Raw genomic sequence first — 115,343 nt, 5'->3', positions numbered from 1 at the left:
CGACTCCATTGCAGACAACAGCTTAAGCACTGTGCAGCTGTTTTTCCCTGATCCATGGCATAAAAAACGTCACCATAAAAGACGTATTGTGCAGGCTGAGTTCGCCCAGTTATTGCGCCGTAAGTTAAAAGTCGGTGGTGTATTTCATATGGCCACTGACTGGGAAAACTACGCTGAACATATGCTGGAAGTGATGAAAGTTGCCGAAGGTTACAGCAATCTGTCAGAAACCAATGACTACGTGCCGCGCCCTGACCATAGACCTCTGACTAAATTTGAAAACCGTGGTGTTAATTTAGGCCATGGTGTTTGGGATTTGATGTTCAGGAAGGAAAGTTAATATGTTGGACAATACCAGTCAGCTGTTGCTGCGTAATATTGATTTTTTATCAGGCAAAGTGCTGCTGGTAGAACCTATGGCCGACCGTCTGGCTTCTGAATTAAAACAAAAAGCGCCAGAGCTGGAGCTGTTTTGTTTAACCTCCAATATAGCTGTTGCTAATAACTGGCAACAGCAAAGCAAAAGCCCTTGTTATTTGGGTGATGCTTTGCCAGCAGATTTAACAGTAGACCGAGTGGTGCTGTTTTACCCTAAAAGCAAAGATCAGCTGCAAAGTTCTTTAGCTCAAATTAAAACAGCACTGAACGACAAAACTGAAGTTTATCTGGTTGGTGATAACAAAGGCGGTATTAAAAGCTTAGGTAATCAGGCTGAAAAGCTGGGGTTAAAAGCCTTTAAACACGACAATGCCAAACACTGTTTATGGTTTGAATTGGATGGTCTGTTACAAAGCGAGCTCAAAACCGCAGAGTTTCATCAGTTTAGTATCGAAAAAGCTGGTATCAGCTTAAATCTCTGTTCTCTGCCAGGCGTGTTTAATCATGGTAAATTAGATTTAGGCACTAATTTATTGCTGGAGCATTTAGGCCATATTCAGCAAGGTAAAGTGCTGGATTTTGCTTGTGGTGCAGGTTTTATCGGTGCATTTTTAGTAAAAAGACACTCGGAAATCAAATTAACGGCTTCTGATATCAGCACTTTAGCTGTCAGCTCTACAGCTGCCACTTTAAAAGCGAATAAGCTGCCGGGCGAAGCTATTGCAGCTGATGGCATTCCGTCACGCAGTGCGGCTTATGACCATATTGTCAGTAACCCACCTTTCCACACAGGTTTAAAAACGGACTACCATATTAGTGAGCAGTTTTTCCGGGATGCTTTTAATGAGTTAAAGCCTGGCGGCACTTTAACTTTAGTGGCGAACGTGCATTTACCTTATGTGGCTCAGTTGACTGAAATCTTTGGTCAGGTAAAAGAGCTTGGTCGTCGCGATGGTTTTGTGGTTTATTATTGTAAAAAAGACCGCAAATAAAAGGATCTGCTGATGAGACTGGTTTTTGTTGTTCTGGCTGGATTAACCTTCAGCACTGGCGCTTTGGCGAACTGTATTCAGTCGCCAGAAAGAACACAAGCTTGTCCTCATCAGGTCTATCGGCTTGGTCAACTGGAAAACATGGCAAAACCCGGCATGTTATGTATCTGCGCTGCAGATTTTAAAGAGTTCCTGACTGTGCCAGCCGACGAAGACGAAGCTCATAAACAAAAGCTGAAACGCCTGAAGCTGGAATACGCTTTAGGTCAGAAAATTGAGCCTATCCTGCAAGTATTAAGAGACTGACTCTGCCTACTGGCCCACTACAATTTGTCGTGGATTAAACTCGCCCAAATACTCTTCGGCTTGTTGTAACAGCGCCGGTACCAAAAATAACTTACCCTGCTCAACCCAATAAATAGCATGTTGTTCAAACATAATAGCCAGCTTAATAGCTTTGGATTTATCACAAAGCACAGCCCAGCTTTTTTCCTGAAAACTCAAGTCCGGTGAACAACCGACTATTTCACGGTAAGGCACATTCATGCTGTCGAGGGTGTTGGCAAAGTGATTATCAAGCAATAAATTTCTGGAAGGATTTTGTACATGACCACAAGGGTTTTGGGCACTGATAATAGCAAAGTTAATTTGATCGCCAAGGGGTTGATGGCACAAAAAAACACTCGTTTTGTAGTTATCCCATAAGTCCATGGTTTTATCTCATCGCCACAAGTGCAATCACTATAAACCTGTTTTTATTTTTTGTCAGGGGATTAGCTGCAGTTACTGGTGAAAGTTTGCAAATGCGTGTAACTTCAATATTATAGCTTTGATAACAGATTGACGGATGGCGGAAGGATTAATGGGTCCAGCGTTAAAAGCGAGTTCAATCAAAAGCGCACTGATTTGGGTTGTGATGCTGATTTGCAGCATAACTCTGTGTGTGTCCCTGACCATTGCTACCATACAAGATGTTAAAGCTGAAAAGAAAAACCTGTCTGAACAACTTCACTCTTACGCCGCCATTATTGCCTTTAACGCCGTAGGTTCTATCGAAACAGATGACTCAGAAATTGAAGACAAACGTATCGCGTCTTTTGCTGCCGAATCCCGTCTGCATAATATCCATATTTATAAAGTTCAAGAAAACGGCGAGCTTAGTTTTTTTGCCAGTTACAACAGAAGAGATGTTGGCCCTTACCCTACTCAGTTTAATAAAGTAGAACAGTACCAAAATGCCACCATAGGTGATGGCGTAATGGAGTTGACTAAAAAAATTGAATCTGGTGGTAAATTAATAGGTTATGTCTACATACGCGCCAGCCTGGCTGAACTGAGCCGTTATGTGCAAAACCGGGTGATATTCGACATATTAATTGCGCTCTGCTCCTTGATAGGTGCTTTTATTATCGCCAACAGATTACAACGTCGTTTTACCAAACCGCTTTACAGCTTGCTGGCTTTAGTACAAAAAATCTCTAAAGAAAAAGATTATCAAATCCGTGTGCCCACTATGGAAATAGTAGAGTTTCATAACCTGGGCCGGGCAATCAACACTATGCTGGACAGAACTGAACAGCAAATGACTAAACTGCGCAGCGCCGAAAGTGAAATACGCCAGCTCAACCAGGATTTGGAACAAAAAATCAGTGACAGAACCCTGGCTTTAAAAACCTCTAATCAGGATTTATTGAACACCTTATCGACCTTGCACCAATATCAGAATCAAATTGTTGAAACTGAAAAAATGGCCAGTTTAGGTCAGATGGTGGCAGGGGTGGCGCATGAAGTAAATACGCCTATAGGGCTTGGGGTGACAGCTTCAACTTTAATGCAGGATAAGCTGGCAGAAATACAAAAAGCTTTTGATGATAAGAAGCTAACCTCCAATCAGTTAGCCAAATTCCTTAGCGACAGCGCTGAAAATCTTGGCATTATTTACCGTAACCTTGAACGTGCAGCTAACCTGATCCGCAGTTTTAAACAAGTGGCAGTAGACCAATCCAACGATAACAGAAGATACTTCAACATGCACCAGTTGCTGAATGAAGTACTGCTGTCACTGCGGCCTAACCTGAAAAAAACTCAGCATCAGGTGATACTGAATTGTGATGAAAGTTTAGAACTGGAAAGTAAGCCAGGCCCTATCAGCCAGATCCTGATTAATCTTATTATGAACAGCCTGATCCACGCCTTTGAAAATAAAGAACAAGGCACTATGACCATCAGCGTGACTCTGGCCAATAGTCGTTGTTACCTGCATTATCAGGATAACGGCGCCGGTGTGCCGGAGAATATTAAAAAACGCATTTTTGACCCTTTTGTCACCACCAAAAGAGGTGAAGGTGGCAGCGGTCTGGGTATGCATTTAGTCTATAATCTGGTGACTCAGGCTCTAAACGGCAAAATTCAGCTGGAAAGTTCTTTGGATCATGGCATCGACATTCAAATCGACTTTCCGGTGATCCCCAAATAAGATAACAGCCTGAACAACAACATATTTTTCAACTACTTAAATTAGCTTAGGCTAATTGTTAACAAATAAACTTGTTAACAAAATCTGTGGTCTATATAATTGCTCAGACAATGACCATAGGTCACTCTCTTTCTAAAAAGATACAAATCAAATACTTAATTACGTTCACATAAGGTTTAAGCATAATGCAGACCCCTGTTATTCTGATTGTTGAAGATGAAGAAGTAACACGACTGAATCTGGTCAGCCTGTTTGAAGGCGAAGGCTATGATGTGGTTGAAGCAGTGAATGGTGAAGAAATGAACCAGAAACTGTCTGAACACAAAGTCAATTTGATTGTTATGGATATCAATCTGCCTGGCAAAAACGGCCTGATTTTGGCTCGTGAATTACGCCAGAAAGAAAACGTAGGTCTGATTTTCCTGACCGGACGTGACAGTGAAGTCGATCGCATTTTAGGTCTGGAAATTGGTGCAGACGATTACCTGACCAAACCTTTTAACCCACGTGAACTGACTATCCGTGCCCGCAACCTGTTAAACCGCACCGTATCTCAACCTGTAGTGGAAGAGCATAAAAGTGTGGTGAAATTTAATGGTTGGGTATTGGATGAAAACAGCCGTAACCTGACGTCTCCTGAAGGTGTGTCACGCCGTTTACCTAAAGGTGAATATCGTGCTTTACGTTTAATGCTGGACAGTCCGGGTAAAATCTTCACTCGTGAACAACTGATCCGCCATATGACAGGCCGCGAACTCAGAGCTAACGACAGAACTGTGGATGTCACTATTCGCCGTATCCGTAAGCATTTTGAGTCCGACGTAGAAAGCCCTGAGTTAATCAGCACCATTCACGGTGAAGGTTACCGCTTCGTAGGTAAGTTAGAAAAATAATCCGGCACAACCGGCCTTCTATAATTCCAATAGGATGCTGACGGGTTAAACAGATTGTTCGATATACTCCTCTAGAGCGGCCAAGTGCCGCTCTATTGTTATATGAAAATTGATCAGCTGCTTTTCTATGCCTTGCAATTCTGTACTTTGTTCCAGTAATTTTGCCTGATGTTGCACCCACAATAATCCGACCGAAGCCGCAGCACCTTTTAGCTTATGAGCCGCCTCCTGAAACTCAGTGACATCCTGCTGCATTGCGGTTTCCATCATTTTATTAATATAACCTGGCAACAATTGGGTAAATAACTGCACACTGCGTAACATGGTCTTTTTACCTAAAGACTGCAGGTAATCATCCAGAGTTTGCTGATCCAAAATTTGCTGATCATGAGCTTTTTCAGCTGTCATCTCTTTAGGCGCAGGAGCGCCAAACAGTTGATGTAAAATCTGGTCCAGTTTATTGGTATTAATAGGTTTGGCCAAAGCACCATCTACCCGAACATCCTTTAACTGCTGCTCGGCTTTACGCACATTAGCACTTAATACCACCACTGGCAGTTTGACTAAAGCAGGTTCAGAGCGGATAAAACGTGCAACCTGATCACCCGACATATCCGGCAACTGCATATCCAATAACACCAAATCTATATCGTCTTCTGTTTCCAGTAAGGCCATCGCATCCTCGCCAGTCTCAGCGAGGATCACCTGATGACCCCGTTGTTCCAGCAAGTTAGTGGCTATTTCAGCATTTAAAGGCACGTCTTCCACCAGCAATATGGTTAAAGCCGGATACACAACTTGTGGCGCAGCAGCAGGAGCACAAGTAAGTTCTGCCGGCAACAGCATAGTAAAAGTACTGCCCTGACCTGGTTCGCTGTTCAGTTTGATCTGACCGGACATAGCTTCGATTAAAGCCCGGGATACAGATAAACCTATACCAGAGCCCACTATACTTAAACGCCTGCCATCGCTGGATTTATAGTACATATCAAAAATACGTTGCTGCTCAGCCTCAACAATACCTATGCCGGTATCTGTGACACTAAAACACAACTCTGCCGGATTATCAGTAGTGATGGATACATCCAGCTGCACAGAACCGCGGGCTGTAAATTTCACTGCATTATTAATTAAGTTCCATAACACCTGCCGAACCCGGGTTGGATCCAGACGGACATAAAGCTGGCCTGGCACAACTTCAGGTTCAATAAACAACAGGCCTTTTTGCTGGCAGATTAGATGGGCAAAATTGCAAATATCATGGACAAATTCATTGAGTTGCACCGACTGATAAACAATATCTAAATCCTGCCGGTCAATTTTATCCAAGTCGATAATATCGTTAAAAATATTACCTAAAGTCTCAGCACTGCTGAAGATGGTATTACTCCAGCTGCGCTGCTCTGTGGACAACGGACTTTCCAGTAAACGTCTGGTTAATCCTACTATGCCATTTAGCGGCGTGCGCAGTTCATGGCTTAAGGTAGCAATAAATTTACCTTTATCCTGATAAGCTTTTTCCAGCGCCTGCTCAGCCAGTTTACGAGAGGTAATATCCCGGCCAAAACCAAGCAAACCTATATAACGGCCTTGTTTATCAAAAAACGGCACTTTGCGCATTTCAAACCATAACATGCGGCCGTCAGGGGTCTGATAGTCCACATCTAAAGTCAGCTCTACCCGGCTGGCCGAGATTTCCTGATCGGTCAGAATAGCTATAGGGGTAGATTCAGCATCGTAGAGTTCTGCCGGATAATGGCCTATCAGCTCTTTCGCCGATTTGCCCATAATGACTTCAAACATCTTATTGCAACTGACAAAGCGCCCGGTTTCGTCGCGGTAATAAAATAAGTCAGGAGAGCTGTCGACTATAGAGCGGATTAATAAACTTTGCTCTTCCAGCTCCTGCTGAGTTTTGCGGCGTTCAGTAATTTCACGGCGCAGTTCGTCTACAGCTCGGCGTTTGGCCTGGAAAGCTTTTTTCCGCTCTTCAATTTCAAAGTTCAGTTGGCGAATGGTTTCCTGCATATTCTGGTTCAGCAGTTTTTCCTGTCGTATCGAATCCTGCAAATAAAACAGCGCTTCATCCAGATGGCGAACTAAATAAAAGCTACTTAGTAAAAAGGCAGGTGTTATGGAGGCGGAAAACAGCAAAGCGCCCAACACCATGGACCAAAGCACCATATCGTGGATCAACAGACTATATAAGCCTGTAATGACTCCGGTTAAGGCCTGCAATAAAATAAAACACAGGCAAAAACACTGTAACCAGCCCCATTGCTTTAAGAAGCCAGCCAAACGCCGGACTAGCGGGTGAACACTTTGCTGCATTATCTGCCTTTGAAAATAAATTCTTCACAACAAGGGGTAAGCTACCCGAAAAGTATTGTTGCTTTTAGTTCAGCAAGTCTGCCAGATCCTGCAGCTTTTTGTCCTGCTAAATTTTGTTGTCGGCTGAGCCAAAACAGGTAAAAACCTGGGGTATTGAGTGTTTTTCAACCAGATATCGTTTTTACTAACGAAGAATGATTGACAGAAGATGACAGAGCGGTTAAATCTTAAAGCCATCTGAATTTAATCATCTGCAAAGTAATATGCTTAAAAAAGCGGTTTCGCTCTCAACATATTACTACTCGTCCTACTACCTGTCGGAGTGGTTTAACGAGTAGCCAAACCACCAGCTCATTGCTGGGTGTTTTGCTATTTAAAACTAAACCATAACAATTAACAGCCTGCTGAATATCACTCTGCAACCCGGTTGCCAGAGCAGACAGTGCTGTAATGAAGCAACAGGTAATAAAAAATGTTTAAACCATCTATGCTTTCGCTGGCCGTTGCGGCTTGCTGCTTTTCCGTATCTGCTCAAACTGAAACTACAACTGAAAACGATTCAATAGAAAAAATCGAAGTCACAGGCTCCCGCCTCAAGGGGGTTGATTTAGAGGGTGCTCAGCCGCTGGTCGTGATCAGCAGTGACGATATTAAAAAATCCGGCGCCAATAGTATTTTTGATTTATTGAAAGACGTAGGTCAATTGAGAGGCGGTGACGGCACCTTTTCCACCAGTGAAAGTGGTGCAACCTCAACGTCAACACCAGCAGGTCAGGCAGCAGCCTCATTGCGTGGTTTAGGCCCGGCTTCCACTTTGACGCTGATTAACGGCCGCCGTGTTGCTGCCAGTTCATTTGCTGCAGGCACTCAGAACTTTGTTGATGTAAACAGCATTCCTTTAGCTGCTATTGAACGTATTGAAGTATTAGCCACAGGCGCTTCGGCCATCTACGGGGCAGATGCTGTAGCTGGTGTGATTAACTACATACTGAAAAAAGATTATGAAGGCATGGAGCTTAATGCCTCTTATGGTGACAGTGCGGCGTCCAGTGATGAGAGCCGCCGTAACCTGAATCTGGTGTTTGGCCAGCAAGTCGCTGGTGGTCAACTAACTGTATTCGCTGATTATCTTGACCGTAACGCTTTTAGCGCTCAGGACAGAGAGTTTACCCGCTCTCCCCTGCTACAAAGTTCGTACTCTTACCTGCCAAAAAACACACCCAATATTTATTACAACTCTGTACGCTCTGGCAATGAACTGGCTACGCCAGGCTGCGCTACCGAGCTTGTGACTACAGAGTTTGGTGAAGAAATTTGCGCTTATTATCCGAATGAAGACGACCAACTGAACTCAGATTTAACCAGTTACTCCACTGGAGCTATTTTCCAGAAAGATTTTGGCGACATCAGCTGGAATACCGATGTGTTTTTCAGCAATACCAAATCTGTCGCCCTCTCAAGCCCAGCTCCTATTAATCAACTGGATGACAGTGAAGGCCCTTATGCAGACGAAAGCACTCTGGATATTTTTGGCCCAGCCCTTCGTGATGAGTTACTCGATCAATTGTATATAGACCCTTTTGATACAGTCGCTGGCCGCGAGCTTTATGGTTTTGCTTTTGATGCCCGTTTTGGCACACCACGCACTATAGAAGTGGAAACAGACGCGCTGCGTTTAGTCAGTGCTTTATCAGGTTCAGTGGGTGATTGGGGTTGGGAGTCGGCTGTTATTTACTCTGAATCAAAATCTGATCAGGTTGCCACTAAAGGCGTTTACAACAGATATAAATACCACGCCGCTTTAGCAGGCGAGCTTTGCTCTAACGGCACTATTGCCAGCTATGACGCTGACAACGATAGCTTAAGTTGCAGCAGCGGCTCTTTAGGCGCTATCTATAACCCTTTCCTGCAAAACGATAGCAGCAACGAAGCTTTGCTGGCGCTTGCGCAGGAAATGCCAAACCGCAAAGGTAAAAGTACTGTACTAGGTTGGGATGCGCGTTTTAATGGCGATTTAATGGAATTTAACGATGGCGTTATTAGCTCTGCTTTTGGCCTTGAAATTCGTAAAGAAAAAATCACGGATACTCCTTCAGACAATGCAATAGCACGCGCTGAAAACGGTTATCTGGTCGATGTTTTTGGTTTTGGTTCAAGTTTGTCTGCTGCAGAACGTACCCAGTGGGCGGCATTCTCTGAATTTAATGTGCCACTGGCCAGTACTTTAGATATGCAGCTTGCTGCACGTTATGATCACTTTGATGATTTTGGCGGCACCTTTAACCCAAAAATTGGCTTTAGTTACCGTCCCGTAGAAGAGCTGATCGTCAGAGCTTCTTACGCCACGTCCTTCCGTGCACCTTCGTTAACTCAGGCCGGAGTAAAACTCAGAACCACCACAGCAAGTTTTGATTGTGGCGCTAACCAGGCAGTTGCAGATTTATTCTGCGAAGGTTTTGGTGATGAACGTAGCAACAATGTGCTGGAGTTGGGTAACCCACAACTGCAGGCTGAAGAGTCTGACTCCATCAGTTTGGGTTTTGCTTTGAGCTTGTCGGAAAACAGCACATTAACAGTGGATTACTGGCGCTTTGAACATGAAAATCTGGTCGATACCAATATGACTGGTGTTCTGGCACGCGCTATTGGGGATGCTTCTTTACGCCATTGTGGTTTAGTACCTGAAGGTAGTCAGGGTATTTCTTTTGATGAAGCCCTTTGTGATGTAACAGACAACGCAGGTCTGACTATTGAACAAGACGGCGCCAATATGACAGAAATACTGGATGCCTGGGTAGAGTACGACGACCCACGTTTTGCTGAGTTACCACTGTTCCGTGACCACGTATTGCTGCTGGAAAATACCGGTCAGCAAACTGTCAGCGGTATAGATCTGGCATACGACCACAGATTTGATACTGAAGTTGGAACCTTCGGCCTGAGCCTGGATGCCACCCATTATTTGTCTTTTGAGCGCAATAAAGCAGGCTCTGATGAAATCGAAGAGCTGATTGGTACCTGGCGTTACCCTGAAACTGTAGCTGGCGTGCGTTTTAGCTGGTCAAGAGGTGATTTTTTCAGCAGCATTTCGGCGAATTACACGGATTCCTATGAAGATGATATTGAAGGACTGCGTGGCCGTGAACTGGACGAGCTGGATGAATTAGGTCAATTAAACGCAGATGGAACCCGTCAGGTCTCGTCCTGGACTACATGGCGAATGAATTTGGGATATGATTTTGCCCAAACCACGATCAGCTTTAATATCGACAATCTGTTTGATCGGGATCCACCAACAGCTTATGGTTCAAGCCGTGGTTTTGATTCTATTAACCATGATGCTTTAGGTCGTAGCTTCCGTATTGCACTAAGCCACAAGTTTTAACAGCACGCGAAGCGAATAATAGAAGCCGGGCTTTTAGCCCGGCTGCATTTAACAGGTAAATCTCATGCAAGTTACAAGCAAAAAACCGGTCAGCATGCCGGACGCTTTTGTCATACTTTTTTTTGTGATGATAGCCGCAGCTATTGCGTCCCACCTTATTCCGGCTGGTTATTTTCAGATGTTACCGGAAACCCTAAACGCCGCAGGTGAAACTGTTAAAGCCCGCATTGACCCAAACAGCTTCCAGTTTGCTGAGGAACAAAACAAAGCAGTGCCTTTGTTTGGTGAAGGCGGTCAGATTGGCTTTTTAAACTATGCCTTTGAAGGCATGGTCTCTGGCGACAAAATGGGCGCAGCTATAGGCGTGATAGCCTTTATTCTGCTGACAGGTGGTGCCTTTGGCATCATTATGAAAACAGGAGCTGTTAACAACGGTATTCTGGCATTAATAGCCAAAACCAAAGATATAGATTATTTATTTATACCTTTAATGTTTTTGCTGTTTTCTTTAGGTGGTGCAGTTTTTGGCATGGGTGAAGAAGCCATCGCCTTTTGTATTGTGCTGCTGCCTTTGATGCTGGCTTTAGGCTACGACGCTATTACCACTGTGCTGGTTACTTACATCGCCACTCAGATTGGTTTTGCAACCTCCTGGATGAATCCATTCAGTGTGGCTATAGCTCAGGGTATAGCGGGATTACCCCCTATGTCAGGCACCGAATATCGCGTTGCACTTTGGGCAGTTTTCACCTTGTTTGGCATTATTTTCACCATGCGTTATGCCAGAAAAATCAAGAAGAACCCAGAGCTTTCTGTCAGTTTTGCATCAGATCAAAAACTGCGCGCCCAACAGCAAGAACAACAAAGCACTAGCTTCGGTACCTTAGATGCTGCCATTTTATTGCTCTTTGTCGCCGGTATCACTTGGGTGATTTGGGGCGTAGTGGCCCGTGGTTATTATATTCCTGAAATTGCCACTCAGTTTTTTGCTTTAGGTATAGCCACAGCCATTTTAGGTATTGTTGGCAAACGGATGACTGTGAATGGAGCTGCTGACGCCTTTAAACAAGGTGCAGCAGAATTATTACCTGCCGCAATGATAGTGGGTATGGCGAAAGGCATAGTGCTGCTGCTGGGGGGCGACAATGCCACAGAGCCTTCAGTATTGAATACTGTGCTGCACTATGCTGGTAGCAGCTTTGATGGTTTCTCAGTTTATGCTTCAGCCTGGTTTATGTTGATTTTCCAATCGGTGTTTAACTTCTTTGTTACCTCAGGTTCAGGCCAGGCTGCTTTAACTATGCCATTAGTTGCGCCTTTGGCTGATTTGGTTGGCGTGTCGCGCCAAATAGCAGTTTTAGCTTTTCAATTAGGTGATGGTTTAACCAACTGCATAGTGCCCACTTCCGCTTCTTTAATTGGTTGCCTGGGTGTAGTGCGGGTTGACTGGATGTTATGGGCAAAGTTTGCCTGGCGTTTGCAGCTCTGGCTTTTCGCTCTTGCAAGTACAGCAGTGCTGGTCGCAGTCGCCATTGGTTATCAATAAGGACATAAAATGAGTGCAGTAAAGCTATTTAAAAATGCCCATGTCATAAGCCCTGCGGATTTGGGCACAATAGATGTTTTAGTCGCAGGTTCAGAGATAGCAGCATTGCAGCATGATTTTGCTGCAGGCAACAGTAATTTGCCTGTTGAAGTGATTGATGCCAGCGATTGTTATTTAGTGCCAGGTTTTGTCGATTCGTTAGTTCACTTTATTGGTGGTGGCGGTGAAGGTGGTTTTGCCAGCCGCACTCCTGAAATGCAATTAACAGATGCCACTTTAGGTGGAGTCACCACTGCTATTGGCGTGTTGGGCACAGACGCAACCACCAGAACTTTAACTAATCTGTTGGCCAAAGCTCATGCTTTGGAAACCGAAGGTATCAGCACCTATTGCCATACAGGCTCTTACGAAATTCCGTGCCGGACTTTAATGGGTAATATCACCGATGATCTGATCCTAATCGACAAGTTTATCGGAGTAGGCGAAATAGCCATCAGCGATTTCCGATCTTCTCAACCCACTATAGATGAAATTCGCAAAGTGGCAGCTGCGGCTAAAGTAGGTGGTATTTTGTCAGGCAAAGCCGGTGTAGTCAGTGTGCATGTAGGTAGCGGTGAGTCGTTATTACAACCATTGTGGCAAGCTGTAGAAGGTACAGAGCTTAAATTGTCGCAATTCTACCCAACTCATATCAACCGCAATGAGGCTGTGTTTCAGGCCGGTATTGAGTTTGCAAAAGCAGGAGCTGTGATTGATTTTACTACCAGCACCACAAGTTACGACTTACAACATGGGGAAGTAGCAGCTGCAGCAGCTTTAGCCAGAGCTTTAGCAGCAGGTGTTCCGGCAATGAATCTGACATTAAGCTCAGATGGCAATGCCAGCTTGCCTGTCTATAACGATCATGGAGAATTAGTTGGGCTTGAGGTAGGCCAGGTGCAAACTTTATATCAGGTGGCTCGCCAGGCCGTGCTTGAATATAAGGTGCCTTTATCAGATGCAATCACTGCTATTACTGCAGCACCAGCCGCAGTGCTTGGACTAAAACACAAAGGCCGTATTGCAGCAGGAATGGACGCCGACTTAGTGCTTTTGAATAAAAGTGATTTAACAATTCGTGATGTCTTTGCCAAAGGTCGCCAATTGGTAAAAGACGGCAAGGCGCTGGTAAAAGGTACTTTTGAAAAGTAAAAGCCGCTGTTAAGAGTTGATTTTCCGTGACTGCATCCCAATTTAGCGAATATCCGACAAATTTAGTCGGGTATTCGCTTTTTTCGTTTAAGCTGTTCGAAAAAAATCAGCTTATATTGCACAGATTTTATACCGGCCCGCGCGGCAAAATATGGTATAAAGTGCGCCAAATTTTCAGCAAGGTTTTTCTCTACCCCCCACGAATTGATGCTGCGGCTTCAGGAACGACGGAGATAGAAAATCTTTGCATTTGACGGACATTGGAGTATTCATGCCGACCACTATGCCAGATGTAGCTAACCATTCTTCCGCCACCACTGAAGGTGTTTTGGATTGGGTTGGCATGAGCCATATTGAACTGCCACTGATGTTTAGTGTGGCAGGCGAAGCACCACGCCAGGTCAGCGCCAAAGTAGAAGCTTTTGTGAACTTAAAAGATCCAAAGGCTAAAGGTATTCATATGTCACGGCTTTATCTGTTATTGGATCAGCTGTCGACAGAATCCAGTTTGAGCTTTGTTACCTTAAGTGAATTGCTGCACGAGTTTATCAGCAGTCATGAAGACTTAAGTACTCATGCTTTTGTGAAGTTTGATTTCGAACTGCATTTACGCCGTAAAGCTTTGATCACTGAAAAACAAGGTTGGAAAGCTTATCCTGTGACTATCACAGGCCAGCTGAAAGAGGGCAAATTAGGCGTAGAGATGAAGGTCGACGTGCCTTACTCTTCAACTTGTCCTTGTTCGGCTGCTTTAGCTCGTCAGCTTATTCAGGAAGCTTTTGTGGCTAAATTTGCAGGTCACGCAGAAGTGAATGCAGAACAAGTCAAAGACTGGTTAGGCACCACTCAGGGTATAGTGGCTACACCACACAGCCAGCGCTCTGTTGCTGAAATAAAAGTACAGCTGAATAATAAAGTGGCTGACTTCCCTGTTATTGCTTTAATAGATGCTATTGAAGATGCACTACAAACTCCGGTCCAGGCCGCAGTTAAACGCGCTGATGAGCAAGAGTTTGCCCGCTTAAATGGTCAAAACCTGATGTTCTGCGAAGATGCAGCCCGTCGTTTAAAACACGCCCTGAACCAGTTGTCTGAATTTGACGATTTTTGGCTGCGGGTGAACCACTATGAGTCTCTGCATGCACATGATGCGGTTGCAGTGACAGTCAAAGGTGTTTCAAACGGTTATCACGCATAAGTTCCGCATAAAAATATCGTTTAAATTACAAAAAAAGGCCGCATTAGCGGCCTTTTTTTTCTGCCACACTAGCCAAAAGCCACAAAAAAGCCTTATTTCTGTAATTTAATTACAAACCTGCTTATTCACAGCCTCAGACAAAATAGTCGGTTAAATGCGCCAGACTGGTCTTGCAATTTCTGCCTGAACTGGGTATATCTAACTGGTTATTTATGGATAGACGTCTAAACGCCATAAAAACAACTATGCGGACCACCTAACTGACTGAAAGCAGAGCTGTTGTTTTCTTTCAGGGATAAAAACGCCAAATACAAGAATAATAATTCATAAATTTAACATTTTTACCCAGCATCTATTGAAGTTAACGCTAACTGACCAGTAATAGAGCTCTTACCAACATAGCCTTGCTATGTCATTCGGGCGATAGAGCACAGTTAATCAAGCGGCAGCTTCATAAACTAAGGGTATATTTATTTTATACAGGACAGGTTGGAGGAAGAGTCATGGCGTTGTATCACCACAGTCAGGCAAGAGAGAACTGTGGCTTTGGTCTGATCGCTCATTTAGAAGGCGTCGCCAGCCACCGTATTGTGCGCACTGCTATTAGCGGTTTAGACCGCATGCAGCACAGGGGTGGAATTTCAGCGGATGGGAAAACAGGCGATGGTTGTGGCCTGTTAATGCAAAAACCCGATAGTTTTTTCCGTGCAGTTGCAGAGGAGAAAGGCTGGGTTTTGGGCAAAAAGTATGGGGTGGGTATATTCTTCTTTAGTCAGGATCCGGTGAAGGCCGAACTGGCTCGCGCTATTATTGAACAGGAAATTACCCGTGAGACACTGACATTAGTCGGCTGGCGTGATATGCCAACGGACACATCAGTGCTGGGTGATTTAGCACTCACTTCTATGCCTCAGATTAAGCAGGCTTTTGTCAGTGCCCAGCCAGGCTGGAACGAACACGATTTAGAGCGTCGCCTTTATATGGTCAGACGCCGTATCGAAAAGCAGCTGACAGATGATGCGGATTTTTATATCCCAAGCTTTTCTTGTCTGGTGACCGTATTTAAAGGCCTGATGATGCCGGCAGATCTGCCGCGTTTTTATCTGGACTTAGCAGACGTTCGGATGGAAACCGCCATTTGCGTATTCCACCAACGCTTCTCTACTAACACTATGCCACGTTGGGCTTTGGCTCAGCCATTCCGCTTTTTAGCGCATAACGGCGAAATTAATACCATTACAGGCAACAGACAATGGGCCCGCGCCCGTCAGTATAAGTTTTCGTCGCCTTTGTTACCTGACTTACCAACTGCTGCACCTTTTGTCAGCCAGTCGGGTTCAGACTCCAGCTCTTTAGACAATATGCTGGAATTGCTGTTGGCCGGTGGTATGGATTTATTCCGTGCTATGCGTTTGCTGGTGCCGCCAGCATGGCAAGGCAACAAAGTGATGGACGATAACTTAAAAGCCTTCTACGAGTTTAACTCCATGCATATGGAGCCCTGGGATGGTCCTGCCGGTATTGTTATGACCAATGGTCAGCATGTGGCCTGTAACTTAGATCGCAACGGCTTACGCCCTGCCCGCTTTGTTATTACCAAAGATAAATTAATCACGCTGGCTTCTGAAGTTGGCATCTGGGATTACACACCTGATGAAGTGCAGGAAAAAGGCCGCGTTGGCCCGGGCGAAATGCTGGCTGTGGATACGCAGACAGGAAAAATCTGGCGCTCAGAAGAAATTGACCAGGATTTAATGGTTCGCCACCCGTACCGCAAATGGTTGTCCACTAACGTGCAACGTTTAGTGCCTTACGAGCAGTTTGAAACTGACTTAATAGGCAAACGAGTTTTTACTGACGATCAGATGATGGTGTTCCATAAGCTGTTTAACTACAGCTATGAAGAAATTGAACAGGTAGTAACAGTACTGGCGAAAGACGGTCAGGAAGCTGTAGGTTCTATGGGCGACGATACGCCAATGGCTGTGTTGTCGCAAAAAACCCGTACTTTCTACGACTATTTCCGTCAGTTGTTTGCACAGGTCACTAACCCACCTATAGATCCATTACGTGAAGCTCATGTCATGTCGCTGGCGACCAGCATAGGCCGTGAACATAACGTGTTCAGCGAAACCGCAGGCTATGCCCGCCGTATTCAGTTTGAATCGCCTGTGATGATGTACAGCGATTTAAAACAGTTAAAAGCGGCTGACGAGAAATACTACAAACACCATATTATTTCGCTGAACTTCGATCCTAACGACGAAGATATGGAAGCTGCAGTGCGCCGTGTTTGTGCTGAAGCAGTGCGTGTGGTGCGTGAAGACAAAGTAGTGCTGGTGATCTTAACAGACCGCCGTATCGAACAAGGCTTGATCCCTATTCCGGCTGCAATGGCTGTGGGCGCAGTGCATCACGCTTTAGTGGATAACCAGTTACGCTGCGACTCGAACATTATTATCGAAACCGCAACCACTCGTGATCCGCATCACTTTGCTGTGCTGGTCGGTTTAGGAGCCACAGGTATTTATCCATTCCTTGCTTATGAAACTATCGAGCAGTTAGTGGAAAAAGGCAGCCTGAATATGACGGCCCGTCAGGCCGTGCTGAATTACCGCAAAGGTATCAATAAAGGCCTGTACAAAATCATGTCAAAAATGGGTATTTCGACTGTAGCGAGTTATCGCTGTTCGAACCTGTTTGAGGCTGTAGGTATTAACCAGAACGTGATGAAGCTGTGTTTCCCTGATTTACCTTCACGTATTCAGGGTGCCGACTTTGCTGACTTCCAGCAAGACGTGCAAATACGCGCCAACAGTGCCTGGTTAAAACGCAAACCACTGAATCACGGTGGCCAGCTGAAATATGTGCATGATGGCGAATACCACGCTTATAACCCTGATGTAGTGCAAAGCCTGCAAAAAGCTGTACGCAGTGGCAAATATGCCGATTACAAAGTTTATTCCGACTTTGTGAATCAGCGCCCTGTAGCGCATTTACGCGACTTATTCAGCTTAAACAAAGCCAATGCCACTCCGGTCGATTTGGAGCAAGTGCAAGCTGCTGAGCAGCTCTATCCGCGTTTTGACAGCGCGGCTATGTCTATTGGCGCCTTAAGCCCTGAAGCTCATGAAGCTTTAGCTATAGCGATGAACCGTTTAGGTGGCCGTTCTAACTCAGGTGAAGGTGGTGAAGATCCACGCCGTTTTGGTACTGAGAAAAACAGCAAAATTAAGCAGGTGGCTTCAGGTCGTTTTGGTGTCACACCACATTATCTGGTGAACGCTGAAGTGATTCAGATCAAAGTAGCCCAAGGTGCTAAGCCGGGTGAAGGTGGTCAGTTGCCTGGTGAAAAAGTCACAGCTGAAATTGCTCGTTTACGTTATTCGGTGCCTGGTGTCACACTAATTTCACCACCGCCGCATCACGATATTTATTCAATTGAAGATTTGGCTCAGCTGATTTTTGACTTAAAACAAGTCAACCCTGAAGCACTGATTTCAGTGAAATTAGTATCTGAACCAGGCGTCGGTACTATTGCGACCGGTGTGGCTAAAGCCTATGCCGATTTAATTACCGTATCAGGGTATGACGGTGGCACAGGTGCAAGCCCGCTAACCTCAGTTAAATACGCAGGTTCGCCGTGGGAGCTGGGCTTAGCGGAAGTGCATCAGGCCTTAGTTGAAAACGGTTTACGTGACCGGGTTCGGCTGCAGGTCGATGGCGGCTTGAAAACCGGTTTAGACGTCGTCAAAGCCGCTATTTTAGGTGCTGAAAGCTTTGGTTTTGGTACTGGCCCTATGGTGGCTTTAGGCTGCAAATTCTTACGGATTTGCCACCTGAATAACTGCGCGACAGGTGTAGCGACTCAGGATGCGACCTTACGCCGCGACCACTTTAACGGCTTACCAGAAATGGTAATGAACTACTTTAAGTTCTTATCGCATGAAGTGCGTGAGCTGATGGCTGAACTGGGTGTTACTTCGTTAGAGCAACTGATTGGCCGTACTGACTTGTTATCGGTGCGCGAAGGCCAAACGCAGAAACAACTGAAATTAGATCTGACCCCAATTTTATTGGCCTCTGGCGTCAAATCAGATAAATCCTTGTTCTGCGTACAAAACAACGACCCGTTCGACGATGGCGCCTTAAACCAGGAACTGGTGAAACGCTGCAAAGAGATGGTTGTGCATAAAACCGGTGGCCGCTTAACTGTGCCTATCCGCAATACAGACCGCTCAGTCGGTGCTGCATTGTCTGGTTTTATTGCCCGTCATCATGGCAATCAGGGCATGGCAACAGACCCTATTGTGATTAACTGCATAGGTACTGCAGGCCAGAGCTTTGGTGTCTGGAACGCTGGTGGTTTGCATTTATCCTTACAAGGTGATGCCAACGACTATGTAGGTAAAGGCATGACAGGTGGCCAAATTGCCATATTCCCGCCTAAGGGAGTCAGCTACGCCAAAGACGACGCCACTATTGCAGGCAACACCTGTTTATATGGTGCAACTGGCGGCCGTTTCTACGCTGCTGGCCGAGCTGGTGAGCGCTTTGCCGTACGTAACTCAGGCGCCATAGTGGTTGTAGAAGGCACAGGCGATAACTGCTGTGAATATATGACTGGTGGTGTAGTGATGGTATTAGGTCAGACCGGCGTGAACTTTGGTGCTGGTATGACAGGCGGTTTTGCCTATTTATTAGATGAACAGGATGACTTATGCCTACGGGTGAACCCTGAACTGGTGGAAGCGCTGGATGTCAGCACACCAATTCTGCAGGAACACTTACGTAGCTTGTTGCATCAACACGTTGAGGCCACCGGCAGCGAAAAAGCGCACCGGATCCTGACGGATTTCAACAACTACTTAAGCAAGTTCAAACTGGTTAAACCCAAAACAAGTGACGTCAATACCTTGCTTGGTCACCGCGCACGCTCTTCCGATGAGCTGCGGGTTCAGGCGATGTAAGGGAGGCAACTATGGCACAGAATGTTTATCAATTTATCGACGTAAAGCGGGTTGACCCACCAAAGAAGTCACACCGTGAGCGGACCATTGAGTTCGTAGAAATTTATCAGCCTATGACAGACACGCAAGCTTCAGGTCAGGCTGACCGTTGTCTGGACTGTGGTAACCCTTACTGCGAATGGAAATGCCCTGTGCATAACTATATTCCGCAGTGGCTGAAGCTGGCCAACGAAGGCAAGATTATTGAAGCGGCAGAATTGTCGCATAAAACCAATAGCTTACCTGAAGTTTGTGGCCGGGTTTGCCCGCAGGATCGTTTGTGCGAAGGCGCCTGTACCATCAACGAAGGTTTTGGTGCAGTCACCATAGGTTCTATTGAAAAGTACATTAACGACAAAGCCTTTGAAATGGGCTGGCGGCCGGACTTATCAGCCGTAGTCAAAACCAGCCTGAAAGTTGCCGTGATAGGCGCAGGCCCTGCGGGTTTAGCTTGTGCTGACGTACTGATCCGTAATGGCGTTACCCCAGTGGTATTTGACCGTTATCCGGAAATTGGTGGCTTACTGACCTTTGGTATTCCGCCTTTTAAACTAGAAAAAGATGTACTGAAATTACGCCGTGAAATCTTCACTGCTATGGGTATTGAGTTCCGTTTAAATACCACAGTCGGTGTGGATGTCAGCTTTGACAGCCTGCTGCAGGAATACGATTCTGTGTTTCTGGCGTTAGGGACTTACACCCCAATGCAAGGTGGTTTGGTTAACGAAAAAGCCCCTGGTGTCTATGAAGCTTTGCCTTATCTGATTGGTAATATCAACCATCTGATGGGCTGGCAGACAGAACACCAGTATGTAAATCTGGCCGGTAAAAAAGTAGTGGTATTAGGCGGTGGTGACACCTCTATGGACTGCGTGCGTACCGCTATTCGTCAGGGTGCCAGCAAAGTCACATTAGCCTACCGCCGCGACGAAGCCAGCATGCCGGGTTCACGCAAAGAAGTACAAAATGCCCGTGAAGAAGGTGTGGAATTTATGTTTAACCTGCAGCCACTTGGCATTAAGTTAAACGACGAAGGCCATGCCTGTGGTATCGAAGTAGTCACTACAGCTATGGGTGCAGCCGATGCCAAAGGCCGCCGTAACGCCGAAGCTGTGCCAGGTTCAGAGCAGGTATTAGAAGCGGATGCTGTGATTGTCGCTTTTGGTTTCCAGCCAAGCCCACCACAGTGGTTAAAAGATATGGGTGTAGAGCTCGATGACAAAGGCCGCGTAGTAGCCAGCGAAAAAAGCACTTACCCACTTCAGACCAACCAGCAAAAAATCTTCGCAGGTGGCGATATGGTATTAGGCTCAGACCTGGTAGTCACAGCTATAGCCCAGGGCCGTAAGGCCGCTGAGGGTATATTAGATTACCTTCAAGTCTGATTTTAGCCTTCGTACTTGCTGTAGGGTGCGGGGCTTGCCCCCGCCCGTATCGCGTTCGAATACAAGCCAAAGAGTGTCGCCTGGCTGCAACATCAATTACTTTGGCTAAGAGTTTTGAGAGCATTTGTGAATAAAGGGCATCAGCTAACATTGGTGCCCTTTTGTTTTTACGCCGTTATATTTTTACATATGTCTTTTAATTAATTATAGTTTTAGTTACAGTCCAGTCAGTACTTTCAGGTACTAATACTTGGATAACTCAAGTGTAGTTATAACTTCTGCGATTTAATGGATTAAATCATTCTTTGTCCTGCCTTTTGCGTTGTTATCTATCCTTGCATATTGAATTTCTTGAACCTTTTAAGAATTTATTACAATTCATGAGGAAATGATGAAAAAAATTGCACTCCCTATCGTGCTGCTTAGTTTGGCTGTTTTAACAGCCTGTACTTCGGCGACGCGTGGTTCTGTTAATTCTTTGTCTACGGCAACACCTGCTATCAGCCCAGTGCTTAGCCAAGCTCCTGAACTCTCGTTAAAACGAGTGGTGGCAATAGCCCGTTTTTCTGATGAAACAAAAAGGGGTAATGCCTTTTTGTTGGAGCAGAATGGCGATAGGTTGGGGAAACAAGCCTCGGATATTCTCGCTGCACGTCTTACTGAAACTAACAAGTTCATCATGCTTGAGCGTGCCGATTTGGATAAAGTAATCAGTGAAAACGCCTTCAAAGGTGAGCAAGTCCAAACTGCAGGCTCTGATTTTTTAATTGTCGGTTCAGTCTCCGAATTTGGTCGTTCCACAAATAGTGAGGTTGGCGTATTTAGCCGGAATAAAATTCAGACAGCTACAGCCACGGTGAATGTCCGGTTAGTTAACACAAAAACCGGACAAATCATGTATTCAGAGGAAGCTACAGGTGAAGCACGGGTTGAAGCTAACTCAGTGATGGGTGTTGGTGAGCGCGCAGCTTATGATACTTCAATCAACGACAAGGCTTTATCTGCTGCTATTTCAAAGTTGGTTAGCAATATCTCCGAGAATTTATTAGATTCTCCATGGCAAGCCTATTTGATCAGTAAGCAAGGCAGTCAATTTTTGATGACTGGTGGCTCTGCTCAAGGTATCAAAGTGAATGATACGTTTGACGTCGTCAGTCCTGGTCAGCAAGTCAAAAACCCACAAACAGGAATGCTCATTAATTTACCCGGACAGAAAGTGGCAACTTTACGAGTCACAGGCTTTGTTGGTCAGGGTAGTGATGAATTGTCGGTGTGTGAACTGGTTTCGGGCTCGATCAACGAGCAAAGCATCAGCAAAGTGGTAGTGCGTGAAGAAGGGAAGGTGTAATTAAATGAAATATATGATTTGTTTGGTTTTTTCTCTTTTTTTGTCTGCTTGTAGCACGAGCTTTTCCGAGATTAAACAAGTAGACGATAAAGCCTACTTGCAACTGAGTGGCAACATTCAGGGCACCACTCTGGTTCTTGATGATTCCACCACAGTGCAACTGGATGATGCTGATACATTTAAACTAGATGGCGAAGCAGTAGCAAAGTTTGATTTAAGTGTTGGTAGTCATCAGGTCGAAATCAGAAGGGGCTCGCAGGTTCTGGTGAAAAGAAAAATTTATGTCACAAATGGCAACGTATTTGAGGTAAGAGTTCCATGAAAAATGGTTTACAGAAAGCACTAATTTTGGTTTGTGTTGTTGGTGTGTCTGCATGCGCCAGCACTAATAAATCTATTTATCATTGGGGTGACTATTCAGAGACGGCTTATAACCATAAGAACGAACCCTCTGACGAAACTCGCGAAAAACATAAGCAAGAACTGTTAGATATCATCGCGAACGCAGCTAAAGAGAACAAAAAAATACCTCCTGGCATCTACGCTGAGCTGGCGACATTAGAACTTCAAATGAATAACGTTGGTGAGGCACAAGCTTACTTACAGCAAGAAAAAGCTCTGTTTCCTGAATCGGCGCAACTGATTGATGCAATGTTGAATAAAATGAATAAGGCTGGCTGAACAAATGAAAACTCCATTTAAAAGTATTCTGGTGCTAGCTGCACTCATGCTATCAGGTTGTGCGACGCACAAAATTGTCAGCAAGCAAGAAGCTTTCCCTAAGATGTATGATGCTGCGCCATTGTCTGTATTGGTAGTGCCTGCAGTGAATAAATCAACTGCAGCAGACGCACCGGATCTGTACTCCACTACTATTGCCCAGCCTTTGGCTGAAGCAGGTTATTACGTTCTACCTATCCCCTTGTCAGCTATGCTGCTGCAACAGGAAGGGATCGTAGATGGTGCTCAGCTCCGAGATGTAAGTCCTGATAAGTTTAAGCATATGTTCGGCGCTGATGCTGTACTTTTTGTCACTATTAATCAATGGGATACCAATTACTTCGTCACTGGTGGCAATGTGACTGTAGGTGCCGAATTCGATTTGGTGTCTACATCTTCTGGCGAGTCGTTGTGGAATTATCAGAACGTCGTGGTGATTAACACTTCTGGTAATAGCGGTAATCTGATTGCAGATATTATAAGCACTGCCATCACTACCGCGACTACTGATTATGTGCCTGTAGCAAGAATGGTGAATGCTTCAGTAATCAATACACTACCTGTAGGAAAATATCATTCTCGTCACAAGCAGGATGGTGCAGACCAGTCAGTAAATACCGCTTTATCAGCGAAAGCCACACAATAATTACGATTAAATTGATTTGAGCTGGCCTCTTTACATGAGGTCAGCTTTTATCCATTTGTTATTGAATACTGCTAACATCCTCGCTCAGTGCTTTCATTTAGATAGTCGGGTAAACAGTTGGAAACACAGAGTTAGCTTCAAGACAATAATCCCCAAAGTAGACTTCAACTTACTGACTGACAGCTGCGACCTTTCATGGTAAAGATCAATAAACTACTTGCGGTATTCGCTGTTACTTTGCCGCCACAACTTTAACTCTTCACCACTTAAAGCCTGAGCTTCCTGCACACAAAAAAGCAGCCAAAAAGCGGCTAACTTATGTTTCATTTGTTTTCACTTATTCTGATGGGAAAACGAAGGCGAAACGCCAAAATGAGCAGCAAAAGCCCTTAGGAAACTGTCGTAACTGGCAAAACCTGCGATAGCAGCAATTTTATCCATAGGCAGATTGTCAGAGTGAAGCTGCGGTCCTGATAAAGCTTGGCCAGAATAAAGGCGCCAGTACAAATGCTCAGAACTTTATCTGCTTTATCTGCCAATGTTCTTAGCTTTTGTTGCTGCTCACTTTTCAGTGCCAACTGACGCATACCAGAGCCGCCACAAATAATCAGGTAATCAATAGCCAAAGTGTCAGCTAAACCAACTTCAGCCATCACCACTGCACCCGAAGCACTTTTTACAGGTCCTGCCTGCAGTCCCATTAATACAGCCTGATAGGCATTTGGGACTATAGAATTGGTTTCCAGATAGGTGTCCAGCGGACCAAACAGATCCAGAGGCTGAAAACCGTCCGCGATAAAAAAGACCAAGTGTTTTGTCATAGATTTCTCCCTTACAGCTAATCTACTGCTTTTCACTCTGTCGTATCAGACCTTAATACGACAAAAAGAGACATCACTTCACGGATGGCTCCGGGCGAGATGCATTTATTCAAGTAGTTCGATCGCATTTTCGGCTACACCTAAAGTCTATGCACCTTAAGTCTAAGTTCGCTTTACATCATAATTCGCTAAAGTAAGGCGATAATAAAAGCACAGCTATAACTAAAAACAGACAGGGTAGCTCTATGACACCAAGCACATCGCTTTATCAGCAGCATAGCGAGCTCGCAAAAACAGCTCCGCAGCAGTTCTGGGAAGAGCAGGCCAACAAACTGGCCTGGTATCAAAAGCCAGCCACTATCTTAAAAAAGCTCGATCAACATCATTACCAATGGTTTAGCGACGGCGTGATGAACACCTGTTATATGGCGCTGGATCATCAGATTGAACAAGGTCGTGGTAATCAAACGGCACTGATTTACGATTCTCCTGTTACCAGCACCAGCAAAAAATACAGCTACCAACAACTGTGGGACCAAGTGGCGCTTTTTGCCGGAGTACTCAAAGCCAATGGCCTGGAAAAAGGCGATCGGGTAGTAATTTATATGCCGATGATCCCAGAAGCGGCCATAGCTATGTTGGCAGTCGCCCGTTTAGGCGCAGTGCATTCTGTGGTGTTTGGTGGTTTTTCCTCGCATGAGCTGGCGATGCGTATTGATGATGCAGAGCCCAAACTCATTATCAGCGCTTCCTGTGGCATCGAAATTAACCGCATTATTGCCTACAAGCCTATGCTGGATGAAGCTTTACAAAAAGCCAGTCACAAGGTGCATTGCAGTATTCTCTATCAGCGAGCACAGCAACCTTGTGATTTAGTTGCAGGCCGGGATCTGGACTGGCAACAGCAAATGCAACTGGCAGAACCTGCTGCTTGTGTGCCTGTGCTTGGCACAGATCCGCTTTATATTCTTTATACCTCAGGCACTACCGGCAAACCTAAAGGCGTTGTACGGGATAATGGCGGCCATGCTGTAGCTTTAAGTTACAGCATGCAGGCTGTGTATGATACGAAGCCTGGCGATGTATTCTGGGCTGCTTCAGATGTGGGCTGGGTGGTTGGTCATTCTTATATTGTGTATGCGCCCCTGCTCGCTGGTTGCACTACTGTTTTATACGAAGGCAAACCTGTATTTACGCCTGATGCCAGTGCTTTTTGGCGAGTCTGCGCCGAACATAAAGTCAATGTGCTCTTTGCTGCCCCAACGGCTTTTCGCGCTATACGCAAAGAAGATCCGGAAGCTGCGCTTCAAACTTATGATTTATCCGCACTGAAGTATATTTTTATGGCGGGAGAGCGACTTGACCCTGCTACTTACCATTGGGTGGTCGAAAAGATTGGCAAACCAGTGATCGATCATTGGTGGCAAACTGAAACAGGCTGGCCTATCAGCGCCAATCCGGCTGGGCTTGAATTCATGAATGCCAAAGCGGGTTCGTCCACAGTGCCTGTACCGGGTTTTAACGTAGAAATTCTGGATGAAAGCGGCTTACCTGTGCCTGCCAATCAGCAAGGCTTTATAGCACTAAAACTGCCTTTACCTCCTGGCTGCTTAAGCAGTATCTGGGGCAATGACGAACGTTTTGTTGATGGTTATTTATCCACTTTCCCTGGTTATTACGCCAGTGGCGATGGTGGTTATATAGATGACGACGGCTACTTATTTGTCATGGGTCGTACTGACGATGTGATTAACGTCGCAGGCCACCGTTTATCCACAGGTGAAATGGAGCAAATAGTTGCCAGTCACCCTGCTGTGGCCGAATGTTGTGTCATAGGTATTTACGAAGCTATTAAAGGCCAGCAACCTTTGGCTATGGTGCTGGTAAAAAATGGCGTGGATATCAGTGAAAGCCAGCTTGAGGCTGAACTTGTTGCTATGGTGCGACAAGAAATAGGCGCTTTGGCCTGCTTTAAAAAAGCTATTATCGTCAAACGTTTACCTAAAACCCGTTCAGGCAAAATTTTACGTAAACTGCTACGACAAATAGCCACAGGCAGCAACTACAGCGTGCCATCCACTATAGACGACCCGGCCTGTTTACCTGAGTTGGCAGAGCTGATGCAGCAAAAGGATTTAATTGGCAGTCAGTGATGGCTTTGCAGTAAAGTACAACAAAGTTTTTACTAAGAAGCATTATGAGCAGTTATCAGCCACTCCTGACAAAAGCACCACAACAACTGATCCAAGTCAATGGCCAACCGGCCTTTGGCTTGTTTGACGGCTCAATTGTGGATTTTAATTTGCAGGATTTTGTTTATCAGAATTTGATGGACAAAAAGGCCAGTGCCCTCGCCCGTTATTTTAACTACAAGCAGTTTCAGTTTATTTGTGTCACAGGTGCTGACTGGTTACTGGCTGTAGCTATTGCTGATATTCGGTATGCCAATTCAGGTTTTGCTTATTTGTATAGCTTTGACAGCAACAAGGCTATCAGCAAAGGGTTGTTATTGCCTGGTGCTTTGGGTAATCAGATGAGTGATTCGCCCTGCTCCGGAGAGGCCAAACAGCAGTTTGGTGCTTATAAAGTTGCAATAAAAACCAACTCAACGAATTGGCAATTAAGCATTGATACTAAAGAGTTAAAAGCTAATTTAACTATAGAAAAAGCTCAACAAATGCCTTTGGCCTTAAACGCTCCAACAGGCTACAACGGCTTTACTTACACAGAAAAATCCAATGCCTTAAAGGTGTCAGGCTCACTCGAACTTCAGGGCAAAACTCTGGATTTAACCCAGGCGTTAGCAGGTTATGATTTCTCGGCAGGTTTTATGCGTCGCCAAACCAGTTGGCGCTGGGCCAGTATCAACGCCATGGTCGAAGGCAAAGCTTTTGGTTTGAATATGGCAGCAGGTGTTAACGAAACCGGGCTTTGTGAAAATGCACTCTGGTTTGATGGCCAAATCCAGCATTTAAGCCCTGCATCTTTTGTCTTTGATCGCAAAGACGATAAAAAACCTTGGCAAGTCAGCTGTCTCTGCGGCGAAGTTCAGCTTGAATTTATGCCTTTGTATTGCCGTAAGGAAAAGGTCAATATTGGCTTACTGGCCAGTAACTTCCGCCAGTATGTTGGGTTTTATACGGGCTTTGTGTTGCTTCAAAACGGCACAAAATTACAACTGAATGCAGTAAAAGGCCTGGCAGAAGATCATTATGCTAAGTGGTAGTACTATTGGTCCGGTTAACCTGAAGCAACGTATTTAAAATATCTGACTGATAGCAGAAGTAACAATAGCGTGAGTACTTTTAATACTGAATATAGCCCTGAAGACTTATCCCGCATTATTGAAATGGCATGGGAAGACAGAACACCTTTTGAAGCCATCGAAAATTTATATGGCTTAAACCAGCACCAGCTGATTGAGCTGATGCGTAAAGAGCTAAAACGCAGCGGCTTTGAATTATGGCGTAAACGCACCACAGGCCGCACAACTAAACATTTAAAGCTAAGATCGCCTGAAATTAATCGTGGCTACTGTCCGACTCAATACAAGAGATAAATCAACACCATGACCTTATTACCCTGGACTCAAATGAGCGCCGAAATCAATACGGATTTAAGTCAGCGCATAGTGCAAACCCCAGAGCAGGCACTCTGGTATGAGTCTCCTGCCAAAGATATTCACAGAAGGCCTTTGGACAGAATAGGCGCAGAAGTAGCCAAAGCTACCAGCATAGTGCGCTATTTAGCCGGTAGTCAGTTTGCTTCACACCAACACGGTGGCGGCGAAGAAATTCTGGTATTGGAAGGTACTTTTTCTGATGAATACGGCGACTACCCAGTTGGTACTTACTTACGTAACCCACCCGGCACTTCACACGCCCCTTTTTCCAAAGAAGGCTGTTTGTTACTGGTGAAGCTCTGGCAATTTAGCCAAGGCGACACAGAACAGCTTTGCCTCCGACCAGAGCAGCAATACTGGCAGCCAGGTTTAGTACCGGGTTTGCAAGTATTACCTTTGCATCAGTTTGATGGCATCAACACAGCCTTAGTGCGCTGGGCACCCAACACCAGATTCCAGCCTCATGTGCATGCTGGGGGTGAAGAAATTTATGTACTCGAAGGTGTGTTTCAGGACGAGTTTGGCAGTTACCCAAAAGGCAGCTGGTTACGCAGCCCACGCTGGAGCAAGCACCAGCCTTTTACTGGTGCTGAAGGTGCGCTGATTTATGTCAAAGTGGGACATTTAGGCGCTGAATTGTTGGGAGACCAACTCAGCGCCTAAGGCTAACCACTTAATTCACCACAGCTACTAAATCTGAGCGAATAAAATCAGATAACACAGCTTGATGTTGTTGCGCCCACAAGCTCATGGCACGGCCATCGCCCGTGGTGACTTGTTCGATAAAGGCACTGGATAAAGCCTGAGTAGCAGCTTTGATCACTTGCTGTTGTGGTGCTATGTCTTCACTTCTGCGCCAGCCTGAAAAAATATTGTGACTGCCTGAGCTGAACACTGCCAGTACTTTGTAGCTGCTGGCCATAGCGTAATACAGCTCAAATCTGTCTGCCGGAGATGAATAATAACCCGGTACCTTAATTTCATCTTCAGTGGTGGTGATATGCAAAGTCGGGATGGTCACTTCTGCCAGCACCTGGTCCAGCGGTTGATCGTTATAAAAAGGCGGAGCTGAAATTAAAATAGCAGCTTTAATTCTGTCATCTTTCAGACTGACTAATTCACCGTTTTGCTCCACCTGAGCGCCACTTAACAACATTGAGGTATTAGCGCCATAGGAATGGCCTGCCATCAGAATGTTTTGATGATCAAAATCTGCTGCATAGTCAGAGGCCAGAATTTTATCCAAAGCAAACTTCACATCCTGCACTCTGGCCAAAGCTTCGCTGGCATCCGCAGCATCCATTAAACGCAAAGGCAATAACAACCTGTTACCACGCCATACTTTGCGATCACTGCCGTCGTGTTGCACATGCAAACTGGCATATCCCTGACTGGCCCAATACTGGCCTAAATAGGCGTAACGTTCTTTCGAGCCGCCTAAACCATGGGAAAATACGATTAAGGCTTTGGCTTTTTTCTGATGGGCAGGTTTAAACAACAAAGCAGGTACTACCCGCTCTCTGCTTTGATCCATCCAGTCAAAACTGATTTCGTCGATATTCAGCGATAAGCTTTGTGCCACTTCAGCTGAATGCACTACTGAAGGCAAATTCAATTGCTGTTGCCAGACCACTGAGCTTAAGGCTTGCTTTTGCGAACAGCCGCCTAAAGACAGCAGCAAAATACCTGTTAATGCAGCTAAGCCTGCAGCTTTGATCCCGGTGATGGTTCGCATAAAAATCCTCTTTACTAACAATCTGACAGCAATTGGCTGCCTGAAATAATACGGACAGAAGTGGAGAAGGATCTGTGCCTTGCAATCAATCTGTGGCGCAAGTATCAGCCTTAGTTGCTCAATTAAAAAGCAATAAAAATTGATAAGGCTGTTCAATAAACTCGAACAAAGTTTTTACCTGTGGAAAATTTACTAGATTTGTCAATTTGCGCGTTGCATCTGCCATTCTGCCAGCTAAGGTTAGATCAGGTATATTCTGTCTGAGCTGTTATGACCTTCCGCCAAAACCCTTTGTTCCATACTTTGTTTTTTCTGGCCTTATGTGGACTGCTGCTAATCGCATTGCTGCTGGTTCATCTGGTTCCACAACACATATTAAAGCCACTGAATACACTGCATTATTTTCCCGTTACTGAACAAACCACAGAATTACAGCAGTTAATGTTCCAGCCCGCCGATCAATGGCAACTGCTGCCAAGCTCCATCGCCAGTCTGGGTTATCAGCAAAGTTCGTACTGGTATAAAACCAGGCTTGCCGCCAACAACACAGAAACAGCTCTGTCTGTGCTGGCGCCCTTTTTAGACAAACTTGAGCTTTATATCGTGGATCAACAATTAAACCTGTTGCAGAGTTATCAGCTCGGAGATCAGCAACTCTATAGCCTGCGGCCTTTACCCACGCTGAACTTTGTTATTCCATTGCCTGCCAGTAGCGAAGACTTATGGCTTTTTGCCAAAGTGACCAATCAGGGCGCCAATATGCTCCCGCTGCAGCGCAGTAGCATGGTGGAAATGGAGCAACAGGAACACTTGTCCGTGTTTATACAAAGCCTGTTCAGCGGCATTTTTTTGTGTCTGATTGCGCTTTCAGCCGGACTTTATCTGATTTATCGTCATGGCTATTTTTTGGCTTTTTCCGGCATGTTTTTAACTGTTGTATTGATCCAGTTAGAGCTTAACGGCCTGTTGTTCGCCTACGTCTGGCCAAACTCACCGGACTACAACCTGGTCATTGAATATGGCGCTGTGCTGGGATCTTTGCTTGCATCAGCCTTTATGTTGTCGTTTTTCCGCAACACCCTGACCCCCAACTGGTTAATGTGGCCTTTTCAGTTGATCAGAGTTTTTGCTGTTTTGTTGCTTCTGGCCAGCCCTTGGCTGGGTGCATATTGGTTAAAAAAAATAGGGGTAGAGCTGACTGCTCTGACAGGCGGTTTGATGCTGCTTGCCAGTTTCTGGTTACTGCATAAACGCCATACCAATGCTCTGTTTCTTTCCATGGCATTACTGACCATGCTGACAGGTGTTGCTGTGATGATACTACGCAGCAAAGGTTACCTTCCTGCGGTAGTTCTTACCAATTCAGCCATGGAAATAGGCAATGCCTTAGCGGCGCTGTTTTTTGTCTTTGCGATGCTGCAAAATTTGTATCTGGAAAAGAATAAAAAAATTGCCTTCCAGCAGCAAATTCTTGATCAGCAACAGCATATTCAAAGTATTCAGCAAAAAGCGCTGGCACAGGCACTGAAAGATCATATCTCTGATTTACCGAATAAACAGGCGCTGCTGAACAGGCTGGAAGAGCTGGATCAACAACGAAACAGTGATTTTTATCTGGTGATGATTGAGCACCAACGTTTTCGGCAGATTGAACGGGCTTTAGGAGTGGAGGAAGCCAATCACACCATCATTGGCTTTAGCAAAATACTCAAGCGCTGGGGCGAGCAACAACGCCAGACAGAATCGCACTACCCCAGCTTGTTTGCGCTGGAGCGTGACAGTTATGCAGTGCTGATTGCCCCAACAGATTTCCGCTCGCAGTTTGAACAACTACGTCACCAACTGGATGCCTTGCTAAAAGTAGACAATCTTCAACTGGATTTAGGCACTGTGTACAGCTCTGTGCACTATCCGGCTGATTGCGCCAAAGCTGCAGATACGCTGGATTTAGCTTTAGCGGCCATAGAACATGCCGACAGAGCTGGCGACTACCTGCCTTATGAGCCTTTGTATCTGGAACAAAACCTGGAGCATATCCACTTATTGTCAGAGCTTAATATTGCACTGCAGGATGATTTACTGGAACTGTATGTGCAGCCGATACTGGATATGAAACAACAGAAAATTCATGCTGCTGAACTGTTGATCCGCTGGTATCACCCAAAAATGGGCCAAATATCTCCAACTGATTTTATACCTTTGGCCGAACAAACCGGCATGATCAGTCAGGTGACCGAGTGGGTGCTGGATAAAACCCTGATCCTGCAAAAACAACTGGCAGATGCTGGCGCAAACTTGCGTTTATCGATGAATATCTCTCCGCTGGATTTACGTAATGCTGCTTTGATTTCACGGGTGATAGAGGCCGTCAAAAGTACCAGTTATTCCACTGTGCCACTGCAACTGGAGCTGACCGAAACGGCTTTTGTTGATTTAGTCCAGGATTCAGAACAGGCTCTTAAATTATTGGAGCGTTCTAATATTCGGATCTCGTTAGATGACTTTGGTGTCGGCCAATCGTCCTTAGCCCGCTTACAGGGCTTGCCTTTGGGTGAACTTAAAATTGATCGGGACTTGCTGTGTCAGGCGGTACGATTAAATGACGATACGGTATTAAGATACGCTGTGATGCTGGGTAAATCCTTGCAGCTTTATACTGTGGTTGAAGGGGTTGAAACCATAAAAGAGCTGGAGTTTGCAAGACGTTTAGGCGCTGATGCGGTACAGGGCTATTTGCTGGCTAAACCTATGCCATTTGCCACTTTTAGCCAGTGGCTGATGGATTTTGAACAGCAAGGTTTCAGGTTAAGCTAAGCTCCTAAGCCAAGTCCCCGTGGCAGCAGCTGATGCAGGGGCTGGTATAAGTTAGCCTCTGCAACAGCTTTACGTCAGACTATACAACAGCATCAGCTGGTTTTGCTTTTTACCAGCAACAGTCCAACCATAGCGGAACTGATCACCACTGTCTGGCCGGGATCAACCGCCAACGCCGTTTCTTCCGGATCCAATCTGACCCGCCATTCCAGACCACAAAACTGAATATGACTATCACTGTCTTTATGGGCTTGTTCTGTCAGCACCAGTTCTGTACCAACAAAATCAGAAATAGCGCTGTCTTCCTGCAACCTAATGCCGGTTTTTTGCAGTTTCCGCAAAGGTTTCCACAACAACACAGCCGACAAAGCCGTTAACATAGCCAGGCTTAACAGCACCAGACTGGTTTCATCCGGCAACCAGCCAAACCACATCAGCGCGGCGCTGACAAAGGCTGCAATAGCCAAAGACAGCAGAACTTCGAGCACACCCGGAATAGCAAAAGGCAATAACGCCAGACACAACAAAGCCAGAAGTAATAAGCCAGATAACAGATTCAGTTCCATAGATAGTCCTTAGATAGCGCTTTAAGATAAAACCCCGGATTTTTGAATCGCAGCCACTACACCTAAAGCTTCAGCTACTGTGTTTCCGGCTGAAGATTTATCGTTATCCATCAGTACCACTGTAGATTCACGAGCTATGGCTTTTTTCGCAGCAATGGCCTCTGTGGCTAAATCCAGCAACACGGCGGCCTGACCTTCAGTAGTAGCAGCGGCCTGGCCTATCATGGTTAACGCCCTGGCTTTTGCTTCGGCCACTAAGGTAATAGAAAGAGCTTCACCTTCAGCTTTTAATACCTGCTGTTCCCTTTCGGCTTCAGCGGACAGCACTGTCGCTTGCTTGGCACCTTCGGCTATATTGATAGCGGCCTGGCGTTTACCTTCGGAGTCGAGAATCGAAGCGCGTTTTTCCCGCTCAGCACGCATTTGTTTTTCCATCGCATCCAATACAGAAGCCGGAGGATTAATATCTTTAATTTCATAACGCATCACCTGCACGCCCCAGGCCGCAGAGGCCTGATTAATAGCATGGATGATTTTGACGTTCAGGCTGTCACGCTCTTCAAAGGTTTTATCTAAATCCAGCTTACCAATTTCAGAACGCATCGATGTTTGTGCCAGCTGGATCACAGCATACACATAGTTATCAATACCATAGGAGGCTTTGTAAGGTTCCATCACCTTGATATACAACACACCGTCAATCGTCAGACTGATATTGTCTTTGGTGATAGCAGATTGGCTTGGAATATCAATAGCGCTTTCTTTTAATGACACCTTGTAGGCAATACGATCAATAAAAGGAATAACAAACTGTAAACCTGCAGTTTGAGTTTCATAATATTTGCCTAAACGCTCAATAATGTAGGCCATATTTTGTGGCAAAATTACGACAGTTTTGCCAATCAGTATTAACACAGCCAGCACCAGCGCTGCAGTGACAATTAAGTTTGTTTCGAGCATAACTTGTCCTTAAGAATGAACTAATTAAATCTGCCTTATAGCTTAACGGATTTTTGCGACCATCAAAGAATAATATTCAATTTATTAACAATTAAATGAGGTATCCAGTAAAACCAGAGCTCAGGGCTAAAAAGCCAGCCAATAAATCTAGTCCTTTATGTTGCAGGCATTTACACTTAGTAGTGTTGATGCTTTGAGGTTTCGTTATGAAGTTGTTTTTACTGACGCTTGTCTGCGCATTTATATGTTGTTTTGAAACGCAAGCCAGCAATGCAGAAACACCACATCAGATATTGGTCCCCAAACCACGTTCTGAATTTGATATCAATCATCAGTACTACACCAGCTTATTAAAAAAAGCTCTGACTAAAGCTGCAGCCGGGCGCACAGTAGCAGAACTCAAAACAACTTTTGTGATGGAACAAGGCCGTGCTTTACGCGAGCTGGACAAAGAACAATCTCTGGATGTGTTTTGGGTAGGCACAGATCTGAAAAAAGAGCAGGAATTCCGCGCTATCCGTATTCCGCTGGAACGTGGCTTAATGGGCTTTCGTAAATTTATTCTGCATAAAGACTCAGTTGCAAAATTTAATACCATCCGTAGCCTGCAACAACTGCAGCAATTCACCGCTTGTCAGGGTGCTTTTTGGCCCGACGTCGACATTATGCGAAACTCAGGCTTAAAAGTAGAAGAAGCTCCTGTCTACGAAAACATCTTTAAACAAATGGTGGCGAAACGTTGTGATTATTTTCCACGCGGTGTGCACGAGGGAGTGATTGAGCTGGAACAACGCCACACTTTATACCCAGAACTGATACGTTATGACTCATTGATGCTGCACTACCCTTTTGCGATCTACTTTTTCACCCATAAAAATAACGAAGCTTTGGCTTTATGGATTGAACAAGGGCTGGAACAAATGATCGATGACGGCGAACTGCTGGAACATATGCAACAGCAGGAGCTGACACGCCATGTATTTCCGCTGCAACATCAAACCACAGAGCAGTGGATCAGTATTACAAACCCACTGTTAAGCCCAGATACTCCGGTAAATAACAGCAGATACTGGTTCCAGCCGCAGGATTTTAAAGCTGTTGATCGATAAACCTACTGTGGCTTGTGCAACGATAAGTCGACCCAAAGAACCTGTGAGGTTAGCAACTGCGTCTGCTGTTCTGTCAGAAACACATTTGTTATTTTTCGGGATAACGGCCTGTTGCTGCGCTGTGGTAGCGTCTTAAAGCTACTACTTCGCAGGTAGTCTTCTGAGTTAATGTTTTTTTCTGAAAGATGTCTGTTTCTTATTACATGGATCAAATCATGGATGCATTGCTTGGGTTGCATAAGGTGCAAGGTTGGAGTAACCTTAGCTTCAAGTCGGGTCTGCGCTGACCATTATGCGGTGCAATGAAGAACTTCTTCGCCTGGCTTACCTAATCCATAAAAGGCTGCGATATCGCGGCCTTTTTTACATCCGGAACTTGCTATGCATCTACTCTACATCGACGAATCAGGCTCTGTCGCCGATCCTAACCAGCAATACTTTGTGTTAGCCGGAGTGTCTATCTTTGAAACTAAAACACACTGGGTTGAGCAAACACTGAATACTGTCGCTGAGTCTTTTAATGTGCAAGATCCCTGGTCTGTTGAACTACACGGTTCCCCCATGCGTTCAGGCCGTGAAGGTTGGAAAGCTCACGCACTGCTAGACCGGCTCAGTGCTCTTGATAAAGTGCTACAGGACGCTGTAGTGGCCCACCATGGGCGTTCTTTGCGGTTATTTGGTGCAGTAGTTAAAAAATCAGCCTTGGTTGGTGTCGATCCTGTTGAGCATGCTTTTGAACAGTTAGTCAGTCGTTTTGATTTATTTCTCAAGCGGGTTTATCAAAAATATGATGATCCACAACGTGGCCTGATGATTCTGGATAAATCCTCAACTGAAATGCGGATCCAGAACTTAGCACGCGAGTTTAAATACTCTGGCCATACATGGGGCCAAACCAAAAACTACGCCGAAGTACCTGTATTTCTGGATTCAAAGGCATCACGCCTGATCCAACTGGCAGACATTGTGGCTTACGCCATTTTCCGCAATTTCGAGCATAATGACCCGCGCTGGTTCGATATTATTAAGCATTGCTTTGATGCTGAGGGTGGAGTCACCCACGGCTTATACGTCAAAGAATAACCACTCTGTGCGTCACTTCGGCGCTTGTTGCTGATTTGACCTGGATGCCCCCGCTCATCAGGGACGTGCAGTCCACAGTTCCCATCATTTATCCTTTACACCATAAAATCGACACACCAAGCCAAACGATTTCAGGGATTTATGTTGTATTTTTTGCTGTTGTTGCAACTTCCGTTGCGGGCTTTGCTCTTGCTTTTGTTTCGACTGTTTTTGACAGTAACACCACTCAAACCTAACTTTTACGCCAGCCCCATCAAAGCAGCTTTACCTGCTCCGTCTTCTTGCAGAAACCGTAAAAAGCCGCTGTGGGTGATTGATAAAGTGCTGTATCTGGCAGCCATATCTGGCTATGGCGCTGGCAAAGTGGCTGAATTGTTTAACCAGCGCTACAACCACAACGGCGATAGCGTCAGCAAAACCTTTGTGTACTACCAGATGAAAAATCAGCAGTATCAAATCAAGGTGTTGCGAAGAAATATGAAAAATACTCCCCCCAGAACAGTAGCTGTTAATCAAACCTGGGGCATGGATTTAACGACTGTCACTCTAAATAAACAGCAGAAGCTGGTTCTTGGCATAGTAGATCACGGCTCAAGGCTAAGTATTGCGTTGCGGGAGCTAAAATCCAAACATTCCGATGTGCTGCTACTCGAAATTTGTCGTTCGATCCGGCAATTCGGATTGCCAAAATTAATCCGATCAGACAACGAATCCTGTTTTAATTCCTGGTGGCTGAAGAGCTGCCTGAAATTATTAGGGATAAAAAAGCAAACAACTGCCGTCGCCAGCCCCTGGCAAAACGGTCGTATAGAGCGATTTTTTGGTACTTTTAAAGAGAAATTCAGGCAACTGGATTTTGGTCATTGTGACTTGCAAACCGAGTTGGATATTTATCGGGCTTGGTATAACCACATCCGCACGCACCAGAATTTAGCTGGGTTAACACCAGCCGAAGTATGGAAAGGCAAGCGGAATAAAAATGCAGAAAAAGCGCAGTGGGTGAGCGCGTGGCATGGGGTTTTGTGTGGGTATTATGTTCCGGAATAGCTGAGAGGTAGTTTTTTCGGCAAGGCCAAAACAGCGTTCACATAGAATGCAGCTTTGCTCTGCCTAAAAAACAGAAAAGCGGCAAACCAGAAGCAACAGGCATAAAAAAATCCGGCAAAGTTGACAGATTTTTTAGCAGTTACAACCGGTTGATGGCTAAGTTTCGAACAAAAACCTGTTGAATTTAAGAGCCCAGATCGTGTGAACGGTATGAACGGGACAGATGATTTACATGCTTAAATTCGTGGGGATCCCTCAGGACCTGACCCCTTTTTCACGTTTTTCATTTTGTGGCATTGTTATGCGGATTTTTAACAGTCACCAGAGAGCCGTGGATAAAACCTTGCAAGCCGCGATCGTCCGTGATTTCTAACCAAGTGCCTTCATTATGTTTGGCTCTGACTTGTAATCGGGAGCCGGACGTCACTTGCCCAATTATTTGACTTGTTTTGGCAGTGCTTGGATATTTACGCAAATTAGCCCTGGGGGGCTTTAGATCGGCACGAACCCATACTGTGGGTTGCATCGTGATGCCTTCATTCAGCTCTCCTCCAGGTCTGGTTGTCAGGGATTGACTAAGGTTAGCTCTGGTTGTTACTGCTACGCGGTTTTCCTTGATTTGAGCAATAACAGAATCAATTAATGGCAGTTCACCTAAAAATTTGCCTATACGCTCACCGGTCGACGCATACGCATTCCCCACCAATACCAACCCGCCTATTGAGACAACGATACTACAACTGAAACGTCCTCTGCTCATGTATTTTCCTCGTCTAATAAGCCAAACAAACCATCCAATGCGCTGGCTGATGCGTTCAATATACTCTCGCTAAAAAACTCTAGCTGCTCACTAACAAATGCTTCTGCCGCATTGATTGCATCACCAAAGAGTTCTTCCTTAAGTTCATCTTTTACGAATGCTTTCGCCGCCTCATCAATTTCTTGGAGTATCACCTTAAGGGCTTCCGGACCTTGTTTCAACGCACCAGTTACCCGCGCGTTAACGCGTCTTATCGGCGGCTTCAGCGCGCTGGTGACACTCATAGTTGTATCTCGAAGTGGAGCTTGGTCGGAACTTGATTTTGTCTGCTCACTTAATAACTGCCCGGACATTGTCCATTCAGCACCAGAGTCCAGTTGCAGCTCAAATTGATTCGTAAAACGAGGGGTGCCATCGTTGTACATGCTGCCAGCAAATACCAACTGCACTTTCAAACTACCAAGCTTGGATATAGTTGCACCAGCCGGAGAAATAAAGAAGTTGGGGTTGCCGTTTATATGACTGAATTCATCGGGTAAAAAGCGTGACAATGCCTCACTAAACAGCCGGGCGATAATCCGTTTATGTTGCCTACGATAGTATTGTTCTCTGGTGTCTACTGGCAGGGCCGATAAAACAGCTAGCCGGAGATAGTGACCAGCTATATCCAGCGCATTGTCTATATTTTCACAAGACTGCAGCGATGGATCCGCCTTCAAGCGCGCCCTAAAATCAGCCACACAAGTTGTCAGCTCACTCCAATCTTTTGCCATTAGGGCTTTTGCGTATTGCTGGGTGGATATGTCGTGTCGCTTTACAAGGGAATCTAAGCTACCGATACCGCTGGTCGCGGCATATTGTTCGAGCCAGCTACGCTCCTGTCGAGACAGGCTCGCTTTTAAGTAATCCGAAATACTCGGGTAATCAATAACGCCATTCCCTATCGTACAGCGTATCTCGCTGATAATCTGAAGTTGTAGCGGCAAGCCGAGTTGTTGTTGTGACTGATTCCAAGCCACCATTTCCCAGATGCTGTTTAATAAGGCGCCATAACGATGTATTTCCCGCCTCTCATTCGGATCGCTGTGTTCCGCTCGCCGACTATTGAGATGCTGTAAAAAGGTCAACCGGTCAGCGTACTTTTGATACACAGCATGCTGCCGCGTTTGCGCAGCTTTGAGTAAACGCCATGGCCGCAATAAGCCCCTATTGTGCTGCTGAATAAAGTGTTGGTAAGCATTTATTGTGTCTTGCATACAAGCTGTACTATAGGCTTGTCGATAACCCCGAAGCGAGCGGTATAATCTTCGCAAACCCATTAGCGACAAATTAAAAGCCAACCAAAACGGCACCAGTAGCCACCATAAGTAAGTTGACAGTGGGCCTCGTGGTACCCCAAAAGGCATAGCCGCTTGCCGAACTTCATTTGGATTTAGTTGAGAATAACTCTTACTGTTGTGCCGAAACTTAATAGCAGTTGCATACTTCTCGTTCGGAAATAATGGATTAATCTGCCAGCCATAGGTAACCCAATCGTTAGCACCTTGATACTGCACTGGGCGAGTGGTGTCTGAAAAAAGCACGTAGCGCGGCGGACCATACATCATGCCCAGTAGTACCGCTAGAAGTGCTGAAAAAATCCACATTTTATATCGTCGGGCAGCATACAACGCTATAAGAAATCCAAACAAAGCAACGATAACAGCAATTTTTAACATCAGGTTGTCCCTATACCTTTGATAAAACGACTATAAACAACGTTATTGCGTGAGTCCAGTTGTTGTTAACTCAACAACTGCTCCTGATAATGTAGCCTGCATTTGCTTCTAAGAACCCATAAAGGGTAAAACGCTAAAACATCAGCACACTCTAGCCTTCGCACCATTTTTGTGGGCTATAAGCTTCACTGACAGTTAAAAAGTTAGGAGGAGCAACGCAACCAACAATTGATATCTGGTCGGATTTCAGTTATTTCTGAACTAAGGTACTTCAGGAAATGTGGTTATGCTGCAAGCTACAGAAATAGCTGATCTTATTTTAAAGGGCTTTCGCCGCCATTTTAGCTTGTTTCAAAAAATCACCGCTTTGGCCCAGCAAAGTTATGCCCAAAAGAACTGGTTGGAATTACAACGTATCAGCTCAGAACGTATTTCTTATTACGATTTAAGGGTGAGCGAAACCCTGGCTTTACTGCAGCAAAAGCTGACAGGCACTGAATTAAATGACTGTTTGTGGCAACAGGTGAAGCAACAGTACCAGCAGTATTTGTTATTTCATCCTCAGGCTGAGCTGGCTGAAACCTTTTATAACTCGGTATTTTGCCGTTTGTACGAGCGTAAGTATTTTCATAATCAGAATATTTTTGTCGAATCAACCTTAAGCAAACAACGCCTGCCCGCTCCAATAGCTTCGGTGTATGAAAGTTATTTTCCGGCTCAATATGGCTTAAAACAAAGCATCAGAGCTATTGTTGCCAGCTTTCATTTGCAGGCACCTTTTGTTGATTTAGAGCGGGATATCCGCCTGCTGGTCCGCACTTTTATCGGTCAGTCCAGCCATGGTCACTTCCCTGTGCACTTGGTGCGCTTTGATATTTTAAAATCGTTATTTTTCCGCAACAAAGCGGCTTATATTGTGGGGCGGGTGGTAACTCCAGACGGGCAGCAGCCTTTTATTATTCCGCTGCTGCATGATGAAGATCAGGGTGTTTATGTCGATACGCTGATCACAGATCCACAACAAATGACCATTATTTTTGGTTTTTCCCGCGCTTATTTTATGGTGGAAATGACGGTGCCCTCGGCTTTGGTGCATTTTCTGAAAGAGCTGCTGCCGCATAAAACTCTGGCCGAACTCTACTCATCCATTGGCCTGCATAAACAAGGCAAAACCGAGTTTTACCGTGAACTGCTGACACATCTGGATAAATCCAGCGATCAGTTTGTCGCAGCGCCAGGTATCAGGGGCATGGTGATGATGGTGTTTACCCTGCCCTCTTTCCCTTATGTGTTTAAAGTGATCCGCGACAAATTTGCCCCAACCAAAGAATTTGGCCGTGACACCGTCAAAGCCCGTTATCTGCTGGTGAAAAAACACGACAGAGTGGGCCGTATGGCCGATACCATGGAATACTCAGACGTTGCCCTGCCGCTCAACAGATTCAGCCCGGAGCTACTGGAAGAATTGCAGCAGAGCATAGCTGGTTCAATGCAGATTGAAGACGATAGAGTCATTATCAAACACTTATATATTGAGAGACGCATGCTGCCCTTGAACTTGTATTTAGAGCAGGCAAGCTATGAGCAAAAAGCGAAGATGATGGCGGATTATGGTCAGGCGCTGAAAGACATGATTGCCGCCAATATTTTCCCTGGTGATATGCTGCTGAAAAACTTTGGTGTCACCCGCCACAGCCGGGTGATTTTTTATGATTACGACGAAGTGCAGTACCTGCTGGATGTCAATTTCCGCACTATTCCAAAAACCGATAACTACGATGATATGTTAAGCAATGAGCCCTGGTATTCGGTGGGCCCTGGTGATGTATTCCCTGAACAAATTACCACTTATGTCACAGCACAAAATGATATCCGCCAGATGTTAATTCAAAGCCATCCTGAACTGATGGATGCAAGCTACTGGCAGGAGAAACAACAGCGAATTCGTGATGGCGTGGTCGAGGATGTATTTCCTTATCCACAAAGCCAACGTTTTAAAGCTTTGTATGAAGCAGAGTATGCAAAAGACTAAGGCTTAAGTACAATGCCGCCGCCCGTTCAGGCATGGTGTCTGGCGGTAAGAAAGGATCCGGTTTGTGTCTCATATCAATTCAGTGATGGCGCTGCGAGAGCGCGAATTACAAAAAACGGTCCGGGTATTTAATGCCCGTGGTAGCCGTGTTATTCGCTGCCCTTTGTGTTTATTGCCGGTGCCGGATTGTATTTGCGCAGCCAAACCCAAACCATCCAGCCGCAGTGCCTTTTGTTTTGTTATGTACAAAGGCGAAGCTTATAAGCCCACCAATACAGGGCGTTTAATTGCCGATGTAGCGCCGGAAAACTTTGCCTTTGTCTGGGACAGAACCCAACCTGATCCAGAGCTTTTAGCTTTGCTGGAAAATCCCCGTTACGCCCCGATAGTGGTATTCCCTCAGCAATACGCGGCGGCTGAGCGTTGTATCAACCAGGTCAAGACTGGCGATAAAATTCCACTTTTTGTGATGCTGGATGGAACCTGGCGTGAAGCTAAGAAGATGTTCAGCAAAAGCCCTTATTTAGATGGTTTTCCTGTGCTTGGCATTCAACCAGAAAAAAGCTCGTTGTATCAGTTGCGCGAAGCCGCCCATGAACATCAGCTTTGTACTGCTGAAGTAGGCATTGCCGTATTGGAGTTGGCCGGAGATCAGCAGGCAAGTGAGGATTTAGCAGCCTATTTCACCACCTTCAGGCGCAATTATATTGCCGGTAAACCTCATTTAAATTTTGATCTATAACGCTGACCAGCCACTGGGTCGCATCCAGAGGCAAGTCATGGCCTGCAGTAGGATGTGTCAGTAAAGGTGCATTGAGTTGATTGGCTAAAGCTACGCTGCACAGGGGCGACACCAGTTGATCCGCCAGACCAGACACAATAAACACCGGACATAGTGGCCTGAGCTCAGAGCGAAAACGACTGGCAGCCCAAAGCTGACGTAATGCATTGATGCGACTGACGGGGTGTTCTATAGCCCATTGCTGCCATTGTTTTAAAACCTCAGGCTGCAGTGCTGAACTGACCGTCATTTGCCATATCAGCTCTTCGCGTTGTATCGGGCCTGCCAACACAGATAACAATACTTTTAAGTAATTACGCATCTGCAGTCTGTGCCAAAACGGGCTTAAACCGGCACTACTGCTGTTAATCATCGACAGAGACTTCACCTGCTGTGGCGCATCAAGCGCCCAGTCCAGCGCCAGCATACCACCCATGGATATAGCCACCAGATGAAGCGGCCTCCCCTGATACTGTGGGTAGCGCTCTGCCCATTGGTGTTGCAGTTGTTGCCGTAACGCAGGCACTGAAGTGGCAGATCTCTGTTGGTTTAACACCCCACAACCAGGTAAATCCAGCGTCAATACCGGCCGCTGAAGTTTTTCGCTTAACAAGGCTGGAAAGTCCAGCCAGTGCCTGCTTTCACGTAATAAGCCACGCAGCAGCAGCACCGGGGTTTGATCCGCAGTTAATTCCATCTGGTCAGTACCATAAGTCAGTACCATAGCTCCATTGCCTCTTGCCTGAGCATGCGTGGATGCATCGCCCGCCGCCACTGCTGGTGTGACGCTGTGGCTGCTATTAAAAAATGAAACAAGGTTAAATGAGTACGCAGTACCCGTTTTACCCTATGTGGTTTAACCGGATGGAACAAACCTAAACTGGATAACAACTGAAAGGGGTTTTTGCGCACCCAGTTCCATGAGCCCATTTCCAGAGTTAAAGGTAAAAACACTGTGCTGTGCTGCAACGACTCGTCGTACAAATAATCCCATAAATCGCCATGACATAAATAATGCAGCGACTGAGGTTCAAACTGGTATGCCTGATGCGGATAGCTGTCAAACAATAGCTGGCGTAAGCGGTAGAGTTCGGCTAAATGTGGCAGAGGTTTACGGCTTTTGGCATAAGGAAACCAGATCCTGTCGACCTGACCAAAACCAGAGTGACAATCCAGCACCATGCTAAAAGAGCTTTGAAATAACTTTTGCCGCACCAGCTCAAACAACACCTGATTTTCAGCTTCGGGTTGTTCCGGGTTGCCTCTGAACCAGGGCAAACGAGCTGAATACTGCTGTCCTCCTACTAAAAACGCCGCTTTATCTTCACAGTGCACTGGTGCGTTACGCATTAAATCCACACCATTGCCATTACTGCGCCTGTGAGTCGCCATACCTACAGGATTCACCATAGGTAAAAATAAAACATTCAACTGGCTTAACTGATGCTGCAAACCATGATCCCATTCCAGCCTTTGCAGCAAACTTTCCAGAAAGGCAATCAGCACTGCAGAACCAATACGCTCCAGCCCATGCACACCACCTGTTAGCAACAGCGTAGGTTTAGTCGCATCAAAAGTGGCCAATTCAATTAGATAACTGGGGTATGAATGCAGGCCAGCTTGAAAGCGTGCCAATTCTGTGGCTTTTACAGTGGCAGGTAAAGTATCGATCAGCGCCTCCAGCCGGATCAGTTCAGGTAACAGAGAACGTTGTCTTTTGTTTTGCACAGTCAAAGCCAATGAATTGAATTATCACCAGAATAAAAGGTTGTAAGGCTGGCGTTTTACTTTTTTTGATGAACTTTTAATGACAGCAATGGCCTTAGAGCGCTGGGATAAAACTCTGGTAATCAGCCTTTAAGCCATGCATACTTTTATTCACTCATTTCATCGGAGACTCTTTATGCGTTTTGCCATATTGCTGCTGGTTCTGTTGCAAAGTGCCTGTTCATACAGCCCTAGGAACTCAGATGAATGGTGGTATGAAAGAATGCAACGCGATCATCGTTCTCAGTGCAATCAGCTTCCGGCTCAGGTTAAAGCTCAATGTCTTGAACGTCAGGGCGGAACTTATGAAGAGTATTTAAAACAACAAAATCAGCAACAGCCCCCTACAACACCAGCTTCTGAGTCAAAAAATCAATAAAAAACGCACTCTGGGGTTCACCTCTCCTTCGCTGTACTGCAGTATCCCATCACTGAAGCAAAAAGCTTGCACCTTCATCTGTCAAAGTAGCAGGTTATTTATTTAACTGAATACGGTAAAAATCGACCATTTCATTTTTATCCGGCACCAGCACCTGACCAGCCTGATCAAAACCCAGTTTCTTTAACAAGGCCTTAGACGCCAGATTGGCGGGTGACACTATAGCAACTACTGTGTTTAAAGCAGTCTGTTCTGCGGCATAAGCCAATACAGCCACTGCAGCTTCATAGGCATAACCCAAACCAAAAAACTCTGGCAGATAGGCATAACCTAAATCGGTTTCGGCTAAAAAGTCGCGTTTAATCAGGCCACATAAACCTATGGCTTGGCCCTGCTGATTTTCAACCAGCCACATACCATAGCCATGCTGTGCATAACTGGCGATCGCACCTTGTCGCAAATTCTGTTCTGCATCTTCAACAGTACGAACACCTTTATCGCCTATATGCTGTAAGAAGCTGGGATCGTTATAGAGGCCTAAGGCAAATTCAGCATCACTTAGCTGAAGTTCACGCAACGTTAAACGCTCGGTTTTACAAATCAACATAAATTCCCTTTCAGTTAAAAAATAAGGAGCCCAAAATGGCTCCTTATTTCGCAGAGTTCTGTTGTTACTTCAGCTCTTTCTGCTGTTGTTCCAAGCGTTTTTCCCAGAAAGTAGCATTTTTAATACCTAACTTCACCGGGTCAAAGGTCACAGGACCGCCGTTCTTTTTCTGCTCTTCATAATCGCGTAAGCAGCGCATGGTCGGCTTGTACATAAAGAAAATAACCAAGATGCCAACGACATTCACCCAGGCCATAATACCCACACCCAGATCGCCTATATTCCAGATATAACCAGCGCTGTTTACAGTGCCATAGGCCACCATAAACATCAGCACTAACTTAAAGACCAGGTTAGGCAATTTGTTGTTTAATATACGGTTTAAGTAAGCCACATTGGTTTCTGTGATGTAGTAGTACGCCAGAATAGTGGTAAAAGCGAAGAAGAAAATTGCAAGTCCTGCAAACACCTGACCAAACTGACCAAAGACACTATGCAAAGCCATTTGAGTAAAGGCTGGTGAAGCAACTTGTGTGGCTGCGTCCACATTCTGCACTATCATAGTGCCTGCACCTGTGACCGCATTAAAATCTTCAGTTTGTACGTTGTATTGCCCAGTGATCAAAATCATTAAGGCCGTTGCGGTACAGACAAATAAAGTATCCACATAAACAGAAAAGGCCTGCACTAAACCTTGCTGAGCCGGATGATCAACTTCTGCCGCTGCTGCGGCATGAGGGCCTGTGCCCTGACCTGCTTCATTGGAATAAATACCCCGTTTCACACCCCAACCTATAGCTGCACCAAAACCAGCCTGAGCAGTAAATGCATCGCTAAAGATTAAACCAAAAACTGCAGGCACTCTGTCCAGATTCAGGAACACCACAATCAGCGCCAGCACTATGTAACCCAGAGCCATAAAAGGCACCACAATTTGGGTAAAGTTAGCGATGCGTTTGATACCACCGAAGATGATAAAAGCCAGAATGATTAGGATAAAAGCAAGGCCAATAAGTTTGTTACTTCCGACTTCACCAAAGCTGGTGACCACCGCTGTACCTTCACCAAAAACTTGCGTAATAGCGTTACCTACCGCATTGGCCTGAACACCTGGTAAAAAGATACCGCAGCCGATAATGGCGGAAATTGCAAACAAGATGCCCAGCCAGCGCCAGCCCAGGCAACGTTCAAAATAATAAGCCGGACCACCACGGTACTGACCATTTTCCTCGACTTTGTAAATCTGACCTAAGGTGGATTCGACATAAGCAGTACTGGCACCTAAAAAGGCCACTACCCACATCCAGAACACAGCACCTGGTCCGCCAAAACCTATAGCAGCAGCTACACCTGCAATATTACCTACACCAACCCGGCCAGATAAAGACACAGCCAAAGCCTGGAATGACGAAATACCTTTGTCGGATTCATTGTTATTCAACATCAGTTTGCACATTTCTTTGAAATGACGCACCTGAGCAAAACGAGTAAGAATTGAGTAAAACAAGCCTGCACCAAGGCAGAGGTAAATCAGCGCGGGGCTCCAGACGATGCTGTTCAGCGTACTAATAAAGCCTTCCATTTCCCTTCCTTATAATTATTCTGAGTTTAACTGTTAAAACGCCACATAATTTGCCATATCAAAAACGGAATAGCTAGGTAGCAAGCTGGTTGACCTGAGTTCTGCGTTAATTCGCAGTTCCGGTCGTTTTGATCAACACTTTACTTAACTGCAACAAGATACCGCAGCAAAAAGCGCAGGACCATTGTTATTTTACCGAAGCGAACACAATGGCTATCAAGGCGATACGGGCACAAGCAGATAAAACCCTTTGGTCACAACTTTAGGTCCGGTGAGCCAAAGCCCTTGTCGATTTCATGCTGACTTTGGTTATACTGGCTACAACAACCGCCGCAGGAGCAAGCCAGTGTTTAGTTTTCAAATCAAGCCTTTACTGCGCTACCACTGCCTGTTTTGGCTTATTATTTTTGCATTCAGTGTTTTGAGCTGGACGCTGGACTTTTTAATCTGGCAAAAATCTGAAGCGCTGCATTATCTGGGCATGAGTTTTAGCAGTGATGCAGCGGCTATGGTGGTCACCGGAGCTTTGCTGCTCTGGTCTCAATACAAAATAAACCAACACAATTTTGCGATGTGGCAATTCGTAGTGACAGCCTTGTTACTCACTTGCATTTATGTGCCTCTGGAAAATGCGTTCTGGCTAGTGTTAATGAAAAACGAACCTTTTGATCCCCGCATTTTGTTAAACAATCTGGACAGCAACACACTGGCATTTTTTGTCTGGACAGCACTGTATCTGGCCTACATTCTGAACCAGCAACGGCATTTCCGTCTGGCCGAATCATCCCGTTTAAGCCAGAAAATACAACAACTTGAATTGCAGGCGCTAAGACATCAATTAAATCCGCATTTTACCTTTAATGCCCTGAACTCTGTCTGCGCTTTAATAGAAGCAGAACGTTTCGAGGACGCCGAACAGATGTCTGAGCAACTGGCTTCTTTTTTACGATACTCCTTAAGCAGTTCACCAGACAGCCTGGTGCAACTGGCCGATGAGCTGGCCGCCATAGAAGTCTATCTCGCCCTGCAAAAAACCCGCTTTGGCAATAAACTCAAAGTCGACTGGAAAATTGATCAGAATGTTCGCCAGCACTTGATCCCGGCGTTGTTGCTGCAACCGCTGGTAGAAAACGCCATTAAATATGCAGTGGCCACCCAGCAACAAGGTGCCACTATTACTATTGCCGGACAGCAGCACAATGGTCAGCTTTGCCTGCAAGTTGAAGACGACGGCCCGGGAGAGCATGCCATCAAGCAAATGGGGCAAAGCTCAGGTGTAGGTTTAACCAATATTAAAAACCGGCTGAATCAACATTTTGGTGCAGCAGCGAGCTTAGTGGTTCAAGCAAAACAACAGGGGTTTCTGGTCTGTATTCAGCTGCCGTTACAAGGGGCAACTGCATGAGTTCAATGGCTGTATTTGAGGTCAACAAGGAAAGATTCTGGTACTGGCATTTAATGTTCTGGCTGTGCTACCTGCTGATCAAATTTGTGCATTTGGCTGTGCTGGTCCCGCTGGATAACAGGGATGTCTTTCCTTATCTGATGATTTACACTCTGATTAGCCTGGTGAACTTTGTAGTCACAGGTTATCTGGGGCAAAAAGAGCTGGCGCTGAATATCACCATCAAACAGCAGGCGGTGCGGCTGGCATGCTGGCTTATTCCACTTTGGTTAGTGCTGACACCAGTGCGCCAATACTTGATGATGAACTACGCTTTGCTGGCAACAGAAACTGATTCGCCACTGCGTTATGCTCTGGCTTTTAACCTGGTGTTGTTGCCCATAGCGGGTTGGTTTGCGTTGTTTTTAGTCTATAAAGCCAACTTACTCAACAGAGCAGAGTTCAGACAACAGCAGGAATTGGCTCGTCAGGCACGTATTGCCAGGTTAAAGGTATTACGCTATCAGTTAAATCCGCATTTTATGTTTAACACTTTAAACGCGCTGAATTCACTGATAGTGCAACATAAAGGACAGGATGCTGAAAATCTGATCCTACAGCTATCAACCTTCTTACGGCATTCACTGAAAAACCATACCGAACATTTGATCCCACTAAAAGAAGAACTGGATGCTCTGGCTTCTTATCTGGCTATTCAGCAGGTTCGGTTTGGTGAGCGACTGGAAGTAAACTGGCAACTGGATGAACAGGCCATGCAACAAAAAGTTCCACCACTCTTACTGCAACCTTTGGCTGAAAATGCCATCAAGTATGCGGTGTCTGAACTTAAAGGTCATGCCTGTATCGATGTCGAAGTAAGCCAACAATCTTCAGTCTTAGTATTAAAGCTGTCTGACAATGGCCCCGGTACTCAGTTGGCTGCGGGTTGGCCACAACAAGCCAGTTTTGGCAGCCTGCATAATCTGGCAGAACGTCTGACCTTGCTGTTTCATGGCAAAGCCAGTTTAAGCTTCAGTCAGCAGCAGGATAAATTTACCGGACAAATCTCTTTACCTCTGGAGTTACTGCATGCAGCAGATTAAAACTGTGATAGCCGACGATGAGCCGTTAGCCATCAGTAATTTAAAAGCCAAACTGGCCACCTACCCCACTATTCAGATCGATGCCTGCTTTGATAATGGCGATGAAGTATTGGCTTATTTACAAAGCAATGCTGTGGATCTGGTGTTTTTAGATATACAAATGCCCGGAATTAAAGGCATTGAAGTATTAAAGCAACTGAATAAATCCTCAGCCATGGCAGCCCCTTTAATTATTCTGGTGACGGCCTACGACAACTATGCCTTTTCAGCTTATGAGCATTTTGCTTTTGATTACCTGCTCAAGCCTGTTTCCCGTCAGCGACTGGCTCAAACTCTGCTGGATGCCAAAACAGCTTTGGATAAACAGAAGGATATGCCAGCAGCCATACCTCAAAGCAAACTGACATTCAAAACTGGTGCATCCACCTTGCTGCTCGATGATGTAGATATTCTGATGATTGAGGCTGCCGGAAACTATATGTGTGTATACACCTTAAGTGAAAATCTGATTATCCGCGAAACCATTAAGGAGCTGATGCAACGTTTACCTCATCAGTTTGCTCAGGTGCATCGATCCACCATAGTCAATTTGCACCATGTGCATAAGGTGCAACCCCACAATAACGACTATCAGCTGTTGCTTTCCAATGGCCAGACTGTTGCTGCATCCAGACGTTTTAAAGCAGATTGGTCTGCGCAATTATTGCCCGCCCGCTAGTATTTTCATCTCGGAAAATAGCCTGCCAAAGTTTAGAAACTGGCGGGCTTTTTTGTATCTTTTTTATGCAGAAAGTAACAAAAAGTAAGCTGTTACCTCCGGTCACTTTTACTATTCCTTTGGTCACAGAAGGCAGGAAAATAAAGGCTTTGGGCAGCAAAATACAGTTATGGCAAAAGCCATAATTAACCCAGAGGATAGCACTATGAAAGTATCATTAGTCTTTGCAGCCGCCGCACTGACCCTGTCTGCCACTGCCAGCGCTGAGCACTCTTTTACTCCGCATATTTACAATATTTTGCTCGCAACCTGTAGCCATGCTCAGAACGACGATCGTTTAGGGCTGCACAAAACCCTGAAAGCCAACAGACTCTCCAAACAAGCTGCAGTCGACAAGGTCCTTTGTAATGGACAACCATTAGTTACTTTTGCCCGCAATGCAAATGCAGACAAAGTAGTAGATATGCTGGCTCCCTATGAACGTCGCTCTAAAGTATCCATCTCTGATGTGGTGGCGCCTTAAAATCAGGGGTATCTAAGCCTTGGTTTTACACTGCAAGTTCTGGTACTTAATTGGTCTGTCAGTTCAGTTTTTGTCTGAGCTGACAGGCTTTAATCCTGCTTAAAAGAACATAGCGTCCCGTCACAAAATTGTCATTAGTGCCTATTTATCATCCACTCAGCACCAAAACCCCAAATTAGATACATAATTTATTCAGTTTTGTTTAATACATGTCGCTTTATCTTTGAACTGTATTGCTTTTTTAAAAAGTAGCCGTTTGAAAAACAGTACAGTTTTTAACAACAAAACACAGGTCACAGCAGTACATTGGCGTTATAAACCACCCACACAATCAATCTCACAGGAGATGAAGATGAATCCGCTCATCCTATACAGAACAAAACCCAGCTTGGGGTCGGGGCTGTCAGGCATGCGTAAAGCTCTGAGTTCAGCCTTGCTGTTAGCGCTTAGCACCACCGCCTATGCCGAGCCAGTTAACTTGGCTTTAAATAAAAAAGTCACAGCCAGCACCGAATTACGTCGGGCAAAAATGGCAGTAGATGGAGATGCAGGCAGTCGCTGGGAGTCAGCACACAAAGTGGCTCCAAGCTGGCTGGCTATAGATTTAGGTAGCGTCAGCCATATCGACCAGGTGCAGATTGACTGGGAAGATGCCAATGCTGAAATTTATGAAATTCAGGGCTCTGACGACAACAGCAACTGGACAACTTTATCAGTGCAGACTGGCGGTAAAAAAGGCAACAGAACAGATACTGTTGAGCTCAATGCTAAGTACCGATACCTGCGTATCTTTGCGACCAAACACAGTGCCAATAACGGCTATGGTTTTTCCATTTGGGAGCTGAAAGTAATAGGTACTGCTGGTGAAGACGCACCAACATCACCTGATGCTCCGCCAGCAGGCAGCAGCAATATAGCCAAAGGCAAAACTACTTATGCCAGCAGCCATTTGCAATCTTCTGCAAAAGCAGTGGATGGCAATACAGACAGCCGCTGGGAATCAAATCACCAGGAATCTCCTTCATGGATGTCGGTCGATTTAGGTTCAGTCAGTAAAGTAGAGCAAGTGGCTATTCATTGGGAAGCAGCTAACGCTGCCAGCTATGAAGTGCAGGGCTCGCTGGATAACAGCAACTGGACTACCTTAGTTACTCCTTATGTGGATGAGTTTGGCAATAGAACAGACAGATGGGATCTATCTGGTGACTACCGCTATATCCGCATCAATGCTTTAACACCAAGCTCCGGCAATGCATGGGGGTACTCAATTCGGGAGCTGGAAGTATTTGGCCAGACTGGCGAAGTTCCGCCCATTGAGCCTACGGATCCGGCTGATCCTGCGGACCCTGCCGATCCAACTATTCCGACTGAACCTACAGACCCAACGGATCCAACAGAACCAGGCCATGAACCTGTGCCTTTACCTGAAGGTGCTTTGCCACTCTTCCCTGAAAACACCGAAGTGGTGGAGCAAATTCAGTACAAAGAAGCAGATGGTACGCTAGTGACCTTTATGGGCGCTCGTCCGACAGAACGTCATGCCCGCGAACGGGGTGAAGCCTGGGATGCACCTGATCAGGGGCCAGGACGTTATTTGACCTTCCCACCCTTTTACTTCCAAAACCGTACTTTTGGTTTAGAAATACGTGACACTATTCCTGCCGGTGGTAACCGCATCGAAGTCTGGTTGCATGTTAACGAAGGCAGCTTCCGTGGCACCACCTTCAGCTTGTTCCGTAATATCGAAAATCCAAATGTGCGGGATTTTGGCTGGTCGCTGAACTATGGCTTTAATAATCCAAATGAAGGTGGTCAACCTTTATGTCATTCAGGTAAACGTGAATGCATGATGAGCTTTAATTCAAACTGGCGTACCAGCCCTCATAGCCCGCTGAAAGTGGGTGACAAAATTGAACTGGCACCAGCGCCACGTTTATTAGCACCTGTGCTGGACGGTGGTGGTGAGCGGTATTACTCCTTTGAACAGTTGTATATTGTAGGTGTAGGTATGAGACCCTGGTACGGTATAGCGCCAAACCTGGATTCAGAACCTCTGCCAACCCATACTCTGCTCGGCGGCGAAACCAGCGTGTCGTACAACTATTCGGAAGAACCTTTCCGTATGTTCCAGCAAATGGCTAACAATATTGGTATAGGCAATAGCTTAAGATTTGCCAAAGGCCGTCGTTTGTTTCATACCTCTTTTGCATCAGGTATTCACTCAGAATCCCCCACCCAAAACCCGGTATTTTCCGAGCACCAGAATCAGTTAGGACCACGTTATAACAACGAACGCTGTATTGGTTGTCACCTGAACAACGGCCGTAGCCTGGCATTACAAGCTGGCGCTAAACTCGATACCTACTCTGTTTTTACCGGCATGTTAGCAGATAACAAAGTAGTGGCAGACCCACTGTACGGTTTAACTATTCAGGCCAAAGCCAGAGCTGCTAATGCTGATGATTATTCAGTATCCGTAGCTGGTTATCAGACCGAAGTGAAAACGCTGCCGGATGGTACTGCAGTCGAATTGCAAAAACCTTTGTATGAGTTTAAAGGTCCGGTGCCAGAACTGTATTCAGTACGTCAGGCGCCACAAGTGATAGGTTTGGGCTTGTTAGAAGCTATTCCTGAGCAGGCCATTCTGGCCAATGTGGACATCAATGACGCCAATGGTGATGGCGTTAAAGGTGTGGCGCATTGGGTAGAAAACCCGGAAACAGGTGCAACTCAGCTCGGTCGTTTTGGCTGGAAAGCCACTAAAGTCAGTGCACGCCATCAGGCAGCAGAAGCTTTAGTTCAGGATATAGGTGTGACGTCGCCTGTGTATCCACAACGTTCATGCCAGAAAGGCGCTGCAGATTGTCAGCAACCTTCAGGCACTACTCATATCTCTGAAGGCGAGTTACAACATTTAACTCAGTATCTGGGTTTATTAGGTGTACCGGCACAGCGAAGTTTACGCAGTGGTTTCCCTGACGGTAGCCGCATATCGCCTGAACATGACGTAAACCCAGAGCTGATAGCTCAAGGTAAACAGCTGTTTGTGCAAAGCCAATGTGTAGCTTGTCACACCGCCAGCTTTACTACAGGCAACACTCACCCATTGGCTGAGCTGCGTAACCAGAAAATCCAACCGTACAGCAATTTATTACTGCACGATATGGGCCCTGGTTTAGCGGACAACCTGCCACAAGGTAAAGCCTCTGGTTCTATGTGGCGTACTGCGCCTTTATGGGGTTTAGGCAGCCTGAAGTATGTGCAGGGTGGCGAGGATAAAGTACGTTATCTGCACGATGGTCGTGCCCGTACTCTGGACGAAGCTATTTTATGGCACGGTGGCGAAGCCACTCAAAGCCGAAGCCTGTATGAAAACCTGACTGCTGAACAACGTACTGCAGTAAAAACATTCTTACAGTCCTTGTAATAGTTTGAAATCAATACAAAAAGCCGCTGTTCTTTATTAAGATCAAGCGGCTTTTTTATTGGCGCAGAACTTAGCTACGGCAGCTTTACAGCTGGTCGAGTTTTCTTGCGTAATGCCAACCTATGGCCATCAATCCCAGGCCACTTAGAATCAAAGGAATAAAAAGCGGTGACTTGGATATGCCTGTGTGGAATGTCATACCTAAACCAACACCTAAAGCTGCCCCACACATCACGCCTAAAGCAGGCAACGCAATAAAAACCAATTTTAATGTGCTTTTTAAGTCGTTACGTTTTGCGTTTTGTACTGCACTAATCATCAGAAATGTCCTTACTTAGTTAAATCGGCTGCAGGCTACAGCAACTCTCTTTTATAAAAAATTGCCAGAAAAATGCAGGAAGGTCAAATAGTTGAGACTGTGCTGTCGATAGCATCAGATCCGGTTAAATCCGGCAAAATAAAAAAGGCAGCCTTGCGGCTGCCAATGTCAGTGTAACCCGACCACGTAAATCAGCAATTACGTTGGAGACGTACACCCTTTGTCCTTTCAGTACATTGGATATAGTCGGCCATGTACCAGTTGGTTAGGAGAACTGGTTCATGGTGTTGTCTTTCCCTGAGGCCTTCAACGCAGCTTCCCCTGAGAAGTACTCTTTGTGATCATCACCAATGTCCGAACCCGACATATTCTGGTGTTTGACACAGGCGATGCCCTGACGAATTTCTTTACGTTGCACGCCGGCCACATAACCCAACATACCAGCAGCACCGAAGTACTCTTTGGCTAAGTTGTCAGTCGACAAGGCAGCCGTATGGTAAGTTGGTAAAGTGATCAGGTGGTGGAAAATACCTGCTTCACGGGCACCGTCAGCCTGGAAAGTACGGATACGGTTATCCGCTTCCAACGCCAGTTCGGTCGTGTCGTAATCTGCGCTCATCAGTTTGGCTCTGTCATAAGCAGATACATCTTTACCTGCTGTTTTCCACGCATCAAATACTTGCTGACGGAAATTCAGCGTCCAGTTAAATGACGGGCTGTTGTTGTAGACCAGCTTGGCATTAGGCACTACTTCACGAATACGGTTGACCATTTCTGCAATCTGGCCAACATGAGGTTTTTCAGTCTCAATCCACAGTAAATCGGCACCGTGCTGCAAAGAGGTAATGCAGTCCAGCACCACACGATCCACACCACTGCCCTGCTTAAACTGGAATAAACCACTGGCTAAACGTTTTGGTTTTAACAACTTGCCGTTGGCTTTAACCACCACATCGCCGTTTTGAATATCAGAGGCGCTTTGGATGTAATCGCCATCCAGGAAGCTGTTGTATAAATCGCCTAAATCACCGGCTTCGTTGGTGACAGCAATTTGTTTAGTTAAACCGGCACCTAAGGAATCAGTGCGGGCCACGATAATGCCGTTTTCAATGCCTAATTCTAAAAAGGCGTAACGTACTGCGTTAATTTTTGCTAAGAAATCAGCATGTGGCACTGTCACTTTACCATCCTGGTGACCACATTGTTTTTCGTCCGACACCTGGTTTTCAATCTGAATAGCGCAGGCACCGGCTTCAATCATCTTTTTCGCCAGTAAGTAGGTGGCTTCGGCATTACCAAAACCAGCATCTATGTCGGCGATAATAGGCACTACATGAGTTTCAAAGTTGTCGATTTTAGCCAGCACTTCAGCGGCTTTAGCTTGATCGTCTTTGGCACGGGCATCGTCCAGTTCACGGAATAAACCACCTAACTCACGGGCATCGGCTTGTTTTAAGAAGGTGTATAACTCTTCAATTAACGCAGGCACTGCAGTTTTTTCGTGCATGGATTGATCAGGCTGAGGACCAAATTCAGAGCGCAGCGCTGCAATCATCCAACCGGATAAATACAGGTATTTACGTTTGGTGCTGCCAAAATGTTTTTTGATAGCGATCAGTTTTTGCTGGCCGATAAAGCCATGCCAGCAGCCTAAAGACTGAGTGTACTGACTGCTGTCCGCATCGTAAGCTGCCATATCTTCACGCATAATATCAGCAGTGTACTGCGCTATATCCAAACCTGTTTTAAAGCGGTTTTGTAACTGCATACGGGCAGCAGACTCAGCATTAATAGCGGCCCAGCCTGTTCCTTGCGCTTTGCAGCTTTGTTCCAGTTGTTTAATGATCTGTTGATAAGCTGACATGATGCATCCTCGTTATGTTGTCTTTTGTTTACCCGGCATTTGGTAAGTGCCCTTGTTGACATTCACTATAGGTTTCAAAATGAAAATTCATATAGCTGATTTTTTTGATTCTCATCATTCATTGTGTGAATATATAAAACATCCAATCAGCGCTTAATCAGCAGCGAATTAGCCATAAGAAGTGGAAGCAGATGAATATCAGTAAAATTGACCTGAATTTGTTGGTGTATCTGGACGTATTACTGCGGGAGAAGAACGTCACCCGTGCTGCCAATCAACTTAATATCACCCAGCCTGCTATGAGTAATGGCCTAAAAAGGCTGAGGGATTTGCTAAACGACCCAATTCTGGTGCGCACCTCTGACGGTATGGTGCCAACAGAACGAGCCAAGGAATTAGCGCCTGTAGTACGGGGTATTTTGCTCACCCTGGAGGAAACCTTACAACCGAACAAAGATTTTGAGCCAGAGCATAGCCACAGGGTATTTCGTATTATGGCCAGTGATTATGCGGCCTCTACTCTTATTCCGGCCTTGTTAAAAAAGCTACGGGCTCAGGCGCCTGGCACCTCGCTGGATATTATGACGCCATCGGATGTGACTTTTCATGATGTGGAAAACGGCAAGGTGGATATGGCCATCAACCGCTTTGATCAACTGCCACAGTCATTTCATCAAAAGACCATTTGGCGCGATAGCTTTGCCTGCCTGGTCAATAGCTTAAACCCTATTCTTGGCAACTTTAACTTAGACACTTACCTAAAAGCCCAGCATATCTGGGTCAGTAAAACTGGTTTTGGTGTAGGTGTGGGTATGGATCCGGCCGATGTGCAAAAACTCGGTTGGGTGGATGAGGCCTTAGCAAAGTTTGGTAAACAGCGCACCATCAGCGTATTTACCCGTAACTATCATGTGGCTATGCATTTAGCGGTCGAAACAGATTTGATTGCGACCTTGCCGCTGCGGGCTGCGCTTTTATATCAAAATGACGCCAGTATGAAAGTGCTGGATCCGCCCTTTCCAATTCCGTCTATCGAGCTGAAAATGATCTGGAGTCCGTTATTGCATCAGGATGCCAGTCATATCTGGCTGCGGCGCTTAATAACAGAAGTGGCAGACGAGTTGCATTTATAAGGGGGTCAGAGCCATCGGCTCTGACCCCACTATCCCAAAACTGGACCCTGAGTTGTATTCAATATGTAGGTCAGAGCCTAAGCTCTGACCTAGTTTTTAAGCCGTTAACAGCTCATAAGCTGGTAAGGTCAGGAAATCCACCAGTTGATCGGCTGTGGTAATTTGCAACAGCAGTGCCTGAGCGCGTTCAAACTGCTGTTGTTGCCACAACTCTTCTCCTACTTCTTCGCGTACCACAGCAGCTTCCTGCTGCAGCATTAGAGCAAACAAATCTTTGGTCACCAGTTGGCCGTTATTCAAGCTTTTGCCGTGTTTAATCCACTGCCAAATCGAGGTGCGACAAATTTCCGCCGTTGCTGCATCTTCCATCAGACCATAAATAGGCACACAACCTTTGCCGCTGATCCAGGCTGCTATGTACTGCAAAGCCACACGGATATTGATACGCATACCTGCTTCTGTGCGCTCACCACTGCTTGGTGCCAATAAATCGGCGGCAGTGACAGGCGCATCCTCAGCACGGCTGATATGCAGCTGATTGGTTTTGCCATCCGTCAGGTATTGATTAAACACACCATTGGCCGTCGCCGCTAAACCAGGATGCGCCACCCAGGTGCCGTCGTGACCATTACTGGCTTCACGCTCTTTATCCGCGGTCACTTTAGTTAAAATCGCCTGGTTGGCAACAGGGTCTTTCGCCGGAATAAAGGCTGCCATACCGCCCATCGCCAAAGCGCCACGTTTATGACAGGTTTTGATCAGCAGTTTTGAATAGGCCGATAAAAACGGCTGATCCATGGTCACGACCTGACGATCCGGTAAGACGCGGTCAGCATGGTTCTTTAAGGTTTTGATATAACTGAAAATATAGTCCCAACGACCACAGTTCAGCGCCACTATATGCTCACGCAGCGCGTGCAGAATTTCATCCATTTCAAACACAGCTGGCAAGGTTTCAATTAATACTGTGGCGCGGATAGTGCCAACAGGCTGATCAAATTTAGTTTGCGTAAAGCGGAATACCGCATCCCACCAGGCCGCTTCTTTATAGCTTTGCAGCTTCGGCAGGTAATAATAAACCCCAGAGCCATTGGCTAAACGGGTTTGGTAGTTATGGAAAAAGTACAAAGCAAAATCAACCAACGAACCTGGTACAGCTTCGCCATCCACTTCTAAATGCTTTTCCCACAGATGCAAACCACGAACACGGGCTATCAATAACGCCTGTTTGTCCCGCAGCGCATATTGTTTGCCTGACAGTGGGTCGCTGTAGCTAATAGTGCCTAAGTTGGCATCTCGTAGGTTAATCTGGCCTTCAATCACGCCATCCCAGCTGGGTGCTTGCGAGTCTTCAAAGTCGGCCATAAATACTTTTACATCAGCATTTAAAGCGTTGATGATCATTTTGCGATCGACAGGGCCGGTAATTTCTACCCTTCTGTCCTGCAAGTCAGCTGGAATAGCAGCTACTGTCCAGTCACCAGCACGGATGTCGGCAGTTTCAGCACGAAAATCTGGTAAAGCGCCTGCGTCATAACGCACTTGCTCTGCTGTACGCTGCTGCAGTAACTGTTTTAAAGCAGGACGAAACTCGCGTGTCAGTTCAACCACCAAGCGGCAAGCTTCCGGCGTTAAAATAGTCTGGAATTCGGCTGGTAAACGGCCTTTGATGTCTAATCCTGCAGTGTTGCTGCTTGTCATTGTGTTGCTCCTTGTCTGTAGCAATAGGAAGTCACTTCACTATAAGCCGAACAGAGGTCGAACCCCACCATTTCAGCCATCAATAGGCCATATGCCAGACATTCAGCAAACTTATACAATTTAGAGCATATACACTAACTTATTGGCACGCCTTATGCTTTACCCTAAGTGCAGCCAACAATTCAGAGCTGCAGAGTCAAAAGTTTGTCGGAGGTCATTAATGGAAGTTTTAATTTTAGTATTAGCCGTGTTGGTTGTGGTTGCAGCTTTTTTAGCCAGCCGTTTTATAAGCCATGGCAATCCTTTTCCATTTAGTAAAAAAAGCAGCCTTTTTACTCAGGTCGAACGCTCTTACCTCAACATGCTGGAACAAGCCGTTAAAGGTAAGTACAAAGTCATGAACAGAGTCAAAATGGCCGATATTCTTGAATTAAAAAGCAATGTTGATGCCAAATCCCGTATAGCGGCTTCAGTAAAACTGAATGCGAAGTATCTGGATTTTGTACTCTGTGATCCGGCCGATATGAGCATTGTGGCTGCAGTGGATCTGGTCAACAACAACAGTAAAGACGGCCATAAAGCTGTGCCAGACTGGTTTGTCAGCGGCGCCTTTGAAGCTGCGGGTATTCCTTACGTACGGATGAAAATTAAAGCCGGTTATACCATAGCTGATATCCAGCAAGGTTTAGCTGCCAAAATTGGCCAGAGTGGTTTAAAACCAGAGCCTTTATTAAAAGGTACAGTTAAGAAAAGCCCGACACGGCCGATACGCCCTTTAGAACCAGTGGTTCAGGCAGCAACTTTACCTTCGATTATTCCGGAGCGTGGCATTCGTTCGCAATCAACGGCCATGATCCACTAGCAGCAACACTGCTAAACCATGAACTGGTAGAAAAGAGTTCAACAACTTCAGGCATTTGGAACATAAGTCACTCCGCTCGCCTAAAGACCGAAGCCGCTCGCTGCAACGAGCGGCTTTATTTTTTTCCAGATCCTGAAAATAATTCTAAAGTTCACGATCCTTTTGCCGATATGATGTATGGAAATATGGCATGGGAGTGACTATGACACAATCCGTAGGCTCAGCTGCAGTTAGCCAGAGCTATGAACTACTGGGTGCCAGTCTGGCAAAATCCCAGCAAAAACAGGAAGGGAGACAAACCATGCAGTTGCTGGAAAGCGCTGTAAATTCGTCTCCGGCATTGCAGTCGCCAAGTCCGGTTTCTGTCGGCAACCTGGGTCAGAATATTGACATCTCGGTATGAATAAAAAAGGGCTAACGCAAGTTAGCCCTTTTTTTAGTGATGCCCGCTCTTCCCCCCCTCAATCCCACTCTTGTGCTGTAGGTAAAGCAGCAAAAGCTCCATATTTCTGACAGGTTAACGAGCCTGCCTTAATAGCTTTTTCAATCATGTGCTGGCGCAGTTCTTTGTGGTTGAGCACACCAGCGAAATTCAGCCCCAGAGTCAGTTGCATAGCCACCTGATTTAACCAGGCGCCAACAAAAGCATCGCCTGCTGCTGTGGTATCCAACACTGGAACTGAGGAAACTGGCACAGAAAACGAATCTGTTTTGCTGTAACTTTGTACTTCATTGGCTCCTGCTGTAACCACCAGCCAGGTCGGGCGAAAAGCCAGGATATGCTGCAACCAGCTCTCTGTGCTTTGGCCATCAGCAAGATACTCCAACTCGTCTTCACTTAGTTTCACTAAGTCAGCCATTTCCAGCAATTGGATCACCAACTCTCTGCTGGCTTTACCTTCACTCCACAAATTGTGACGTAAATTGGCATCCACCGACACCAGCCAGCCATGTTGCTGCGCCAGTCGCACTAAAGCAAAACTGGTTTGAGCTATGTCAGGTTCAGTCAGACTGTTGGAACATAAATGCAAAATACCCTTGTCCTGCCAAAGATCGGCCGGACAATGCTCCACTTTATAAAGTAAATCTGCCGCAGGCGGCCGGTAAAACGAAAAGCTGCGGTCGCCCTGCTCATTTAAGGCCACAAAAGCTAAAGCTGTTTTAGCATCCATAGTCTGGCGCACTGCACTGCAATCCACGCCATAACTTTGCAGTTCCTGTTGCAAAAAATCACCAAACATATCTTTGCCCAACATGCCGATAAATTTGCTATGTCCACCTAATCTGGCCACTGCCACTGCCACATTAGCAGGAGCACCGCCAGCAAAACGATGAAACAGACCCGGCTGAGCCTTATCCTGCAAAAAGTCGATCAGTACTTCACCAAAACAACAAACCGGAGTCGGTTTCATCAGCCTTATCCCCTTAAGTACCTCAACACAATGAGGCCACAAACTAAAACGTTTCAGATCAACTTTAGCCATTTAAAGTTGAAGTGTAAATATTCAACACTGAATTTAAACATTTCACCGTTAAAAGTCTTGCAAAAACAGAGAAAATGAAGTTCTATTAGGCATATCACACCGTAGATCCGGACCAGTTTATATGCAAAAAACCACAGCACAGCTGCTGAAAAACCCAGAGCTGCTGCAATTTGAAAGCGAAAATACACTTAAACGATTAAGTCAATCTTTAAAAACTGCAGCAAAAGACAGCTGGCCTGAGCTGAAAACCAGGCTGGAGCAACAGCTGCCCACTTTGCTTGAATTGTATTTAAGCTTATACGGTGAGCATTACGATTGCTATTACCATCTGGAGCAATTGCTAAAGCTGCTGGCGAAAAGTTCGGCGCAGCGTCCGGCCTATTTACGCAAAGAAGATGCAGAGCCACAAGACTGGCATAAAGACCCAGCCGCTTTAGGCGCTGCCTGCTATGTCGACTTATTTGCTAAAGACTTTCAAGGCCTTGCAAAACGCATCCCCTACTTAAAGCAAAGCGGCATTAACTATTTACATCTGATGCCACTGTTTAAAGCACCGGAGCCTAACAGTGATGGCGGTTATGCTGTATCTGATTATCGCAGCACCATGCCTCAGCTCGGTTCAATGCAGCAGTTAGCAGATCTGATGCAGCAGCTGCATTTGCAAGGTATTAAACCTGTACTGGATTTTGTTTTTAACCACACCTCCGACGAACATCGCTGGGCAGAAAAAGCCAAAGCCGGTGATGCTGAGTATCGTGAGTTTTATTTTTTTCTTACGGAACAAGAACGCGATCAATTTGCGCCCAGCTTGCGTGAAATTTTCCCGGAAATTCGCCGGGGTTGTTTTACTCAGGACAAGACGTCTGGCTTATGGGTCTGGACCACGTTCAACAGCTTTCAGTGGGATTTAAATTACGCCAATCCAGCTGTGTTTAATGCCATGGCTGAAGAAATGTTGTTTCTGGCCAATCAGGGCGCTTCAGTATTGCGTTTAGATGCTTTGGCTTTTGTCTGGAAACAAGCGGGCACCAACTGCGAAAACCTGCCTAAAGCCCATAGTTTAATTAAGGCATTTAATGCGGTCGCCCGTATTGCAGCTCCGGCTTTGCAGTTTAAATCTGAAGCAATAGTGCACCCGGACGAAGTGGTAAAATACATAGCGCCGGAAGAATGCCAGTTGTCGTATAACCCACTGTTAATGGCGCTGTTATGGGATAGTTTAGCCACTCGCAACACCAGATTATTAACAGAATCCTTGCGCAAACGTTTTGCCATTGACCCCAATTGCAGTTGGGTCAATTACATTCGTTGCCATGACGATATCGGCTGGACTTTTGATGACAGTATTGCCTGGCAATTGGGTATAAATCCTGATCATCACCGTCAGTTTTTAAATCAGTTTTACACAGGTCAGTTTGAAGGCAGTTTTGCTGCTGGCGTGCCTTTTCAGCAAAACCCTGTAACGGGCGATTGCCGGGTGGCTGGTATGTTGTCGTCTTTGGTTGGGGTGGAAAAAGCTGAAATCGAAAACAATACCTTACATCTGGAGCATGCTCTGCAGCGCATCTTCCTGCTGAATTCTGTCATTTTAAGTATTGGTGGTTTGCCGCTGTTGTATATGGGTGATGAACTGGGCTTAAAAAATGATTACAGCTATGTGCTGGACGCGGCGAAAAAAGACGACAGCCGCTGGGTGAACAGAGTGGCAGTCACTGATCAGCAACTCGCCTCTGCAACGTCAGCCGATAGCTTATCGGGCCGGATCTATCAGCAGTTACAGCAGTTGATTCAGACTAGAGCTAGGTTGCCATTATTAGGAGCTGGCAGTACCACACTACTGCACGATGACAATCCGCAGCTGTTTTTATACCAGCGTCAACTGGATGGAAAACGTTTAGTGGCTATAGTGAACTTTACTGAACGCACTCAGCTTTGCAGCTCATTAACAGGCCAGTTATGGCACGACGAGCTAAGCAATAAAACCTTACCCGCCGGCATTTTACAGTTAAATCCGTATCAGGTGCTGTGGTTAACTCCGGCAAATTCCTGAGCTATTCCCTGATAACACTCCCCCAAAGTGTTTGACTTTTGATGCCCCTGCAAAGGGGCTTTTTTTATGGCTTTTACCAAAGCAAGTCCCCCTGAGAGAAGTCTATTTATTTAGTCCTTTTAGAACCCGCCAATCAACGCATTTAGCCTTGATCTGAGTACAAAAATAACGCACTCTGAAACCGCTTCCAACGATAACAACAAGGACAGGGGTATGCTTTTTTTAAAGAAGAAACTGACAAACACTGCGCAGGTACTGAGTCTGGTTTTAGCCAGTACTGCAGCAGGCTATAGCTATGCAGATACAGCTGCGGTTACAGCGACTGAACCTCAATTGAGTGTGCAATTATGGTCTGTCAAAGATGCCATGATGGCAGATTTTGAAGGTACTCTGACCAAACTTGCTGCCATGGGGTTTCAGGGTGTTGAGTTTGCAGGATTTTTTGGCAAATACGCCAATGATGCTGCGGGTTTAAAAGCATTTTTAAACCAGTTGGGATTAAAAGCCTCTGGCGCTCATGTGCCTTTTGAAAAGTTCAGCCCGGAGCAGTTTGACGCCACAGTCGCTTTTTATAAGGCCATAGATTGTCACTATTTAATTATTCCTATGGATCAGCGCGCTTTTACTGTCGAAGGAGCCAAAGCTGTAGCTGCAGATTTAGCTGCTGTGCAAGAAAAACTGACGCCATTAGGTATGCAGGTCGGCTATCACAACCACAAACCAGAAATGCTCGGCGAAATGGGCAAAACGCCTTGGGATGTGATTGGTAAAAATACCAACAGCAGAGTGATTTTGCAGCAAGATGTCGGCTGGACTGAAGTTGCTGGCAAAGATCCGGTGGATTTTATAAAAGCTTATCCGGGCCGCACTGTAACCACACACTACAAAGCATCAGCACCTGAGCCTGGTAATACTGAAGATCCTATTATTGGTAAAGACACGACCGACTGGAAAGCTTTGATCACCGCCAATAAAACTATAGGTGGTACTCAGTGGCTGGTGGTAGAACAGGAATCTTACCCAGCAGGAATGACACCAATGCAAAGTGTTGAAGCGTCACTCAAAGGTTTGCAAGCCATCATCGCAGATATGAAATAACAGCAGGTTTTGATAAGAAAAAGGCTGGTGTCAACACCAGCCTTTTTGCCATAAAGACAGTATTAATCCAGCTTACGAACCCAGATATTGCGGAAACTGACGCTGTCGCCGTGATCCTGTAATTTCAGTGGTAAGCAGCCATGTGCTTTGACTTGAGGCGGCCCTATCCATTCAGTGGTACCAGCAATTTCAGTGTGATTTTGCACTAAAACACCATTATGCAGCACTGTGATATAACCAGGCGATAAGCGCTTTTCACCTTCAAAACGCGGCGCTTTATAGATGATGCCGTAGTGTTGCCACTCCCCTGTCGGACGGGTTGCGTTCGCCAGCGGAATAGTTTGTTTATAGACTGAACCAGCCTGGCCATTAGGGTAAGTGTCATTCTGATACGAATCTAAGATCTGGATTTCGTACATTTCCTGTAAAAAGATGCCGCTGTTGTTACGCAGCTGACCTTCTTTGTCCATCCTATCTTTACCAACACGCCATTCCAGATGCAATTGGATATCGCAAAACGACTCTTTACTGCGGATATCGCCAGTGCCGGGTTTAACCGTTAACACACCGTCAGTCATAGTCCACTGAGCTGCAGCACCAGTTTTTACCGATTGCCACTGCGACAAGTTTTTATCCAAAAGCTGTAGAGCATCTGAAGGAGCCTGACCTTGTGCTGCAGTGACGACAGGCGGCACCGGAGTCCAGACTTCAGTTTTAGCAGCTAACGCATGGCGCTCTGCGTCTGATAATTGGCTGATATCAGTGGCAGCCATAGCAGCAGTGCTTAACGACAAAGCAACGCCAATCCATACATAATTCATCATACATACCTCAAAAAAGCGGAGACCCGCCTTATCTGTTGCTTAGTTGGTCGCCCAGGCGCGATCGCCCTTTTTATAAGGCAGATTGCCATCGTAACGGCCAGGAACTGCGACATAACGCAGCACTTCAGTAGCCCCCAGTTTTGAGGTAAAAAACACCATCAGAGTCAGCTGTTTTAGCAAGGTAAAATAATGAGGTAACGGGCCGCCAGCAGCTTGTTTAGCATCCTGATCCAGCTTCGACAGCAATTCATGTTTCTGCGCTGCTGTCAGTTGCATAAAGTCTTTGCCAAATTGTTTTTTGGCCAGAGCTTTAATGGTTTTTAAGCCTTCAAAAAACACCGTCTGGTGCTTCAGCTCATAACAATCCGCCACCATTACGGCCATCACAGCGCCACAGCCGGCATCTTTGGCTCCCGGAGTGCTGGTTTTTGGCAAAATGGTTTCGGCAATTTCGTCTAAAAAGGCAATATCAGACTGAGTAAAAAGTGCCTTACCCGCATCGGCTGATTTCAGGTCGGCGGCCCATAAATCACCACCTACCATAGCCACACCGGTCGCGGCTGCAATCATTTTTAATAAATCACGTCTGTCCATGTTACAGGTCTCCCTTTTTCAGTGCGTCTACTGCATAAGCAGCTGCACGAGCAGTCAACGCCATATAGGTTAAAGACGGATTCACACAAGAAGCTGACGTCATAGCAGCGCCATCTGTAATAAAGACGTTGGGTGCATCCCACACCTGATTAAAGCCATTCAGTACTGAGCTTTTAGGATCGCGGCCCATACGGGCAGTGCCCATCTCGTGAATACCTTTACCCGGATGACATTCTTCGTTAAAACCACGGACATTTTTAGCGCCGCCTGCTTCAAGAATGTCGATACCATCCTGCATCATATCTTTGCGCATTTTGATTTCGTTGGCTTTGAGCTCTGCGTCCATCGCAAGTACTGGTAAACCCCATTTGTCTTTGACAGTGCGGTCTAACGAAATTTTATTGCTGTGATCCGGTAAAATCTCACCAAAACCACTCATACCTATAGTCCAGCTGCCAGGTTCGGCTAAAGCGTCTTTCAGATCAGCACCTATGCCCACCTCAGCGACGTTTCGCTGCCAACCCTGACGGCTGGCCGCGCCCTGATAACCAAAACCACGTAAGTAATCACGTTTATCGCCTCCCCAGTTACGGAAGCGCGGAATATAAAAACCTGTTGGACGACGGCCAAAATAGTATTTATCGTCAAAGCCTTCTACTTCACCATAAGCACCGGCATTTAAGTGGTGGTCCATCACGTTATGGCCCAGCTCACCACTGCTGCTGCCCAAACCACCTTGCCAGATATCTGTGGCTGAATTCATCAGCACCCAGGTCGAGTTAAAAGCTGAAGCGTTCAGGAATACTATTTTGCTGGTGAATTCGTAGGTCTGCATGGTTTCGCTATCCAGCACTTCCACACCACGGGCGCGCTTTTTGTCTTTGTCGTACAACACCTGGGTGACAATAGAAAAAGGCCGTACTGTTAAATTGCCGGTTTTCATCGCCACAGGCAAAGTGGAAGACTGAGTACTGAAATAAGCGCCAAAAGGACAACCTAACCAGCATTTATTGCGGTATTGGCAGTTCACGCGGTTTTGTTCAGGTTTAGGCTGAGAAATATTCGCAGTACGGCCACAGATCAGATGGCGGCTGCCACCAAAAGATTTTTTCAGGCGAGCAGCAACTGATTGCTCCACCACGTTTAAATCAAAAGCAGGCAAGTACTGGCCGTCAGGTAATACGTCCAGACCATCCCTGTTACCTGAGATGCCAGCAAAACGTTCTACATAGTCATACCATGGCGCTAAATCGGCGTAACGTATAGGCCAATCGACCGCTATGCCTTCTTTTAAGTTGGCTTCAAAATCAGCTTCGTTTAAGCGATAACTCTGACGGCCCCACAACAAAGAGCGGCCCCCCATATGATAACCACGAAACCAGTCAAAGCGTTTTTTCTCGACATAAGGCGAGTCCTGATCATTGGCCCACATGCCATAAGTGCTTTCATTCAGCGGGTAATCCCGCTTTAACACCGGATGCATTTCCTTCATTTTTTCCGTCGGTCTGTCGCGGTGTGGAAAGTCCCAGGCTTCTTTAAAGGCATTGGTATAGCCTTTGATATGTTCAATGTCACGACCACGTTCTAATAAGAGAACTTTCAGGCCTTTTTCGGTCAGCTCTTTGGCAGCCCAGCCACCGCTGATGCCGGAACCGACCACTATGGCGTCGTAATGATTCTGCGCAACTGTCATCTGTTGTTGTCCCCTGTTGGGCGGCGCCTTATACCCTTTCCGTTCAACGTGTTGGGTATAGGTCCTGTTTTCATTTTTTTATAGCTAAGCAGTCAGGCTGCTTAGTCCCGGTTTATACGTCACAAATACGAATAGCCTGAGCCAATGACTGCACCCGGCCTTCTTTAGTTTTTGGTGTTGGTACAAATTCCTGCGCCAGATAGCCGGTAAAGCCTGTATCACGAATAGCTTTGGCTATAGCGACATAGTTCAGCTCCTGCGAGTCATCAATTTCATGGCGGCCCGGCACACCAGCGGTGTGATAGTGGCCAAAATACTGATGGTTATCTTTGATAGTGCGGATAATGTCACCTTCCATAATTTGCATATGGTAGATGTCGTACAACAGCTTAAAGTTCTGCGAGTTCAGTCGCTTACAAAGCTCAATAGCCCAGGCTGAACTATCAGCCAGATAATCCGGGTGATCCACTTTGCTGTTAAACAGCTCCATTTGCAGCACCACACCACGCTTTTCTGCTTGAGGTAAAATCTGTTTTAAGCCTTTCACTGCGTTTTGTAAGGCTGTTTCTCTGTCCATACCACGGGCATTACCGCTAAAACAAATCAGGTTTTTATAGCCAGCCTCTGCCACTAAATCTATGTGTTTTAAGTAGCGTTTTATCAGCTCTGGATGAAACTTCGGATCAGACCAGCCATCTTCCAGATTCAGCTCAGCGCCATTACACATAGAGCTGTCGACACCGTGCTTTTTTAATACAGGCCAGTCGTCTGGCCCTACTAAGTCTATGGCGGTAAAACCTAGAGATTTCACCAGCAGGCAAAGTTCTTCAATGGATAAATCGCCATAAGTCCAGCGGCTGACTGAATGACGGATATTGCCTTTCAGGGCACCGCCAGTCACAGGAGCCGCTAATACAGAGCTACTGAACACTAAACCAGAACCCAGCACCGAAACACCCAGTGCCCCGGCTGCCAGTTGTTTTAACAGTTCACGACGGGGCAAAGTACGGCTCATGGCTGTTTGTCCTCTGCTTGTTGTTGCAGTGGCTCATTTTTAAAGATCAACGCAAACAGCACCAGCACTACAGCGGCAAAACCTGCAGGGAATAACCAGATAGAAGTCCAGTCTGTCGCTTCAGCGCTGCTGTAGGCCTCTGTGATTTGGCCCGCAACACTAAAGCCTATCAACATACCTATACCGTAAGTTGCCAGCGTGATCAGGCCCTGAGCCGCACTACGGATTTTTACGCCCGCTTTGCTGTTGGTATAAATCTGGCCAGAGACAAAAAAGAAGTCATAACAAATACCGTGCAAAGCTATACCAATCACCAGTAACCATAAGCCCTGCCCGGCATCACCATAAGCAAACAATACATAACGTAATACCCAGGCGGCCATGCCGATTAATAAGGTCCAGCGAATGCCAAAACGATTAAGAAACAGCGGTAATGCCAGCATAAATAACACTTCAGACACCTGGCCTAAGGTCATTTTTCCTGTGGCATTTTCCACGCCTATACCGGTCAGGAAAGGATTGGCATTCTGGTAATAAAAGGCCAGTGGAATACAAATCAGCACTGAAGCTAAAAAGAACAAAGCGAAGTTACGATCTTTTAATAAGGCCAAAGCATCCACCCCTAGCAGCTCACCCAATTTCAGTTGCTGACCACGGCCAGCTGGTGGCGTTGCAGGTAAGGTAAAACTATATAAACCTAAAGCTAACGAAGCCACAGCACACATCAGGAAGGTGTTTTTCAGAGCGCCATCCGCTATCGCTTGCTGAGCATCCCAGCCAAAAGCGTAACTAATAACTAAACCTGCAGCTATCCAGCCGATAGTGCCCCAAACGCGGATTTGACCAAATTCCAGTTCAGGTTGTTTTAACTGACCAAAAGACACCGAGTTCACCAGCGCCAGCGTTGGCATATAAGCCAGCATGTAGCCTAAAACCAGCGGATAAAAGGTTGTGAAATCATTAGCCTGATACATAAAGTACAGTAAAACAGCACCAGCTAAATGCAGCACACCCAATAAACGCTCAGCGTTAAAAAAACGGTCTGCTATTAAGCCGACTATAAAAGGCGCAATAATGGCGCCCCAGGACTGAGTTGAAAAAGCCATGCCTGTTTGTGGGCCAGTGGCCTGCAGGTTCTGGCTTAAAAAAGTACCTAAAGTGACAAACCAGCCACCCCAGATAAAAAACTGTAAAAACATCATGCTGCATAAGCGTATTTTTATGCTGTTCATTATCTTTGTCTTCCCCGTTATGTAAGAGCTGCGCTTGTTATTTTTTTATGCGATTACGGCTTTAAACCCAAAATCCGGCGATTACGCGCCTCGTCTGTTTTTGCTCCGGCAAAGTCATCAAAGGCTCTGCCCGCTTTTTCAATCAGGTGAGACGCGATAAATGGAGCCCCTTCGCGTGCGCCCTGGGTTGAATCTTTTAAACAACATTCCCATTCCAGCACGGCCCAACCGTCGAAACCATATTGGGTTAACTTGCTGAAAATACTCTTAAAATCTACCTGACCGTCGCCTAAAGAACGGAAGCGCCCTGGTCTGTTGACCCAATCCTGATAGCCACCATACACACCGCTACGACCATTAGGACGGAACTCAGCATCTTTGACATGGTACATTTTGATTCTGCTGTGATAGCGGTCGATAAAATCTAAATAATCCAGTTGTTGCAGTACAAAGTGGCTTGGATCAAACAGAATATTGGCGCGCGGATGGTTGTTAGTGGCGTCTAAAAATAGCTCAAAGGTAGCGCCGTCATGTAAATCTTCGCCCGGGTGAATTTCATAACAAACATCCACACCTGCTTCGTCAAACGCATCAAGAATGGGCAACCAGCGTTTAGCAAGTTCAGCAAAACCCTGCTCAACCAAACCCGCAGGACGTTGTGGCCATGGGTAAACTAAATGCCAGAGTAAAGCGCCGGAAAAAGTAGCATGAGCTTTTAAGCCTAAATTCTGACTGGCTTTGGCAGCCAGTTTTAGCTGCTTGACAGCCCATTCGGTGCGCTCTGCTGGTTTACCACGCAACGCTTCTGGTGCGAAGTTATCAAATAACTCATCATAAGCCGGATGCACAGCAACAAGCTGACCCTGCAAATGAGTCGACAGCTCTGTGATTTCAACACCTGCGGCGCGGCACTGAGCCTGAATATCATCACAATAGGCCTGACTGCTGGCCGCTAACTCCAAATCAAAAAAGGCCGGATTATTAGTCGGCACCTGAATGCCCTTGTAGCCGAGATCTGCCGCCCATTTTGCCATGCTAACCACATGATTAAACGGCGCTTCGTCGCCCATAAACTGAGCCAAAAATATGGCCGGACCTTTCATCTTATTCATTCGTATTCCTTGGGCCAGCGCTCTGGCAAATCAAAAACTGAACTCTGCTTTGTGAGTGAAAATCTGCCTAGTCGATGACAGGCAAAGACAGCCATTTTTCATTGCTGTGCTGACTGCTGCTAACAGTTTCAATAAAAGCCATACCACGCATACCGGCTTTAATGCCTGGTACACCAGTTGGAGTACCACGTTCGCCGGCACGAATAGCAGCAGCAAAATCACGGTATAAATTACCCATAGCTTCCAGATAACCCTCCGGATGACCTGCAGGTAAACGACAACGGCGTGAAGCTTCTGCACCTAAACCCGCCTGACCAGCTCCGGCACGCAATACCTGAACAGGAGCACCGTGAGGTTTAATGATCAGCGTGTTAGGTTCCATCTGATGCCATTCCAGCCCGCCTTTGTCACCATAAATACGGATTTTCAGTGCATTTTCTTCACCGGCACAAATTTGGCTGGCCAGCAATACGCCACTGGCACCACCGTCAGTGCGGAATAAAGCGGCACCATCATCATCAAGACGACGGCCTGGTACATGGCTTGTGAGTTCGGCGCAAAGTTCGGTGATATGCTGGCCGCTGATAAATTCAGCCATACCAAAAGCATGAGTACCAATATCAGCCATACAACCACTGGCACCGGCCTGAGCCGGATCAGTACGCCAGCTCGCTTGTTTGTTCTGGCTGCTTTCTAAATCCTCGGTCAGCCAGCCTTGTGGGTATTCCACGAAAATCTTACGGATAGTGCCTAAAGTGCCGTTTTGCACCAGCTCTTTGGCTTGCCACACCATAGGATAACCAAGGTAAGTGTGAGCCAAACCATAGAGGCTGTTGCCGGAAATTAAATCCACTGCCAGTTGCTGAGTTTCAGCTAGCGTGACACCAGCTGGTTTTTCACAAAACACATGAAAACCAGCTGCTACAGCAGCACGGCTGATGGGCACATGCAATTGATTCGGCGTGACTATCACCAATAACTGCATACGCTCAGTTTCCGGCAATGCAGCTTCCTGCTTCAGTAATTGTTGCCAGTCGCTGTAAAGGCGGTCTGGATTGATACACAGCTCTTCACCTGTACGTTGGTTATTACCGGCATCCCGGCTAAAAGCGCCACATACCAATTCAATCTGGCCATCTAAAGCCGCTGCATGGCGATGCACAGCACCAATAAAGGCGCCTTCTCCGCCTCCTACCATACCCATACGGATTTTTTGCTTGCCTGGGGCTTTCATGGTTTTTCCTTGTGGTTTACAGCCTGATACGCTGTTCAGACTGTAGATCAAAAATCGAAGCTGTAAAAAATGTAACGGATTACATTTTGTGTCGTCAATAGAAAATCCGTTGTTTGTCGCAAATCATGCACTTTAATTAGACAAAAGTAGAAAAACGCCGCACCAAATAAGAGCATTCGCACTAAATCAGGTAGAGGCATTTGTCGAAATCGTCTTCACTTTTGCCATAAAGTGTTTTATAAATGATATCGGTTACATCAGCAATTATAGAAAAGTCAGCCGTTGAAGTTTCGCTGGCTAAACAGATGCAGAGTACTGAATATCCAGATAAAATCCGGAGCAAACCCATAAGATGAAAAGTATTCATGTCCACTATTCGTGATGTAGCACAACAAGCCGGTGTATCTGTGGCCACAGTGTCCAGAGCCTTGCAACAGCCTGATTTGGTGTCATTAAAAACCCGCACCAAAGTGCTGACTGCAGTCAAACAGCTGGATTACAAACCTAACCTGATGGCAGTGAAGTTTCGCTCAGGCAAAACCCGTAATCTAGTGGTATTGGTGCCTACTGTTGCTAACGTGTTTTTTGCCCGGGTGATCAGCGGTATGCAGCAGGCTGCCCACGATAAAGGCTATTCCTTGTTGTTATGCAATACGCTTGCTGACGAGGAAATGGAACAAAGTTATGCCCGTATGGTGCATACCTCACAAGCGGACGGTTTAATTCAGCTGCGGGCTTATAATCCTTTTGCTCAACTGGAAATGAAAACCGGCACTGTATTGCCTATGGTCAATGCCTGTGAAGTGTTGGACCGTATCGCCTGCCCTACTGTGCTGTTGGATAACAGAGCTGCAGCCTGCGCAATGACGGAACATTTACTGCAACTGGGGCACAAACGTATAGCCATGATCAAAGGCCCACCACGCAGCCCGCTGACCCGTGACAGGGTGGCTGGTTATCGGGATGCTTTAGATGCAGCTGGTGTCACTTTTGATGAAAGCCTGCTTTATCCAGGCGACTTTACTTTGCAATCCGGCCATAAAGCCGCCACTGAACTACTGAACTTACCCAATCCACCTACTGCCATGTTTTGTGAAAACGATGAAATGGCAATAGGGGCAATACAAGGCATTAAACAAAAAGGCTTTACTGTGCCTGGCGATATATCGGTAGCTGGTTTTGATGATATTTCTTTTGCCGCTTTTGCCGATCCACCGCTGACCACCATAGCTCAGCCCGCTGAAGAATTTGGCAGCACAGCAGTCAGCTTATTAATAGATTTACTCGAAGGTCGTTTGGGTAAAGCACCTAAAGTCATTTTACCTTTTGACCTTATTCAACGTGCCAGCACAGGTCCTGCTCCGGCAGGGTTCAGCTGACCTTATCTAACCGGCTGGCGGACGCCACCAGAGCAGGAGCTACACATGCCATACGACCATTCGATCTTCAAACAAAAGCCAGAACTGCTGGATCAGCAAAGACGGAAATTTCTGAAACTCAGTGCATTGAGCGTGGCAGGTTTGAGCCTGGCCTCGTTGCCGCTTTCAGCAGAAACGAAAGTTGCAACTACGCCAGCCAAAGTAGTACCTGGCTTGCAGCTTTATACACTGCGCGATTTGATGTCACAAAGTGTGGCCGATACCTTAAAACTGGTGGCAGGTGTGGGTTATACCCAGCTCGAGTTTGCCGGGTATTTTGATCAAACACCCAAGCAAATAAAACACATCATGGACAATGAAGGCCTGACCGCGCCATCAGGCCATGTGCCTTTGGAAGTAATGCAGCAAAATCTGGATTTGGTGATAGAACAAGCCCAGGTCATGGGTCACAAATTTATAGTATTGCCTTACCTGACAGATGAACAACGTAAAACTTTAGATCAATACAAAGCCTTAGCCGCTTTTCTGAATAAAGCAGGTGAACGTATTCAAGCCGCAGGTATGCAGCTGACTTACCACAATCACGATTTTGAATTCTTTAAACTGTCTGATCAGGTGCCCTACGATGTATTGCTGAATGAGACAGACGCCAAACTGGTGCAAATGGAGCTGGATTTATATTGGGTGGTGAAAGCTGGCCTGAACCCTCTGGATTTATTCGCCAGACAACCAGGCCGTTTCCCGCTCTGGCATGTCAAAGACATGGACAAAGCCGGTGGTTTTGCTGATGTAGGCAAAGGCGTGATTGATTTCAAACCTATTTTTGCTAAAGCTAACCAGGCAGGTTTAAAACACGCTTTTGTTGAGCGCGACCAAACCGACAACAGAGTAGAAACCATTCGTCAGGGTTTTAGTGCGCTCAGCACGCTTTTAGCCTGATACAACAAGCTGTAAAAGCTGCCAGCAAAGCCGGGGGGTTTCATTCCCGGCCTTTCATCACTGGTATTTTTATGCAGCAAACTCCGGCTTAAACATTGATTATTTTATGGACAGGCTTGACATCAGTTTAATTCGGAAGTAAAACGATTAAGAGATGAATTAAAAAACTTCATCCCATGATTCAAAAAAGCGACTCTATAGCAAAAAAGCTGGCAGTTGCTTTTTTATAAAAAAATAACTTAATCGATTAAGTAACAACCCGACAGGGGGCAAGCATAATGTTCAAACAACAGAAAGTTTCAATTGCAGTACGGCAGGTATTATTCGCATCTACCCTTATTGCATCAGGCCCTTTGTGGGCACAAAGCACTGCAACTACAGAAGCTGAAAGCACAGAAAAAGCTGAAACCGAAGCCTTTGAAACCATAGTGGTCACAGGCAGTGTGCCGGGCCGAACCCAGATTGAATCTGCTATTGCGGTCACCAGCGTAGATGCGGAAATGATCAAAGATTTCCAGCCCAGCTCAGAAGCTGAAGTATTCCGCATGATCCCTGGTATTCAGGTAGCAGGTACAGCCGGTCCTGGTGGTAACTCCAATATTGCGGTGCGGGGCTTGCCGGTAGCTACTGGTGGTTCACCTTTTGTACAAATTCAGGAAGATGGTTTACCTACAGTGCTGTTTGGTGATTTGCAGTTTGGTAATAACGACTACTGGACCCGCTTTGATTCAAGTGTCGATAGGGTTGAAGGCGTGCGTGGTGGTACAGCCGGAACCTTTTCCTCTCAATCACCAGGCGCCATTATCAACTACATCAGCAATTATGGTGACACAGACGGCGGTTTGCTTCGTCTGAATACCGGCGTAGGCCATGACGAGAAAAAAGTTGATTTCCGTTACGGTGGTGCAGCCAGTGACAGTGTGAATTTCCATGTCGGTGGTTATGTAAAACAAGGCAAAGGCCCACTGGACGCAGCTTTTAATGTCAGCGAAAGTGCGCAGGTAAAAGCCAACGTCACTAAGTTTTTTGAAGACCAAAGCAGCTATTTCCGTGTACTGGTCAAATTTGCAGACACTCAGGAGCCAAATTACACAGGAGCTCCTGCTCTGGCCAACTATGATGGCAACAGCTTCACGGATTTGCGCCCCTACCCTGGTTTTGATGGCCGTAATCAATCGAACTACTCTATCCACAATCAGGAATTCCTGATCGTCAACCGTGACGGTGTAACAGAGCGTGTGGATATGTCAGGCATTACCACAGAGTCGTTTTCACTGGGTAATGAACTGCATTACGAATTTAAAAACGAAATAGTACTGGATAACAAAATGCGCTGGACTGATATGAGCGGTGGTTTCACCTCGCCATTCTTTAATGCCGCCACAACAGCCAGTGTTTTAGGCTCTACCGTCAATGGTGCAGTAGTCGATAGTATTCGTTTCGCCAACGGCCCTAATGCAGGTGAGCTATACGATTCGGCTTATCTGAACAACAACACCAATGTAAACACCAACATTCGTGATGTCGGCAGCTTTGTCAACGATTTAGCCATCTCTAAAGAATTTGCTGTAGGTGATAACACCTTTACCGCCCGTGCTGGTTATTTTTATATGAATCAGAATGTAGCTGCCGACTGGCATACCAACAGAACTTATTCTGAACTCAGTGGCGATAACCCGGCTATGCTGGATTTATTTGATGACGCGGGCAATCAGTTGACTGCCAATGGTATAGCAGGCTTTAACGACAACTGGGGCAGTGCCAACGCCCGTGATTACGACTTAGCCTACACAGATACAGCCCCTTATCTGGCGCTGGATTTTGACACTGATCTTTATACGCTGGATGCCAGTGTGCGTCGCGATACAGTCGACGCTTCAGGCTGGACAGCTGCGGGTGGAGAAGTATTTAACACTGTGGTTGATGGTGTTGCTATTCCAACCCTGATATCCAATGGTGCCCGCGAAAACCTGAACTACTCTGTCAGTTACACTTCATGGACAGTTGGTGGCTTGTATAAACTCAACGAAGATACCAGCCTCTTTACCCGAGCTTCCAAAGGTGGCCGTTTTAATGGTGACCGGCAGACTGTCAGTGGCAAAATTAATGCCGATGGTTCGTTGAATCAGCAAGGCCAGACCTCAGCCGTCGACTTTGTTAATCAGTACGAGCTGGGGTTAAAACGCCGCGGTGAAGTGATGGATGGCTATTACACTTTTGAGCTGACTCTACTCAAAGGTGACTTTAAACAAAGCACCTATCAGTTATCTGCGACCCTTTGTAATGGTGCGGCTGGGGGTTGTGTCATAGACGCTGAATACAAATCTCAGGGCGCTGAAATTCTCGGTACAGTGCGCATTGGCGATTTCTCGCTGGTGGGTAATGCCACTTATTCAGACGCAGAAAAACTGTCGGCAGGAACCACCAACTGGACCCGCGCTGACGGTATTCCTGATTTAATTTATACCCTATCCTCCAACTATCATATTAATGATCAATGGGTGACGGGCTTAAATATTACAGGCCAGACAACAGCTATTGACGGTGCTGGAAATGAATATCCGGGTAACTACACTTTAGGTGGTAGTCTTAGATACAGCCCAACTGATAATCTGGAATTTGGCTTTCAGGTATATAACCTGACCGATGAATTTGATATTCGTGGCAGCGGCGGTTTAGCAGACGCTTCAGCGACGCCCACAGTGATTTCAGGCTCTCCTGTGATTGGCCGCACAGCCACAGCTTCAGTGACAGTGACTTTCTAAGCTGTCATTCAGGCAAAAGCGAAAAACAGGCTGGTAAAGTGCAGATTGCTTTACCAGCTTTTTCCGTTTCATGCGTAGTGATGTAATTGCTTTAAGGACACTGCATGACCAGAGTTCAGCTGGCACAACAGCATCTGCAACAAGGCAGGGCCGATCTGGCCATACCGCTGCTGCGTCAGCATCTGGAGCTGTTGCCGGACGATTTTATCGCCTGGAAATTAGCAGGTTTTGCCTGGCATGAAGAACAATATGAAGCAGACGCTGTTTTTGCCTTTAGCAAAGCAGCAGCTTTACAGCCTTCCGACGCATCAACTCTGATGGCATTGGCGCAAAGCCAGTTTTTTTCCGGTTATTCCGCAGTAGATAGTTTTTATCAACTGACCAGTCTGACTCCTGGCGATTTACATGCTTACCGTGGTTTAGCATTAGCGTTGGCCGCTGATGGTGAACAGCAACTGGCGGAGCAACTTTTAATACAAAATCTGGCCGCCCATCCGCTGTGGTTGGATGGTCACAAGTTATTAAGCAGTATGCGTTTTACATCAGGTGATGCCATTCATTTTACCGACAGTTATCAGCAAGCCTGCACACAACAACCTCAAAACCTGACACTCTGGCTGGACTGGTTTCGCTGTTATGCCCAGTTAAAACAATGGCAAAAGTGTGAGCAGATTTTAGGGTTAGCCGAACAGCAGTGTGGTAAGCAAAAGCAACTAACCTTAGCCCGGCTTTTTGTAGCGGCAGAGTCAGGTGATACCAGCAAAGCCGCGCTGTTATTTAAAGAAACAAGTCAGGTACAAGATCCGGTGCGGGCTATGGCGTTAACCCGATTTCAACTGCGTCAGGGCGATGTAAAAGCTTCAGAACAAAGTGCCCTGCCCTGGCTTGAAACTGCATCAGCCACTGTATTCTGGCCTTACATCTCTTTAATTTGGCGTATGTTGGGAGATCGCAAAGCCAAGTGGCTCGACACAGAGCCTATGTTGGTAAAAACCTTTGATTTGCAGTTAAGCAGCAGTGAATTAACTGTGTTATGCACTGTTTTGCGTTCTTTACACAAAGCCAAAGCGCCCTTTGCTGAGCAATCCGTACGGGGTGGTACCCAAACCGATCAGAATATTCTGCTGCGCCATGAACAACCGCTGCAACAGTTAAAACAAAAGCTAAAAGCCGCAGTGCAAAGCTACGTAGAGCAACTGCCAGACACAGTAGCAACACACCCTTTGTTAGGCCGAACACGCGACCGGGCTTTACAAGGCCGCTGTCGTTTTAGCGGCGGTTGGTCCACTTTATTAAAAACTCAGGGTTTTAATGTCAGCCATACCCATCCATCAGGCTGGATCAGTGCAGCTTTGCACCTTGAGATCCCCGCCGCAGAACAACTGGGGCAAGCGCCCGCAGGCTGGCTGCAATTTGGCGCGCCACCTGCTGAGCTTCAGCTGCCATTAGATCCTCAACTTCAGCATCAACCACAACCTGGTACCCTGGTGTTATTTCCATCCACCTTATGGCATAACACTGTGCCTTTTGAGTCGGGTGAACGTTTAACTCTGGCCTTTGATATTGAACCTCAGCCTTTTATTAGCGGAGAGCCCGGATGACCCATTCTGAAAACAACAGCATTAAAAAAATAGTGATAGTTGGCGGAGGCACAGCAGGCTGGATGACAGCTGCAGCTTTAAGCAATGCATTACAACAAGGCTGCGATATCACGCTGATTGAATCTGAGCAGATAGGCACAGTAGGAGTCGGCGAAGCTACTATTCCGCCGATCCGCTTATTCAACCAAAGCTTAGGCATCAACGAAAACGACTTTATCCGCGCCACTCAGGGCTCTTTTAAACTGGGCATTCAGTTCATCAACTGGGGGCGGCAAAACCATAGTTATTTCCACCCTTTTGGCAGTTATGGCCGCCAGTTTGATTTGGTCAGCCTGCATCATCATTGGTTACAGGCAAAGCTTGAAGGTAAAGCCGAAGCTTTTGATCAGTATTCTATGGCCTGGGTAGTAGCACAACAGGGCCGTTTTGCGCCCCCAGTCACAGATCCACGCCATGTATTGTCAACCCATGATTATGCCTATCATTTTGATGCCGGCCTTTATGCCAGCTATCTACGCCAGTACTCCGAAGCCAAAGGGGTGCTGCGCATCGAAGGCAAAATCAGCGCGGTAAAACAAAACTCTGTCTCTGGTTTTATTGAAGCGGTGCAGCTGGATAACGGTCAATTGATTGAAGGTGAGCTTTTTATCGACTGCTCCGGCTTTCGCGGTTTATTAATTGAAGATACGCTAAAAACCGGTTATCAGGACTGGTCACACTGGCTGCCCTGCAACAGAGCCTGGGCTGTACCGAGTGAACGCGGCGACTTTACGCCATACACCAAATCCACAGCTCATGCGGCTGGCTGGCAATGGCGTATTCCGCTGCAACACCGCACTGGTAATGGCCATGTATTCAGTAACCACTTTATGAGTGAGCAGCAAGCTCAGGATATTCTGCTGCAAAACCTCGGAGCCAAGGCTTTGGCTGAACCCCGAATGCTGCAGTTTGTTACAGGACGACGGAACTTGTTCTGGAATAAAAACGTGGTGGCTATAGGCCTTGCCAGTGGCTTTTTAGAACCGCTGGAATCCACCAGTATTCATTTAATTCAGGCCGGTATAGCCAAGCTTCTAGCGCTGTTTCCGGATAAAGACTTTGATCCTTTGCTGACAGAGGAATACAACAGAGTAGCGATTCGCGAAATAGAAAATATCCGCGACTTTATCATTCTGCATTACAAACTGACAGAGCGAGATGACAGTGAGTTGTGGCGTTATTGTGCCACCATGCCAGTACCAGACTCACTCCATTACCGGATAGAACAATTTAAACGTCAGGGCCGCTTAATACCGGGCGAAATGGATTTATTTGGCAACACCAGTTGGCTGGCTGTGCATCTAGGCCAGTTTAATACGCCACAAAAAACCGATGCGGTACTGGCGTATCGCAGCATTGAAGGCACAGAGCGCTTAGCTAAACTCAGTCAGGCGATGCAGGCTGCGGCTTTGTCTTTGCCGACTCACCAACAGTATATAGACCAATACTGTAAAGCCGCCCCGCTCTAAGCTAAAACAACAAAGGCAGCCCAGGCTGCCTTTGTTACAAAACCTGCTAAAACTTAATCATGCCCAAGCGCTAGACGTCTGGCGGCAGGTTGCACAAAATGATTCCACCACAGCCCCAGCATTAGCAGCAAAGCAAAACCTGTCGCCAGATAAAAACCATAACGTACATCACCCAGCGCATCGCCAACTAAGCCCATCAGCAGTGGCCCTAAAGCCGCAGCTAAAGCAGTGAAGGCCAGAATTAAACCAGCTGCTGCACCGTGCTGCTGGCGTGGAAAACAGCTGATGCCTTTGGAATTAAGCGTTGGGTACATCATCGACATAAAAAGCCCGGATAGCGGCATCAGCCATAAAGCGGCAGCGACACCAAAATACATACTCAAAGCAAAACAGATAAAAATAGCGCTGCCAAACCAGGCTAATAACGCCGTCCAGTTAAAACGCAGCAGCAACCACTCAGCCAGGAAACGCCCTGCTGTGCGCAGAATAAAAAACACTGTAATGGCGTGGGCGGCCAGCACAGTGAAGTTGCCATCGTAACTTTGTAATAACGTAGGCAACCAAACAAAAATAGCGACTTCAGTAGCCACATAACAAGCGATAGCCAGCGAAAACCCCAGCGCATGTTTATCTTTCACCAAGGCCAGACTTTGCCAGACCGAACTTTGTTGTTGTGGCTGATAAGCCGGATAATCCAGCCGTAACGCCATCACCAATAACAGAGCACAAATAAGCCCAGCCAGCAGATAAAGCTGAGTCCAATCCAGCGACGCCGCTATCAATAAACCCACCAAAGCAGGGCCAAAAATAGCACCTAAGCCAAAAAAACCTTCGACTCGGTTCATCAGTCGGGTGTGACTGTTGGCATCAGGACTAACGTCTCCTACTAAAGCCAAAGCGCCGGTTTTAAATAAACCTATGCTTAAACCACTGACACCCAACAGCAGCAGATAATACAAAAAGCTTTCGCCAAAAATAAAAGCCACACAAGCTATAGCGTAAAGCGCTAAACCGGCAAGGATCACCTTTTTGCGGCCAAAGCGGTCGGCATACCGGCCTAAAAACAAACCGGATAAACCAATAAATAACATAGGCACATAATGAAAAGCGGCGGCTTCAGTTAAGCTCAACTGAAACTGTGCTACCACTTGCGGAATAATGACGCCCACTGCATCTGTGGTCATAGCAAAGACAAAAAACATCAGGCAAGTCATCCACTTCACCTGCGTAAAAGCGCTAGGCGACAGCGGTGCTGTGGATGAAGGTGGAGAACTCGCATTTAAAGTTTGAACTTGTTGCATGGGTCTACCCTGTCATAACGCATTCGATTTTATCGATGCTGATTTTTATCAGGAAATACCGTCCCAATCAGCTCAATGCTGAGTGTAGTCGGCTTCGATGGTACCCGGCACGCTTTACCCTCCCCAGGGCACAATGACAACGTCATCTGGCATGTCAGATTATTCCTCTTTATTTATGCTTTAAAACTACAACTTAATCGTTTAAGTGGCAATATAAAAATTCAACTATGGCATAAATTTATTTCAGCTGAGGTTGGTGCATGTTGCCGTTGAGCAGGTATAACCAAACCAGCCCGTTAGTAATGCACAAGCCTCTAAGGTAGCGGTTTTGGTCACCTGCTTAAAGATGTGGTGGTAGTAGCGGCTGCTATGTGTTATCACCATTGGGTGCTATCTAAATAGGTCTGATCAATCGACACTAAAAGCGAAGGGCATAAATGACCTGCGCTACAAAACCTGACCCAGAGGCCGATCTGACGAAAACCCTGAATACAGAACAGTACCCAAATTCACCTAAAGCGAGTGATAACAGATGACAAAAAAGCCAACGATCAGCAGTGCCGATTATGCCGTAGCCCCAGGTACTAAACTGGATTTACACCAGCATGCCACGCTGGCTGAACCCTTCTATAGCTCCTCAAAAGATTATAAAAAACAGCTGAGCGCCAGCACCGACAAGCTGAAAAAAGCTCAGGAATTATTTTATGCCGACAACAGTTATTCTCTGCTGATTATCTTTCAGGCGATGGATGCTGCAGGTAAAGACGGCGCCATTCGCCATGTAATGTCGGGCATTAACCCACAAGGCTGCCGGGTACACAGTTTCAAACACCCAAGTGCCACCGAACTGGATCATGATTTTCTCTGGCGCAGCCACTGTGCCCTGCCCGAGCGTGGGCAAATAGGTATTTTCAACCGTTCTTATTACGAAGAAGTACTGATTGTAAAGGTGCAACCCCAGCTACTAGAGGCACAAAAACTGCCGTACAAAAACCTTAACTCCGGGCCTTTCTGGCGTGATCGCTACCGCTCTATTGTTGGCTCTGAAGCACATCTGGTGCGCAACGGCACTAAAGTCATCAAGTTCTTTTTGCACCTGTCTAAAGAAGAACAATGCCGCCGTTTTCTCGACCGCATCGACAAGCCCAACAAGAACTGGAAGTTCTCCGAAGCCGACACAGCACAACGCCAACACTGGGATAGTTACATGAGTGCCTATGCCGAGTGTTTAAGCAATACCAGCACCAAAGTTGCACCCTGGTATGTGATACCGGCCGACGACAAGAAAAATGCTCGCTTAATTATCTCGAGCATTATTAACGAAACTCTGGCCGGACTGGATTTAGCTTACCCAGAAACTACTGATGCCCGCCGGGCAGAGTTAGCAGAAATTCGCACTAAGTTGCTGCAGGGTGAACTTTAGTGGCTAGAAGTTAGTGGTGAGGGTCAGCTCGTTCTATCAGTTAGTGCGACATACAGAATTAATCTTTGTTCAAGAAACAAGAACCTACCCCAGAGGTACTAAAGTACGCAGAAGGCGCGCCATCCGGGGCGTCGCACTTTCTGCGATTGTTAGATGGATTATTCTTTGGGCTTGAGGTCTTCGATGATCTGCGCATCAATCCAGTATAAATCGGATTGAGAGCCCGCCTTGCCGTTTGCATTTGGCACCATTCTATTGAACAAGAGATATTTTCCATCAGGTGTGACCTGTGGGCCCCCTTCTCCGGCGTCTGTATTTACCTTGTCCCCCAGATTAATAGCTTCACCCCATGAGCCATCTTTCTGCCGGAAACTGATATAGAGGTCAGCATCGCCATACCCGCTCTCTCTTTCACCGTCCCACATCAGGTAGCTCTCGTCAGGGGCGATGTAAGGATGGGCGTTCCATTTGCCGGTATTGATTTCCCTTGGAAGCGGCTTCGGATCTTGCCATTTGCCACTCTCGAGCCTTGAGTACCGAAGAATTCCATCAAGGGCGGAACTGCCTCTCTCGTCCAGAACTAAAGTACCTTTGGCTGACACTGAAAGACTCATAATGCGTATTGCTTCAAAGGCAGGGCCAAGGCTTTTCAGCTCTGACCAACCGTCAGCTGTGCGCTCTTTATATTTGGCACCATAATGCAGGGTTTTGCCGTCTGGGGCGTAAAAGGGTCTGCTTTCTCCAGCCGGCACAGCTATCTTATGCCACTGATCGCCCACCTTTCTAAAAATGACGGGTTCCGGTTCTCTGGCGTCACGAGAGTGTTTCCATCTGGTGACAAAAAACTCGTTCATATCAGGAGAGAAACCACCAGCGTCCCCCCATTCTTCTGTATTCACAATGCCGGGTGCAAAGGGCTTGGCGGTTAAACCCGGTGGGGTTTGCCCCAGGTAAGGGCCTTTGAGCGCTGGAAACTCATCTTGGCTATAACTTTTGCTGCTCATAGTGAGCATGGAAAGCAGCGGAATAACGAACATACAAATACGATCCATCACTTATTTTTTTCCTTTTAATTCAGTTTGTTATTTCACATTTATGTGGAGGTACAATCTTGGGCTTTACTCAGTGCTTAAAGTCTTGGTACAAACCTATCAGGGCCAGATCTTGAATCTTGCCCCGTTAAATTTAAGCCAGATTTGTTAGCTATTCTCTCTGTTCTTTTCTGTTTTTACGTTCATTAAACGCATTGAAACTAAATCAATGAAGTCTTTTGGGGCAAGGTGCAACAAGCCCCGCAGGGGCGAACAACATGCGCTTGTTAAATGTGGGACCATATAGCACCTATAACTAAAACAATAATTATGGATATCTGAATCAGGTTTGCCTTACGCTGCTCCAATTTTGCAAGGTCTGTGTCGCTAACCCCTGCCTCATAATCAAAACCATCCGGCTCTAGATCTTCGTTAAACATGACCAAGCCATTGATCAAAGCTGCAATCATCGCGATCAGCATCACAGTTAACCAATAAAACCCAGTGAAGTAGTCTATAGCCACTCCGATCAGTGCGCATACCGATATCATTATTACTGCGGGTTTCATATCTGCGATCTTCATGCTTGGGTACATTTAACGCTCGCAGCACAGGCCGAGCGAAGCGAGGTCCAGGAAGTATCCAGTGCAATGCGTTTTTTACATTGCACGATTGCGCTTGGCTTTGTTATGTTTCTACAATACAGGTGTATATACATCAATATACACGCCAGCGTAGTTTGTGACATGACCCCAGCATCCTTCGAATATATATGCGACGCTACCATTTGCGTTTTTTATCCAAATACATGGCTCCCCAACATGACCACCTTTTGCAGGAACGTGCGCTTCTGCCGTAAAAGGCGTTCTTGCAGCTGTCTGGAAGTGTTGCACATCGTTTCCTAGACTTTGTCGAGCTACTTGAAACGTATTTGGGTTCGCGACGACTCCATCACGTGGCTGTCTCGTTGGCCTAGTCATTTACATTTTCCTTTCTGCTGATATTTTCTATAAAACATAACGCCGCCAGCACGCGCGGCTTTGTAGTGGAGGCGTAGCCGCAACGGAAAAGCCGTCGCCGTGCCTGGCCTTGTTAAGCCTTAAGCTCTTGATTTGTTTGGCCACGTTTTAGTAGCTCTCTTTTCTTTGGCGACCAGTCGGGCGCGCCACATTAAATCTGTTAATAAAATTGCAATGGAAAAATTAAAGCGTGCCCTCGGCGTTGATTCTTCCTCAAGCTCAACTGGGCCGCACCAAGGAAGCTGATTGACCAGGCCCGCTACTTTTTCTGACTCAAAACTGACGCCTTTCCAGCTATGACCGAACTCGTTTCTAATTTTTCGGATTAAAGTAATTTCCTGAAATTCATTATCTTGCAAAAGTCCGAGCGCATGAGCGGCAGCTGCTTTCGCTGCAAATGTACCAAGGGGCGCATTAAACCCGTTGATAAGCTCTTTTCCTGATTTGTTATCAGCAAAGAAAGACCTAAGAATATTTTCCAGCCAATCATCCAAAACAGCAGCTGCATTTAGGGCTGCACCTCTGTCACTTTCTTTGTTGAACTCATTCAGAAATTCAGACAGATCTCGCATTTCAGGTTCTTGCTGCATGACATCCCTTAAGGTTTAACAATCCATTTTCAAAGGCAGTCCACCCGCAAGTCGAGCATTTTTCTGCCTTCTTTTCTGATTTTTACTCATACCAAACTAACTCTGACGTACCTCTATTTCAACAATTTTTTCTGAAATCTGTAAATTTGAGACAGACAAAATTTATACAGGCAGTACGCTAGTTGTTCTTGAGTTTACTCAAGCTGGACACTTGGATATTTATCCGTTGGTTTGAGCTAATAAAAGTTGAACGAGTCATTAACTACCCACCACTAAGGCAACTGAATTTTATAATCCTTCATATGCTTTAAATACGCCACTAAGTGGTCGATATCCTCTGCGCTAAACTGCGGAAAAGTCGGCATTTTGCTTTTGTATCTGTAGCCCGAGGCGTTCGGAATAAAGGCCTTTAAATGATCGTCAGTCCAGTATTCGGTGATGTTTTTTGGCGCGTTAAGCTCCGGGCCTAATTCGCCACCTTGCAGGTTGATGGAATGGCAGCTGATGCAGCTTTGTTTAAACAGCAAAAAGCCCTGATATGCCGCTGAGTTTTGGGCTGCGTTGGTTGGGTATAGCTTGGGGTATTGTTGCTGGAAACTGATCAGCTCCAGCTTTACCAACTGATAAGGCCAGGGTCTGGTTTTTTCTACTGCTTTGCCTTGTTTCCACACCAGATAAAATGGCGCAGGCGACACCATAGCTTTACCCTGGGCGACTGGGGCAAAGTCAAAATCTTTTTTACCGGTTTCGGCAAATACCAGCACAGCCTGGTCGTCCAGCAAATACTCAAGTGGCATGCTGGGCGCATAGCCATCAGAGGCGGTCAGCACCACCTCATCGGCAGATTGACCCTGCTTATAACCTGCAGCCTTTAACAGTTGCAGTAAAGACACGCCTTCAAAGCTTTTGTCGCTGTTGTAGACAGGGTCAAATAGCTTGATCTGTTGTACTGGCACTTTTTGTTTGATTTGCGCCAGCGTCCATTGCTGTTGTTGATCAGGCAACTGGATCTGAAGTTGCTGCGCTTTTGCTGCAAAGGAGCAGAAAGATAAAAAACCAAGCAGTATCAATACACTAGTTTTAAACATAATTCCCCCTTTGCCTTAGAGTTACCCTAGAGAGCTTAGCCTAAATACCGCTTAAGCCAGTTGATCATATCCTGCTGCGCTTTGGCCCGCACAGGGTTAAAACCATGGTCAGCGCCCGGATAAATCAGCAGTTGATGCGGGTGCTTTAATTCCTTCAGTTTTAAGGCTAATTGTTCTGCATTTCGAACCGACACCTGCTTATCCTGATCACCGTGTTGAATCAAAATTGGCAAGTCTGCCGGTAACTGTTCAGGCCATAACAACACTGAGCGCTCAGCTAAAGCTGCGGCTTTATTGCTGCTGTAGTTTGGGATCCGTGCTTCAAACACTTTTTCCATCGCAGGACGAATTTCCAGCTCTTTAGCTAAATCGGTAGCACCAGCTCCTACTACTATGGTTTTCAGCTCAGGCATGGATTTGGCCAGCATATAGGTCATCATGCCACCTCTGCTATGGCCCCACATCGCCAGACGACTGGCATCAGCCTGTTTCATGCCCTGAATTATAGGTAACAAGGCTTTTACGTCCGCTAATTCAGCGCCACCAAACTCATCAGCTCCGGCATTCATGACTGCTGGTTTGCCCCAGTTATGTGGCCCTCTGTAGTTGCTGGCAATCACGACAAAACCTTGTTCAGCAATCGGCATCAGTTCATGCATTACAAAACCAAATACCAACTGGCCATAACCGGCATTACCGCCTCTGTTATAAATCACCACAGGAGCTTTACCGCTGATCTGCTTAGGTTTAATCATAAAACCAATAACGGGCACATCCCCTACTTTGTAAACAAACTCCTGACAATCCAGCTTCTGTATGAAACCTTCATAATCAGCCTGAGGCAGTTGAGCCCGCAGTTTGGCTTCGGAAAAGTTTGGCCGGTTTTTTGCCATTTTGAGCCGAAAAGCAATATAGCTATCGTAACTTTGAAAAGGCCCGCTAAAACAGCTACGGCTTTTTTGCAGACTGGGCGCAGTGCTAAAGAGCTCGGTTTGGGCCGGAGCTTTTGCCTTTGGCGCTGTACTTGTTGCTTCAGCCAAAGCAGGCAGATGAACCCCTAGGCTCAATAAAATGAACAACATCGATGTCTTCACTACAACTTCCTTTTTATTTAAATAAAACTACTCTGGGCCAGACAGTCGTGGACTGCTTAATACCTTGTTCATTTGTTGACTGTCCTCTGGTATTAACTCGGGCTTTAGCCGAATAATGTGTTGATACATCTCTGGCTGAAACTTTTGCAGCCGCTTCATTCTGGCTAAGTGGCTGGGTTCAGGCTGTTGCACAAAGTGAAGGATCTTAGGCAACAAAGGATGCAAAGTGGCGTTGATATAACTGTGATCCAGTACATAATCCAAAGCATCCGAACCAAGTTGCGGACGCAAAGGATCAACGCCTTGTTCTATCAATAGCTCTACCGCTTCGACAGAGCTTGAAAATGCCATACGATATAAATTCTGATCCTGACTATCCAGCAGATGGAGATCAAATTTTGATTCCCGAAGTTGCAACCAAAACTCTGCTGGTTTGCTGTAAAACGCCATCAAATTCATTGGAGCAACAGGGTCTTTCCTGAATTGCCAGGCAGGAAGCAGAGCTAAATTACTGCTGAGTATATTTAGCAGTACAGCAGTCTCAGCAGCATTTAGTGCTGTTCGGGCAGTAAACTCCTGCAGCGCATAGCCGTCTCCGGCTAATGTGATCAGGCTCTGCTCAACGTCCTGACGAAGCATGTTTGTATTGAGAAAAGACGTCAGATACCGATCCACCAGGGCAGGGTCAAGCTGATGCAGTTCTGCCAGCGAGACTTTCCCTTCTGGCTCTGAGGATGAAGTTCTGATTAAACTGGAGATTTCATCGCGGGACAACAACTCAGCATGCTTCTTCCGCTGATGTTCTAATTGATCACATTCTTGTCGTTTTACAGTGAGCAGTTCTCCCTGCTCACTGATGCTGCGAAACAACACATTTAATGCTTCAGGTGGCTGAGTTTTTTCATAGGGTGAGGGGCTGATTAACTGATTTTTTATCAGTGCCAGAAGTTCTGGATCCTGAAGGTTTCGGCTTGATAAAAATTCGCTGTTAACCTCATAGAAATCCTCTTCTACTGGTTGCAGATGGGTTTTATAACCTTCAGCAATCAGGTATTGCACCACCTGCACCTGAGTATCAGTGCCCACAGTTGCAGGACTACCAAACAAAGCATAATCCAGTCCTGTCACCATACCTTCTATGCTGCTGGGTTTTATATTCTGTTCTTTCAACAGCTTCAGCACGTCAGTGCGCCATCTGGCCGCAGCTACATCCGCCAGGTTCAATGCACCAAATGGGGAGCTGGTAAGGGTGTAAAAAGCAGGTACTCCTTGCAGTGTAATGCTGTTGCGGATTAACAAAGCTATATGCCCGGCTGGCAGCCCAACGTCTATCGCATGAGCAATTTCGTGAGGATAAAACTTTTTCCCCTGAATGAGTTCAGCAAACTCTGCTTCAGGCAATTCCAATGCAACATGCAGCAACAACAAAGAATAAGAAAAAACAAAACTTCCGTGGATCCTCAGTGGGGCTATAGGATAAAAAAGCTGAAAAGTTTCTTGCTGCACCGAAGCCTCAGCAATTTCCTTTTTATCTAACTCTTCAAGCTCATTGAATTGTTCAAGGTGTTGCTCTGCGTGCTCCGGCTGCGCCACCTGAAGTTCTTTTCCAGCATAATGAGCTGCGGCTTCAAACACCATGGACCTATATTGGTAATTGTTCAGGCTATTCTGGCTGTCATAACTCAGTAATGCTTCGATCAGCTGACCCTGTTCTAAGGCGGCAACGAGCTCTTTTTTTACCTGTTGTTCAAAATCCGAGATTGTTGTTCTGATTTGCGTTGATTCTGCGTAACACTGCTTAATTTGCTTTGGCAGAGGCAAGCTCTGATCGGTCGTTCGTTGCTGAAGATTGTGCTGGGGATCTATGTTGGCAGATGCAGAAATATCAGAAGTTAACTCTGGTATTGGCTTGAAGTACCAAAAGAGTAACGCCACTACAGCCAGAATAAAAATTGAAATCCGTTTCATTTTTAGCTTATTTAGTTAACATTGATTTGTTTTAACATAGCCAGATCCACCCTGTCCAGCATAGTTATTGCGCTGAAAACAAGCTGATTTTTCAATACTAAGGCCAATACTTAGGCCCATATCTGCAGCCATCCTGTTGCGCTTTACAATGACCCTTTTAAATCAATGATCGCCACCAGCGCTTCATGATCAGAAGGATACAAGCCGTTGTATCTTCTGTTATCCACCTGATAACTGGTGACCTGCAGGTTGGAACTTACAAAAATAAAATCTATGGTTTGGCTTGGGCTAGTAGGCTCACGGCCAAAACCGTTAAAAGTACCGGTGTTTTTCGACAGCTGTTGTTTAGCCACTAAAGCACTGTCGTTTAAGGTTTGACTTAACGCCTTGTATGGCTCGCTGCCAGGCTCCACATTAAAGTCGCCGGTCAGCAATACTTTGCTCTGTTTGGGTAATTGCTCCACTTCGGCTTTCAGTAACAAGGCGCTTTGCAATTGAGCCTGCTGGCCCATATGGTCAAAGTGAGTATTCAAAAAATAAAAACTCTGGCCGGATTTTAACTCTTTAAACTGAGTCTTGGTAAAAGTGCGGTTCAGGTTTGCATCCCAGCCTTTTGATACTTGCTCTGGAGTTTCTGACAACCATAAGGTTTTAGCCGACAACAGCTGCAGCTTGTCCTCGCGATAGAGTACAGCTGTACTTTCACCTTTGGTTTTGCCGTCGTCCCTGCCTTCACCAAACCATTGATACTGCGGCAACATAGCCACTAAATCATGCACCTGAAACAATTCTGCTTCCTGCAAGCCAATTAAATCAGGCTGTTGAGTCTGAATTAAATGCGCCAGTAAAAACTTACGTTCAGGCCAATACTGCGGTGTACCTTCAGCTTCACATAAACCACAACGAATGTTGTAACTCATTAGTTTTAATGATTCGGCTTGTGCCAATGAAGGAAAGACCAGCAAGGATAAAATAAGCAGTGAAAATTTCATGCAGTTAGCCTGTTCAGGTGAAAGGAAGCTCTAAAACTACCTTAACAACTTTGCCGTATTATTAATTCCGAAGGCATCAGTAAATCAGCACCTAAATCGCCGGACAATAAAATTCGGGCAGCTGTGCGGCCTTTTTCATCGCTGTGCTGGGCAATAGTGGTCAGGCTGGGGTAAGAACGTTCGGCTTCTTCAATACCATCAAAACCTACCAGCACTAAATCGTCCGGTATTTTGATCTCAAGCTCGCGTGCTACCGCCATGGCGGCTAGCGCAATACGGTCGCTCATACAAAGCAGTACTTGAGGTCGCGGAAATTGGGTTAAAGCTTCACGAGCTGCAACCAGAGCAAAATGATGGGTATTCAGCGGAATATGCCACACCGCATCAGCGGGTAAATCGCGGCCTTGTTCTATGGCTGCGGCTAAATAACCATCTAAACGACGGCGGGAAATAGCTTGTTCTGTGCTGTACAGCTCGTGCGGCTGAATACGGCATACTCTGTCTGATTCAATTAAACGCAAGCCCAAAACAGCCACTTTGCCCTGCTTTTTCGCCAAGGCATGCTCGGCAATACGATGGGCTGCGGCGTAGTTATCCACGTTCACCGACACTACATTGTCCAGATTGCAGTCCACTGTGATTAACGGCTTGCCACTTTTGATAATGCGGTTTAATTGCTCAGGATTACTGGGCGCACCATATAAAATAAAAGCGTCGGGTACAGCTTCAGCACTGCTGCTGCTGGTATTGTGCCGGCCGGATAACAACAGCATATCCATGCCATGTTCCTGCAATACTTCGGCCACACCTTTAATAAATTGATTGGCCACAGGGTCGCTGACTGAATATTCCAGCGTATCAGACAATAAAACCGCCACTATGCCAGAGCGGCCAGTACGTAAACTGCGGGCTGCAGCATTAGGGCCGTCGTACCCCAACTCAGTGCATTGCTGCAAAATACGTTGGCGCAATTCAGGAGAAAGTTGATCAGGTCTGTTATAGGCATTGGAGACAGTAGCGACCGAAACCCCCAGATAAGAAGCCACGGTTTTCAGATTTAATTTTTTTGGTTTTTCTATTGCCGACACAGCTATAACACCCTGTTTTAGTTCAGGCTTTATCATGCCTGTTCAGTCACAGAATTGCCAGCACCAGAGACAGGCCCAGAGGCTGGGAGCATCAGGCTGACCAATAAGCCCGCGTCCTGATTTTGCAGGCTTAAACTGCCGCCATGAGCTTCAGCTATATCCCGGCACAAAGTTAAACCTATGCCAGAACCATTTTCCTTACTGGTATAAAAAGGCACCATGGCATGAGCCAGGCCTTCGCTGGTCATGCCGCCTCCAGCATCCTGAATACGGATCAGCAGTTGATCCGGCAATTCGGTAAAACTTAACTGAATAAACTCGGGCCTGGAGCCAGATTCGTGTGCATTTTTCAACAGATTTAATAGCAACTGTGATAACTGCAACGGGTCCGCCAACCAGATACGCTGTGGTAAATTGCCCTCCAGCTCAAACTCGTATTGATCCTGTAACTGATTAATCAGTCTGGCCCAGTGTACTGGTGCTAAAACCGGAGTGGGTAATTTGGCAAATTGAATATAAGACTGTAAAAACTGGTTCAGATGCTGCTGACGCTCACTGATGGTCTGGAAAATTTGTTGCAGCTGCTTATGTTGCAGTTCTGTCGCCACTAACTGGCCTGAGTAAGCTAATGAAGATAAAGGCGCCAGCGTATTATTCAGTTCATGCCCAATCACCCGCAGCAGTTTTTTCCAGGCTTTCACTTCTTCCCTATGGATTTCGCGGGTCATAGGTTTTAACAGATACAACTGATGAGATTTTTGGTTCAGCGAGAAAAAACTAACAGACAAATGCCAAATCGATGCGGGTTCACCCAGATGCAACAAACCTTGTTGTCCATTTTCAATAGCCAAAGCCAGTTCGGGTAACTCTGCTGTTAACTCTGAAAACAACAGGCCTTCAAACTTACGGCCCTGATGCAACAAGAGCCGGGCTGCCGGATTGCTCATCAGCACCCTGCCTCTTTGGTCTGTTAATACCATAGCACTGGGGCTGGATTGCAAAACCGTATCAAGCAGCAGTTCACGTTGATACAAAGTAGCGCGTTCTTGTCGTAATTGTGCAGACATTTGCTGCAGCACTTCAGCTAAAGGCTTTAACTCACGTAACAGCTGCCTATTGGCATCGACATTAAAACTACCATCCTGCAAATTCTGGGCATGTAAATTCAGCGCTTCAATTTCCTGCAGCAAAGGCTTTAACATCATCTGGATAACCAACAGAACCAGCAGATCAAAAGCGGTAAACAGCAAGTACCAGAGCGGATCCGAATCAAGATACCGTAACAGCAAAAAAGCCGGTACAAGCAAAGCCAGCACCAGCAGATATAAACGCCGGATCAGTTGCATATGATCTTACACAGGTTCAATGCCATAGAATTCCATTCTCCTGTAAAGCGCCTGCCGGCTTATACCCAATTGTTTCGCGGCACGAGCTACTACGCCCTGAGCCTGTTGCAGCGCTTGTTCTATTTGCTGTTTATCCAAATCATCCAAAGCTTTTTTTGCTATGGATTGTTCTTGTGGCAAAGCCAGATCAACAGCGTCAATTTCATCGGCCAATGTCAGCAATAAAGCGCGCTGACATAAATTCTGCAGCTCACGCACATTGCCTGGCCAGTGGTAACTTTGTAGCGCCTGTTCGGCTTTTTTAGTCAGGCTTTTTTGACCTGCTAAAAAATGTCGCGCTAAAGGCACAATATCATCCACTCTGTCTTTCAACGATGGCAAATGCAGCTGTACCACATTGATACGGTAATACAAATCCTGCCGGAACTGACCAAGGCTTATGGCTTTGGTTAAATCCGCATTGGTGGCGCTGATAATACGCACATCCACTTTACGGGTCTGACTGGAACCTAAACGTTCGAATTCGCCGGTTTGTAACACACGCAGTAACTTCATCTGGCCTGATAACGACAAATTGCCTATTTCATCCAGAAATAAAGTGCCGCCATCTGCAGCTTCAAAGCGGCCAATACGGGTTTTAGTCGCTCCGCTGTAGGCTCCGGCTTCGGCACCAAATAGTTCGGCTTCCATTAAATCGGCCGGTAAAGCGCCCATATTTACTTTAATCAAGGGCTGCTGTTTACGGCTGGAATTGGCATGCAGCACCTGAGCTATGCCCTCTTTGCCTGCACCGTTTTCCCCCGTAATCAATACTGCGGCGTTACTTGGTGCCAGTTGCAATGCCATTTGCAGCAGTTGCTCCATGGCAGTGCTGGCAAAGACTAAGCCACATAAGTCTTTACCGGCAAAAAGCCCTAATCTTTCCTGCTGTTTGCGCTCTGCCTTTAAATTTTGTTCAGTCAGTTGTTTAATTTTTAATACATTGGCCACAGTGGTTAGCAAGCGCTGGTCATCCCAGGGTTTGGCGATATAGTCGGTGGCACCGGCTTTTACCAGTTCCACCACCATATCCAGATGAGTCCAGGCTGTTAGCAGCACTACGGGAATGGCCGGGTGATCAGAGCGCAGTTGATAAAACAGCTCTTTGCCCTGGGCGCCACTCATTTCTCCCTGAGCAAAGTTCATATCCTGCAAAATCAGATCTATAGATTGCTGCTGCAAAATGCTTTTGGCCACAGCCGGATGTTGGGCCATAAACACCTGATAACCCTGCAACTGAAACAGGGTCATCAGGGCGGTACAGACCGCCTCGTTATCATCGATGACCAGTATTTTTTTCATTTTTTTATAGTACTTACAGAGTCTTAGTTGCTGTGGCCGGAGATATCCGTGTTGCTATTCTGGCAGGATACCATGTGGCCAGCGTGACACAAAGCAGCAGTAAGAGCAGGGTCAGCATCACCAGCCATCCGTTCAAGACTGGAATACTAATCACCAAAGCCAGTGCCTGATTCAGCAATACTGCAGCAACAACACCCAATAGTCCTCCAAGCACAGTACATAACCATCCTTCTGCCAACAGCTCGAGCAAAATAGTGACTTTATTAGCACCCAATGCGCGTTTAATACCTATCTCCTTCTGCGACTTCAGTACATGGAAATGTGCATTGCTGTAACCGGAAATCATAGTGACCAGTAACATCAGCGCGCTAAGCAAAGCCAGCAACACAGACAGACCATATTCAGTGTTGTATAACCTTTGATGTTGCTCCTGCAGAGTTCTGATATGAAAAATCTCAATATTGCTATCTACCTGACGCAACAGGTTGTCCAACTGGCTGCGCACAGAAACCACTTGCTGCGGATCCACTCGCAGCAATAACGAATAGCCCCAGTCCACACCATAAAGAGGCGCTATCCGAATGGTGTTGTACATCACCATATCTGCTGAACGCTGCCCATAAAAATCACTGACCACGGCGGCGATGGTACCCTGATTTGTAGCCTGGCCAATAGGGTTATCACTCTCAAATAGCTTTTCTGCCACGGATTCGGTCAGTACCACCGGTGGACTCGAATCGCTATCAAAGGACTGTAGTATTTGTGGTAACTGTCCGTTTTTTAGCTCAACACCAAGCACCTGAAAGATGTCAGCAGAGGCATAATACTGCGGCACCGTAGACACATTATTGCGTTCTTCATCACCCACTTTATAAAGACTGCCATTATTGCCGCCTTGTAGCAGCGGTGATTGGTTGGTATAAGCGGCCGCCACGACACCGGGTAACTGACGTATAGCGCCCAGTTGCCGTTCAAGTAATTCGCCAAGCGCCGGATACTGGCGTAACGCCGGCGTTGTTGGTTTGATTTGAACCAGCAGAGTGTTGGCTAAATCCAGTCCTGTCGGCTCCTGCAAACGCTCATGAGTTTGCTTGGCCAATACCATGCTATTGAGGATCAGAGCCAGTGTAAGAGCCAGTTGCACCAACAACAGCACCGTCACTACTTTACGTCGCAACATTGTTTTAATCATCAGACGGACAGACATCATTTACTCCTTTAACTGCTGGTTCAGCGCGCCAAACGAGGCACGTAAAGACGGATACAAAGTCACCAGATAGCTGCAACACAAACTCAGCAGCAACAGAGCACTAAGCAATGAAAGATCCCAACTGGCAAACAGGCGATTAAAAGGCCATAGATAATTCATCAGTTGGATACTGGCAGCGCCAATCAGCAACGCAAACACCAAAGTAATACAGGTCAGCACAACCACATCCACCAACAGTTGCTGCTGCAGCTGCCAACGACTGGCACCAAGCGCGCGGCGCAAACTGAACTCATACTGGTTACTGATGTATCGGTTCAGCGATAAATGACTGGCGTTGAACACACAAACCACCAGAAACAACAGAGTGACCAGTGCGTAAGCTTTCACGTCTCCCGACTCACGACCAAAATAACGGACAATATCCCGCAGCGCTGGCAACTGATTATTAATATGAACAGGGTGACGGCCCGCAGCCTGCTCAGACTGTGCCAGTTGCAGCATAAAATCCTTATAGGCTTTCTGCTGTGCTGGTGTGTCTAACTGAACCCAGAACTGCAGCTGATGCAAAGCACCTGTACGCCCCTGCGTAGCCAGTTGACGATAGTCGGTATTATCCATGGTTCGCGACATGGTGGCCGACATATAGTTCAGGTCGTAAGCAGTCTCTAGTGGCATAAACAGCTGCTCAGTCTCAGATATGTGACTGCCATTATTCGCATCATACAAACGTGGCAACATCTGCCAAGGGTTGATCACGGCGCTGATTGTAAAATGGCGATCATCCACCAATAATGATTTCCCTACTACATCGGCAGTGCCGTATAACTTTTCGGCAAGTTGCTTGCCAATCACCACTTCATAGCGCGCGCTGTTATCAGGCCAAATGCTTCCAGCCAGCACAGGTACATCAAATAACTGGAAAAAATCGCGCTGAGTCAGTCGTAAACGCACAGGCAGCGGCTGTTGTTTACTGTCTAACCGGACATAACTATCAGAGCTGTACATCGCAGCTTGTGCGGTTGGAATACCGCTACTTCCGAGCTTTTGCACATTGCTGTAACTCAGTACAGGCGGCGGCTCACAACCACTGTCGCAGTCCCCGGGGACCAGTAGCATCATGGGGAAAAACAGCTTGTCGCTTTTCTGCGGCAGCGGATCACTGTTCAGTCTGTAGTAAAAAGTTGCGTTGGCGAAAAACATGCCCAGCCCCAGGCTTAAAATCAGCACCGTCAGTAAATAAGGCAAGGGCGCACGTTTAATACTGATCAGGCTAATTTTGAAGTAATACTGCAATTGTTCCATTGGATGATTCCTTTCAGGCTACTGCCAGAGGGTCATACAACACAGCGTCGCTGAGTTGCCCGTCGATGATTTGTATTTGCCGGCTAGCCCGACGAGCCTGATCCGGATCATGGGTGACCATCAGGATAGTGCAACCATCCCGGTTGATTTGATCCAGCAACTCCATGACCTGGCGAGCCATTAGCGAGTCAAGATTACCTGTAGGTTCGTCGGCCAGTAAAACTCTTGGACTACCGGCGATGGCTCTGGCAATGGCAACACGTTGCTGTTGACCACCAGAAAGCTGGCTGGGGTGATAATCCCGACGAGCTGCCAAACCGACAGTTTCTAATGCGTGCTCTACACGACGCTTACGTTCTGCCGGTTTAAAGCCACGGTAGCGCAGTGGCAGCTCAATATTGTCAAACAGGCTGTAGTCTTTAATCAGGTTAAAACCCTGAAAAATAAAGCCAATCTTCTCGTTCCGCAGTGTAGATAACTCCCGGTCAGATAAGCCTTTAACTGACTTGCCATCCAACAGGTAATCACCTTGTTCAAAGCTTTCCAAAGTTCCAAGTACATTAAGTAAAGTCGACTTCCCCGACCCCGAAGGGCCAGTTAATGCCACAAACTCTCCTTCATTGACGCTAATACTGATGTCACGCAACGCATGTGTTTCCACCAGTTCAGTGCGAAAAATTTTTGATAAGCCTGCTAATTCAATCATCATATCCTCCTGATATTTATCAGTTCAGCCGCACCATAGCGGCATCTTTAAACTCACTAAGGCTGGAAATTACCAGTTGATCCCCTTCTTTAGCCCCATCTAACAATTCCACCCATTGCACAGATACGGCTCCGAGCTGTAATGGCATTTTTCTAGCCAGCCCGTCTTGCACCAGATAGCCAGTCCGACCACCGCCACTTGCCACAAAGTCGCCTCTTTTGATGCGCAGTACATTGTCTTTTTGCTCAATAATGACGCGGGCAGATAAACGCTGGTTCTGACGTAAGCTGGTGCTGTCGTTTTGAGAAAAACGCACTCGTGCAGTCACTAAGTTGTCTTTCACTTCAGGGGCTATATGGCTCAGTTCACCTTTGAGTTGCTGATTGCCTAAATTCACTTCGACCAGCATACCCACAGCTAAATCGCGGATATAACTTTCCTGCACCGAAAGCTCTGCTTCGTAGCGGCTTAAATCGATCACTGTTAATAAACCTGTGCCAGCCAGAACATGGCTTTGCTGCTCTGCCAGCCAGTTACCCACCTGGCCTGTGACAGGAGCTTTAATTTGCAGTGCCGCCAGCTTTCGATCCAGTTCAGCCACAACCAGAGCCTGACGAGCTAAGGCGGACTGACCAGACTTTTTTTCAAAACTCAGCTTATCTGAAGCCAGTGCGACCTTACGTTTGGCGTGGTCAAATTCCAGCTCAGCCTGCAACAGATTGTCTTTCGCCACGTCGTAATCCAATTGGCGAATGACACCCATTTTTATCGACTGTTCGGCACGGGCCAGCTCACGCTTGGCAGCCACTAAATTCACCTGAGCCGTGTTTTGCACTTGCTCCATATCCAGCTGCAGTTCACGGGCTAACAAAGCCGAACGCTCAAAGTCAGATTCCATACTGGCAAGTAAAGCGCGTTGTTGCTCCAACTCGTTATCCAGAGCCGGACTGGATACCACTGCCAGCAAATCGCCCAATTGCACAGCTTCGCCTGGTTGTTTCAGATACTGTACCTGGCCTGCTTCCTGACTGAATAAAGTAGGTGCATTAGCCGCCACTACCCTGCCCTGCACCGATAAATCACGGGTAAAACTGCCCCGCTCCACTATAGCCAGTTGCACCTGATCTTTAGGTAATACCAAAGAAGCCTGAGCCGAGCTGGCCGCCAGCAGGCTATAACTGATATAACAAACACCAGCCATAAATAAACTGGCCAGCACAGGGCGACGCCACTGTCTGGTTTTGTGCGGTTGGATTTGAATATCCTGATTTTCTGTGCCCTGGATCATCGCTGTTCTCCATCATCTGATTAACCAGATATAGCAGGGAACGTGCCATCGCAAAAAACAAGCATAAGCTATTGTTTTATAATGAAACCATGGAAAATCACTGACTCATTAAAACTGTCCGCGGACAGATAAAGTGTCCGCACAAATCAAGCGGACAGCGGACATAAATAAACGAAGGAATAAAAATGCATTATTTATTGCAGTATCAAACATCAGCTGACTATCTGGAAAAACGGCTGTTGTTTCGGGCAGAACATTTGCAGCTGGCCTGGTTGGCCGCAGAGCGAGGTGAGTTGGTGTTAGGTGGAGCTGTAGGTGAGCCTATCGAGAGCGCTTTGCTGCTGTTTAACGTAGCAGATCCGGCGCAGGTTCAAGCCTTTGCCGAGTCCGATCCCTACGTGATCAATGGCTTAGTCAGCAGCTACCGTATCCTGCCATGGCATACGGTAGTGGGTGAACAAGCCGGGACACCTATACGTTAATTACTTTTTCTGCCACTGGCCGTTTAGTTGGATAAACTGGCCAGCTTCGGTTTTTTCTATGGCTTTTTGGCCGGCAATAGCTTCGACATCTGACAACTGAATGCCGTTTTTAGCGGCCAGTTTCTGATACTCGGCTTTGCGGGCTTTGTTAATTAAGTCGGCTATTTCTTTGGCTTGCGCTGATGATCCAACCACACCTAAATAACCGTTAGGTTGCTCGCCTAACAAACCTTGGGTTTTCGCAGGCCCCAAAGCCGACATAGCTTGTTGTAAATCCATCGCCAGCACAGGCAAACTGATAGCAAATAAAGCTGACAGCAGTAATTTATGTACAGTTTTCATTTTGGCTCTCCTTAAAATAAACCACTGGAATCACTGATCAATTCGTCCAGTTCTTTATCCACTTTTATCAAAATTTCATGTTGAATTTTGACATTCAGATTGATATTGATTGGCTCATTTGGCATAGCCACCTGCACTGTTGGGGTACAGGCGCTTACTAACATTGCCAAACATAGGCTTACATATACAGCACCATGACGGGCGGCCTTTGGCCGTGAAAATTGTCTATCCTGCCAATTTTTCATACGGCACCTCCATGTGCCGTACTCTTAAGAGCAGCCTGCGGCTGTGAAAATTGTCTATCCTGCCAATTTTTCATCATTACTCCTTGCGGGCGTCTTTGGCTTTTTGGGCTGCCAGACGCTGTTGAACCCGTTTTTTCACTAACTCGCTGACCTGACCGCTTAACTGCAGGCTGGTGATCATAGCTGGTAAATTCTCTTCTAAATTAATACTGAAATTCACAGCCCGGCCTTTTTCAAAATCCGGGTTATTGCCTTCCAGTTTCAGTGCCAGTAATAACTGACCCTCTTTGCTGTAACTGACTCCGGCAGACAGCACTGAAAAATGAAAATTCTGCAGCGCCTGCATTACGATCTTCATTCCCTGATTTGATGCGACCATAGCCTGGGCTTTATCCGACTGGTATGCAATCTTGCCACCTGGTTCTAAAGCGGCCACAGAGCCCTGAGCTACCGTCAGCTTGCCTTGTTCTATGCTCAGAGGCAAAGTGCCGGATATAGTTCCTTGCCCTGTCATATCAGCGCTGGGATGTTGCTTCAGCAATTCTGCCAACTGTAATTTATCCAGTTGCAGCAAGACTTTAGCATCTTTACTTAAATCGATCTTCTGCTGTGTTGCTTTCACCTGACCACCAAACAAAGCCAGTTGCAGTTGCTTTAGATCAAGCAGTCCTGCAAACCAGTCTGGCGCTTTAGTTTTGTATACAGCCTGAAGCTCTACAGGCCCAAACAACAGGCCATGATTCACCTGCTGCAGCTTCAAGTCATTAGTCTGAACAGTCCATGCCGCACCTTCGCTGAACAAGCTTAACTTTGTCGTCAAACCATTAAATACAGTTCTGTCGTAGATACCGCTTAAATCGCGCACTACCAGCTCTGTTTGCTGTTTTGTCAGCGCCATGCTGGCCATATCAAACGTCAGTTGACCTTTGCCTGATGCTTTGCCTTTTTGCAATGTCAAAAGTTCAGGCCAAAAAGGCCCAATTTGTAATGGATTACCCGCCAGAAAAAACAGTTCAGGCAAAGTCCAGTTCAGGCTGATTTTCTGCTCAGCCAGTTTGACTTTATGCTCCAGCGCCAAGGACTGACTGTTCGCCAACCGACCTTCCAACTTGGCTTGCTGCTGTTGATACGAGGCTTTTCCTGCCCAGTTCCAGTCCAGCGTTTTTACCAGAGCATGCTGCAGCTGTTTTACTTCAAGTTTCAGTTCAGTTTTTAGTTGAGCATTCGCAGGTTCTGCCGGGTCCAGTAGAAGCTTCAAATCTGTTGTTTCCAGCACCAGCTGTTGTATGTTCAGATCCGGCTGCCGATAACCAGATTTCAACTGCAGGGGCTTAGTCGCTTCAAAATTCAGTTGATTGTTTTGCCAGACAGCTCTGCCACTGAGTTTTAAATCAAGCTCAGAGAACTGATGCTGTTGCCAGTTTAACTGGCTGCTAGCAAGGCTCAGTTCAAACTCTGGAATTTGTAGTTGCTCAGCCGTTGGCTGGATCAAAGCTTTGAGGGCCAGCTTTACATCCCCAATGCCTTCAATAGACACAGCTTGTTGATTGGCCAGTTGCAGCTGTATTTGTTGGCTTTGTTCGCTGTAGGTTAAGGATCCCAGCAGCAAACAGTCTGCGTTTTCAACACTGCTGCTCAGCTTGCTGTTTAAACGGGCACAAGGTAACGAAATTTCAATCTGTTCAAAAACTAACACTTGTGGCAACCACAATGGCAACGCAGGCAGAGTAGCCCCCTCTGTTTCTGGCGCTGTTTCGGATTGGGTTTCAGCAGCTGCTGCCAGTTGTAAATCCAGCTGAGCTTTCAGCGATTGAGCCTGCACCAGCTCTAAAGGCCAGGGCCAGCCTGTCCAGCCCAGCTCCAGTTGTTCCAGCTGCAGCTGTTGATTGCCATAAAACGGCAGTTGTACAGAAAGCTGTTCAACACGCACCTGACCCCAGGATAAATCAAGGCCTTGCCATTTGGGGTTCAGTTGGTTCCACCAGTAATGCAGCTGAATAAAAGCAAACAACAGGCCTGCCAGCAGCAATAGCAGCAAATTCCACTTTAACCAGGACCTTGATTTTTTTACGCCAGAACCAGCCTTTATCACGACATCCCCTTTTTGCTTCATTTCACTTTAAGCCCTTTGGCTGAATCGTCAGTGAATTCAATCTATTAGTCTGGCGCTAAAACCCAAAGCAGGCCAGTACTTTTGGGCTTGTGTCATTGGCATTGTATCGCTTTGTTACATAATTGTATCTTTTTAACCCAAAGGAAACGTGCTTTAATCGGGTGCTTAACAAGGAGGACCATATGAACAAATCTAAACTGACAATAGCCATAGCTTTTGCTTTGACCTTAGCCGCCTGTGGCACACAGACGCAAACGAACTTACCTGCTGGCATCAAACTGATTGAACAATCCAAACCCCAGCAAGGCATCCATATTCCGTATAAAAAATATCAGCTGGACAACGGCTTAACCTTAATTGTTCATGAAGATCATTCCGATCCAATGGTCCATGTGGACGTGACTTATCATGTAGGTTCAGCCAGGGAAGAGTTAGGTAAATCAGGTTTTGCCCACTTTTTTGAACATATGATGTTTCAGGGATCTGAAAACGTCGGTGATGAAGAACACTTCCGAATCATCACTGAAGCAGGCGGTACGTTAAACGGCACCACCAACTCCGATCGCACCAACTATTTTGAAACTGTGCCCGTCAATCAGGTTGAGAAAATGCTTTGGTTAGAAGCCGACCGCATGGGCTTTTTACTGGACGCTGTCACAGAGAAGAAGTTTGAAGTACAACGCGAAACCGTGAAAAACGAACGTGGCCAGCGAGTCGATAACCAACCTTACGGTCGTTTAAATGAACGTGTGTCTCAGGCATTATATCCTGACGGCCATCCGTATTCCTGGCCGGTTATTGGTTACATGGACGATTTAAATCGCGCTAACGTCAATGACGTGAAAGCCTTTTTCCTGCGCTGGTATGGCCCAAACAACGCGACTTTAACCATAGGTGGCGCAGTTAAAGCCGAAGATATTTTACCTTTGGTCCAAAAGTATTTTGGTTCTATTCCTCGTGGCCCTGAAGTGACCAATGCAGAGAAAAAATTCGTCAAACTGCCTGAAACTCGTTATATCTCGATGGAAGACAATGTGCATTTACCACTGGTCTACATCTCTTATCCAACAGCTTATGCTCACCACAAAGACGAAGCAGCTTTGGATATTTTGGCAGAAATTTTAGGCGGTGGTAACAACTCACTGCTGTATAAGAATCTGGTGAAAAACCAGTTAGCAGTGCAGGCTGCTGTATCTCACCCTTGCCGTGAACTGGCCTGTGAGTTTTCGTTATATGCCTTGCCAAATCCAACTTCGGGTAAAAACCTGGCCGATATAGAGCAAATTATCCGTGCCAGCCTGACTGAATTTGAACAACGTGGTGTGACAGACGACGACCTGTTAAAAGTAAAAGCAAAAATTGAAGCCGGCAGTATTTTTGGCCTGCAAAGTGTTTCAGGCAAAGTCAGTCAACTGGCCGCCAGTGAAACCTTTTTAGGTAAGCCAGACACTATTGGCGACGATATCGCCCGTTATAACGCAGTGACCAAAGACGATGTAATGCGGGTGTACAACACTTACATCAAAAATCAGCACTCTGTGGTGATGAGTGTGGTGCCAAGAGGCCAGACTCAGCTGATTGCCAAAGCAGATAACTTTAAGCCGGTGCAGCATGATTTTGGTGGCCCTTCAACCACCAAGGCTGAAGATCTGCAGGTGCGTAAAGCAACAGACAATTTTGATCGCAGCAAGCAACCTGTTGCTGGTGTGAATCCAGCGGTTGAATTGCCTGCCACCTGGACCACAGATTTGGGTAACGGCATAAAAGTACTAGGCAGCCAAAGCACAGAAACGCCAACCACCTCTTTATTACTGAAAATTCCTGTTGGCAGTTATTATGAAACGGCAGATAAAGCCGGTGTATCCGCTCTAATGGCTGCACTGCTGAACGAAAGCACCCAAAATTACAGCACTGAGCAAATGAGCCTGGAGCTGGAAAAACTGGGCAGCAGCATCAGTATCAGCAATAGCGACAGCTATATAGATGTGTTTGTTTCCAGCTTAAGTAAAAACCTGCCACAAACCTTAGTGTTGCTGGAAGAAAAATTACGCAATCCGGGTTTTAAAGCGGAAGACTTTAGCCGCTTGCAACAACAAACCCTGCAGGGTATTCAGCACAGCGCGACCAGCCCCGCTTACCTGGCAGCAACGGCTTATAACAAAATGATGTACGACGGCAGTATTGCTGCGATACCAAACGAAGGCACTCTGGAGTCGGTCAGTAAGCTAACTCTGGATGATGTGAAGAACTGGTACCAGACACACTTCAAACCAGCAGGTGGTCAGTTGATTGTCGTCTCTGATCTGCCTCAGGACACTGTAGCTACAGAGCTGAAAAATCAGTTGTCTGATTGGCAAGGTAAAGGTCCGTCCATACAGGTGAATACAGGCAATATGAAAGCTAAGCCTGGTACTATTTATCTGCTGGATAAGCCTGATGCACCTCAGTCTGAAATTCGCATTGGTAAGCGTTCACTGACACAGGACATCACGGGTGAGTTCTATCAGGCCGGTTTAATGAATTTTGTATTAGGCGGCACTTTCAACAGCCGTATTAACCTGAATCTGCGTGAAGATAAAGGTTACACTTACGGTGCCCGCGCCGGCTTTAACGCTGACAAGTTTGCGGGTACTTACACTGCTTCTGCAGCAGTAAGAGCTGATGCCACAGTCGATTCTATTCGTCAGTTTATTAATGAAATTGACGCGTTCAGACAGAACGGCATACAGGATGACGAACTGGCGTTTATGCGCCTGGCTATCAATCAGTCGGATGCGCTGAAATATGAAACACCTAATGCGAAGTTAGGTTTTATGGCGCAAATTCTGGAGTTTAATTTAACTCCGGATTTTGTCCGTGAGCGTAATCAGATTGTATCGAGTATCAGCAAAGAGCAGATTAATGCCTTGGCTGCTAAACACCTGAATACCAAAGAAATGACTATTCTGGTGGTGGGTGACGCTAAAAGCTTAACTCCTGAACTGGAAAAGCTGGGTTATCCAGTAGAGAAAATCAGCCTGTAATAGAACTAAAGCGGTAAGGCTGCCTGTCTGGTGGCCTTACCGCTTCATATTTTCAACGCTTAATGTATTTTATTCCGTAGCAGCAGTCTCTGTAACTCCTTAACATTCCCGTCATTTGGTTACAATTTTCTACCACTATTCGATAGTTGAAACCACTTTTGATCGCTACACTAGTAGCTGCAGTTTTTCTGTGAGTTAAAGCGTAAACGTCTCCAGAAAAGCAGTTTCTGGCAAGAAAACCTGGGATCAACAGCTTCATTTTTCTTAATTTTTTATTAATTTATGACTAATCGTCACAAATTCAAAAAAACATGGCAAACTAACCTGCCGGCTAAAGGCATGAACAAAGTTTCAGATCAAAACCATGATCTGAAATTTACCTGTAGATGGTTCTAATCTAAAAGTGCAGCAAAGCCGTAAACTAAAAGCTGTACTTTTGGGTCTCTATTAACTTTTTAATCTGGTCACTGTTATGAAAAGATTTAAATCCATTTTATTTGCCGTTCTTGGCCTGATCTGCGTGTTTATGTTACTTGCAGGGGTCAAAGGTGGTCAGATTGCAGCCATGATCGAATCAGGCGAAACTTTTGTACCTCCACCGGAATATGTCAGTACTTTTAGTGTAGAACAACAAAGCTGGCCTAATACCTACAACGCCATAGGTACTGTACTGGCCGACGAAGGTATTGTCATTGCCGCCGAAGTACCGGGCCGGGTGAAAAAAATCAGCTTCAGCAATGGTCAGCAAGTCACAGCAGGTACAGTGCTGATTGAACAGGAAGCCACTAACGAGCAAGCTCAGTTGCGCTCAGCTGAAGCAAGTTTAAAGTTAGCCAAAACAAGTTATGACCGTTTGGTGCAGTTACGCCGCACTAATATCGCTACTCAAAGTGAGTTAGACAACGCCAAACAACAACTCGACAGCGCCTCTGCTCAAGTGGACAACTTAAGAGCCACTTTGCAGAAAAAAGTCATTCGTGCCCCTTTTGATGGCCGCATCGGTATTCGTCAGGTTGATTTAGGCACTGACTTACAAACAGGCACCGCCATAGTGTCGTTGCAAGCGACCAACAAAGTTCGGGTAAATTTCCCTGTGCCACAAAACTGGCTGACGCAAATTACTAAAGGCTTGCCTGTTGAGGTGTCTGTTGGTGACGGCGCTGTAGTAGTCAAAGGTGAAATCAGTGCCATTGGTGCAGAAATTAATACCAGCACCCGTAATGTCATAGTGCAGTCGATTTTAGACAACAGCACTGATGTGCTGATCCCGGGTATGGCTGTCTCTGCCACTGTGACCTTAACAGAGCCTCATCAATTACTGGTGGTGCCAAGCACAGCCATTATTTACGCTCCGTTCGGTGACACTGTATTTGTAGTGGAAAAAGATGATAAAGGTGGTTTGAAAGCTCGCCAGCAGTTTATTCGTTTAGGTAAAGCCCGTGGCGATTTTGTTGAAGTGGTTGATGGCTTAAAAGCCGGCGACCAGGTAGTGAGTGCAGGTGCATTTAAGCTGTTTAATGGCCAGGCTGTGGTACTGAGTAAAACTCAGCCACCTGAATTTAAAGCTGCGCCAACACCAGCTGATACCTGATATATGGCGCCACATCCAAAATCATTGATCACCAGCCATTAACAATGAGCAGATTATGAACTTTACCGATATTTTTATTAAAAAGCCTGTGCTGGCCATTGTGGTCAGCCTGCTGATATTGCTGGCTGGTTTCCAGTCGATGAGCAATATGACGGTACGACAGTACCCACGTTCAGACATAGCTGTGATAAAAATTACCACAGCTTATATAGGCGCCAACGCCGATTTAGTCCGTGGTTTTATCACCACGCCTATAGAGCGCGCTATCGCCTCAGCCGGTGGTATCGACTACATCGAATCTCAGAGCACTATGGGCGTGTCGACAGTGACAGCGCATTTGCATCTGAACTATGACCCGCTTAAAGCCATGACAGAAATCAGTGCCAAGGTAAATCAGGTGCGCGGTGATTTACCGCCTGAAGCCGAAGTACCAGCTATCGCCATTGAAGCGGCAGATAGTGAGTTTGCAGCAGCTTATCTAAGCTTCAGTTCGGATATTCTGGAGCAAAACCAGATCACTGAGTTTTTAAGCCGCTCTGTGCAGCCGCGTTTAATTGCCATCAGTGGTGTGCAAAAGGCCGATATTTTAGGTGGCCGTACTTTTGCGATGCGGGTCTGGTTAAAACCTGAGCGTATGGCCGCTTTAGGTATCACGGCCTCTGATGTACGTACTGCACTGACCGACAACAATGTGCAGGCCACTATAGGCCAAACCCGTGGTGCTTATACTCAGGTAAATTTACGCGCCAACACAGATATGAAAGGTGTCGACGAATTTAAACGCATGATTTTACGCCAGAATGGCGACGGTATAGTGCGTTTATCTGATGTTGCCGACGTTGTACTTGGTGCAGACGATTACAATACAGACGTCAACTATTCTGGCGAAACCGCCGTCTTTATGGGCGTCTTTGTTGCACCCAATGCCAATTCGCTGGATGTGATTAAAGCAGTCACCAAAGAGATGGAAGCAATCCGGGCCGAACTGCCGGGTGGTTTAACTGGCGAAGTCTCTTACGACGCCACTAAATACATTGAAGCCGCCATAGACGATGTGGTGAAAACCCTGGCCGAAACCCTGCTGATTATTGTTGTGGTGATTTTCCTGTTTTTAGGCTTCAGTCGATCCGTGTTGATCCCTATCATCGCCATTCCGCTATCGCTGATTGGTGCCATGTTTATTATGAAAGTCTTTGGCTTCTCATTAAACCTGCTAACCCTGTTGTCGATAGTTCTGTCTGTTGGTCTGGTGGTCGACGACGCTATTGTTATGGTGGAAAACATTGAGCGCCATATTCAAAATGGCCTAAAACCTTTTAAAGCCGCTTTAGTCGCAGCCCGTGAATTGGGTGGCCCTATTATTGCGATGACAGTGACGCTGATTTCGGTTTATGTGCCTATAGGTTTGCAAGGCGGTTTAACCGGTACTTTATTCCGCGAATTTGCTATTACTCTGGCTGGCGCTGTAACTATTTCAGCAGTAGTGGCTATTACGCTATCGCCCATGATGGCGTCCCGCATGTTAAAGCCTCATACCAGCAACAAAGCACCGCTGGATGGTATTTTTAATAAATTCCAGGGCTTTTACAGCCGTAAACTCGAAAGCACCTTGAACAACAGAACTGGGGTTTATGTGTTCTGGATTGGCATTATGTTGCTCTGTGTGCCTTTGTACAGCATGTCACCGAAAGAACTGGCGCCGGTCGAAGATCAGGGCGTTATCTTTGGCATAGTCGACTCGCCTGCCAACGCTACAGTAGATCAGTCGTCTTATTACGGCAAATACGTCAACGAAGCCTTTATGTCTGTGCCAGAAACCGACTTCACCTTCCAGATCACCTTCCCGACTGGCGGTTTTGGTGGCATGGTGACTAAACCATGGGCTGAACGTGAACGCACCGTCTTTGAAATGATGCCTGAAGTGCAACAGAAACTAGCGGAAATTTCCGGTGTGCGGATCTTACCTATCACTCCTCCTGCCCTGCCAGGCGGTGGTAGTTTCCCTGTTGAATTTGTGATTGCCTCTACTGCGGATTCAAAAGAGATTTACGACTATGCGCTAAAGCTTGAACAAGTGATGCGTGAAAGCGGTATGTTCCCGTTCCAATTGATTGATATGAAAGTAGATCAGCCCGAGTATCAGCTGAATATTGACCGCGATAAAGTGGCCGATTTAGGCCTGAATATGCGCGATGTAGTGCAGGACTTAGGCACTTTATTGGGCGGCGGTTACGTCAACCGCTTTAATATGTCGGGCCAAAGCTACAAAGTGATACCACAAGTGAAACGGCTGGAGCGCTTAACTCCTGATGATTTAACCAACCTCTATATCAAAGGCCCTGAAGGCCAGATGATCCGGGTTGATCAAATTGCCAGCCTGAGCCACAGCACTGTGCCACGCAGCATCAACCGCATGCAGCAGCTCAACGCCGTCAAAATCAGTGGTGTGAGTATTAAACCGCTGGATGAAACTTTAACCTTCCTCGAAACTGAAGCGAAGAAGTTACTGCCAAGTGGTTATTCTATTGATTACACAGGTGAATCGCGCCAGTTAAAACGTGAAGGCAATACCTTCCTGCCTGCCTTTACTTTGGCTGTGACTATGATTTTCCTGGTGCTGGCGGCTCAGTACAACAGCTTCCGCGATCCTATCGTCATTCTGTTAGGTTCGGTGCCGTTGGCCCTGTTTGGTGCGCTGGTGTTCACCTTCCTGAAAATCCCGGCGCCAATGCCATTTTTCACTGACGGTTTTACCAGTACGCTCAATATCTATTCGCAGGTGGGTTTAGTCACACTGGTAGGTTTGATAGCACGTAACGGTATTCTGGTGGTGGAATTTGCCAACAAACTGCAAGAACAAGGCAGAACCAAACTGGAAGCCATTCGTGAAGCCTCTGTACTGCGTTTACGCCCTGTAGTGATGACCAGCTTCGCCACTATTGCCGGCCACACGCCGCTGATTTTTGCTGAAGGTGCAGGCGCTGAGGCGCGTAACTCCATAGGTATAGTATTGGTGCTAGGTATGACCATAGGTACCTTTATGACACTCTTTGTTTTACCTTCGGTCTATATGCTGATTGCCAAAGATCACAGCCATGACAAGGTGATGGATGAAGATGATGAAGAAGATCATCAGGTGAAACCAGCGTAACAGCGCATGGTTTAACGAAGGGCTGACTCAGGTTAGCCCTTTTTTATTGAGCTAACAGCAATGCAAACTCCTCTGGCGATACAGCTTTTGACCATAAGTAGCCCTGAGCACAACGGCAACCCGCCTGCTGCAACAACACCAGGCTTTGTTTGTCTTCCACCCCTTCGGCCACAGTATGTAAATCTAAACTGGCTGCCAGTTGAATAATGCCGTTGACCAGCGCCAAGTCTTTTTCATTTTGTCCGATCCGGGCCACAAAAGAGCGGTCTATTTTTAAACTGTTCAGGCTAAACTGGCTTAAATAGCCCAGATTAGAATAGCCGGTGCCAAAATCATCAATGGCAAAACGCACACCTAAAGCAGACAGTTGATCAATTTGTTGTTTCACCAAAGCAGTATCATCAATCAGCACAGACTCGGTCAGCTCCAATTCCAGCCAATGCGCCTCTAAACCTGTATCTGTCAGCACTTGTGTGACCACAGCAGGTAAATCCCCTTGTTTAAACTGCATCGCAGAGATATTTACCGCTATACCTAAAAGAAAACCTGAATCTTGCCATAGCTTTACCTGAGCACAGGCTTTTTGCAGCACAAAAAGCCCTAGTTCCTGAATTAACCCAGTATCTTCCGCCAGAGGAATAAATACATCAGGAGAGACAACACCTAATTCAGCATCAGACCAACGCAATAAAGCCTCAGCCCCACTGATCTGATTGGTTTTTAAGTCATAGCTTGGCTGGTAAGCCACAGTAAAAAGCTGCTGCTTTACCGCAACACGCAAGCGCATCATCAGGTTGAATTTGTCCAACTGCTGCTGCTCCATGTCTGCGTGATACCAGCAAAATCTGTTACGCCCCATCTTTTTTGCCTGATACATAGCCGTATCGGCTTTTTTGCACAGCAGATGAAAGTCAGTGCCATCTTGCGGAGCTCGGGTCACGCCAATAGAAGCTGACAACTGGACTTTGTGCTGCCGCACTACAAACTCCTGCTGACAACTGTGCAGTAACTTCTGAACGCGTTGTTCAAGCTCAGCCGGACTTTGCCACTGACTTATAATCACCACAAACTCATCACCACCAAAACGGCTCAGCACGTCTTGCTCTGACAGCTGGCTTTGCAGCAAAGCAGCCAGTTGCTTTAATACTTCATCTCCAGCCTGATGACCCAAGGCGTCGTTAATAGGTTTAAAATTATCTAAATCAATAAATAACAAAGCCACGGACTGCTGTGGACTGGCAGCCACAGCACGCTGAAACCCCAGTTCGCATTGAGTTCTGTTCACCAGACCCGTCAACGGATCGTGCTGAGCCAAACGCTGAATTTCCAGCTGAGATTTCACAACCCGTTCATTTTCTTGTTTTAACTGCAGCAACACATCTTTGGTATCTCGAGCGATCAGCCTCATGGTAAAACCACTGACTAACAATAAAAGATTTAAGGTGATAAAGGTATTCAGAGTGGGCACTGTAGGCCTGAAATAGATCCAGCCATACAAAGAGGCCAAAGCAAGAAAGGAGCAAAACAGCAGAATAAAACCAAATAACAACAGATAAAAACGCCGACCACTGTACATAGCGGCATAAGCCAGCACCAGCGGGTAGCCCAGCAGCATCAAATCAAAAATACCTGAGTTGATACTTATTAAGCTACAGAGCATTAGAGTCAGCAGCCACAACAAGAACCCAATGGCAAAGCGGATTTTTCGCTGTTGCAGCAAGATTAAAATACAGACTAAGCCAACAGCAGTCGTCAGCAAAATAGTGACTGATTTAGGACCCGAAAAAGCCGAGCCGCAGATCACTGCAAGCAAACATATCCAGACAATTTGTTTCAGTCGCTTTAGCTGTGTCGCAGTTAAAGCCGTGATATCAGAGCCCGCTGCAAATTTGAATAAGGTCCACTGCTTCATATTCTGCCTTGTCTCTGTATTACCAGCATCCTACAATCATTTCCCGGGTAAAACGATAAAACCTGCAACAACAGGCCGGACGTCCAGAATACCAGACTGATTACAAATTAATACAGTCAAGGCGCAGTTAATTTGGTAAACAAACGGCTTCACAGCTTTACTTTATAAATAAAAACACCGGCACTAAGTCCGGTGTTTTGAAGTGTAGCTAAGGGCCGATAATTACATGCTGTAACGAACACCTAAGGCAAAAGTACGGCTGTATAAAGAGGTGCCAAAGTTACCTGTAGTGGCGTTATTACCGTAGTAGCTCTGATACAACTCATTGGTCAGATTGGTGCCATCCAGTGTCAGTTCAAGCTGTTCTGTCAGTTTGTAGCTTAACTGAAAGTCCATACTGGCTTCTGCTTTACGACGCATTTCCAGCGGGTTAGCAAACAAAGCGGCTTCATAGTTCGATAAGAAACCTTCACGCCATGAATATGACAATCTCATGCCTAAATCATTTTTGTCATAGGCCAGCACCACACTGTAAGACGAATCAGACACACCAAACAGGTCAGTGTCTCTGTAGCCTGTGATCTCACCTTCACTGTTGGTATCAGGTGTAGTTTGTGAGGAGGACAAACGGGTATAGCTGGCCTGCACACCAAAACCATCCAGAACTTCAGGTAAAGAGGCAGGAAACCAGACCAGACCAATTTCAGCACCTGATAACTCACCTTCAGAGGCATTGTACGGCTGAGTTAATACAAATTTGTAAGGTGTTGGATCAGTAGCCGATTTTGGCGCCGTCACTGAACGGCGGAATCCAACAACAAAGCCATCAATATCACGTCTGAATACTGTACCGTACAATGAACTGGCGTCGGCAAAGTACCACTCCAGCGACAGATCGTAGTTTTTTGACTCTGTTGGTTTTAAATCAGGATTACCACCACTAGCAGTACCATAACCTATGCCTGTGACGTCTTCGTTATAGATAATCAGCGGGTTTAAATCACCAAAGCCCGGATAACGTAAAGTTTCGGTGTAAGCAACACGGGCCTGCACGTCCTCAGTCAACTGATAACGGGCAGACAAGCTTGGCAGAATTTTACGGGTTTTGCTTTCGCCCGCCGTGGTGTTTTGTACTGTGCCCGGTGCAGTTTCCTGATAAAAGGTAGAATCCGTATCTATACCTGTATAACGGGCTCCTACTTCACCATTTAATGCACGACCTGCGACTTCAGTTTCAAATTTACCCTGCAAATACAAAGACAAAGTGGTGGCGTCTATATCAAAAGAACGCTGTAAATCCAGCTTATTCATGCCATACATAGCACGGTACTGGTCGGCATTGTCGCGAATATGATGACCATTAGCCGCTACCCAGGATGTAGGAACATTGGCTTCACCATCCATAAAGCCGCTGTTGATCGAAGCCAAACCATCCAGAGTTCCAACATTGACAGCACCACCACAACAACGGTCCTGACGACTGAACGAAGTAGTTGCACCCCGTTTGTCATAACGCACACCGGTTTCCATTGTGGTAAAGAAACCATCCAGTCGATACACCAAATCTGAGGTAAAGGTCACAGCATCACCTTCATCTTTATTGGCGTTGTCGTACATACCATCAGTCAGGTAAGCCGATGGATCCGCCATACTGGATTCATCCACCGCTGCAGTGGCAGGGTTATCTTCAAAGTTAAAGCCCGGAATACCGGCATTGTCGTTAAAATCGACGTTCAATCTGTAGCTGTTACCTGGACGCACAAAACGCATCGCAAAAAAGTCGCTGTTGTATTCACTGTCCTGAACCACAAGTTCAGATTTCAACGTCATATAATCTGATAATTCCCAACGCCCACCCAAAGCATGTAGATAACTGTCGGTTTTACCTGTGGCTAAATCACCACTGGTAAAGACCCATGGGTCGTTCACAGAACGCGACTTCACTATGTTCGTGCCCGGATGCAACTGCACATTAGCGGCAGCAGCGGCCTGAGCTGGTGTCATGCCGCCATAACCGCCCCACCAGTCGGCAAATGAAAACAGCAGACTGTTAAAACCTTCATTACGGAAACCGTTATAAAAGGACTCAAACACGTATTCTGATTTTTCATTGGGCGCAAATTGCAGCGAAATATTCGCAGCAGGACGCTCACGCTTGCCGGTGTAATCGCTTTGGAATACCGCGTCACGGCTCAGCATATAAGGGGACGCCACACCATTAATATCCAAAGTTGCGCCTTCATTGGAAGGTAAACCTGCCAACAAGCCGGGTTGCCAGATGGGATTTTCGGCCACACCAGGTTTATCTAAAAAAATACGCTCATAAGGGGTAAAAGGTGCTGTGGGGTTTGCCGTCATAAAAGGCAACATAGCGCCGGCAGTCACACTTTGGTCACGGTACTGCATTTTGGAATAAGAGATGTTCACCAAAGCACCAAAATGGCCTGAATCCAACTGCCAGTTGTTGCTGGCTAACGCGCTGAAGGTTGGGTTCACTTTGTCATTTTGTTCAGTATAAATACCACGGGTATTGGCAATGAATTTAGCACCGTCAAAATCAAAAGGTCTGTGGGTTTTTACATCGATAGAACCTGCAATACCACTTTCAATCTGACTGGCAGAACGGGTTTTATATACATCAACCTGTTTGAGCAAGCTGGCAGGAATATCCTGCAAAGCTACAGCTGTGCCCGAGGCGGTAAAAATATTGCGGCCATTGACCGTCGTGGTGATATCACTTAAACCACGGATTGAAACTGCAGCCACTTCGCCTGAAGCACGATTGGTTACTTGCACACCGGTAACACGTTGCAAAGACTCAACCACGTTATTATCCGGAAACTTACCTATGTCTTCAGCCACTATGGCATCGACTATTTGTTCGTTGTGACGTTTTACGCCCAAAGCCTTATTCAGACTTCCACGTATGCCTTTGACTTCAATAATTTCTACTTCTGTTACTTTGTTATCTTCTTGCGCTGCGGTAACTGACTGGCTCATCAGAACAATAGCCATAGACACCGCACTGCTTAAGACGGATCGCTTAAACATGAGCTTCTTCTCCCCTTGTCGTGGTTTTATTACGCCTTCCCAGTCAAAACACAACAGACCTTCGAGGCATTTTTTTTATCATTTCTCAAATCATGCTATTGTATGATTAATAGGCTGTCAACTAAGAGATGAAGAAAAACTTACATACATCTGATTCAGGAAAACCAAGAATACAGATGGAGAAGATCAGATATCTTCGGCGA

The 115,343-nt window shown here is 46.2% G+C and carries 89 protein-coding genes (1 of these 89 running past the window's edge); 46 read left to right on the top strand and 43 right to left on the bottom strand.

The features are described 5' to 3' along the window. The 3 genes in view from trmB to LSG37_RS07125 are tightly spaced (at most 12 nt apart) and all read left to right on the top strand, a layout consistent with a single transcriptional unit that may run on beyond the window. Window positions 1-340: the 3' end of a tRNA (guanosine(46)-N7)-methyltransferase TrmB gene (trmB, locus tag LSG37_RS07135; RefSeq protein WP_233079233.1), read on the top strand. 395 nt of this gene lie to the left of the window's left edge; 340 of the gene's 735 nt are visible here — the last part of the coding sequence; its start codon lies beyond the left edge, outside the window; the stop codon is at window positions 338-340. A 1-nt stretch (window position 341) separates the two neighbouring features. Then, the gene (locus LSG37_RS07130; RefSeq protein WP_233079232.1) at window positions 342-1,370 is read left to right on the top strand and encodes a class I SAM-dependent methyltransferase; all 1,029 of its coding nucleotides are present in this window, start codon (window positions 342-344) and stop codon (window positions 1,368-1,370) included. A gap of 12 nt (window positions 1,371-1,382) precedes the next feature. After that, the gene (locus tag LSG37_RS07125; RefSeq protein ID WP_233079231.1) at window positions 1,383-1,676 is read left to right on the top strand and encodes a hypothetical protein; all 294 of its coding nucleotides are present in this window, start codon (window positions 1,383-1,385) and stop codon (window positions 1,674-1,676) included. 6 nt (window positions 1,677-1,682) lie between these two features. On the opposite strand, the gene LSG37_RS07120 is transcribed toward LSG37_RS07125, so the two are convergent. Then, on the bottom strand, window positions 1,683-2,081 hold the full coding sequence (locus tag LSG37_RS07120) for a DUF3293 domain-containing protein (RefSeq protein WP_233079230.1): 399 nt from the start codon (window positions 2,079-2,081) through the stop codon (window positions 1,683-1,685). 151 nt (window positions 2,082-2,232) lie between these two features. Between LSG37_RS07120 and LSG37_RS07115 the strand changes: the two genes are divergently transcribed. Then, window positions 2,233-3,846, top strand: coding sequence for an ATP-binding protein (locus tag LSG37_RS07115; RefSeq protein ID WP_233079229.1), 1,614 nt, complete (start codon window positions 2,233-2,235; stop codon window positions 3,844-3,846). Between the two features lie 185 nt (window positions 3,847-4,031). Further along, complete coding sequence (gene arcA, locus LSG37_RS07110) at window positions 4,032-4,739, top strand: two-component system response regulator ArcA (RefSeq protein ID WP_233079228.1); 708 nt, start codon at window positions 4,032-4,034, stop codon at window positions 4,737-4,739. A 45-nt stretch (window positions 4,740-4,784) separates the two neighbouring features. Here the strand turns inward: arcA and LSG37_RS07105 are convergent, their stop codons facing one another. Beyond that, window positions 4,785-7,070, bottom strand: coding sequence for an ATP-binding protein (locus LSG37_RS07105; protein WP_233079227.1), 2,286 nt, complete (start codon window positions 7,068-7,070; stop codon window positions 4,785-4,787). A 472-nt stretch (window positions 7,071-7,542) separates the two neighbouring features. Here LSG37_RS07105 and LSG37_RS07100 point away from each other — a divergent pair, with 472 nt between their 5' ends. The 10 genes from LSG37_RS07100 (at window position 7,543) to LSG37_RS07055 (ending at window position 23,498) form a co-directional block, all read left to right on the top strand. Continuing rightward, window positions 7,543-10,455 (top strand): TonB-dependent receptor domain-containing protein, encoded by a 2,913-nt coding sequence (locus tag LSG37_RS07100; RefSeq protein ID WP_233079226.1) that lies wholly within the window; start codon window positions 7,543-7,545, stop codon window positions 10,453-10,455. 64 nt (window positions 10,456-10,519) lie between these two features. Beyond that, window positions 10,520-12,001, top strand: a complete 1,482-nt coding sequence (gene yfcC / locus LSG37_RS07095) for a putative basic amino acid antiporter YfcC (RefSeq protein ID WP_233079225.1) — start codon at window positions 10,520-10,522, stop codon at window positions 11,999-12,001. A 9-nt stretch (window positions 12,002-12,010) separates the two neighbouring features. After that, window positions 12,011-13,192, top strand: a complete 1,182-nt coding sequence (gene iadA, locus LSG37_RS07090; protein ID WP_233079224.1) for a beta-aspartyl-peptidase — start codon at window positions 12,011-12,013, stop codon at window positions 13,190-13,192. A 271-nt stretch (window positions 13,193-13,463) separates the two neighbouring features. Continuing rightward, on the top strand, window positions 13,464-14,390 hold the full coding sequence (gene folE2, locus LSG37_RS07085) for a GTP cyclohydrolase FolE2 (RefSeq protein WP_233079223.1): 927 nt from the start codon (window positions 13,464-13,466) through the stop codon (window positions 14,388-14,390). 503 nt (window positions 14,391-14,893) lie between these two features. Next, entirely contained in the window at window positions 14,894-19,360 is a 4,467-nt protein-coding gene (gltB, locus tag LSG37_RS07080; RefSeq protein WP_233079222.1) for a glutamate synthase large subunit, read from the top strand. Window positions 19,361-19,371: 11 nt separating this feature from the next. Then, window positions 19,372-20,784, top strand: coding sequence for an FAD-dependent oxidoreductase (locus LSG37_RS07075; RefSeq protein ID WP_233079221.1), 1,413 nt, complete (start codon window positions 19,372-19,374; stop codon window positions 20,782-20,784). 391 nt (window positions 20,785-21,175) lie between these two features. Further along, complete coding sequence (locus LSG37_RS07070; protein WP_233079220.1) at window positions 21,176-22,132, top strand: CsgG/HfaB family protein; 957 nt, start codon at window positions 21,176-21,178, stop codon at window positions 22,130-22,132. Window positions 22,133-22,136: 4 nt separating this feature from the next. Then, entirely contained in the window at window positions 22,137-22,454 is a 318-nt protein-coding gene (locus LSG37_RS07065; protein WP_233079219.1) for a hypothetical protein, read from the top strand. Next, complete coding sequence (locus LSG37_RS07060; RefSeq protein WP_233079218.1) at window positions 22,451-22,813, top strand: DUF4810 domain-containing protein; 363 nt, start codon at window positions 22,451-22,453, stop codon at window positions 22,811-22,813. The genes LSG37_RS07065 and LSG37_RS07060 overlap by 4 nt, the downstream gene beginning before the upstream one ends. A 4-nt stretch (window positions 22,814-22,817) precedes the next feature. Continuing rightward, complete coding sequence (locus LSG37_RS07055; protein WP_233079217.1) at window positions 22,818-23,498, top strand: GNA1162 family protein; 681 nt, start codon at window positions 22,818-22,820, stop codon at window positions 23,496-23,498. Window positions 23,499-23,887: 389 nt separating this feature from the next. On the opposite strand, the gene LSG37_RS07050 is transcribed toward LSG37_RS07055, so the two are convergent. Continuing rightward, window positions 23,888-24,319, bottom strand: coding sequence for a DJ-1/PfpI family protein (locus tag LSG37_RS07050; RefSeq protein ID WP_233079216.1), 432 nt, complete (start codon window positions 24,317-24,319; stop codon window positions 23,888-23,890). 245 nt (window positions 24,320-24,564) lie between these two features. Here LSG37_RS07050 and LSG37_RS07045 point away from each other — a divergent pair, with 245 nt between their 5' ends. From LSG37_RS07045 to LSG37_RS07030, 4 genes are all read left to right on the top strand, one after another. Continuing rightward, window positions 24,565-26,472: a propionyl-CoA synthetase gene (locus tag LSG37_RS07045; protein ID WP_233079215.1), complete on the top strand. Its 1,908-nt coding sequence runs from the start codon at window positions 24,565-24,567 to the stop codon at window positions 26,470-26,472. Window positions 26,473-26,516: 44 nt separating this feature from the next. Next, window positions 26,517-27,545 (top strand): DUF2804 domain-containing protein, encoded by a 1,029-nt coding sequence (locus LSG37_RS07040; RefSeq protein ID WP_233079214.1) that lies wholly within the window; start codon window positions 26,517-26,519, stop codon window positions 27,543-27,545. Window positions 27,546-27,614: 69 nt separating this feature from the next. After that, complete coding sequence (locus tag LSG37_RS07035) at window positions 27,615-27,878, top strand: TIGR03643 family protein (protein WP_233079213.1); 264 nt, start codon at window positions 27,615-27,617, stop codon at window positions 27,876-27,878. Between the two features lie 9 nt (window positions 27,879-27,887). Continuing rightward, window positions 27,888-28,604 (top strand): cupin domain-containing protein, encoded by a 717-nt coding sequence (locus tag LSG37_RS07030; protein WP_436286416.1) that lies wholly within the window; start codon window positions 27,888-27,890, stop codon window positions 28,602-28,604. A gap of 10 nt (window positions 28,605-28,614) precedes the next feature. Here the strand turns inward: LSG37_RS07030 and LSG37_RS07025 are convergent, their stop codons facing one another. Further along, a complete protein-coding gene (locus LSG37_RS07025) occupies window positions 28,615-29,676 on the bottom strand; it encodes an alpha/beta hydrolase family protein (protein WP_233079212.1) in 1,062 nt (353 codons plus the stop codon). A gap of 270 nt (window positions 29,677-29,946) precedes the next feature. On the opposite strand from LSG37_RS07025, the gene LSG37_RS07020 reads away from it, so the two are divergent. Next, entirely contained in the window at window positions 29,947-32,490 is a 2,544-nt protein-coding gene (locus LSG37_RS07020) for an EAL domain-containing protein (protein WP_233079211.1), read from the top strand. Between the two features lie 92 nt (window positions 32,491-32,582). Here the strand turns inward: LSG37_RS07020 and LSG37_RS07015 are convergent, their stop codons facing one another. Together LSG37_RS07015 and LSG37_RS07010 are read right to left on the bottom strand one after the other, a co-directional pair. Continuing rightward, window positions 32,583-33,056: an NfeD family protein gene (locus LSG37_RS07015; protein ID WP_233079210.1), complete on the bottom strand. Its 474-nt coding sequence runs from the start codon at window positions 33,054-33,056 to the stop codon at window positions 32,583-32,585. Between the two features lie 21 nt (window positions 33,057-33,077). Next, complete coding sequence (locus tag LSG37_RS07010) at window positions 33,078-34,016, bottom strand: SPFH domain-containing protein (protein ID WP_233079209.1); 939 nt, start codon at window positions 34,014-34,016, stop codon at window positions 33,078-33,080. Window positions 34,017-34,222: 206 nt separating this feature from the next. On the opposite strand from LSG37_RS07010, the gene LSG37_RS07005 reads away from it, so the two are divergent. The 3 genes from LSG37_RS07005 to LSG37_RS06995 all read left to right on the top strand — a co-directional run bounded on the left by LSG37_RS07005 (window position 34,223) and on the right by LSG37_RS06995 (window position 37,255). Further along, complete coding sequence (locus tag LSG37_RS07005; RefSeq protein ID WP_233079208.1) at window positions 34,223-35,125, top strand: type 2 periplasmic-binding domain-containing protein; 903 nt, start codon at window positions 34,223-34,225, stop codon at window positions 35,123-35,125. A gap of 381 nt (window positions 35,126-35,506) precedes the next feature. Next, complete coding sequence (locus LSG37_RS07000) at window positions 35,507-36,208, top strand: DUF3800 domain-containing protein (protein WP_233079207.1); 702 nt, start codon at window positions 35,507-35,509, stop codon at window positions 36,206-36,208. 363 nt (window positions 36,209-36,571) lie between these two features. After that, window positions 36,572-37,255 carry an integrase core domain-containing protein gene (locus LSG37_RS06995; RefSeq protein ID WP_233079206.1) on the top strand — a complete coding sequence of 228 codons (684 nt, stop codon included), beginning with the start codon at window positions 36,572-36,574 and terminating at the stop codon, window positions 37,253-37,255. A gap of 283 nt (window positions 37,256-37,538) precedes the next feature. Here the strand turns inward: LSG37_RS06995 and LSG37_RS06990 are convergent, their stop codons facing one another. Together LSG37_RS06990 and LSG37_RS06985 are read right to left on the bottom strand one after the other, a co-directional pair. Continuing rightward, complete coding sequence (locus LSG37_RS06990; RefSeq protein WP_233079205.1) at window positions 37,539-38,015, bottom strand: SH3 domain-containing protein; 477 nt, start codon at window positions 38,013-38,015, stop codon at window positions 37,539-37,541. After that, window positions 38,012-39,733, bottom strand: coding sequence for a hypothetical protein (locus LSG37_RS06985; RefSeq protein ID WP_233079204.1), 1,722 nt, complete (start codon window positions 39,731-39,733; stop codon window positions 38,012-38,014). The genes LSG37_RS06990 and LSG37_RS06985 overlap by 4 nt, the downstream gene beginning before the upstream one ends. Window positions 39,734-40,019: 286 nt before the next feature. Here LSG37_RS06985 and aceK point away from each other — a divergent pair, with 286 nt between their 5' ends. Then, window positions 40,020-41,765: a bifunctional isocitrate dehydrogenase kinase/phosphatase gene (gene aceK, locus LSG37_RS06980; protein ID WP_233079203.1), complete on the top strand. Its 1,746-nt coding sequence runs from the start codon at window positions 40,020-40,022 to the stop codon at window positions 41,763-41,765. A 64-nt stretch (window positions 41,766-41,829) separates the two neighbouring features. Next, window positions 41,830-42,507, top strand: a complete 678-nt coding sequence (locus tag LSG37_RS06975) for a tRNA-uridine aminocarboxypropyltransferase (protein WP_233079202.1) — start codon at window positions 41,830-41,832, stop codon at window positions 42,505-42,507. On the opposite strand, the gene LSG37_RS06970 is transcribed toward LSG37_RS06975, so the two are convergent. Both LSG37_RS06970 and LSG37_RS06965 read right to left on the bottom strand, forming a co-directional pair. Beyond that, entirely contained in the window at window positions 42,458-43,270 is an 813-nt protein-coding gene (locus tag LSG37_RS06970) for an alpha/beta fold hydrolase (RefSeq protein WP_233079201.1), read from the bottom strand. The genes LSG37_RS06975 and LSG37_RS06970 overlap by 50 nt on opposite strands. Further along, window positions 43,261-44,274 carry a DUF2817 domain-containing protein gene (locus tag LSG37_RS06965; RefSeq protein ID WP_233079200.1) on the bottom strand — a complete coding sequence of 338 codons (1,014 nt, stop codon included), beginning with the start codon at window positions 44,272-44,274 and terminating at the stop codon, window positions 43,261-43,263. Before LSG37_RS06965 ends, LSG37_RS06970 begins: the two co-directional genes overlap by 10 nt. A 175-nt stretch (window positions 44,275-44,449) precedes the next feature. Here LSG37_RS06965 and LSG37_RS06960 point away from each other — a divergent pair, with 175 nt between their 5' ends. Further along, on the top strand, window positions 44,450-44,692 hold the full coding sequence (locus tag LSG37_RS06960; protein WP_008900690.1) for a hypothetical protein: 243 nt from the start codon (window positions 44,450-44,452) through the stop codon (window positions 44,690-44,692). A 94-nt stretch (window positions 44,693-44,786) separates the two neighbouring features. Here LSG37_RS06960 and LSG37_RS06955 read toward each other — a convergent pair whose 3' ends face one another. Together LSG37_RS06955 and LSG37_RS06950 are read right to left on the bottom strand one after the other, a co-directional pair. Continuing rightward, window positions 44,787-45,299 (bottom strand): GNAT family N-acetyltransferase, encoded by a 513-nt coding sequence (locus LSG37_RS06955; RefSeq protein ID WP_233079199.1) that lies wholly within the window; start codon window positions 45,297-45,299, stop codon window positions 44,787-44,789. A 64-nt stretch (window positions 45,300-45,363) separates the two neighbouring features. Continuing rightward, the gene (locus tag LSG37_RS06950) at window positions 45,364-46,881 is read right to left on the bottom strand and encodes an alanine/glycine:cation symporter family protein (RefSeq protein WP_233079198.1); all 1,518 of its coding nucleotides are present in this window, start codon (window positions 46,879-46,881) and stop codon (window positions 45,364-45,366) included. A 346-nt stretch (window positions 46,882-47,227) separates the two neighbouring features. Here LSG37_RS06950 and LSG37_RS06945 point away from each other — a divergent pair, with 346 nt between their 5' ends. The 5 genes from LSG37_RS06945 to LSG37_RS06925 all read left to right on the top strand — a co-directional run bounded on the left by LSG37_RS06945 (window position 47,228) and on the right by LSG37_RS06925 (window position 54,036). Further along, on the top strand, window positions 47,228-48,286 hold the full coding sequence (locus LSG37_RS06945; protein ID WP_233079197.1) for a sensor histidine kinase: 1,059 nt from the start codon (window positions 47,228-47,230) through the stop codon (window positions 48,284-48,286). Beyond that, window positions 48,283-49,368: a sensor histidine kinase gene (locus LSG37_RS06940; protein ID WP_233079196.1), complete on the top strand. Its 1,086-nt coding sequence runs from the start codon at window positions 48,283-48,285 to the stop codon at window positions 49,366-49,368. The genes LSG37_RS06945 and LSG37_RS06940 overlap by 4 nt, the downstream gene beginning before the upstream one ends. Beyond that, on the top strand, window positions 49,355-50,086 hold the full coding sequence (locus tag LSG37_RS06935) for a LytR/AlgR family response regulator transcription factor (protein WP_233079195.1): 732 nt from the start codon (window positions 49,355-49,357) through the stop codon (window positions 50,084-50,086). The genes LSG37_RS06940 and LSG37_RS06935 overlap by 14 nt, the downstream gene beginning before the upstream one ends. A gap of 205 nt (window positions 50,087-50,291) precedes the next feature. Further along, window positions 50,292-50,609: a DUF3718 domain-containing protein gene (locus tag LSG37_RS06930; RefSeq protein ID WP_233079194.1), complete on the top strand. Its 318-nt coding sequence runs from the start codon at window positions 50,292-50,294 to the stop codon at window positions 50,607-50,609. 352 nt (window positions 50,610-50,961) lie between these two features. Continuing rightward, window positions 50,962-54,036, top strand: a complete 3,075-nt coding sequence (locus tag LSG37_RS06925; protein ID WP_233079193.1) for a di-heme oxidoredictase family protein — start codon at window positions 50,962-50,964, stop codon at window positions 54,034-54,036. Window positions 54,037-54,121: 85 nt separating this feature from the next. Here the strand turns inward: LSG37_RS06925 and LSG37_RS06920 are convergent, their stop codons facing one another. Together LSG37_RS06920 and LSG37_RS06915 are read right to left on the bottom strand one after the other, a co-directional pair. Next, window positions 54,122-54,355 (bottom strand): hypothetical protein, encoded by a 234-nt coding sequence (locus tag LSG37_RS06920; protein WP_233079192.1) that lies wholly within the window; start codon window positions 54,353-54,355, stop codon window positions 54,122-54,124. 265 nt (window positions 54,356-54,620) lie between these two features. Then, window positions 54,621-56,219, bottom strand: a complete 1,599-nt coding sequence (locus LSG37_RS06915) for an isocitrate lyase (protein WP_233079191.1) — start codon at window positions 56,217-56,219, stop codon at window positions 54,621-54,623. 191 nt (window positions 56,220-56,410) lie between these two features. On the opposite strand from LSG37_RS06915, the gene LSG37_RS06910 reads away from it, so the two are divergent. Next, window positions 56,411-57,352, top strand: coding sequence for a LysR family transcriptional regulator (locus LSG37_RS06910; protein ID WP_233079190.1), 942 nt, complete (start codon window positions 56,411-56,413; stop codon window positions 57,350-57,352). Between the two features lie 96 nt (window positions 57,353-57,448). Here LSG37_RS06910 and aceB read toward each other — a convergent pair whose 3' ends face one another. After that, a complete protein-coding gene (aceB, locus tag LSG37_RS06905) occupies window positions 57,449-59,053 on the bottom strand; it encodes a malate synthase A (protein WP_233079189.1) in 1,605 nt (534 codons plus the stop codon). Window positions 59,054-59,273: 220 nt separating this feature from the next. Between aceB and LSG37_RS06900 the strand changes: the two genes are divergently transcribed. After that, the gene (locus LSG37_RS06900) at window positions 59,274-59,915 is read left to right on the top strand and encodes a DUF2726 domain-containing protein (RefSeq protein WP_233079188.1); all 642 of its coding nucleotides are present in this window, start codon (window positions 59,274-59,276) and stop codon (window positions 59,913-59,915) included. A gap of 202 nt (window positions 59,916-60,117) precedes the next feature. Next, on the top strand, window positions 60,118-60,318 hold the full coding sequence (locus LSG37_RS06895) for a hypothetical protein (RefSeq protein WP_233079187.1): 201 nt from the start codon (window positions 60,118-60,120) through the stop codon (window positions 60,316-60,318). 58 nt (window positions 60,319-60,376) lie between these two features. Here the strand turns inward: LSG37_RS06895 and LSG37_RS06890 are convergent, their stop codons facing one another. Next, window positions 60,377-61,327 carry a carbohydrate kinase family protein gene (locus LSG37_RS06890; protein ID WP_233079186.1) on the bottom strand — a complete coding sequence of 317 codons (951 nt, stop codon included), beginning with the start codon at window positions 61,325-61,327 and terminating at the stop codon, window positions 60,377-60,379. Between the two features lie 193 nt (window positions 61,328-61,520). On the opposite strand from LSG37_RS06890, the gene LSG37_RS06885 reads away from it, so the two are divergent. Together LSG37_RS06885 and LSG37_RS06880 are read left to right on the top strand one after the other, a co-directional pair. After that, entirely contained in the window at window positions 61,521-63,449 is a 1,929-nt protein-coding gene (locus LSG37_RS06885; protein ID WP_233079185.1) for an amylosucrase, read from the top strand. A 213-nt stretch (window positions 63,450-63,662) separates the two neighbouring features. Beyond that, window positions 63,663-64,547, top strand: a complete 885-nt coding sequence (locus LSG37_RS06880) for a sugar phosphate isomerase/epimerase family protein (RefSeq protein ID WP_233079184.1) — start codon at window positions 63,663-63,665, stop codon at window positions 64,545-64,547. 62 nt (window positions 64,548-64,609) lie between these two features. Here the strand turns inward: LSG37_RS06880 and LSG37_RS06875 are convergent, their stop codons facing one another. From LSG37_RS06875 to LSG37_RS06845, 7 genes are all read right to left on the bottom strand, one after another. Continuing rightward, the gene (locus LSG37_RS06875; RefSeq protein WP_233079183.1) at window positions 64,610-65,368 is read right to left on the bottom strand and encodes a 3-keto-disaccharide hydrolase; all 759 of its coding nucleotides are present in this window, start codon (window positions 65,366-65,368) and stop codon (window positions 64,610-64,612) included. Between the two features lie 42 nt (window positions 65,369-65,410). Next, window positions 65,411-65,965: a gluconate 2-dehydrogenase subunit 3 family protein gene (locus tag LSG37_RS06870; RefSeq protein WP_233079182.1), complete on the bottom strand. Its 555-nt coding sequence runs from the start codon at window positions 65,963-65,965 to the stop codon at window positions 65,411-65,413. A gap of 1 nt (window position 65,966) precedes the next feature. Then, complete coding sequence (locus LSG37_RS06865) at window positions 65,967-67,658, bottom strand: GMC oxidoreductase (RefSeq protein ID WP_233079181.1); 1,692 nt, start codon at window positions 67,656-67,658, stop codon at window positions 65,967-65,969. A gap of 112 nt (window positions 67,659-67,770) precedes the next feature. Continuing rightward, window positions 67,771-68,673 carry a hydroxypyruvate isomerase family protein gene (locus LSG37_RS06860; RefSeq protein ID WP_233079180.1) on the bottom strand — a complete coding sequence of 301 codons (903 nt, stop codon included), beginning with the start codon at window positions 68,671-68,673 and terminating at the stop codon, window positions 67,771-67,773. Beyond that, window positions 68,670-69,905, bottom strand: coding sequence for a nucleoside permease (locus tag LSG37_RS06855; RefSeq protein WP_233079179.1), 1,236 nt, complete (start codon window positions 69,903-69,905; stop codon window positions 68,670-68,672). Before LSG37_RS06855 ends, LSG37_RS06860 begins: the two co-directional genes overlap by 4 nt. 53 nt (window positions 69,906-69,958) lie before the next feature. Continuing rightward, window positions 69,959-71,017, bottom strand: coding sequence for a sugar phosphate isomerase/epimerase family protein (locus LSG37_RS06850; RefSeq protein ID WP_233079178.1), 1,059 nt, complete (start codon window positions 71,015-71,017; stop codon window positions 69,959-69,961). 67 nt (window positions 71,018-71,084) lie between these two features. Continuing rightward, window positions 71,085-72,251 carry a Gfo/Idh/MocA family protein gene (locus LSG37_RS06845; protein WP_233079177.1) on the bottom strand — a complete coding sequence of 389 codons (1,167 nt, stop codon included), beginning with the start codon at window positions 72,249-72,251 and terminating at the stop codon, window positions 71,085-71,087. 365 nt (window positions 72,252-72,616) lie between these two features. On the opposite strand from LSG37_RS06845, the gene LSG37_RS06840 reads away from it, so the two are divergent. The 5 genes from LSG37_RS06840 to LSG37_RS06820 all read left to right on the top strand — a co-directional run bounded on the left by LSG37_RS06840 (window position 72,617) and on the right by LSG37_RS06820 (window position 80,443). After that, complete coding sequence (locus LSG37_RS06840; RefSeq protein ID WP_233079176.1) at window positions 72,617-73,630, top strand: LacI family DNA-binding transcriptional regulator; 1,014 nt, start codon at window positions 72,617-72,619, stop codon at window positions 73,628-73,630. A 45-nt stretch (window positions 73,631-73,675) separates the two neighbouring features. Next, a complete protein-coding gene (locus LSG37_RS06835) occupies window positions 73,676-74,569 on the top strand; it encodes a sugar phosphate isomerase/epimerase family protein (protein ID WP_233079175.1) in 894 nt (297 codons plus the stop codon). A gap of 278 nt (window positions 74,570-74,847) precedes the next feature. After that, a complete protein-coding gene (locus tag LSG37_RS06830) occupies window positions 74,848-77,334 on the top strand; it encodes a TonB-dependent receptor domain-containing protein (protein ID WP_233079174.1) in 2,487 nt (828 codons plus the stop codon). Window positions 77,335-77,438: 104 nt separating this feature from the next. Continuing rightward, window positions 77,439-78,935 carry a 2OG-Fe(II) oxygenase family protein gene (locus tag LSG37_RS06825; RefSeq protein ID WP_233079173.1) on the top strand — a complete coding sequence of 499 codons (1,497 nt, stop codon included), beginning with the start codon at window positions 77,439-77,441 and terminating at the stop codon, window positions 78,933-78,935. After that, on the top strand, window positions 78,932-80,443 hold the full coding sequence (locus tag LSG37_RS06820) for a tryptophan halogenase family protein (RefSeq protein ID WP_233079172.1): 1,512 nt from the start codon (window positions 78,932-78,934) through the stop codon (window positions 80,441-80,443). The genes LSG37_RS06825 and LSG37_RS06820 overlap by 4 nt, the downstream gene beginning before the upstream one ends. Before the next feature lie 53 nt (window positions 80,444-80,496). On the opposite strand, the gene LSG37_RS06815 is transcribed toward LSG37_RS06820, so the two are convergent. After that, a complete protein-coding gene (locus tag LSG37_RS06815; RefSeq protein WP_233079171.1) occupies window positions 80,497-81,744 on the bottom strand; it encodes an MFS transporter in 1,248 nt (415 codons plus the stop codon). A 532-nt stretch (window positions 81,745-82,276) separates the two neighbouring features. On the opposite strand from LSG37_RS06815, the gene LSG37_RS06810 reads away from it, so the two are divergent. Then, on the top strand, window positions 82,277-83,167 hold the full coding sequence (locus tag LSG37_RS06810) for an ADP-polyphosphate phosphotransferase (RefSeq protein WP_233079170.1): 891 nt from the start codon (window positions 82,277-82,279) through the stop codon (window positions 83,165-83,167). Window positions 83,168-83,325: 158 nt separating this feature from the next. Here the strand turns inward: LSG37_RS06810 and LSG37_RS06805 are convergent, their stop codons facing one another. From LSG37_RS06805 to LSG37_RS06740, 14 genes are all read right to left on the bottom strand, one after another. Continuing rightward, complete coding sequence (locus LSG37_RS06805; RefSeq protein WP_233079273.1) at window positions 83,326-84,219, bottom strand: TolB-like translocation protein; 894 nt, start codon at window positions 84,217-84,219, stop codon at window positions 83,326-83,328. 266 nt (window positions 84,220-84,485) lie between these two features. After that, window positions 84,486-84,782: a hypothetical protein gene (locus LSG37_RS06800; RefSeq protein WP_233079169.1), complete on the bottom strand. Its 297-nt coding sequence runs from the start codon at window positions 84,780-84,782 to the stop codon at window positions 84,486-84,488. Between the two features lie 515 nt (window positions 84,783-85,297). Further along, entirely contained in the window at window positions 85,298-85,807 is a 510-nt protein-coding gene (locus tag LSG37_RS06795) for a hypothetical protein (protein ID WP_233079168.1), read from the bottom strand. 272 nt (window positions 85,808-86,079) lie between these two features. After that, window positions 86,080-86,895: a c-type cytochrome gene (locus tag LSG37_RS06790; protein ID WP_233079167.1), complete on the bottom strand. Its 816-nt coding sequence runs from the start codon at window positions 86,893-86,895 to the stop codon at window positions 86,080-86,082. A gap of 35 nt (window positions 86,896-86,930) precedes the next feature. Further along, window positions 86,931-87,989: an alpha/beta hydrolase family protein gene (locus LSG37_RS06785; RefSeq protein ID WP_233079166.1), complete on the bottom strand. Its 1,059-nt coding sequence runs from the start codon at window positions 87,987-87,989 to the stop codon at window positions 86,931-86,933. 27 nt (window positions 87,990-88,016) lie between these two features. Next, complete coding sequence (locus tag LSG37_RS06780; protein WP_233079165.1) at window positions 88,017-89,957, bottom strand: hypothetical protein; 1,941 nt, start codon at window positions 89,955-89,957, stop codon at window positions 88,017-88,019. A gap of 143 nt (window positions 89,958-90,100) precedes the next feature. Next, on the bottom strand, window positions 90,101-90,949 hold the full coding sequence (locus LSG37_RS06775; RefSeq protein ID WP_233079164.1) for an endonuclease/exonuclease/phosphatase family protein: 849 nt from the start codon (window positions 90,947-90,949) through the stop codon (window positions 90,101-90,103). Between the two features lie 41 nt (window positions 90,950-90,990). Further along, window positions 90,991-92,073, bottom strand: a complete 1,083-nt coding sequence (locus LSG37_RS06770) for a LacI family DNA-binding transcriptional regulator (RefSeq protein ID WP_233079163.1) — start codon at window positions 92,071-92,073, stop codon at window positions 90,991-90,993. After that, entirely contained in the window at window positions 92,070-93,383 is a 1,314-nt protein-coding gene (locus LSG37_RS06765) for a sensor histidine kinase (RefSeq protein WP_233079162.1), read from the bottom strand. Before LSG37_RS06765 ends, LSG37_RS06770 begins: the two co-directional genes overlap by 4 nt. 6 nt (window positions 93,384-93,389) lie before the next feature. Beyond that, window positions 93,390-94,724, bottom strand: coding sequence for a sigma-54-dependent transcriptional regulator (locus LSG37_RS06760; protein WP_233079161.1), 1,335 nt, complete (start codon window positions 94,722-94,724; stop codon window positions 93,390-93,392). 13 nt (window positions 94,725-94,737) lie between these two features. Continuing rightward, window positions 94,738-95,931: an FtsX-like permease family protein gene (locus LSG37_RS06755; RefSeq protein WP_233079160.1), complete on the bottom strand. Its 1,194-nt coding sequence runs from the start codon at window positions 95,929-95,931 to the stop codon at window positions 94,738-94,740. A gap of 3 nt (window positions 95,932-95,934) precedes the next feature. Next, entirely contained in the window at window positions 95,935-97,236 is a 1,302-nt protein-coding gene (locus tag LSG37_RS06750) for an ABC transporter permease (protein WP_233079159.1), read from the bottom strand. 13 nt (window positions 97,237-97,249) lie between these two features. Next, entirely contained in the window at window positions 97,250-97,945 is a 696-nt protein-coding gene (locus LSG37_RS06745; protein WP_366515548.1) for an ABC transporter ATP-binding protein, read from the bottom strand. 16 nt (window positions 97,946-97,961) lie between these two features. Next, on the bottom strand, window positions 97,962-99,230 hold the full coding sequence (locus tag LSG37_RS06740) for an efflux RND transporter periplasmic adaptor subunit (RefSeq protein ID WP_233079158.1): 1,269 nt from the start codon (window positions 99,228-99,230) through the stop codon (window positions 97,962-97,964). A 185-nt stretch (window positions 99,231-99,415) separates the two neighbouring features. Here LSG37_RS06740 and LSG37_RS06735 point away from each other — a divergent pair, with 185 nt between their 5' ends. Further along, window positions 99,416-99,712 carry a YciI-like protein gene (locus LSG37_RS06735; RefSeq protein WP_233079157.1) on the top strand — a complete coding sequence of 99 codons (297 nt, stop codon included), beginning with the start codon at window positions 99,416-99,418 and terminating at the stop codon, window positions 99,710-99,712. Here the strand turns inward: LSG37_RS06735 and LSG37_RS06730 are convergent, their stop codons facing one another. From LSG37_RS06730 to LSG37_RS06720, 3 genes are all read right to left on the bottom strand, one after another. Further along, a complete protein-coding gene (locus tag LSG37_RS06730) occupies window positions 99,713-100,054 on the bottom strand; it encodes a YdbL family probable chaperone protein (RefSeq protein WP_233079156.1) in 342 nt (113 codons plus the stop codon). Between the two features lie 11 nt (window positions 100,055-100,065). Continuing rightward, a complete protein-coding gene (locus LSG37_RS06725) occupies window positions 100,066-100,299 on the bottom strand; it encodes a YnbE family lipoprotein (RefSeq protein WP_233079155.1) in 234 nt (77 codons plus the stop codon). A gap of 76 nt (window positions 100,300-100,375) precedes the next feature. Further along, complete coding sequence (locus LSG37_RS06720; RefSeq protein ID WP_233079154.1) at window positions 100,376-102,412, bottom strand: intermembrane phospholipid transport YdbH family protein; 2,037 nt, start codon at window positions 102,410-102,412, stop codon at window positions 100,376-100,378. Window positions 102,413-102,594: 182 nt separating this feature from the next. On the opposite strand from LSG37_RS06720, the gene LSG37_RS06715 reads away from it, so the two are divergent. The 3 genes from LSG37_RS06715 (at window position 102,595) to LSG37_RS06705 (ending at window position 110,177) form a co-directional block, all read left to right on the top strand. After that, a complete protein-coding gene (locus LSG37_RS06715; protein WP_233079153.1) occupies window positions 102,595-105,435 on the top strand; it encodes a M16 family metallopeptidase in 2,841 nt (946 codons plus the stop codon). Between the two features lie 472 nt (window positions 105,436-105,907). Then, window positions 105,908-107,026, top strand: coding sequence for an efflux RND transporter periplasmic adaptor subunit (locus LSG37_RS06710; protein WP_233079152.1), 1,119 nt, complete (start codon window positions 105,908-105,910; stop codon window positions 107,024-107,026). Window positions 107,027-107,081: 55 nt separating this feature from the next. Further along, the gene (locus LSG37_RS06705; protein WP_233079151.1) at window positions 107,082-110,177 is read left to right on the top strand and encodes an efflux RND transporter permease subunit; all 3,096 of its coding nucleotides are present in this window, start codon (window positions 107,082-107,084) and stop codon (window positions 110,175-110,177) included. A 43-nt stretch (window positions 110,178-110,220) separates the two neighbouring features. On the opposite strand, the gene LSG37_RS06700 is transcribed toward LSG37_RS06705, so the two are convergent. Together LSG37_RS06700 and LSG37_RS06695 are read right to left on the bottom strand one after the other, a co-directional pair. Continuing rightward, on the bottom strand, window positions 110,221-112,089 hold the full coding sequence (locus LSG37_RS06700) for a putative bifunctional diguanylate cyclase/phosphodiesterase (RefSeq protein ID WP_233079150.1): 1,869 nt from the start codon (window positions 112,087-112,089) through the stop codon (window positions 110,221-110,223). 222 nt (window positions 112,090-112,311) lie between these two features. Then, entirely contained in the window at window positions 112,312-115,140 is a 2,829-nt protein-coding gene (locus LSG37_RS06695) for a TonB-dependent receptor (protein WP_233079149.1), read from the bottom strand. Window positions 115,141-115,343: the final 203 nt, after the last annotated feature.

Origin of the sequence: Rheinheimera soli, assembly GCF_021290985.1 — a bacterium.
Taxonomy (GTDB): Bacteria; Pseudomonadota; Gammaproteobacteria; order Enterobacterales; family Alteromonadaceae; genus Pararheinheimera; species Pararheinheimera soli.
Note: the sequence above shows the minus strand (reverse complement) of the source record. Positions and strands in the feature narration are given on the sequence as shown.

Excerpts from the sequence above, each read along its gene's own strand:
- LSG37_RS06835 (WP_233079175.1), top strand. The coding sequence starts at position 73,676 with ATGCCATACGACCATTCGATCTTCAAACAAAAGCCAGAACTGCTGGAT.
- LSG37_RS06740 (WP_233079158.1), bottom strand. The coding sequence starts at position 99,230 with ATGATCCAGGGCACAGAAAATCAGGATATTCAAATCCAACCGCACAAA.
- LSG37_RS06860 (WP_233079180.1), bottom strand. The coding sequence starts at position 68,673 with ATGAGCCGTACTTTGCCCCGTCGTGAACTGTTAAAACAACTGGCAGCC.
- LSG37_RS06870 (WP_233079182.1), bottom strand. The coding sequence starts at position 65,965 with ATGGACAGACGTGATTTATTAAAAATGATTGCAGCCGCGACCGGTGTG.
- LSG37_RS07010 (WP_233079209.1), bottom strand. The coding sequence starts at position 34,016 with ATGCTCGAAACAAACTTAATTGTCACTGCAGCGCTGGTGCTGGCTGTG.
- gltB (WP_233079222.1), top strand. The coding sequence starts at position 14,894 with ATGGCGTTGTATCACCACAGTCAGGCAAGAGAGAACTGTGGCTTTGGT.
- LSG37_RS07005 (WP_233079208.1), top strand. The coding sequence starts at position 34,223 with ATGAAGTTGTTTTTACTGACGCTTGTCTGCGCATTTATATGTTGTTTT.
- LSG37_RS06985 (WP_233079204.1), bottom strand. The coding sequence starts at position 39,733 with ATGTTAAAAATTGCTGTTATCGTTGCTTTGTTTGGATTTCTTATAGCG.
- LSG37_RS06805 (WP_233079273.1), bottom strand. The coding sequence starts at position 84,219 with ATGGATCGTATTTGTATGTTCGTTATTCCGCTGCTTTCCATGCTCACT.
- LSG37_RS06810 (WP_233079170.1), top strand. The coding sequence starts at position 82,277 with ATGACAAAAAAGCCAACGATCAGCAGTGCCGATTATGCCGTAGCCCCA.
- LSG37_RS07020 (WP_233079211.1), top strand. The coding sequence starts at position 29,947 with ATGACCTTCCGCCAAAACCCTTTGTTCCATACTTTGTTTTTTCTGGCC.
- LSG37_RS07050 (WP_233079216.1), bottom strand. The coding sequence starts at position 24,319 with ATGACAAAACACTTGGTCTTTTTTATCGCGGACGGTTTTCAGCCTCTG.
- LSG37_RS06735 (WP_233079157.1), top strand. The coding sequence starts at position 99,416 with ATGCATTATTTATTGCAGTATCAAACATCAGCTGACTATCTGGAAAAA.
- LSG37_RS06755 (WP_233079160.1), bottom strand. The coding sequence starts at position 95,931 with ATGTCTGTCCGTCTGATGATTAAAACAATGTTGCGACGTAAAGTAGTG.
- LSG37_RS06720 (WP_233079154.1), bottom strand. The coding sequence starts at position 102,412 with ATGAAGCAAAAAGGGGATGTCGTGATAAAGGCTGGTTCTGGCGTAAAA.
- LSG37_RS07120 (WP_233079230.1), bottom strand. The coding sequence starts at position 2,081 with ATGGACTTATGGGATAACTACAAAACGAGTGTTTTTTTGTGCCATCAA.
- LSG37_RS06750 (WP_233079159.1), bottom strand. The coding sequence starts at position 97,236 with ATGGAACAATTGCAGTATTACTTCAAAATTAGCCTGATCAGTATTAAA.
- LSG37_RS06940 (WP_233079196.1), top strand. The coding sequence starts at position 48,283 with ATGAGTTCAATGGCTGTATTTGAGGTCAACAAGGAAAGATTCTGGTAC.
- LSG37_RS06930 (WP_233079194.1), top strand. The coding sequence starts at position 50,292 with ATGAAAGTATCATTAGTCTTTGCAGCCGCCGCACTGACCCTGTCTGCC.
- LSG37_RS06830 (WP_233079174.1), top strand. The coding sequence starts at position 74,848 with ATGTTCAAACAACAGAAAGTTTCAATTGCAGTACGGCAGGTATTATTC.
- LSG37_RS07125 (WP_233079231.1), top strand. The coding sequence starts at position 1,383 with ATGAGACTGGTTTTTGTTGTTCTGGCTGGATTAACCTTCAGCACTGGC.
- LSG37_RS06710 (WP_233079152.1), top strand. The coding sequence starts at position 105,908 with ATGAAAAGATTTAAATCCATTTTATTTGCCGTTCTTGGCCTGATCTGC.
- LSG37_RS06730 (WP_233079156.1), bottom strand. The coding sequence starts at position 100,054 with ATGAAAACTGTACATAAATTACTGCTGTCAGCTTTATTTGCTATCAGT.
- LSG37_RS07030 (WP_436286416.1), top strand. The coding sequence starts at position 27,888 with ATGACCTTATTACCCTGGACTCAAATGAGCGCCGAAATCAATACGGAT.
- LSG37_RS07060 (WP_233079218.1), top strand. The coding sequence starts at position 22,451 with ATGAAAAATGGTTTACAGAAAGCACTAATTTTGGTTTGTGTTGTTGGT.
- LSG37_RS06955 (WP_233079199.1), bottom strand. The coding sequence starts at position 45,299 with ATGTTGATTTGTAAAACCGAGCGTTTAACGTTGCGTGAACTTCAGCTA.
- LSG37_RS06855 (WP_233079179.1), bottom strand. The coding sequence starts at position 69,905 with ATGAACAGCATAAAAATACGCTTATGCAGCATGATGTTTTTACAGTTT.
- LSG37_RS07040 (WP_233079214.1), top strand. The coding sequence starts at position 26,517 with ATGAGCAGTTATCAGCCACTCCTGACAAAAGCACCACAACAACTGATC.
- aceB (WP_233079189.1), bottom strand. The coding sequence starts at position 59,053 with ATGACAAGCAGCAACACTGCAGGATTAGACATCAAAGGCCGTTTACCA.
- LSG37_RS06970 (WP_233079201.1), bottom strand. The coding sequence starts at position 43,270 with ATGGTACTGACTTATGGTACTGACCAGATGGAATTAACTGCGGATCAA.
- LSG37_RS06795 (WP_233079168.1), bottom strand. The coding sequence starts at position 85,807 with ATGCAGCAAGAACCTGAAATGCGAGATCTGTCTGAATTTCTGAATGAG.
- LSG37_RS07000 (WP_233079207.1), top strand. The coding sequence starts at position 35,507 with ATGCATCTACTCTACATCGACGAATCAGGCTCTGTCGCCGATCCTAAC.
- LSG37_RS06935 (WP_233079195.1), top strand. The coding sequence starts at position 49,355 with ATGCAGCAGATTAAAACTGTGATAGCCGACGATGAGCCGTTAGCCATC.
- LSG37_RS06925 (WP_233079193.1), top strand. The coding sequence starts at position 50,962 with ATGAATCCGCTCATCCTATACAGAACAAAACCCAGCTTGGGGTCGGGG.
- LSG37_RS06790 (WP_233079167.1), bottom strand. The coding sequence starts at position 86,895 with ATGTTTAAAACTAGTGTATTGATACTGCTTGGTTTTTTATCTTTCTGC.
- arcA (WP_233079228.1), top strand. The coding sequence starts at position 4,032 with ATGCAGACCCCTGTTATTCTGATTGTTGAAGATGAAGAAGTAACACGA.
- LSG37_RS06770 (WP_233079163.1), bottom strand. The coding sequence starts at position 92,073 with ATGATAAAGCCTGAACTAAAACAGGGTGTTATAGCTGTGTCGGCAATA.
- LSG37_RS07055 (WP_233079217.1), top strand. The coding sequence starts at position 22,818 with ATGAAAACTCCATTTAAAAGTATTCTGGTGCTAGCTGCACTCATGCTA.
- LSG37_RS06880 (WP_233079184.1), top strand. The coding sequence starts at position 63,663 with ATGCTTTTTTTAAAGAAGAAACTGACAAACACTGCGCAGGTACTGAGT.
- LSG37_RS07105 (WP_233079227.1), bottom strand. The coding sequence starts at position 7,070 with ATGCAGCAAAGTGTTCACCCGCTAGTCCGGCGTTTGGCTGGCTTCTTA.
- LSG37_RS06775 (WP_233079164.1), bottom strand. The coding sequence starts at position 90,949 with ATGAAATTTTCACTGCTTATTTTATCCTTGCTGGTCTTTCCTTCATTG.
- LSG37_RS06800 (WP_233079169.1), bottom strand. The coding sequence starts at position 84,782 with ATGAAGATCGCAGATATGAAACCCGCAGTAATAATGATATCGGTATGC.
- LSG37_RS06845 (WP_233079177.1), bottom strand. The coding sequence starts at position 72,251 with ATGAAAGCCCCAGGCAAGCAAAAAATCCGTATGGGTATGGTAGGAGGC.
- LSG37_RS06890 (WP_233079186.1), bottom strand. The coding sequence starts at position 61,327 with ATGAAACCGACTCCGGTTTGTTGTTTTGGTGAAGTACTGATCGACTTT.
- LSG37_RS06915 (WP_233079191.1), bottom strand. The coding sequence starts at position 56,219 with ATGTCAGCTTATCAACAGATCATTAAACAACTGGAACAAAGCTGCAAA.
- LSG37_RS06695 (WP_233079149.1), bottom strand. The coding sequence starts at position 115,140 with ATGTTTAAGCGATCCGTCTTAAGCAGTGCGGTGTCTATGGCTATTGTT.
- LSG37_RS06825 (WP_233079173.1), top strand. The coding sequence starts at position 77,439 with ATGACCAGAGTTCAGCTGGCACAACAGCATCTGCAACAAGGCAGGGCC.
- LSG37_RS07100 (WP_233079226.1), top strand. The coding sequence starts at position 7,543 with ATGTTTAAACCATCTATGCTTTCGCTGGCCGTTGCGGCTTGCTGCTTT.
- LSG37_RS06895 (WP_233079187.1), top strand. The coding sequence starts at position 60,118 with ATGACACAATCCGTAGGCTCAGCTGCAGTTAGCCAGAGCTATGAACTA.
- LSG37_RS06760 (WP_233079161.1), bottom strand. The coding sequence starts at position 94,724 with ATGAAAAAAATACTGGTCATCGATGATAACGAGGCGGTCTGTACCGCC.
- yfcC (WP_233079225.1), top strand. The coding sequence starts at position 10,520 with ATGCAAGTTACAAGCAAAAAACCGGTCAGCATGCCGGACGCTTTTGTC.
- LSG37_RS07115 (WP_233079229.1), top strand. The coding sequence starts at position 2,233 with ATGGGTCCAGCGTTAAAAGCGAGTTCAATCAAAAGCGCACTGATTTGG.
- LSG37_RS07015 (WP_233079210.1), bottom strand. The coding sequence starts at position 33,056 with ATGGAACTGAATCTGTTATCTGGCTTATTACTTCTGGCTTTGTTGTGT.
- LSG37_RS06850 (WP_233079178.1), bottom strand. The coding sequence starts at position 71,017 with ATGAATAAGATGAAAGGTCCGGCCATATTTTTGGCTCAGTTTATGGGC.
- LSG37_RS06885 (WP_233079185.1), top strand. The coding sequence starts at position 61,521 with ATGCAAAAAACCACAGCACAGCTGCTGAAAAACCCAGAGCTGCTGCAA.
- LSG37_RS07065 (WP_233079219.1), top strand. The coding sequence starts at position 22,137 with ATGAAATATATGATTTGTTTGGTTTTTTCTCTTTTTTTGTCTGCTTGT.
- iadA (WP_233079224.1), top strand. The coding sequence starts at position 12,011 with ATGAGTGCAGTAAAGCTATTTAAAAATGCCCATGTCATAAGCCCTGCG.
- LSG37_RS06705 (WP_233079151.1), top strand. The coding sequence starts at position 107,082 with ATGAACTTTACCGATATTTTTATTAAAAAGCCTGTGCTGGCCATTGTG.
- LSG37_RS06950 (WP_233079198.1), bottom strand. The coding sequence starts at position 46,881 with ATGGAAGGCTTTATTAGTACGCTGAACAGCATCGTCTGGAGCCCCGCG.
- LSG37_RS07070 (WP_233079220.1), top strand. The coding sequence starts at position 21,176 with ATGAAAAAAATTGCACTCCCTATCGTGCTGCTTAGTTTGGCTGTTTTA.
- LSG37_RS07025 (WP_233079212.1), bottom strand. The coding sequence starts at position 29,676 with ATGCGAACCATCACCGGGATCAAAGCTGCAGGCTTAGCTGCATTAACA.
- LSG37_RS06820 (WP_233079172.1), top strand. The coding sequence starts at position 78,932 with ATGACCCATTCTGAAAACAACAGCATTAAAAAAATAGTGATAGTTGGC.
- LSG37_RS06780 (WP_233079165.1), bottom strand. The coding sequence starts at position 89,957 with ATGAAACGGATTTCAATTTTTATTCTGGCTGTAGTGGCGTTACTCTTT.
- LSG37_RS07130 (WP_233079232.1), top strand. The coding sequence starts at position 342 with ATGTTGGACAATACCAGTCAGCTGTTGCTGCGTAATATTGATTTTTTA.
- LSG37_RS06990 (WP_233079205.1), bottom strand. The coding sequence starts at position 38,015 with ATGAGCAGAGGACGTTTCAGTTGTAGTATCGTTGTCTCAATAGGCGGG.
- LSG37_RS06865 (WP_233079181.1), bottom strand. The coding sequence starts at position 67,658 with ATGACAGTTGCGCAGAATCATTACGACGCCATAGTGGTCGGTTCCGGC.
- LSG37_RS06815 (WP_233079171.1), bottom strand. The coding sequence starts at position 81,744 with ATGCAACAAGTTCAAACTTTAAATGCGAGTTCTCCACCTTCATCCACA.
- LSG37_RS06745 (WP_366515548.1), bottom strand. The coding sequence starts at position 97,945 with ATGATGATTGAATTAGCAGGCTTATCAAAAATTTTTCGCACTGAACTG.
- LSG37_RS06960 (WP_008900690.1), top strand. The coding sequence starts at position 44,450 with ATGCGTTTTGCCATATTGCTGCTGGTTCTGTTGCAAAGTGCCTGTTCA.
- LSG37_RS06700 (WP_233079150.1), bottom strand. The coding sequence starts at position 112,089 with ATGAAGCAGTGGACCTTATTCAAATTTGCAGCGGGCTCTGATATCACG.
- folE2 (WP_233079223.1), top strand. The coding sequence starts at position 13,464 with ATGCCGACCACTATGCCAGATGTAGCTAACCATTCTTCCGCCACCACT.
- LSG37_RS06875 (WP_233079183.1), bottom strand. The coding sequence starts at position 65,368 with ATGAATTATGTATGGATTGGCGTTGCTTTGTCGTTAAGCACTGCTGCT.
- LSG37_RS06725 (WP_233079155.1), bottom strand. The coding sequence starts at position 100,299 with ATGAAAAATTGGCAGGATAGACAATTTTCACGGCCAAAGGCCGCCCGT.
- LSG37_RS06715 (WP_233079153.1), top strand. The coding sequence starts at position 102,595 with ATGAACAAATCTAAACTGACAATAGCCATAGCTTTTGCTTTGACCTTA.
- LSG37_RS07045 (WP_233079215.1), top strand. The coding sequence starts at position 24,565 with ATGACACCAAGCACATCGCTTTATCAGCAGCATAGCGAGCTCGCAAAA.
- LSG37_RS06900 (WP_233079188.1), top strand. The coding sequence starts at position 59,274 with ATGGAAGTTTTAATTTTAGTATTAGCCGTGTTGGTTGTGGTTGCAGCT.
- aceK (WP_233079203.1), top strand. The coding sequence starts at position 40,020 with ATGCTGCAAGCTACAGAAATAGCTGATCTTATTTTAAAGGGCTTTCGC.
- LSG37_RS06910 (WP_233079190.1), top strand. The coding sequence starts at position 56,411 with ATGAATATCAGTAAAATTGACCTGAATTTGTTGGTGTATCTGGACGTA.
- LSG37_RS06920 (WP_233079192.1), bottom strand. The coding sequence starts at position 54,355 with ATGATTAGTGCAGTACAAAACGCAAAACGTAACGACTTAAAAAGCACA.
- LSG37_RS06840 (WP_233079176.1), top strand. The coding sequence starts at position 72,617 with ATGTCCACTATTCGTGATGTAGCACAACAAGCCGGTGTATCTGTGGCC.
- LSG37_RS06765 (WP_233079162.1), bottom strand. The coding sequence starts at position 93,383 with ATGCAACTGATCCGGCGTTTATATCTGCTGGTGCTGGCTTTGCTTGTA.
- LSG37_RS07075 (WP_233079221.1), top strand. The coding sequence starts at position 19,372 with ATGGCACAGAATGTTTATCAATTTATCGACGTAAAGCGGGTTGACCCA.